The organism is Zoogloea sp., assembly GCF_041914405.1.
Classification (GTDB): Bacteria; Pseudomonadota; Gammaproteobacteria; order Burkholderiales; family Rhodocyclaceae; genus Zoogloea.
Genome location: NZ_JAYSDK010000008.1, coordinates 1 through 115,343 on the forward strand (window position 1 = coordinate 1; position 115,343 = coordinate 115,343).

A 115,343-nucleotide genomic window follows, 5' to 3' on the forward strand; every position below is an offset into this window, starting at 1 on the left:
CAACGACCCCCACCATGTCAAGGTGGTGCTCTAACCAGCTGAGCTACGCGCCTAAGAAGCCCGCATTATAGACGAACGCCAGGGCATGTCAACACTTTTCTACTCCGATGTCTCTGCTTGAGGCCAGGCAGCCAGGAAGCGCTGCCAGTGCGGAGCGGCAACACGACCCAGAGTCTCTCGCACGAATGCAACCTCCCCATCGTACTGCGCCTTGTCCAGCGCCCCCCGCATGAGTTGAAAACGCAGGAATACGAGGTAGGTGTTGACGACATCAGTCTCGCAATAATCCCGTATCTCGTTGATTCGCCCCTCGCAATACCCTTTCCATACGGCCGATCCATCCATACCCAGCTTACCCGGAAAGCCCATCAGCTTGGCCAGATCATCCAGCGGCGCATTGGCCCGCGGCTGATAAAGGGCCAACAGATCCATCAGGTCGAGATGACGCGTGTGATAGCGGCTGATGTAGTTATTCCACTTGAAATCGCGGGAGTCGTGGAAATCCCCATCCCCCAGATCCCAGTAGCGCGGCGCAACAACTCCGTTCAACATCCCGCGATAGTGAAGAACCGGCAGGTCGAAGCCGCCCCCATTCCAGGAGACGATCTGCGGAGTGAAACGCTCGATACCATCAAAGAAGCGCTGGATCAGCTGCCCTTCCGTGCACTCCGGCTCCGACAACGAAAACACCCGGAACTGGCTTGCATCCCGCAACGCACAGGAGATCGTGACGACCCGCTGCAGATGATGGGGCAAAAAGTCGGTGCCATTTGCAGCGCGCCGCTGCTGGAAAGCAAACTCCGCAACCTCCTCGGCGGAAAGGTCGATCGGCAGCCCATGCAGCACGCGGATCCCTTCGACATCGGGGATCGTTTCGATGTCGAAAACCAGGGTCGTAGCCATTGCAGCCATCAGGCGGGAAACACCCCGGTAGAAAGATAGCGATCACCGCGGTCGCAAACGATGGAAACGATGACCGCATTCTCGACCTGCTCAGCCAAGCGCAAGGCCACGTGCATCGCACCGCCGGACGAAATGCCGGCAAAGATGCCCTCCTCCCGTGCCAGCCGACGCGTCATCTCCTCAGCATCGGCCTGAGCCACGTATTCCAGGTGATCGACCTTGCTCTTATCGTAGATGCGCGGCAGATAGGCGTCAGGCCATTTGCGGATCCCGGGAATCTGCGCCCCTTCGGTCGGCTGACAGCCGATGATATGGATCGCCGGATTCTGTGCCTTGAGGTAGGTCGACACCCCCATGATGGTGCCCGTGGTACCCATGCTGCTGATGAAGTGAGTGACAGTGCCGCCGGTCTGCTGCCAGATCTCCGGGCCGGTTCCATCGATATGCGCCTGCGGATTGTCCTGATTAGCAAACTGATCGAGGATCACGCCCCGTCCTTCATCGCGCATCTTCTCGGCCACGTCGCGGGCGAGCTCCATCCCCCCCTCCTTCGGAGTCAGGATCAGCTCGGCACCGAAAGCCCGCATGGTCTGTCGCCTCTCGATGCTTTGATTCTCGGGCATCACCAGGATCATGCCGTAGCCACGGATCGCCGCAGCCATCGCCAGTGCGATGCCGGTGTTGCCACTGGTCGCTTCAATCAGCGTATCGCCAGGACGGATGTCACCGCGTAGCTCAGCCCGCAGGATCATCGACAGGGCCGGCCGGTCCTTCACCGAGCCAGCCGGGTTGTTGCCTTCCAGCTTGGCCAGAATGACGTTGTTACGCCCAGCCGTAATGCGCTTGAGACGGACCAGCGGGGTCTGTCCCACATAGTCCTCGAGTGTTTTGAATTCCATGATTCCGTCCAATAGGATGCCGGATTGAGGCGATCATACCGAACGTCGCCCCGAACCAGACAAGCAAACCCTAAGCCACCTGCCTGATGCCGCTGGCGCACGGCACCATCAGATGGAAAAGGGGCTTCCGACGGAAGCCCCCCAACATTTTGTCAGCTTTACGCCAGACTTACGGCCGGCCGATACTCAGATAAGTGAGACCAGCCTGACGCGGCAGCTTCGGATCGAAGATGTTACGCCCATCGAAGATGATCGGCGTCTTCAGCTTTTCCTTAATGGCCGTAAAGTCAGGGCTGCGGAACTCTTTCCACTCGGTCACGATGAGCAACGCGTCAGCCTCATCAAGGGCCTGCATCGGACGTTCCGCATAACGCAAACGCGGCTCGTCGCCAAAAATACGACGCGTTTCGGCCATCGCCACAGGATCATAGGCCGTCACCGTCGCACCGCGACGGAACAGTTCGGCGATGATCACCCGGCTTGGTGCCTCACGCATGTCGTCGGTATTTGGCTTGAAGGCCAGCCCCCACATGGCGAAGTTGCGCCCGGTCAGATCTTCACCAAACGCGGCAACGACCTTATTCACCAGCACGAGCTTCTGCGCATCGTTGGCGTCCTCCACGGCATTCAGCACACGCAGCGCGTGACCTTCGTCCGCGCCAGTCTTGATGAGCGCCTTGACGTCCTTCGGGAAACAGGAGCCGCCGTAACCACAACCCGCGTACAGGAAGTGATAGCCGATACGCGGGTCACTACCGATGCCCTGGCGGACGAGTTCGATGTCAGCGCCAAGCGTCTCTGCCAGCAGGGCGAGTTCGTTCATGAAGCTGATACGGGTCGCCAGCATCGCATTGGCGGCATACTTGGTCAGTTCGGCGCTGCGCAGATCCATGATCAGCAGCTTTTCATGATTGCGCTGGAAAGGTGCGTACAAGGCCTTCATGAGGAAGATCGCCTGATCGTCCTCTGCGCCGACGACAATGCGATCCGGGCGCATGAAGTCTTCGACCGCAGCCCCCTCCTTGAGAAACTCCGGATTGGACACGATGCTGTAGGGAATTGCCTCTCCACGGGCATCGAGCTCGGCCTGCACGGCGGCCTTAACCTTGTCGGCCGTCCCCACGGGCACGGTGCTCTTGTCCACGATCACCTTGTAGTCGGTCATGTGGCGGCCAATGGCACGCGCTGCGGACAGCACGTATTGGAGGTCGGCCGAACCGTCCTCGTCCGGCGGCGTGCCGACGGCGATGAACTGGATCGTGCCGAACTGCACCGCAGCCTGGACGTCCGTCGTGAAATGCAGTCGGCCAGCCGCGACGTTCCGCGCCACCACCTGATCAAGACCCGGCTCATGGATCGGAATTCCGCCCTCTTCGAGGATGCGGATCTTCTCCGGATCGAGATCGAGACAAAGCACATCATTCCCCATCTCCGCCAGACAGGCCCCCGACACCAAGCCCACGTACCCAGTACCGACTACAGTGATTTTCATACGCTCATTTCCAATGATGAATCCAGAAAACGTACCGACTGCTCATGCGCGGCAACGCTATGGGGCCAGATCGAACTCCTCGGTCCTCTTAGGCGGATAGGTCTCCCAGCCACCGCAGGCAGGACATCGCCAGTAGAACTGACGAGCCTTGAAGCCACAAGCCTCGCAGCGATAGCGCGCCACGCGCCGCGTATGGCCATGCACCAGCCCCTTGACGAGTTCAATATCGGTTCGCTGGGCTGCCGGCGCAGTCAGGAGTGCCGCCTCCAGCAGCTTGTCGAGCCCCAGCAGAGTGGGGTTGCGACGCAGTTCGTCGCGGACAAGACTGTACGCCGCCTGCGGCCCTTCCTGCTGCAGCTCCCACTGGAACAGGGCATCCAACAGATCGAGGGATGGATATTGCTCCAGGTAGCTGCGCAACAGCTGCATCCCCTGCTCCAGCTCACCCAGCCGCCGATAGGCGTCCATGATCCGCTCGGCCACCAGCGCAAGATAAACCGGGTTTTGGCTCTCAACCCGCTTCCAGGCGTCCAGCGCCCCGCGGTCGTCGCCACGCGCCACGTGCAGATCGCCCAGCAGCATGCTCGCACGCACGGATTTCCGGTTCATTTCAAGGGCGCGGGCCAGGCTCTCGGCAGCCTCATCGAAGCGGGAGTTGGCGAGATCGGCCGTCGCCAACTCACAATGAAAATTGGACACTTCCTTTTCCCACAGCACACTCTCGTGCTCAGGCAGTGCCTTGGCGATATCGATCGCCTTGCGCCAGTCTTTCTCCTGCTGATAGATGTCGAGCAGGTTCTTCAGGGCAAAATCGTTGGCGCGACTGCCCCGCAGTTGCAGGAAGACCGACTCGGCGCGGTCCAGCAGCCCAGCCTTCAGAAAATCCAGGCCCAGCTCGGAAAGCGCCTGGAGACGCTGCTCCTCGGACAGATCATCACGATCGACCAGGTTCTGGTGCATGCGGATCGCCCTGTCGGTTTCTCCACGACGCCGGAACAGGCTCCCAAGGGCGAAATGCAGCTCCACGGTCTGATTGTCGATCTTCACCGCTTCGATGAAGGCATCGATTGCCTTGTCCGGCTGTTCGTTGAGCAGGAAATTGAGCCCGGTCAGATACGTCCGCGGCAACGCCCGCGACTCCTTGACCAGATGCTTGATGTCGATACGGGCCGCCAGCCATCCCAATGCAAAAAACAGGGGGAAGGCGAGCAGCCACCAGAGTTCGAATTCCATGGGGACTTAGTAGCTCTCGGGAAGATCGGGGCCGCTAACGACCGGCGGCGCGCCACGACGCTCGACTGGGAAACTGCCAGAGTCGACCTTGCCACGCAGAGAGCTGATCTCCCTATGTTGACGATAGACAGTCGCAAGCGTCGCCGTGACTCCAATCAGCACGCCGATGACGACGAAAAGCAGAATGACAAGTACCAGTGGCACTTGCCACTGACTACCAAAGAAGAAATTCAGGACAACCACTTCATCATTCTTGAGCGCAAAGCCAAACAGCACCAAGAACAGGAAGAGCCTGACAAGCCAAATGAGAGCACGCATGGCAGAAATTATCCCCGACGCGAACAAAAAAAAGAAGGCGGCTTACGCCGCCTTCTTGCTCGAGCTTTTGGCCACCGGATGAGAAAGCATCGGATGGGATCAACCCATCATATCGACGCGCTCCCGCAACTCCTTACCAGCCTTGAAATGCGGAACATACTTCTCCGGCACTTGCACCTTTTCACCCGACTTGGGATTGCGCCCAACGCGCGGGGGGCGGTAGTTCAAGGCAAAGCTGCCAAAGCCGCGGATCTCGATGCGATCACCCCGCGACAAGGCGTCAGTCATCGCATCGAGAATCATCTTGACCGCGAACTCGGCGTCCTTCGCTACCAGCTGGGGAAAACGCTCCGCCAGCCGGGCGATGAGCTCCGACTTGGTCATGCCCGAACCGCTTACTTCTGCTCGTTGAGCTTGGCCTTCAGCAGCGCACCGAGGTTGGTGGTACCGCTGGCGGCAGAAGCGCTGTCAGAAGCCAGCTTGCTCATAGCTTCGTTTTGCTCGACCTGGTCCTTGGCACGGATGGACAGGTTGATGCCACGGGTCTTGCGATCCACATTGACGATCAGGGCTTCGACGGAATCACCGACCTTCAGCAACTGGGACAGGTCATCCACACGGTCACGGGAGAACTCGGACGCGCGCAGGTAGCCTTCCACATCGCTGTTCAGGCCGATCACGGCGCCACGAGCATCCACGGACTTCACGGTACCGGTCACGAGGGTGTTCTTGTCGTGGGTGGCGATGAAGTTGGTGAACGGATCCCCATCGAGCTGCTTGATGCCGAGGGAGATACGCTCCTTCTCGACGTCGATGTTCAGCACCACGGCCTCGACTTCGTCACCCTTCTTGTACTGGCGAACAGCTTCTTCGCCGCTCAGGGACCAGGACAGGTCGGACAGGTGAACCAGACCATCGATGCCACCTTCCAGGCCGATGAACACGCCGAAGTCGGTCAGGGACTTGATCTGGCCGCGGACCTTGTCGCCCTTCTTGTGGTTGATGGCGAAATCGTCCCACGGGTTGGACATGCACTGCTTCATGCCCAGCGAGATGCGGCGGCGGTCTTCGTCGATCTCGAGGATCATCACCTCGACTTCGTCGCCCAGCTGGACAACCTTGGTCGGGTGGATGTTCTTGTTGGTCCAGTCCATTTCGGAGACGTGCACCAGGCCTTCGATGCCCTGCTCGACCTCAACGAATGCACCGTAATCGGTGATGTTGGTGACCTTACCGAACAGACGGGTGCCCTGCGGGTAGCGGCGGGAGATGCCGACCCACGGATCTTCGCCGAGCTGCTTGAGGCCCAGGGAGACGCGGTTCTTCTCCTGGTCGAACTTGAGCACCTTGGCTTCGAGTTCGTCGCCGACAGACAGGACTTCCGACGGGTGACGCACGCGACGCCAGGCCAGGTCGGTGATGTGCAGCAGACCGTCGATGCCACCCAGGTCCACGAATGCGCCGTAGTCGGTGATGTTCTTGACGATACCCTTGACGATGGTGCCTTCCTTGAGGGTCTCGAGGAGCTTCTGACGCTCTTCACCCATGGAGGCTTCCAGCACCGCACGGCGGGAAACAACGACGTTGTTGCGCTTGCGATCCAGCTTGATGACGCGGAATTCGAATTCCTTGCCTTCGAACGGGGTCGTGTCCTTGACCGGACGCATGTCCACCAGGGAGCCCGGCAGGAAGGCGCGGATGCCGTTGACCATGACGGTCAGGCCACCCTTAACCTTGCCAGTGATCATGCCCTTGACCAGGATGGCGTCATTGAGCGCCTTGTCGAGGTCGTTCCAGGCAGCGATGCGCTTGGCCTTGTCGCGGGACAGGCGGGTTTCACCGTAGCCGTCTTCGAGTTGCTCAATCGCGACCTGAACGTAGTCGCCGACCTGAGCGGTCACTTCGCCGCGATCGCTGCGGAATTCGTCGATGGGAATGTAGCTCTCGGACTTGAGGCCAGCATTGACGACGACGAAGTTTTGATCGATCCGCACGACTTCAGCGGTGATCACTTCGCCTGCACGCATCTCCTGACGATTGAGGGATTCCTCGAACAGGGCGGCAAAGCTTTCCTCGAAGGAAACAGGGGTGGCAGTGGACATATTGAAAAAAGAACCTTACAACCGTCGCGAAACGGCTCCTGGTTGAACATACCTTCCCGCCCCTCATGGTTCGGGAAGATCCTTTGCAGCAAAACTAACGGCGAACCTGTTTTGCGTGCTCGATCACGAAATCGACCGCCTGCTGGGCAGTCAGGCCGGACGTATCGAGCAGCACTACATCTTCACCCCGCTTCAAGGGCGCGACGGCGCGCTGGGAATCCCGCGCATCACGTTCATGCAAATCTTTCAGCAGATCTGTCATGTTAGCAGCCATTCCTTTATCGATCAACTGCTTATAGCGACGCTCAGCACGCGTCTCGGCGGACGCGGTCAGGAAGATCTTCACGTCCGCGTCAGGAAAGACCACCGACCCCATGTCGCGCCCCTCTGCCACCAGCCCGGGAGCCTTGCGGTAGGCGCGCTGGCGCCAGAACAGAGCATCGCGGACGGCCGGCAGCACAGCCACCTTGGATGCACCGGCTGAACAAGCTTCGCTACGGATCTCTTCGGTCACATCATCGCCGTTCAGCAGCACGCGGTCACCTTCGAAGCGGGCCGGCAATGCGGCTGCAATGGCTTCCAAGCAGGCTTCATCGTCCAGCGCAACACCCTGGCGCAAAGCAGCCAACGCTACCAGCCGGTACAGCGCACCACTGTCCAGATGATCGAAACCCAGAGCCTCCGCTGCCCGTGCCGCCACAGTCCCCTTGCCGGATGCCGACGGGCCATCGATTGCCACCACCGGAACTGGGGTCGCAATGCCGGAGAAGGTCGTGAAGTAGCCCGGGAAGGTCTTGTTAACGCACTTCGGATCATTGATCCGCACATAAGGCCCGCCCAGCGTCGCCAGCGAGAAACACATCGCAACGCGATGGTCGTCATAGGTATCGATCACCGCTGGCTTGAGCTGCGCTGGCGGAATGACCTTGATGCTTTCCGGATACTCCTCGACGGTCGCGCCGAGCTTGCGCAACTCGGCAGCCATCGCGGCAATGCGATCGGTCTCCTTGACCCGCCAGCTGCCGATGTTACGCAACACGCTCGGTCCGTCAGCGAACAGGGCCGCCACCGCCAGCGTCATCGCCGCATCGGGGATATGGTTCAGATCGAGGTCAAAGGCCTTCAAGCGACCTGACGCCGGCGCCCGCGCCTCGATCCAGTCGTTGCCCCAAATGATCTGCGCCCCCATCGCCGCCAGCGCATCAGCAAACTTCACGTCACCTTGAATGCTGCGCCGCCCGGCTCCAACCACGCGAACCGGACCGCCGCCCAGGGCGCCGGCTGCCAGGAAGTAGCTGGCCGTCGAGGCATCACCTTCCACCGCAATGCGACCGGGCGACGTGTAGCGCTGGCCGGCCGGCACAATGAATCGGCTCCAGCCCTCGCGCTGCACGAAGACACCGAAGCGCTCCATCAGGTTGAGGGTGATCTCCACATAGGGACGGCTGATCAGTTCCCCTTCCACCTCGATGACCAGCGGCTTGTCCCGCGCCACCAAAGGTGCAGCCTGCAGCAACCCAGTCAGGAACTGGCTCGACACATTGCCGCGCACGCTGACCCGCTCCGCAGCAAGATTGGCGGGCTTCAGCGCCAGCGGCGGATAGCCCTCCTGCCCCAGCCACTCGACCTGCGCACCCAATTGCTTGAGACCATCAACCAGGTCGCCGATAGGCCGCTCGTGCATGCGCGGCACGCCAGCCAGGCGCACCTCGGCGGCCTGATCGGCGCAGCCGGACAAGCTCGTCACGATGGCTGGAACCAGCGTACGGATGCTCAACCCGGAATTGCCGACGAAGATATCGGCCCGCAGATTACTGAAACGACCTCCGCAGCCCTGCACACGCAGCGCCTCGCCCTCCTCCGCAACCGTCACGCCGAGGGCGGCGATCGCATTACGCATCACCCGAGTGTCGTCGGAATCCAGCAGATCCTCGACCAGCGTGTCACCCTCGGCGAGTGCCGCCAGCAACAAAACGCGATTGGAAATGCTCTTGGAGCCCGGCAGGCGCACCGTGCCCGCGGCCTTCTGCATCGGAGGCAGGTCGATGAATTCCATGAAAACTCCTTTTGATTACTCGCCCGAAGGCGTCGCGGGAAATGCCTTGTCCGCCCACTCGTTGCGGGCACGACTGGACTGCTCGAACACCCTCTCGAGAGCCGGCCCGTCACCAGCCACCAGCAGCGCACGCAGATAGGCCAATTCGGATAGGTAAGCATCCAGCTCGGCCAGCAGCGAATGCCGGTTGGCCACGCAGATATCCCGCCACATTTCTGGATGACTACCCGCCACGCGGGTGAAATCCCGGAAGCCGCTCGCCGCATAGCTGAACAACTGCTCAGCATTCGCCCGTCCTGCCAGATCATGAACGAGGCCGAAAGCGAGCAGATGCGGCAGATGGCTGACCGCGGCAAAGACCCTGTCGTGCTCCTGAGGACTCATCTCGTGCAGCACTGCGCCGCAGGCGGCCCACAGCTCACGGACCCGCGCCACAGCTTCGGGAGCATTCTCCGGCAGCGGCGTGACCACGACCTTGCGGCCGCGATACAGCTCCGCGCGAGCCGCCGCCGGCCCACTCTTCTCAGCGCCGGCGATGGGGTGGGCGGGCACCACAGTAGCCAGATGCGCGCCCAGGTGGCGGTAGATCGCCTCGATCACGTCACGCTTGGTGCTGCCTGCGTCAGTCACAATGGTCCCGGCAGACAGGTGCGGCGCCATCGCCGCGGCCACCGCATCCATCTGGCCAACCGGCATTGCCAGCAGCACCATGTCGGCGCCGTCAAGGGCGTCGGCCCAGTCGGTGGCAATCTCGTCGATGACCCCCAGCTGACGCGCCGTAGCCAACGGCTCAGGCCGTCGGCCAACGCCGACGATACGGTTCACCAGCCGCGCCTGCCGAAGGGCCAACGCGACTGAGCCACCAATCAGACCGACGCCGCAGACCACCAGCTTGTCGATCGTCTTCACAGCCGGCCCCATCTAGCCCAGCGCCACCGGCAAGGCCTCGAGGAAGCGTGCATTCTCGCTTTCCAGACCGATGGAAACCCGCAACCATTCCGGCATGCCGTAGGCGCCGATCGGCCGGACGATGACGCCCTGCTTGAGCAGCGCCTGATTGACCGCCGCGCCGTTGCCAACCTTGAAGGTGACGAAATTGCCAGCGGACGGGATCCAATCGAGGCCCAGTTCGGCAAAGCCCGCGGTCAGCTGTGCCATGCCTGCCCGATTGAGTTCATAGCTACGCGCCAAGAACTCGTCGTCAAACAAGGCCGCAGCAGCGGCTACCAGGCCAAGGCTGCACACGTTGAAGGGCTGTCGCACGCGATTCAGCAGATCGATGACCGCAGGGCTGGCCAAACCATAGCCGACGCGCAGACCCGCCAAGCCATAGGCCTTGGAGAAGGTACGGCTGATCAGCAGGTTCGGGAAACGCTTGAGCCAGGCAATCGCGTCGTAACGCTGCTCCGGCGACAGGTATTCGGTATAGGCCTCGTCGAGGACCACCAGCACATGCTCGGGCACGCGGGCAAGGAAAGCCTCGATCTCTGCGCCCGGCAGGAATGTGCCGGTCGGATTGTTGGGGTTGGCGATGAACAGCACCCGGGTAGTGGGCGTGATGGCCGCCAGCATGGCCTCCAGGTCATGGCCAAAATGCTTCGCCGGCACCTCGATTCCGCGCGCGCCGGCCTCCTGCGTCGCCAGCGGATACACCGCAAACGCATGCTGCGAATACACGGCATCGATGCCCGGCCCGAGGAAGGCGCGGGCGGCCAGTTCGAGCACGTCGTTGGAGCCATTACCCAGCACGATCTGGTTGTGACCCACGCCGTAGCGGCGATGCAGCGCATCCTTCAGCTCATAGCCGTTGCCATCCGGATAGCGGGCAATCTCCGTCACCGCCTTGAGCATTGCCTCGCGGGCCTTTTCGCCAACACCCAGCGGATTTTCGTTGGAAGCCAGCTTGACGATGGACTCTTCGGCCAGGCCCATCTCTCGCGCCAACTCCGAAATCGGTTTGCCGGGCTGATAAGGGGAAATGGCCCGGATATGGGCAGGCGCCAGATCGCACAAAGACATGAACAACTCCTGGAAATCAGTACACGGCCTGGGGGTAGGAGCCCAGGATCTTCAGATAGGCGGCGTTGCGTGCCAGGTCATCGAGGGCAGCCTTCACGGCCGGATCATCACGATGGCCGTCGATGTCTACGTAGAACACGTATTCCCACAAGGCCGCGCGAGCCGGACGGGACTCGAGACGAGTCATAGAGACCCCGGCATCAGCCAGCGGTGCGAGGAGTTCGTGCACTGCCCCCGGACGGTTGGCCGCAGACATGATCAGCGAAGTCTTGTCCGACCCGGTGCGCCCCGCATCGTGGCGACCGAGCACCAGGAAACGCGTGGTGTTGTTGGGCTCGTCCTCGATGCTCTCCACCAGCCGCGGCAAGCCATAACGTTCGGACGCAGCTTCGCCGGCAATCGCTGCCACACCAGGCTCAAGCGAGGCCAAGCGCGCAGCCTCTGCATTGCTGCCAACCGAAATACGCGGCACACCCGGCAGGTTGCTGTTCAGCCACTCGTGGCACTGGGCCAAGGACTGGGCGTGGGAATACACCTTGCGGATCGCAGACAGCTCCGTCTCGCGGGTCAGCAGGTTCTGGTGGATGCGCAGCACGACCTCGCCGCAGATCTTCAGCGAAGACCCCAGCAGCAGATCGAGGGTACGGCCAACCGCACCTTCGGTGGAATTCTCCACCGGCGCCACGCCGTAGTCGGCATGCCCGGCTTCCACTTCACGAAACACATCGTCGATGGTGGTCTGCGGAGCCAGACGGGCGGCATGCCCGAACTGCTTGACCGCGGCGCTCTCGGAGAACGTACCGAGCGGCCCCAGAAAGGCTACACCCAGCGGATCTTCCAGCGACAGGCAGGCCGACATCACCTCCCGGAAAAAGAAGGTGACACTCTCATTCGGCAGCGGCCCCTCGTTCAGGGACTGGATACGCCGCAACACCTGCGCCTCCCGCTCCGGCCGGTAGACGTAACCGGCGTCGCCATACTTGGCCTTGATCTCGCCCACGTGCTGGGCACACTTGGCGCGCTGATTGAGCAACGCCAGCATCTTGGCGTCGATGGTGTCGATCTGCTCGCGCACCACGCCGAGCTCACGCAGCATGTCTTCGTTCATGCCTTCTCCTCGTCCGTAACGCTCACGCCTTCCGCGCGGCGAAATCCTGCATCAGATCCACCAACGCCCGCACACCGTCCAGCGACATGGCGTTGTAGATGGATGCGCGCATACCGCCTACCGATTTGTGCCCCTTCAGACCGGACAGTTGCCGCTCTGCGGCCTCGGCCAGGAAGGCTGCGTCCAGCGCCGGATTGGCCAGCGTAAACGGCACATTCATGCGCGAGCGGAACGCCTCTTGGACCGGGTTGCGGTAGAAGCCGCCGCTGGAGGCGATGGCATCGTAGACGAGCTGCGCCTTGGCAATATTGGTCTGCTCCACTGCTTCCAAGCCACCCTGCGCAAGCAGGTCCTTGAATATCAAGCCGGCTAGGTAGATGCCGAAGGTCGGCGGCGTGTTGAGCATGGAGCCGTTCTCCGCCATCGTCGCGTAGTCCATGACGCTCGGCGTGATCGCGGAAGCCTTGCCGAGCAGGTCTTCGCGCACGATCACGATGACCAGCCCTGCCGGACCGATGTTCTTCTGCGCACCGGCATAGATCAGGCCATAACGGGGCACGTCCATCGGACGCGACAGGATGTGCGAGCTCATGTCCGCCACCAGCGGCACCCCAGCCGGCGCAGTCGGCAGGTCGAACATCTCGACGCCGTGGATGGTCTCGTTGGTGCAGATGTGCAGGTAGGCCGCCTGCGGATCGAGCTTCAGCTCATCAGCGCTCGGCACCCGCGTGAAGCTGTCAGCTTCGCTCGAGCCGGCCAAGCGCACGGCGCCAAAACGCTGGGCTTCCTTGTAGGCCTTCTTGGACCACGAGCCGGTGACGATGTAGTCCGCGGAACGCCCGTCGAGGAGATTCATCGGGATCTGCGCGAACTGCTGCGTCGCACCGCCCTGCAGGAACAGCACCTTGTAGTTGGATGGAATGCCCATTAGCGTGCGCAGGTCGGCCTCGGCCGTCTCGATCACGCTGGTGAAGTCCTTGCCCCGATGGCTCACTTCCATGACGCTCATGCCGGTGCCTTGCCAGTCGAGCAGTTCGTCGCGCACCTGTTCGAGCACCTTGGTCGGCAGAACGGCCGGCCCCGCCGAGAAATTGAAAATCCGCATCGTCTGAATCCTTCCTCAGTTCGCTCAGGCTTCCGGCTCAGCGCCTTCGGAACCGGCCTCGCCCGTCACGTCCTGCTCTTCTTCATCGCCTTCAAGAATCTTCTGCACACCGGACAGCTTGCTACCCTCATCCACCGAGATCAGCGTGACCCCCTGGGTGGCTCGGCCCATCTCGCGGATTTCCGCCACGCGAGTGCGCACCAGCACACCAGCGGTGGTGATCAGCATGATCTGATCCTTCTCGGTCACCAGGGTCGCTGCCACCACCTTGCCATTACGGTCGGAGGTCTGGATGGCGATCATGCCCTTCGTACCGCGGCCATGGCGGGTGTACTCGCCGATCGGCGTGCGCTTGCCGAAACCGTTCTCGGTGGCGGTCAGCACGCTCTGTTCCTCATTCTCGGCCACCAGCATGGCGATCACGGACTGGCCGTCTTCCAGCGTCATACCGCGCACACCGCGGGCCTGGCGGCCCATCGGCCGTACGTCGTTCTCGCTGAATCGCACCGCCTTGCCGGCGTCGGAGAAGAGCATCACATCATGCTTGCCGTCGGTGATCGCCACCCCAACCAGGTAATCCCCCTCGTCCAGGCCCACGGCGATGATGCCGGCCTTGCGCGGGTTGGAGAAATCGGTAAGCGGCGTCTTCTTGACCGTGCCTTCGGCGGTGGCCATGAAGATGAAATGCCCTTCGTCGAATTCCTTGACCGGCAGCACAGCGGTGATCTTCTCACCTTCAAGCAGCGGGAAAAGATTGACGATCGGCTTGCCGCGGGAGTTCCGGGTACCTTCCGGCACCTCATACACCTTCAGCCAGTACAGACGACCGCGATTGGAGAAGCACAGAATGTGGTCGTGGGTATTCGCAACGAAGAGTTGGTCAACGAAATCGTCTTCCTTCACCGCCGCCGCCTGCTTGCCACGACCGCCGCGCTTCTGGGCACGGTAGTCGGTGAGCGGCTGGCGCTTGAAGTAACCGGCATGGGACAGGGTCACCACCATGTCCTGCGGGGCGATTAGGTCCTCAATATTGATGTCGGCAGTGTTCATCACCACCTCGGAACGCCGCGGATCGCCGAACTGCTGCTTGATGAGCGTCAGCTCGTCGCCGATGATCGCGGTGATCCGCTCCGGACGGGCCAGGATGTCGAGCAGGTCGGCGATGTTGGCCATCACCTCCTTGTACTCGGCCACGATCTTGTCCTGCTCCAGGCCAGTCAGGCGCTGCAGGCGCAGCTCCAGGATGGCCTGGGCCTGGGCGTCGGACAGGCGGTAGCCCTGGGCAGACAGACCGAACTCCGGCGCGAGGCCCTCGGGACGGAAGCTGTCGGAAGTCGCGCGGGCCAGCATTTCTTCCACCAACGCTGAGCGCCACTCGCGCCCCATCAGCGCCTTCTTGGCTTCCGGCGGCGTCGGCGCAGCCTTGATCAACGCAATGATCTCGTCCACGTTGGACAACGCAACAGCGAGGCCTTCGAGGATGTGCCCACGCTCACGCGCCTTGCGCAGTTCGAAGATTGTGCGGCGAGTGACCACTTCGCGGCGGTGTGCCAAGAAGCACTCCACCATCTGGCGCAGGTTCAGCAGGCGCGGCTTGCCGTCCACCAGCGCCACCATGTTCATGCCGAAGGTGTCCTGCAGCTGGGTCTGCTTGAACAGATTGTTCAGCACCACGTCGGGGACTTCATTGCGCTTCAGCTCGATAACCACGCGCATGCCGGATTTGTCCGACTCGTCGCGGATCTCGCTGATGCCCTCGATCTTTTTCTCGTTCACCAGCTCGGCAATCTTCTCGAGCAGGGTCTTCTTGTTAACCTGGTACGGGATCTCGTCGACGATGATCGCCTGGCGATCGCCCTTGCCGATATCCTCGAAGTGGGTGCGCGCACGCATGACCACGCGGCCACGGCCCGTTCGATAGCCTTCATGCACGCCGGACAGGCCATAGATCAGGCCCGCGGTCGGAAAGTCAGGCGCCGGCACGATCTTGATCAACTCGTCGATGGAAACGTCCGGCTCCTGCAGCAGGCGCAGGCAGGCATCGACGACTTCGCTGAGGTTGTGCGGCGGGATGTTGGTCGCCATACCGACGGCAATACCGCCGGAACCATTGATCAGCAGGTTCGGGATGCGCGCCGGCAGCACCAGCGGCTCTTTCTCCGAGCCATCGTAGTTCGGCCCGAAGTCGACCGTTTCCTTGTCGATGTCAGCCAGCAGCTCGTGGCCGATCTTGGCCATGCGGATTTCGGTGTAACGCATGGCCGCCGCGCTGTCGCCGTCCACCGAACCGAAATTGCCCTGACCATCCACCAGCATGTAGCGCAGGGAGAAATCCTGCGCCATGCGGACGATGGTGTCGTATACGGACTGGTCGCCGTGCGGGTGATACTTACCGATCACGTCACCGACGATACGGGCGGACTTCTTGTAAGCCTTGTTCCAATCGTTGCCCAGCTCGTGCATTGCGTAGAGTACGCGCCGATGCACAGGCTTGAGGCCGTCACGCACATCCGGCAAGGCCCGCCCGACGATCACGCTCATGGCGTAATCCAGGTAGGCGTGACGCATTTCGTCTTCAAGGCTGATGGGGAGAGTTTCTTTGGCGAACGGGATCATGGCACCGCGGGAATCGACAGTTCGTCGAAAAGACGAAAAACATGGAGTTTAGCACGCCGTAGGGGGTCGATTCCCGCCCATACAGCCCCGCCACGCGCCAGCCCCAGTCAAAATTGTGACGGCCGCTGCGCCTATGCTCTAATCGATCAACGCCAGCCAGATACGGCCCGATAGATCTTATTCGCCCAATACAGCGAGAACAGCCATGACGCCCATCGAGGTCGACCTTCTCATCGAAGCGCGCTGGGTCATCCCGGTCGAGCCCGACAACACCACGCTGGAACACCACTCAGTCGCCATACGCGACGGCAAGATTGTCGAAGTGCTGCCAACCAGCGACGCCCGGACACGATTCTCGGCTCGCGAGACTGCCCAGCTGCCCAATCACATCCTGATCCCAGGCCTCGTCAACCTGCACTGCCACGCTGCCATGACATTGATGCGCGGCCTGGCCGACGACCTGCCGCTTATGCGCTGGCTACAAGAAGCCATCTGGCCGACCGAAGCGCGCCATGTATCACCCGCATTCGTACGGGACGGCAGCCTGCTGGCCGGGGCCGAGATGCTACGAGGCGGCATCACGACCTGCAACGACATGTATTTCTTTCCCGAGGCCACCGCAGAAGCCTTCGACCGCCTCGGCCTTCGCGCCGTGCTCGGCATAACCGTTCTTGAGTTTCCGTCACAGTATGCGGCGGACGCAGACGACTACCTGCACAAGGGGCTCGCGGCCCACGATGCATGGCGCGACCACCCGTACATCCGCTTTGCCCTTGCGCCACACGCGCCCTATACGGTTTCCAACCGCACCTTCGAACGCGTCGGCGCACTGGCAGACGAACTCGACCTGCCGATCCACATTCATGTCCATGAAACGGCCACCGAGATATCCGACAGCCTGCGCGAACATGGACAGCGCCCGATTGCCCGCCTCGACGCCCTCGGACTGCTCGGCCCGAACCTGATCGGCGTCCACGCTGTGCACCTCGACAACGAGGACATCCAGCGCCTGGCCCTGCACGGCTGCGCCGTAGCGCACTGCCCGACATCAAACATGAAGCTGGCGAGTGGCGCCGCACCCATTCCAGCCCTTTTGGAACGAGGCATCACGGTAGGGCTCGGCAGCGACGGCGCGGCCAGCAACAACCGCCTCGATCTCTTCCGAGAAATGCACCAGGCCAGCCTGCTTGCCAAGCTGAGCAGCAGCGACGCGTCCTCAGTACCCGCGCATCACGCCCTGCACATGGCGACGCTTGCGGGCGCCCGCGCCCTCGGCCTCGATGCACAGATCGGCTCCCTCCTCCCTGGCAAGGCGGCCGACATATGCGCAATACAGATGGATGAGGCGGACGAACTGCCATGCTTCGACCCGGTTTCCCATTTAGTCTATGTCCTCGGCCGGCGCTCCGTATCCGACGTATGGGTTGCCGGAGAAGCGCGCGTAGCTGGCGGAAAACTGTTGCAAATAACCAACACCGAGCTATTGAGCACCGTCCGGCTATGGCAGAATAAGTTCCGCCAATGAATTGGATATGCTGCATGAGTGCATTTCGACTCAATAGCAGCGAGTAAAAAATTTCCGGTTCTACCCCTTTGCCTTGCGACGAGGAAAACGATGATCAAACAAGCCAAAAAACAACTGCTGATTGCCGCCGCAATGGCCGCTCTCGGCCTGTCTGCCTCCGCCAGCTTCGCCAAAGATGTCGTCGTGGATACGAAAGGCGAAGTCCCCTACGTGATCGACGCCCGTTCCGTCGTGGCCCGTAGCGGCGCCGATCTGTGCTGGCGCACTGGCTACTGGACCCCGGCTGCTGCCTCCACCACCCTGGCCGGCGACCTGCCTGTTGGCTGCGAGTGCGACAAGGACGTCGTGCCCCAGGACAAGTGCGTGAAGACCGCTGCTGCCCCGGCTGCTGGCGCCAAGAGCGCTCCGGCTCCGGTTGCGGCTCCGGCTCCGGTTGCCGAAAAGGTCAAGCTGGCCGCCGACGCCCTCTTCGAATTCGACAAGGCTGTTCTGCTGCCCGCTGGCAAGACCAAGCTGGACGACCTGGCCGCCAAGTCCAAGGACGTCAAGCTGGAAGTCATCCTGGCCGTTGGCCACACCGACCGCATCGGTAGTGACACCTACAACCAGAAGCTCTCCGAAAAGCGCGCAGCTGCCGTGAAGAGCTACCTGGTCAGCAAGGGCATCGAAGCCAACCGTGTTTACACCGAAGGCAAGGGCGAAAAGCAGCCCGTTACCGGCAATGCCTGCAAGAACCTCGGCAAGGAATCCGGCAAGAACAAGAAGCTGGTCGACTGCCTGCAGCCGGACCGTCGCGTGGAAATCGAAGTCATCGGCACCAAGTAATCGCCGATTGGCTCGGCCCTACGCGGGTCAGCTCGAAGCCCTGCGCTGCAGGGCTTTCGCAGAATCCCTACTGAGCGGAAGCACAGTAGGGATTTTGTTTTTTGAGGAGACTCTCGGCCTAGGCAGAAGAGAAAATCGGCTTCAGGGCTGCTGCAACAGCGCCTTGATAAACGAAGCGGGAATAGCGTAGGAAATTGCCGATGGATTCGTGATCGCGGCTTCCTTGCTGCCCTTTACAAACACCATATTCACGATACCGAGCACTTCGCCGGTTTCAGGGCTATAGACAGGACTTCCGCTATTGCCCGGATAGGAAACCGCATCCAGCTGGAAAACGAAATATGAACCGGTCGCAAGACGACGCAAAGTCTGCCCTTCCAGCTGGCGCGCAGTAGGCAGCGGCTGCCCTGCCGGTGTGACGGCCGAGATGATCCCCTTGTGGGTAACAGGCACGATGCCGATAGCTGAACCCAGCGGGAACCCTGTCAGGGCAATGTCCTGGCCATCCCGCACGGCATCCGAGTCACCGATGCGCAGTGCCGGCATCGGCGGCCCGTCAAACCTCAGTACCGCCAGATCATGATCCCGATCCACAGCCTCCCGTCGAACCGGCCGGGCCGAGACCCGCCCTGCCCCCGGCAAGGCAATGACCAGCTGCTCCTTGTTCTCAACGCTCTCGACGACCGCCCCTTCCACGTGGGCGTTAGTCACAACCTGGTTACCATTGCCAGCGATGAAGCCGGTGCCGAGAAAGCGGAACTGGGGGCTGCGAGTCGGCGCAAAGGTTCCGACCGCCACAACCGACTTTTTGACGAGGGCAACGGTGTCGGGTAGATCCGCCCGGGCATCCATGGGCGCTCCGACAGACAGGCCGACAACAACTCCAGCCACGAGCGCCGGTACTGACCGCGAAAACCCACGGCGGCCTTTCGCACGGCTCATCATCGTCCGACCGCCTTCAGCGCCTGCAACACAGGGGACGCATCCACGACACGGGCGTCAAAGGGATGCTCAGTGCGCGGGAAGAACTCCAGAATCCGCCTCACGTAATTCTGCGTCTCCTTGTATGGTGGCACCCCGCGATAGCGATCGACCGCTCCTTCGCCAGCGTTGTAACCCGCCACGGCCAACGCCACGTTGCCGCGATAGTAAGCCAGCAACCAACGTAGATAGGCGAGGCCACCTTTGATGTTCTGCACGGGGTCGAAACTGTCCTTGACGTTAAAACGGCTTGCCGTCTCGGGGATCAACTGCATAACGCCCATCGCGTTCTTCGGCGACGTAGCATGGGGATCGAAATTGGACTCGGTCGTCGCTATAGCCAGCGCCAAGCGTGGCTCGATGGAAAAACGCGGCGCCAGCGTGGTGACGAGTTCGACCACCTTTTTCTTCTGCTCGGGCAGGGACGCCAGATACTTCTGAGTATCCCAGGTATCTCTGGCAACGAAGCCTCGACCAGAGTCGCGAGCTGCCATGCAGTCCGGCACGGCACCGGTGTACTCGCCGGCCAAACGTCTTGCCTTCTCGGCGCCAGCATGCCCCTTGAACAGCGCCATCTCAAACAGGGTCGCCGCGTAACGATCATCCCGCTCCACGCCGCGGCCATTGATGTACATCCAGCCAAGGCTGTACATCGCCTCGGCATTGCCCATCAGCGCCGCCTCGCAGTACAGCTCAACGGCCCGCTCGGGATCACGCGGCACACCCTCACCGTGCTCGTATGCCACCGCCTGCTCGACGATCCGGGTGGAGTCGACATCTTGCTCGGCCGCCCGCACGAAACCAACCGTGCCGAGACCAAACCCGACAAACAGAAGCAGATGTTTCCGCCACCCGAACATCACAGCACCACGCCCCGCTGCACTCAGAGACGCCAGACCGTCACACCTGCGGCTTCGAGGGCGGACTGATCATAGAAACTCTTGACATCGGAAAACACACCGTTTGGCTCAAGTTTCTCGCTCAGACGCCCTTCGCCCAGCCTGGCGTACTCACTGTGCGCCACAGCTGCCACGATGGCCTTGGCACGCGGCAGATCGTCCCACGCGGTCAGACTGACGCCATACTCATGCTCCGCTTCGCCAGACTCGGCCACCGGATCATGAACGAGCACGTTGCAACCATAACTCTGGAGTTCATGGATAACGTCGATGACCTTGCTGTTACGCAGGTCAGGACAGTTCTCCTTGAATGTCAGGCCCAGCACGATGACGTTGGCACCCTTGATGTTGTGACCCGCTCCGATCATCTGCTTGACAGTCTGCTCGGCCACGTACTTGCCCATGCTGTCGTTGATGCGACGGCCGGCGAGGATGACCTGCGGGTGATAGCCCAACATATCGGCCTTGTGGGTCAGATAGTAGGGATCGACACCGATACAATGCCCCCCCACCAAACCTGGCCGGAACGGCAGGAAGTTCCATTTGGTACCAGCAGCCTGCAGAACTTCGAGGGTATCGATTCCGATCTTGTGGAAAATGACCGACAACTCGTTCATCAGTGCAATGTTCAGATCGCGTTGCGTGTTCTCGATCACCTTGGCAGCCTCGGCCACCTTGATGGAGCTGGCCGGGTAGACCCCAGCGGTGATCACAGATGCGTACGTATCGGCAACCTTCTTCAGGGTTTCAGGAGTGTCGCCCGAAACGACCTTGACGATCTTGGTGAGCGTCCGCTCCTTGTCACCCGGGTTGATCCGCTCAGGCGAATACCCGACGAAGAAGTCTTCCTTCCACTTTAGGCCGGAAAACTTCTCCAGAATGGGAATGCATACCTCTTCAGTAGCCCCCGGATAGACGGTGGACTCATAAACCACCGTCGCGCCACGCTTCAGATGACGGCCAACGCTTTCAGACGACTTGATCAAGGGCGTGAAGTCCGGTTGATGCGCCTCATCCACCGGCGTCGGAACAGCCACGATGATGAAGTCCGCCTCGCCGATCACCTGTGGATCGGTACTGCAAGTGAGATGAACGGCAGCCTTCAGATCCTCGGTGCTGACTTCGCCTGTCGGGTCCACGAAGCGGCCGTAGGCTGCCACTTTGTCGGCAGACAGATCAAAACCGACGGTCCTCGTCTTCTTGCCGAACTCGACGGCCAGCGGAAGCCCCACATAACCGAGGCCGATAACAGCGATGGTACTCATGATCTAATTCCTGCAATAAGGGTAGCGGGTAGTACAAGCCGTTATAGCGTGGCACGCAGCTTTTCGACTTCGGCGCGGATCGGCGTCTTCTCTGGCGCGTTCCTCAACGCCGTATCAAGCTCCCGGCGGGCGCCGTCCTTGTCCCCGGTCTTGATCAACGCCTTGGCCAGGCTGATCCTCAGCTGCGGCATATTGGGTCCGAGACCGACAGCCTTCTTCAGGGTCTCGACCCCCTTGCTGACATCGCCACTCTCGACCTGGAGCACGCCATAGGTATCCAGGACCACAGGGCTGTTGGGTGCCAGGCTAACTGCCTGCTGGGCGACCGAAAGGGCACTGCCATCCTTCAACTTGCCCAACGCCCATGCCAGGTTGTTGAGCAACATGGGGTTCTTCGGTGCAATCTCGAGCATCTGGCGATACTGCTGAACGGCCAAATCATATTTCTGGGCGGTCAGGTTGCTCTCCGCGATATAGGTGCGCAGCATCAGATCCTTCGGATTGGCCTTCGTCCATTCGGCCGCAAGCTTCGCAGCCTCCTGGGTCTGACCTGTGGCAGCCCGGGCCGCGTAGAGCCGGATCACGCCCTGAGGGCTCTTGTCGCGCTGATAGGCTTCACTGTAAGCCGCGACGGCTTCGCTCTTCTTGCCCAGCGCAAACAGGACGTCACCCTCCAGCGCGAAGCCCACAGCAGACTTGCTGTGCTGCTTCTCCACATCCTTGGCAACACGTATCGCCTCATCGCCACGCTTGCTATTCACCAAGACGTTGATGAGACGCTGCTGGGCTTCGATGCTATCGGGCTTGATCGTCAGCGCCTTGCGCAGGGAACGCTCAGCTGCCGCGTTGTCCTTGGCCGCCGCCTGCAAGTCTGCCAGTGCGAGCAGGGGGGTAGGCGCATTGGGTTGCCGCTCCACCAGCTTGCCGTAGGTTGAGATTGCCTGTTGCCGCTCACCTGCAGCAAGCTGAGCTCGCCCCAGCAAATCAAGGACGGTAGGATCGTCCGGAGCTGCTACGGATGCTTCCTGAGCCAGCAAGAGCGCCCGCTTCGTCTCACCGAGCTGAACCAGCATACGCACCAGCGCGACACGGATGGGCAGGGCAGTCGGGATCTCGGCAAGCCCTTTCTCGAGTACGGCTTGTACGTCTTTCGTGCCGCCACCGGTCATGGCCAGCAGCTCGGCATGCTGGAGATAGCCCTCGGGAAGCTTCTTGTTCTTGCTCGTGAAATCCTCGTAGCGCTTGCGTGCGGCAGCCGGGTTCTTATCTCCTACGTCAAGGCGAGCCAGATTGCTGACCGCCGGGAGGAAATCCGGCTTCAGCTCCAATGCCTTCTCGAAGGCCTTGCGTGCGCCAGCTGCATCGCGGCTGGCCATATACACCCCGCCCTTCAGATTGAAGGTCACGGGGTCCGTCGGCCGCTTCTTCTCCAGGGTCTGTACGGCCGTCATCGCCTTCGCCGCTTCGCCACGTCGCAGGTGAGCCATGATGAGCGCGATATCTGCCTGGACGTTCTCCGAATCGAGCGCAGATGCTGCTTCCAGATCCTGGAAGGCGCGGTCTGTTTCTCCCGCTGCCAGACGGGACACGCCGAGGCGGGTCCGATACTGGGCATTCTTCGGGTCAGCTTGACTGGCCCGGCCGAAATACTCTTCGGAACGGGTGAAATCGCCGTTCATCGCATAGACCTGACCGGCCAGATTCAGCACGGCCAAATCGTCCCCAGCGCTCTTCAGCAAAGGCTGCAACGCTTCGAGTGCCTTCGCCGGCTCCTGCAGACCCATATATGTCGCAACCAGCAAGCGCCGCGCCAACAACTGGTTTGGCGACTTCTCTAGCACCTTGGCAAGGCTCTCCCGCGCCTGCGCGAAGTCGCGCCGCTGCAACTGCAGGCTGCCAGCCAGCACCAGCGCCGGCGTGTAGTCCGGAGCAACCCGCAGCACCTGCTGGATTGCATCGTATGCTTCCTTGGACTTGCCATTCCTCACATCGAGGAAGGCCTGCAGATAAAACGCCAAGGGGTGATTAGGCGCGACCTTCTTCAGATCCTGAAGCTTATTCTGCGCAACCTCCAGCTTGTTAGCCCGCAACAGCTGCCCGATCAGGCTCTGATAGGCCACGAGATCAGTAGGCCGGGCAGCAATGACCGCCTCGAATTCCGGAATGGCCTCCTCAAACCGGCCCAGCGCAAGCAAGAGGTCACCACGCAGGCTGTGCGCCTCAGGTAGCCGGGGAGCGTCCTTGATGATTGCATCGGCATCGGACAGGGCGCCCTCCAGATCACGCCCGCCAGCCTTGACTTTGGCCAGGCCAACACGCGCCATCGGGAAATCACGCACCTCGCCGAGGGCCTCCTTGTAGGCATCCACAGCTGCTTCGCGCTTGCCCTGGGCAAGCTCGGCCGAGCCGACGGAAGCCAGCAAGGCTGCCCTCGCTTCCGCCTGGGAAAGCTTCTGGTCCTTGAGTTCGGTCAGTACCCGTGTCGCCTGACCGCTCAGAATCAGACTTTCTGCCAGTTTCGGCACAACGAGATCCGGGGAGAAACCAAGATCAAGGGCACGCTTGAACTCCTTCTCGGCGTCCGCATAACTGCCTTGCAGGAAATTCACCTGCCCCATCAGGTAGCGCGCTTCGGCCAAACTGGGATTCTTTTGCAGCGCATTCTTCAGCTGGATGGTCGCCGCATTGGTATCGTTCTTTGCCAGATATTCCTTGGCTGAGGCGACCATCGACTCCGGGTTGCCTCCACAGGCCACCAGAAGAAGAGCACACAAGGCACTCACGGCGGTATTGCGCACTTTGCTGCCACGCTTGAACGAAGAACGCATCTGCAGGGGTCCTTGAGTCACGTTGAAATCTCTTTCTTCAAACCAAAGCGGTTCATCAAATCGTATAGGGTCGGACGGCTGATGCCCAGGACCTCTGCCGCACGGGCCACGTTGCCATTGACCCGGGCCATGACCCTTACCACTGCGCGACGCTCGGCCTCCTCACGCACGACCCGCAGGTTCAGCGCCTCCAGTTCCTCGTCGGGATTCACGCCAAGGCCCACATCATCGGCAGTGATGCAGTTCGCATCAGCCATGATGACTGCTCGCTTGATGGCATTTTCAAGTTCCCGAATATTGCCCGGCCAGCGGTGAGACTCGATGCTGTGCACCGCATCATCGGTAAGGCTCATCGACCCGCGGCCATGCTCGCTAGCGAAACGCTGAACGAAAGCATGGGCAAGCAGCACCGCATCACCGTCCCGGTCCCTCAGCGCGGGAATGTCCACCACGATTTCGGCAAGGCGGTAATAGAGGTCCTCCCGGAAACGCCCGGCCTGGATCAGGCCCTTCACATCCTGGTGTGTCGCGCAGATGATGCGCACATCGACGGGGATTTCCTCACGGCCACCGATGCGCTCGATGACGCGCTCCTGAAGGAAGCGCAGTAGCTTGGCCTGAAGCGGCATCGGCAGGTCACCGATTTCATCGAGGAACAGAGTGCCCTTGTTGGCGACCTCGATCTTGCCCAGCGTCTGTTTCACGGCCCCGGTGAAGGCCCCCTTCTCGTAGCCAAACAATTCGCTTTCGAGCAGGTTTTCCGGGATGGCCGCGCAGTTAATGGCAACGAAGCGTTCATTGCGGCGAGGCGACAGCTCGTGCAGCCCCCGAGCCAGCACTTCCTTGCCAGTGCCGCTCTCGCCGAGCAACATGACCGTGACGTTCGCCGAGGCAACCTTCTCGATCAGGCGGCATACCCGCAACATGCCGGGGTCCCGCGTAATCACGCCTGACAACGCACTGCCCTGCTGGATCTTGAGCTTGCGGTTATCCTGCTGAAGGTCATACAGACGCAGCGCACGATCAAGCGTCAGGGCCAGCAACTCAGGCTCGAAAGGCTTGGCGAAGAAATCGTAAGCCCCCATGCCCACGGCCCGCACCGCATTTTCCCGGTCGTGCTGGCCGGTCAGCACCACTACCTTGGTATCCGGCGCCAGCGCCAGGATCTCGCCAAGGAGCTTGAAACCCTCGGTCACGTCATCAGGCGCAGGCGGAAGCCCCAGATCCATCGTCACGACCGCCGGCTCATGGCGCCGCAATTGGGCAATGGCCTCTTCCCGGTCGGTTGCGACCACCGTCTCGTACTGATCGAAGGCCCAGCGCATCTGCTTCTGCAGTGCAGGATCGTCCTCGACAATCAACAAAGTCCTGCGTTTATCACTCATATCGACTACTCAGCCAATGCTTCGATTCCGGCGTTCTGGGTTTGCCCTGCCAGCGGCAGGCGGATGTCGAATCGGGAGCCAACCCCAACCTCGCTCTGCACCGTAAGGGTACCCCCGAGTTCATTCACATACTGCTGGGACTCGTAAGCCCCGATACCCATCCCGCTGGACTTAGTCGTCTGGAAAGGCCTGAACAGCTGTTCCCGGACGAAGGCTTCCGACATTCCCGACCCGGAGTCGCACACGGCGATGCGGGCGAAATTACCCTCCTGGGATAGCTCCACCGACACACTACCATGCTCGGGTGTCGCGTCGAGTGCATTTTGCACGATGTGGCCGAGTATCCGCTCCAAGCGCTCCGCATGGGCGAGAACCGTCAGATCCGGCGCCCCGGCGAGCATCACAGGGCACGGCTTGAACATGCGCCTGGACTGGATGATGTGCTCGATGACAGTCTTGAGCTGGACCGGCCGACGCTGATTGATGGGTGTCTTCTCCATCAGCTGGGTCATCAGCCCCCGCATTCGCGTCTCCACATGCCTGACCGTATCCAGCATATCCGCCTGGAATTCCGGATTATCCTTGTGACGCTCTGCATTGCGCAACATGAGCGACAACTGGGCAACCAGATTCTTTAGGTCATGGACCACGAAAGCCGACATACGGTTGAATGCGTCGAACTTGCGCGCCTCGATCAACGCCTCAGCAGTTTGCATGCGCGCGATATAACTGGCGGCCTGCCGACCCGCGATCTTGAGCAGGTCAAGCACCTCCCAGTTGACATCCACCGGCGTTCGCGGCGTCAGCAGGATCACGAACCCCACCAGCGCTCCAGATGAAATCAGGGGCACAATCAACCACATGTCGGCCAGTTCGGATGCCCACGCCGGCATCGGCATACCTGAGCCGGATGACAGGCCGCTGCGCATTTCCTCCAGATTAACAACCCACTCCCGCTCCAACAGGAAACGGCAAAACTCCGAGTCGGATTGCTCCCGGAGACCATAGTCGGGCATGTTGAGCCTCGCCTGCTGGCAATAATTGCCATTCAAATCACACAGCCAAACCCCTCCCCCAGGACTCTCGACGAGATCAGCAAGCGCCTTGACGACCGACTCGCCCAGCGTCAGCCCATCACCAGCCACCGACAGGGACTGGGTCACGCTCAGCCATTCCTTCCGGTAGTCATAGCGGTACGCAAAGAAATGCTTTGCCAGCAGCACCCGCAGTCGCGCCCTGAAGGCGCCAGACACCGCCAGCACACAGAGGAACAGCACTCCACTGAACAGCAGCGCCAGCTGTAGCGCCTCCCCCCATTCGCCGCCGAAATAACGCATGTAGTAACCGGCTGCCGCGATCAGCAGGAGATACAGACCCGACCCCGCCAAGGCCGTCGAATGGAACACCACATGACGGGATACCGACACCCGCAGGGTCCAGTCCGGATTCCGCGATGCGGAAATCACAAGCAAGGGGATGGTCAAGGTATGGGCGAAGCCGCGCACGCTCCAAGTCACCGGATCAATCCGGGTGAACAGAAGCGTATCTGCATACAGATAAACGTCGAAGGCAAACAGGCTGCCAATTGCGAGCGCCAGGGGCTTGATGCCCCAGCGGTAGCGCTCCGACACTGCGCGATAGAAAAGCTCTAGCAGGACGAGTCCGAACACCGAGGACAGCAGGGAGGTTGCCGCCCAGGTGCGCATCGGGGTGCCATAGACCGGCAGACCGAGACTGAAGCAGATGACACCACCGGCGGCCAGAGCGACAACGGCCGAAGCCCCAGGAGCCGGCCAGCGCGGCATCCCGTCATTGCTACCCTCGGCCGAGGGCTGCGACAGCAGAGCCACCAGGAAGCTGAACCAGGCAGCCAGACGCAACACATCGAAGACATTGGCCAGATGGAACAGCCAGCCCCACCCCGACGCCGAGAAAGCCCAGTTTGCAGCGGCCCACAGGGCCTCCATGATCGCCGCGGCGATCAGCAGCGCCCCGCTCCGGCCCTTCCTCCACGCCACCGCCAGATAAAGCCCGAATACCGCATGGACGATGGCCGCGAACGCGTAACTCCAGACCGATACTTGGGACAGGACGAATTCCATCAGATCTCAGCAGAAAGGCACATGCTCCCGGCACACGGGAGCATTGGAGCTCACCCCGTCACGGGTGACAACAGAGCAACTGACGGAGAATCAATGCGCGCCGTCGCCCGTCAACACCACTCTCACGGTCTCGAAAAGCACCACTGTATCGAGGAACAATGTGTGATTCTTCACGTAGTACAGATCGTACTGCAGTTTGTTGATCGCATCATCCACGGAGGAACCGTACTGATAACGGACCTGGGCCCAGCCGGTCACGCCCGGCTTGACGCAATGACGGACAGCGTAGAACGGAATATCCTTGGTCAGCTGATCGACGAAGAAGGGGCGTTCGGGGCGCGGCCCAACCAAACTCATGTCGCCCTTGAGGACGTTGAACAGCTGCGGCAACTCATCGATACGGACCTTGCGAATGAAGCGGCCGATCCGTGTCACGCGATCATCGTTGGCCGCAGCCCAGCGAGGTTTGCCATCCCGCTCCGCATCCCGGCGCATGCTGCGGAACTTGGTGACCTTGAAAAGTCGCCCACCGAGTCCGACACGTTCCTGGCGGTAGAACACCGGCGCACCGTCCTCGATGACGATCGCCAAAGCCGCCAGCACCATGACCGGCGCAGCCAGCACGAGCAACACGAGGGAAGCGACGATGTCGAAAACCCGCTTGACCATTGTACGGGCCCAGCCCTGCCGGAAACCTTCGCCATAGATCAGCCAGCTGGCCCGCAGGGAGTCAATACGCACCTGACCACGCACCCGCTCGAAGAAGCTGGACAGATCCAGCACCTTGATGCCAGCCATCTTGCAGTCGAGTAGTTCTCGCAGGGGAATCACACCACCCCGACGTTCCTTGACCGCAACGATGATCTCATTGACCCGCAGCTCATTGGCTGCGGCCAGCAGGTTGCCTTCGAAATGGACGATCCGCTTCGGATCGACCCTGACGTCGTCATTGCTGCCGGCAGGATAGAAACCCACCACCTGAAGGCTGGAACTGCCGGGATGAGTCAGCGCGTGCTCGACAGCAACAGCATCCGCGCCTGTCCCGATAACCATGATTCTCTTGACCAAAACGCCTGCCCCTGCACGCCGCACAGCCAATCCCCGCGCGGCAACCACCAGCCCCAACAGGATGATGACGTTCAACTCCATTGCCTCATGGGCGAAAACCCCCCAAGGCAACACCCGAAACACGCCATAAGCCACCGGCACGCTCAGTGCGATGGAGATGGCCACGCGCATCAGGGTTTCACGCCACTCACCACCGAAGCCAACCCGATATAGACCGAGCGCCCCGTTGAGAATCATCATTGCCACGGCAAATACCAACGCCGACGGCACAACGGAGAACATGAGCTCCCCATTCACCTTGTCTTGCACCACGAACACGACAATCACCGCAACAAACAACAACAGCGCATCGAACAGCAACTGCAATACGGTGTTGGAAGGTACGTAATGATTGAAGAGTTTCAGCATCCCGAGCCCCGATCGTTTTTCCAATACGACCGCCCATGCAAATTGCATTGGGCGATCAAGCGCAGAGACCTTCGCAGCGCACAAAAAAGCGGCACATTATCTATGAAGACGGCGTGAAGGTCATGCCGATTGTGCACTGCAAATTTGCCAAATGCGTGAAACCCTGCGCACTCGAACGATAGCCCCAGGCGCCCGAAACACCCGTGATACCTGTCACACGGGCAATGACATTTCAGCCATCGCGATGCCCACAACGGGCCGACACCCTAACTCGATCAGCATGAAATAAATTCTCAACAAAAAAACAACACTATGATTAATATTGTTTTTTAAACATCACTCCACTTTTCAAAAAAGCACCTAAAAAACTTCGCCCCAACAAAAAGAGAACAACGACATAACCCAAAAAGATCAAAGCTCAATTTGGGTACCAAATTCAACCACCCGGTTTGCCGGGATACAGAAAAAATCAGCCGCGCTGTGCGCATTCCTGAAAAGCAGGATGAACAACCGCTCCCGCCACAAGCCGATGGAAGTGCCGGTCCTCGGAATCAGAGTCTCCCTCCCCAGGAAGAACGAGGACTCCATCAGCTCGAAGGGTAGTCCCTGCCCCTCACACATCGCCAACGCAGCGGGAATGTCCGGATCGTCCTTGAAACCATAACGGACGAAGACCCGATAGAAGCCGAAATCCAGTTCCTCCACCCTGACCCGCTCCGTATCCGGCACGTAGGGAATGTCATCGGTCACCACGTTCACCAGCACCACCCGGGCATGCAGGACCTTGTTGTGCAGCAGATTGTGCAGCAGCGCGCGAGGCACACCGTCAGGCGCGGTGGTCATGAACACCCCGGTTCCCGGCACCCGCAAAGGCGGATCGTGGAACATCGACTGGATGAACAGGTCGAGGGGCATCGTGTCCTGGCGCATCCGCTCCGAGAGCGCCGCCCGCCCCCGTTTCCAGGTCATCAGCAGCGTATGCACTGCCAAGCCCATTGCCAGCGGAAACCAGCCGCCGTCGAAGATCTTGACGCTGTTGGCCGCGAAGAAGCCGAAATCGACCGTGAAGAACAGGGCCAGGAAGGCCACTGCGGGCGCCCAGCGCCATTGCCACAGGGCCCGCACAACGACGAAGGCGAGGACCGTGTCGATCATCATCGTCAGGGTCACCGCAATGCCGTAGGCCGAGGCCAGCGCACTGGACGAGCGAAAGCCGATCACCAGCGCCACCACGGCGCCGAGCAGCAGCCAGTTCACATTGGGCACATAGATCTGCCCCATCTCCTTGTCGGAGGTGTGGACGACATGGATCCGCGGCGAGTAGCCCAGTTGCACGGCCTGCTTGGTGAGGGAGAAGGCACCCGAGATCACGGCCTGGGAGGCAATGATGGTGGCCAGCGTCGACAGGCCGACCATAGGCAGCAACAGGGGCTCCGGCACCAGCAGGTAGAAGGGGTTGGCCACGGCCTTCGGGTTGTCAAGGATCAGCGCCCCCTGCCCCAGATAGTTGAGGTACAGGGCCGGGAACACGTAGCCGAACCAGGCAACCTTGATCGGTCGCCGGCCAAAATGACCCATATCCGCGTAGAGCGCCTCGCCGCCGGTGATCGCCAGAACGACCGCCCCCAGGGCCAGGAAGCCGATCCAGTGGTTGTCGGCAAAGAAGCTGATCGCATAGACCGGATTGATGGCTCGCAGCACATCGGGGTGACGGGTGATGTTCATGGCACCAAGCACCCCGAGGGTCGTGAACCAGAAGAGCATCACTGGCCCGAACACCGCGCCGACCCGCGCCGTTCCCTTGCTCTGGATCACGAACAGGCCGATCAGGACGATCAACGAGATAGGTAGCACATAAGGCTTGAAGGCCGGGGTCACTACCTCCAGACCCTCCACCGCCGACAACACCGAGATGGCCGGCGTGATCACACCGTCCCCGTAGAACAGCGCTGCGCCGAACAGCCCCAAGCCGGCCATTGCCGCCCCCAGGCGCGGTGACTTGCTGGTGCGCAGAGCAAGGGACGTCAGGGCCATGATGCCGCCCTCCCCCCGATTGTCGGCCCGCATGATGTACACGACGTACTTGAGGGACACGACGATGGTCAGCGCCCAGAAGACCAGGGACAGGATGCCCAGCACATTGTCAGGCGTCACCGGCACCGCGTGGGGGCCGTTGAAGACCTCCTTCATCGTGTATAGCGGGCTCGTGCCGATGTCGCCGAACACCACCCCCATCGCCGCCAACGCCACCGGCAGGACCTGCATACGGGACTGCTTCTCTTGCCCGGAGGCAAGCACTGTACTCATACGGCTCTCCTGAAACACCTCCGGGCGGATCTCTGGATCCCTCCGGGGAATTCGCCGCCGGTACTTGGAGTACCGGCGATCTGACCCCGGGAGCGGGCCCATCGGCGATGTCCCGCCACGCTCGGGGCCGAGATACTACCGCATCGCAACAAGAGCAGGCGTCGGAACGCGACGGAGGGACTTCATGCCTCGGGCAGTTCGAAGGAGACTGCAACGTCCGCGGGGGGCGCCGCATAGGGAGCGGATGTCACCAACAGGTCTGCCCCCGCCGCGACGAATGCCTCCGCATTGTCCGCCTTGACGCCACCCGCAGCGGCAAGCAGCGGTACTCCATGCTGCCTTGGCACAAGCTCGTCCAGCAGTTGCCGGCACGCCGCCACCTGCTCGACCGAGAATTTTTCCAGCTGCAGCACATCGGCGCCGGCCCCGGCCCATTCGCGGGCCTCCTCGACACTCCCAACCTCCACGACGATCTTCTTCTCCGGCTCCCGGGCCCGCAGGCGCGCAACGGTCTGGACGGGCGTCTCACCCACGAACAGCCGGTGCTCGGCAAACACCAGCAGGGACTCGGACAGGCCCAGCCGGTGGATCGTCGCCCCCCCTGCCCGCACGGCCTTCACCGACATGGCTTTCGCGCCCGGCACGTTCTTCCGCGTACACGCCACCGCCACCCGACGCCCACCAGCCTCAGCAGCCTTGACGATGGCCGCGGCCGCTCCTGCCAGGCCACTGGCCCACTCCATCAGCACCTGCGCCGTCTTCCAGGCGGCGTGCAGTGCCGCGGCCTGCCCTTCAGCTTCAAGCAGCAGACGCCCGGCCTCTACGTGGCTACCTGACGGCACCCACAGGCGCGCCCGTGCGCCAGCCAGTTGGAACAGACGTGCCGCCTCCTCGGAACCACAGACGGTCATGGCCCCACGGGCACGAAACACCACTCGCCCTTCCCTCATGCCAATGCCCAGCGACTCGGTGGTCAGGTCACCGCATGACACATCGTCGGCGAGCAGCGCCAGCAGCGTTGCATCCGGCAAGTTGAACGAAGACATCATCAGGACTCCCGAAATCGACGACCGAAACAACACGAGAGCACCGATGATACTCGCCGGGCGCTTTAACGCAGCCGATGCGGAGTACGCCACGGCAACCCGGCGGTTGCCCTCCCATGACAAAATGGGCACGGCTACAATATCGGCGACTTGCCGCACGGAACCCGGGTTCGCGCAGAAATGCCCTTGACCGCCATCGGCTTTCGACCCTAGCAACCCGAAACCGCCAAAAGCCCATGCCTTTTCCCCCGCGGATACAGCAGATCGCCGGAATTGCCGTCGCCTACGCGATATGCGGCCTGATCGCGCTCCATATCGCGATCCCGCCTGGCTACGTCGCTCCACTGTACCCCCCCGCAGGAATCGCGCTAGCCTGCATGCTGATCTATGGCCGGGGGATCTGGCCGGCCATCTTCATTGGCGCGGCAGTCACCAACGTCGAGGCTGTGCTGCGCGCCGGACTCGGCGGCATCAACTGGGTCATGCCCCTGTGCGTCGCCACCGGCTCCGTGCTGCAGGCCCTAGCCGGCGTTGCGCTGGTCAGGCGCTGGGTCGGGTTCCCGAACGCGCTCGACAGTGCCAGCGCCATCCTGCGCTTCTTCTTCCTCGCCGCCCCGCTGAGCTGCGTGATCAGTGCCAGTGTCGGCGTCGGCGCCCTGTCCCTGCTGGGTTCGGTGCCAGCGTACGACTCCGTTTTCAGCTGGTGGAACTGGTGGGCCGGGGACTCGATCGGAATTCTCATCGCCGCGCCACTTATCTTCGCCTTCTGGGGCCAGCCCCGGGGCGACTGGGCACCGCGCCGGCTGGGGCTGGCGGTTCCGATGGGCATCGCGCTGATCCTGCTGGTCGGCCTGGAAATCCAGATCGGGCAATGGGAGCGCCAGCGCCTGCAGTCCCGTTTCGAGAGCGATGCCCACTTCCTTTCCAACCTGCTGGGCAACCGTCTTTCGGAATACCTGTCGGTCCTCCAGTCTGCCGAGCGGGTCATGGTCGCGGCCCCAGGGCTGGACGAAGAAGGCTTCCAGCAGTTCGCTGCCTCGTGGCTCAGGCGCCTCGGCGGACTGCAAGCCATCGGCTGGATTCCCCGTGTCTCCGGCGGGCAGCGCCCGGCGTTCGAGCGCAGCGCCGCAGGTAGCGCCAACGAAGCCGGCTTCCGCATCCTCGACCGCGGGCTGTCCAACGAGCTCTACCCGGCCGGGTCCCGGCCCGAGTATTACCCGGTTCGCTTCGTCGCCCCCCTGGAATCCAACCGGCGCGTCGTCGGCGTGGACGTGTCCACCATCCCGGCCAGCGCCGAAGCCATGCTGCGCACCAGCGCCGACGGCAAGGCCGCCGCATCACGGGCGTTCGAACTCACCCAGGAGACGGAAGGCATGGCGGGGGTCGTGCTCTATCAACGCACCAACCAACACGGCCGCCCCCCCCCCGGCCGCCCCTGACGGCTTCGTCTTCCTCGCCCTGCGCATCGGTGATGTCGTTGCCAACGCCCTGCGCGGCCATGAACTCCCAGGCATTCATTATTGCCTCACCGAAAACGCCCGTAACGCAGCGGTCGGTCGCCCGCTCGCCGGACTGCTGGGCTGCCCGCCAACCGGGGCCACTGGCATGGACGGGCTCTCACCATGGGTGGAGAACATCGAATTCGGCGGCCAGGCCTGGACGCTGACCCTCACCACCGACTCGAGCTACGCCTTCCGTCACCGGGGCTGGGAAGCATGGACGCTGCTCGCCATCGGCCTGCTGAGCACCGGGGTCCTCGGCGCCTTCCTACTCACCACCACCGGACGCGCGCGGCGCATCGAGGAACTCGTGGAACGGCGAACCACCGAGCTGGCAGAGGCCGGCCACCGTCTCGTCGAACAACAGGCAGTCCTCACCCACGCCGAGCGGATTGCCCGCCTGGGCAGCTGGGAGACCAATCTAGCGAGTGGCCGTAGCCACTGGTCCGCCGAGCTGTACCGCATCCTGGGCCTACCCGCCGACACCGCCAGCACGCCGCAAAACCTCCTCGCGGCCATTCATCCGAACGATAGGGCACTGCTGCAGGACACCCTCGAGCGGGTGGGTCAGGGGCAGGCCAGCGCCAATCTGGATGTGCACCTGGCCTGTGCCGGCCGGGAAGGACAGATCGTCCATTTCAGCATCGAAGCGACGCCGGCCCTGGATGGCTCGCGTACCCTGCGCGGCACCGTCCAGGACGTCTCGGAAAGCCGTGCCGCCGAAGCACACATCCACTACCTAGCCCACTACGACACCCTGACCGGCCTGCCCAACCGCAGCCTGTGGATCAACCGCGCCGAGCAGGCCCTGGCCTTCGCGCGGCGCAACCATACCTGCGTCGGCGTGCTTTTCCTCGATCTGGACAACTTCAAGAAGGTCAACGACACCCTCGGCCATCCGACCGGCGACCGCCTGCTGTCCGCTGCCGCCACGCGCCTGTCCGAGTGCCTGCGCGACGAGGACGTGCTGGCCCGTCTCGGCGGCGACGAGTTCGTCGTGCTGCTTCCCCAACTGACCCGCGCCGACGATGCGGCCACCGTGGCCCGCAAGCTGCTCGACAGCCTCGCCCTGCCCTTCGACATCGACGGGCAGGAACTTACCGTCAGCACCAGCATCGGCATCGCCCTCGCACCGGACAACGGCACCGACGTGGACGTCCTCCTGAAACATGCGGACACCGCCATGTACGACGCCAAGAATGAAGGGCGCAACGACTTCCGCTTCTTCACCCAGGACATGAACAGCCGCGCCTACGCGCGCCTGATGCTCGAGAACGCGCTGCGGCGGGCCATCGAACGCAACGAACTGGTGCTCGAATACCAGCCTCAGTGGGAAATGCCTGGCCAACGCCTGATCGGCGTCGAGGCCCTGGTGCGCTGGGACAGCCCAGAGCGCGGCCGGGTCCCGCCGGGGGAGTTCATCCCCCTCGCCGAGGAAACCGGCCTGATCCACGCCATCAGCGATTGGGTGCTCCACGAAGCAGCCCGCCAGCAGGCAGTCTGGCGCGACGCCGGCCTGCCCCCGCTGACCATCGCCATCAACATCTCGGCATTGCAGTTCCGCCGCCCGGGTTTCATCGACCGGCTGCGCCACGCCCTCAACCACTGGCAGGTACCGCCCGGCAGCTTCGAGCTGGAAATAACCGAGAGCGCGCTGATGCAGCCCAACAGCGAAACCGAGCAGCAGTTCGCCACCCTGCGCAGCCTCGGCGTCGGCCTTGCGCTGGACGACTTCGGTACCGGCTATTCGAGCCTGTCCTACCTCAAGCGTCTGCCGCTGACCCGCCTGAAGATCGACCGCTCCTTCGTGCAGGATCTGCCCGGCGACCCGGAGGACGCCGCGATTGCCGCCGCCACGCTGTCGATCGCCCGCGACCTGGGCCTTGAAGTCGTCGCCGAAGGTGTCGAAACCGAGGCCCAGCGCGACTTCCTGCTCGAACGCCAGTGCCACGTGATGCAGGGCTTTCTGCTCGCCCACCCCCAACCCGCCGTGGACATCACGCGCCTGCTGCGTGCCGAAGCCGGACGCAGCCTGGTGTCGGCCTGAACATCCCCGCCCATTGCTTCCTTGCGGAGGTTCCTGTTGTAGGGGCGAATTCATTCGCCCACCGGGCGCCGTTCAAGCTCTGTGGGCGAATGAATTCGCCCCTACAGTTCAGCGCCCAGGGTCAGCCTAGCCCTCTCCTGCACCACCGGCGCGGATACGCGCCATCGCCACCGACGCCGCCGCGGTGCGGTTCTCAACCCCCAGCTTGGCGAAGACGTGCTCCAGGTGCTTGTTGACGGTGCGCGGGCTGGAACCGAGGATCTCGCCGATATCCGGGCTGGTCTTGCCCTTGATCACCCAGTACAGCACTTCGGCCTCGCGGTTGGTCAGGCGGAAGGCGCCCATCAACGCGTCGAGCACCGCCGCGTCCGACTCCTCGCGCAAGCTCACCAGCCACTCATTGTCACCGGTCCGGTCGTGCAACGTAAAGATCAGCCGGCGCGCCCCCTGATTCAGAGACAGGGGTGGAAACTCGTGCCCCTCGCCACGGGCGCGGCCGGAAGACTGCACCCAGGCCATCACCGGCGGCGGCGCCTGGTCTTCCAAACCTTCCACGCCCTCGAAATAGATCTGCATCAGCTTCCTCGCCAGCGGCGTCTGCCATACCACCCGGCCGCTCTCCGGGCGGATCGCCAGGGTCGCCTGGCCGAAGGCATCCAGCGCGCTGCGCGCCTGCTTCATCAGGCGCGCGCTCTGCATGTGGGCGGCGATGCGGGCCAGTACCTCCTGCGGGCGGATCGGCTTGGTCACGTAGTCCGCCCCACCGGCGGCGAAGGCCGCCACCACATGCTCGGTCTCGGTCAGCCCGGTCATGAAGACGATGGGGATGTGGCGCGTCGTGAAATCGGCCTTCAGTCGCCGTGCCACCTCGAAGCCATCCATGCCCGGCATCATCGCGTCAAGCAAGATCACGTCGGGCAGGCTCTGGCGTGCCCGCTGCAGCGCCGTCTCGCCGTTGGTGGCGACCAGCACCGTGTAGCCGGATTCATCAAGGGCGTCGTGGAGCACCGACAGGTTCTCCGGAATGTCGTCCACGATCAGCACGAGGTCGGAATTGAGCCGGTCGAAATCAGACATGGCGGGCTTTTTCCAGCAACGGAGGAATAGCGTCGAGGCGGAAGCCGCGGGTCAGCTCGCGCACTTCGGCCACAAAGGGGGCGTAGGCCGGATCGGCCGCTTCGATGTCGGCCAGGCGAGCCAGGATGCCCTTCACATAGCCAAGCTCAACCTGGTGCGCCAACGGCTCCAGCAGCGCGGCCGGCGGCGCGATCCAGCCGACCAACGGTGCGATGGGCAGCGCGTCCCCGGACTCCAGCCACTCGAGGCCCAGTCGCTGCCCGATCCAATCCAACAGTTCGTTCACCTGCACCGGCTTGAGAATGAAGTCCGCGGCACCGATCCCCAGGTCGTTGTCGTCGCTGTGCAGGCCCCGCTCGTAGGCATTGGCCGAGATGATCGCCACCGGCGTCCCGCCGTAGGCGCCAGCGCGAAGGCGGCGCACCGTCTCCCAGCCATCCATGCCCGGCATCGCCAGGTCCATGAAGACCAGGTCGGGCCGGAACTCCGGCAGCACATTGAGGCATTCCTGCCCGGACGATGCCTGGGCCAGCACGAAGCCAAGGGGCTCCAGCAAGGTGATCAGGAACTCCCGATCCACCCGCTCGTTGTCCACGATCAGGATGCGCCGCCGCTCGCCGCGGTAGCCCAGCCGGTTGCGGCGCGGCAACTGGCGCGTCGCCAGCTCGTCGCGCAGCTGCGGCAGGAACAGGCGCACGCGGAAAGTGGTGCCGACGCCCGGTTCGCTCGTCACCGTCAGCTCGCCGCCCATCACGTCGGCGAACATGCGGCTGATCGTCAGCCCCAGCCCGGCCCCGCTGGCCCCCTGGGCCGAGCTGCCACGGGAAAAGGGTTCGAAGATGCGCTCGATCTCGGCCGCCGAGATGCCCGGCCCCGAATCCTCGATCTCGAAGGTCGCCATCTCCATGCGGTAGGCAAAGCGCAGGCTGATATGGCCCCGGGCGGTAAACTTCACCGCGTTGCCAAGTAGGTTGATGAGGATCTGGCGCAGGCGCTTCTCGTCGGCGCGCAGGAAGGCCGGCAACTCGCCCTTCGGCTCGAAGCGGAACTCCAGCCCCTTGTTGCGCGCCTGCAGTTCGAACATACCGACGATCTGCGCGATGAAATCGCGGAAATCCAGCGGCTTCACATCCAGCGTCAGCTTGCCCCCCTCGATGCGCGCGATATCCAGCGTGCCTTCGATGACCGACAGCAGGTGATCGCCGCTGCGGCGGATCACGTTGATCGCCTGGCGGCGGTGCACCGGGATAGAGTCGTCGCCGTCGAGGATCTGCGCATAACCGAGGATGCTGTTCAACGGCGTACGCAGTTCGTGGCTGATCGCCGTGATGTAGCGGCTCTTGGCCTGGTTGGCCAGGTCGGCCACCTGCTTGGCCTTCTGCAGCTGTTCGTCGGTACGCCGGTGGGAGTCGATCTCGCGCATCAGCAGGTGGGTCTGACGGTTCGACTCTTCCTGGGCCACCTGACGGCTCTTGTGGGTCAGCACCAGCCACCACACCACCAGCCCGGCCAGCAGCAACAGCGCGGCGTAGCCTTTCAGGAAGGCCAGTCGCAGGGCCGGCGCGAACTCCTGCGCGCTGGCGCCGAGCAGGCTGAGACCATGGTAATGCAGCAACCACATCAACAGCGCCAGCCCCGGCGCGATAACGCCCATCAACAGCAGGTAGTGGCCGAGCCCGGTCTCCAGGTAAGGCCACACCGAGCGCGGCAGCAGGCGCCGCATCGCCGCGGACCACTGGGCCGAGAGGCGCGCCTCCGGCTTGCACAGGTCGTTGCAGCGGGCGTCCAGCGAACAGCACAGGGAGCAGATGTCGCCCTGGTAGGCCGGGCAATGGGCCAGGTCATCGGCCTCGTACTCGCTCTCGCAGATCGCGCAGCGGCGCGTACCGCCGGCTGCCGACGGCGCTGGCCGGCGCGCGATATAGTAGCGTCCGCCGGTGGCCCAGGCGATCAGCGGCGCGGTGATGAAAGCGACCACCAGCGCGATGAGAGCCGAGAAGGCCGCCGCGTCCGGCCCGAACACGCCCAGGTAAGCCGCCACCGACAAGATCGACGCGATACCCATCGCACCGACACCGACCGGATTGACGTCGAACAGGTGGGCGCGCTTGAACTCGATACCCGGCGGCGACAGCCCCAGCGGCTTGTTGATAACGAGGTCAGCGACCACCGCCATCATCCACGAGATGGCCACGTTGGCATACAGGCCGAGTACCTTGCCGAGGGCCTGGAAGACGTCCAGTTCCATCAGCATCAACGCGATCAAGGTATTGAAGACCACCCACACCACCCGCCCCGGATGGCTGTGGGTCAGCCGCGCGAAGAAGTTCGACCAGGCCAGCGAGCCGGCGTAGGCGTTGGTGACGTTGATCTTGAGCTGGGACACCACGACGAACAGCGCCGTCGCCCCCACCGCCCAGTGCAGGCCGGGAAACACGTATTCGTAGGCGGCCAGATACATCTGGTTGGGGTCCACTGCCCGGTCCGCCGGCACCGAGTTGCTGATCGCCAGATAGGCCAGCAGCGCGCCGCCGAGCATCTTGACGACCCCCGGCAGCACCCAGCCCGGTCCGCCGACCAACACCCCGCCCCACCAGCGCCAGCGGTTGGCCGGCGTCTTCTCGGGCATGAAGCGCAGGTAGTCGGCCTGCTCGCCCATCTGCGTCATCAGCGCGATGCCCACCGTCAGCGCGGCGCCAAAGGCCCGCATGTCGAAATCCGCCCCGACACCATGCTCGCCGCCGTAGGAGACAATGCCATGCAGTACATCCGGGCGTTCGCTGAACACGAAGACGTAGGGCACCACCAGCATCAGGATCCACAGGGGCTGGGTCCACGCCTGCAGGCGGCTGATCGCCGTCACACCGTGGGTGACCAGCGGGATCACCACCACCGCGCACAGCAGGTAGCCCCAGGCCGGCGGGATGTCGAAGGCCAGGTCCAGCGCGTAGGCCATGATCGCCGCTTCAAGGGCGAAGAAGATGAAGGTGAAGGACGCGTAAATCAGCGACGTAAGCGTCGAACCGATGTAGCCGAAGCCAGCGCCGCGGGTCAGCAGGTCCATGTCCACGCCGTAGCGCGCCGCGTAAACGCTTATCGGCAGGCCGGCGAGGAAGATGATCAGCCCGGCAGCGAGGATCGCCCACAGCGCGTTGCTGAAGCCATAATCCACCAGGAGCGTAGCGCCGACTGCCTCCAGCACCAGGAAGGAGGCTACGCCGAAGGCCGTGTTGGCGACCCGCCATTCCGACCAGCGTCGGAAGCTGCGCGGAGTGAAGCGCAGCGCGTAGTCCTCGATGGTTTCACGGGCGACCCAGGCGTTGTAGTCACGCCGGACCTTGACCACCCGCTGGACGGCTTCCGGCTCCACCGCGGCCGCCGCTATCTCGGCGTCCATCACTCCTTCATGCCCAACCGTTCCAAGCGATAGCGCAGGGAACGGAAGGTCACGCCCAGGTGGCGGGCCGCCGCAGTGCGATTGCCACCCGATTTCTCCAGTGCCTCCTCGATGGCGTGGCGCTCGACCTGGTCGAGGTAGTCCTGCAGATCGGTGCCCGTCGGGGCCGTAGCGACGGCCGGGCTGCTCTCGCCGATGTCGGCCGGATCAAGCAGCAAATCGTCCGCCTCGATCAGATTGCCGCTAGAGAGCGCCAGCGCCCGCTCCAGGATGTTCTCCAGCTCCCGCACATTGCCCGGGAACGAATAGGCCGCCAGGGCCTTCACCGCCCCTTCGCTGAGGCGGGCCACCGGCAGGCCCGACGACTCGGCCAGGCGTTCGAGGAGGATTTCCGCCAGGCGCGGGATGTCCTCGCTGCGCTCCCGCAGCGCCGGCATGCGCAGCTCGATGACGTTGAGGCGGTAGAACAAATCCTGGCGGAAGCGCGAGGCCTCCACCATGGCCTTCAGGTTCTGGTGGGTGGCGCTGAGGATGCGCACGTCCACCGCCGTCTCGACGGTGTCGCCGAGGCGGCGGAATTTCTTCTCCTGAATCGCCCGCAGCAGCTTGACCTGCATCGCCAGCGGCAGGTCGCCGACCTCGTCGAGAAACAGGGTGCCGCCGTGGGCGGCCTGGAAGAAGCCTTCCCGGTCCGAGTCGGCACCGGTGAACGCCCCCTTCTTCGCCCCGAAGAACTCGCTCTCCATGAGGCTCTCCGGGATCGCTCCGCAGTTCACCGCCACGAAGGGGGCCGCCGCGCGGGGGCCCAGATCGTGGATCATCCTTGCCGCGCGCTCCTTGCCGCTGCCGGACTCGCCCGAGATGAAGACCGGGGCCTGGCTGCGGGCCAGCTTCTCGATCAGCGAGCGCACCTGCACCATCGCCGGCGAATCGCCGATCAGGCTGGAGCTGTCCTTGTGGTGGGCCTCGCCCTCCTTGGCCGACACAGAAAAGACGGACTTCACCAGGGCCCGCAGCTGGTCGATCGACACCGGCTTGGCCAGGTAGTCGAAGGCGCCGGCCTTCAGGGCCGTCACTGCGTTGTCCATGCTGCCGAAGGCGGTGATCACCGCCACCGGCAGGTCGCGGACGTTCTCCGAGATATAGCGCACCAGTTCCAGGCCGTCGCCATCGGGCAGGCGCATGTCGGTCAGGCACAGGCGATAGCGCTTCTCGCCAAGCAGGCGCCGGGCTTCGGCCAGGTTGGCCGCCCCGTCGCTGGCCAGGCCAAGGCGCAGCAGGGTCAGTTCGAGCAGTTCGCGGATGTCGTCTTCGTCATCGACGATCAGGACGTCCGGGCCGCTGGAGCGGTTACGTCTTTCGTGCTGGATCATGGTTTCACGCGTCCAATGATGCGGAAATGGGCGCCGGACGAGGCTACGCCAGGCTGGCACAGTTCGAGCACCGCGCCGTTGGCTTCGGCCAGCTCCCGGGCGATGTAGAGGCCCAGGCCGGTCCCTTTCGAATGGGTGGTGAAAAACGGTTCGAAGACCTGCGTCCGAAGCTCCTCGGGAATCCCCGGGCCATCGTCGGACACATCCAGCGCCACGCGGCCGTCATCGCAGGGCGCTGCCGCAATTGTCACCGCAGCCGGCTGGCCGCTGCAATGGCGGCGCGCATTGCCAACAAGATTCCACAAAATCTGGCGCAGGTGGGTGCGGTCCATCGCAATCTGGAGTTCAGGACCGACCCGATTGACGACGATGCCCGGTGCATCGTCCGCGTGGGCCACCGCGAACTCTTCCAGAAATTCGTCCACGAAGTCGCACAGTGGCAAGGCTTCCGGCAGCGCCTCGTCGCGCCGGCCGAGGGCCAGCACGTCGCCGACCAGGCGGTCGATACGCTGGGCGTTGTTGCCGATGATACGGATCAGGCGAGCCTGCATGTCGCTGCGCTTCTCGTCGCGCAGCAGTTCCGCCGCCTGGTAAACCGAGGCCAGCGGATTGCGGATCTCGTGGGCGATGCTGGCGGTCAGCCGCCCCAGCGCAGCAAGCTTGACCTGCTGGATCTGGCGGTGGATGCGGTCGTAGTCTTCCAGGTAGATCAGCGTCTCGCCGGCCTCGCCGGCAGGAAGCAGGCGTGCCAGCAAGGTCTTGCCGGTCAACTCGGCGCGGACCCGCCGCGCCGAATCCGCGCTGTTCGTGCCGCGTTGCAGCTCCCGAGCCAGGGCCGGCGCACAGGCCGCCAGCACGGCGCCGTCCTGCAGCGCCGGGCCCAGCAGCGCAGCGGCCTGGGGGTTGTAGTGGCGTACGACGCCCTCCTCACCGACCACCAGTACGCCGTCCTGCATGTCCTGGATGATCTGCCGGTTGAGGCGCAACTGGCTGGCCAGGTCGGCCCCGCGCTGGCGGGCCAGGTTTTCATTGGCGATCGCCCGCAAAGCCAGCAGTCGCGCCACCTGGGCAATGGCGAAGAAGCCGATGCAGGTCACACCAACCGTGAAGAAGTCAGTCAGCGGCCTGCCGGACAGCAGGCGCAGTGTGTTCTCGAGCAGCACTGCCAGCGTCGCGTAAGACGCGTAGAACAGCACCATGCGCCCCTGCCCGACCAGGCCGGCACCGGCCAACGCCACCAGGATGAGGATCGGCATGCCGCTGCGGTAGCCGCCGCTGGCCCACATGATCAGCGTCAGCAGGGTGATGTCCACCAGCACCTGCAGGGTGACCACGCGGTTCATGCCCAGCAGGCGGGCGGCGTCGGGGAAGCCGAGGATCAACACCGCCGCCAGATAGGCGAAGGCGGCGCCGAAGAACAGGGTCGGCGAATCGCTGCCAAGCTGCAGCGCCCGCCCAGCCACCACGAACAACCCGGCCAGCACCAGGCGGAACAGGTTGAGATAACGCAGCGGCTGGCTACGGTCGTCGTCCGGCGGAAAACTGCCCTCGAGGGGCGCGGAACCGGCGCTCACGGGCGGGCGCCGAGGCGGCGATGCTCCTCCGAGCAAAAGAAGCGGCCGCCGCTCGTCACACCTTCGCTCTCCGGCACATGCACGCCGCAATGGGCGCAGGCCACCATCTGCTCGATCTCGCCGACCGGCGCCTGGCTCGCCGGCTGCTCCGGCGCGGAATCTCCACCCTCCTCCCGTCGCGGGCCACCCCGCAGGGCGCGACGAACGTAGAAAACAGCCAGCAGGAACAGCACAAACAGCAGGATATTGCGCAAGACAGAGGCCTCCGGGGATTTCCGGGGCAGTTTAGCAGAAGCGTCCGAGGCGCTCGAAAGCCGCCTCCAGCGTGTCATCCCGCTTGGCGAAGCAGAAGCGGATCACCTTTTCGTCGCGGCCGTCGCCGAAGAAGGCCGACAGCGGAATCGCCGCGACGCCGACCTCGCGGGTCAGCCATTCCACGAACTCCGTGTCGGGCATGTCGGCGATCGCCGTGTAGCGGGCCGTCTGGAAATAGGTGCCAGCGCAGGGCAGCAGCTCGAAGCGGGTGCCAGCCAGCCCGCGCCGGAAGAAATCGCGCTTTTCTTGGTAGAACGCGGCCAGGCGCAGATGGCGCCCGGCATCGGCCATGTAGTCGGCCAGCGCCAACTGCACCGGCGTATTGACGGTAAACACGTTGAACTGGTGCACCTTGCGGAATTCCGCCATCAGCTCCCGCGGCGCCAGCACGTAGCCCACTTTCCAGCCCGTCACGTGGTAGGTCTTGCCGAAGCTGGAGACGATGAGGCTGCGCTCGGCCAGCTCCGGGTAGCGGGCGGCGCTCTCGTGGCGGGCGCCGTCGAAGACGATGTGCTCATACACCTCGTCGGCCACCACCACGATGCCGGTGCCGCGGGTGATCTGCGCCAGCCGCTGCAGATCACCCGCCGACCACACGGTGCCGGTGGGGTTGTGCGGCGTGTTGATCATGATCATCCGCGTGCGCGGCGTGACCAGCGCCTGCACCGCATCCCAGTCGGGCCGGTAGTCCGGCGCGGCCAGGCAGGCACGGCGCACCACGCCGCCTTGCAGCGTGATGGCCGGCACGTAGGAATCGTAGACCGGCTCGAAGACGATCACCTCGTCCCCCGGATGGACCAGCGCCGCCACCGCGGTGAACAAGGCCTGGGTTGCGCCGGCGGTCACCGTGATCTCGTGTTCCGGGTCGTAGGCCGCCCCGTACAAGTCCTGCACCTTGGCGGCGATCGCCGCGCGCAACGCCGGCGTGCCCGCCATCGGCGCGTATTGGTTGTGGCCGCTGCGCATCCAGTGGGCGACCCGCTCGAACAACGCGTCCTCCGCATTGAAGTCGGGAAAGCCCTGGGACAGGTTGATCGCCCCGCACTCCTGGGCCAGGCGGGACATCACGGTAAATACCGTCGTCCCCACTTCGGGCAGACGGGAAACAATCGGCATGGGAAAAGACGGCATCGCAAATACACTCCGGATCAGGCCCGCCGATTCTGGCAGATGGACCGTGGCAGAGCCAACCGGCGTCAGGCGCCGCTACAATCTGGCCGCCATTCAACGAGGAACCACCGTGTCCGACACCTGCCCAACCCTGCGCCGCGACGGCGACCAGGTCGTGATTCTCGACCAGACCCGCCTGCCCTACCGGGAAGTCTTCCTTCGCCTCGACAGCCTGGCCGACGCTGCCACCGCGATCCGCGACATGCAGGTGCGCGGCGCTCCGCTGATCGGCGCCACCGCCGCCTTCGGCATTGCATTGGCCCTGCGCGAAGATGGCTCGGACGCCGCGCTGCAGGACGCCGACGCCTGCCTGCGCCAGACCCGCCCCACCGCCGTCAATCTGCACTGGGCGCTGGACCGCATGCACGCGGCGCTCGCCCCGCTGCAGGCCAGCGCGCGCAGTGCCGCCGCCTGGGCCGAGGCCGAGGCGATCCGCGCCGGTGACGCCGCGGCCAACGCCGCCATCGGCCAATACGGCCTTGAACTGCTGCGCCAGCTGCCGGGCGCCGGCCAGCGTCCCCTGCAACTGATGACCCACTGCAACGCCGGCTGGCTCGCCACCTGTGGCCACGGCACCGCGCTGGCCCCGATCTACGCCGCCCACGCCGCCGGCCTGCCAGTCCACGTGTGGGTCAGCGAAACCCGCCCGCGCAACCAGGGCCTGCTGACCGCCTGGGAGTTGGCCCGCGCCGGCGTGCCCCACACGCTGATCGCCGACAACGCGGCCGGCTGGCTGATGGCCGAGGGGCGCGTGGACGGCGTGATCGTCGGCGCCGACCGCATCGCCGCCAACGGCGACACCGCCAACAAGGTCGGCACCTACCTCAAGGCCCTGGCCGCCGCCGCGCATGAGGTGCCGTTCTATATTGCCGCGCCGCGCTCGACCATCGACTTCGGCTGCCCAGACGGGCGCCACATCCCGATCGAGGAGCGCAGCGCCGACGAGGTCCGCGCGATCAGCGGCCTTGGCGATGACGGCGAAGTACAGCGGGTGCAGCTGGTGCCTCCCCGCTCCGCCGCCTGCAATCCGGCCTTCGACGTCACGCCCGCACCATTGCTGGATGGCATAATCACCGATTTGGGCGTCTACCCGCCCAATGCGCTGGGCCCGCTGGCCCGGGCTTGAACCTCTCACCAGGAGGCCTCTGATGAACGAGAACGTACTTCGCGAAGGTCTGCTCGCCACCGCCCGCAGCATGGCCGCCAGCGGACTCAACGCCGGCACAGCCGGCAACGCCAGCGTGCGCTGCGCGCGAGGCTTCCTGATCACCCCCAGCGGCCGCCCCTACGAGGACTGCAGTAGCGAGGACATGAGCCTGGTGGCAATGGACGGCAGCTGGAGCGGCCCCTACGCGCCGTCCAGCGAGTGGCGCATCCACCGGGACATCTTCGTCGCCCGGCCGGAAGCCGGCGCCGTGCTGCACGCCCACTCGCCTTTCGCCACCGCGCTGGCCTGCCATCGGCGCGACATCCCGGCCTTCCACTACATGATCGCCCGCTTCGGCGGCGACAGCATCCGCTGCGCCCCCTACGCGACCTTCGGCACCCAGGCCTTGTCCGAGGCGGCGCTATCCGCGCTGGAAGATCGCAACGCCTGTCTGCTGGCCAATCACGGCATGCTGGTGTTCGGCGAAGACCTCCGTCACACCCTGGCCCTCGCCATCGAGTTCGAGACCCTCTGTGAGCAATACTGGCGGGCCTGCCAGCTGGGCACGCCGGTCGTCCTCGGCCCGGTCGAAATGGCCGAGGTGGTTGCCCGCTTCAAGAGTTACGGGCGGGCCAAGGCAGCCGACACCCCGAACACGGCCAATCCGCCCGCCGAGCTGGACTGAACGCCCGGCCGATGCCCGATCAACCGCCCCGCAGCCCCCTGCCACGCCAGAGCCTCGCACGCAGCCTCCTGTGGCGGATGTCAGCCGTCTTCGTGGCCTGCCTGCTGGTCTTCGGCGGAGCCTTCCACTACCTGGTCGTCGCGCCGGCCACCCAGACCCTGGCGCGAGTCCAGCTCGACCTCGCCACCCGCCAGGTCCACGCCGAAGTGGAACGGCAGCTCCGCCACATCGAGATCGAGCTGCGTACCGCCCGTGCCCGCAGCGAATCAGGCCGCCTCGACGTCACCGACGTGGAGGCCTTCAACACCGCCCTGCTCCCCGTCCTGACCGGCACCAAGCTGATCACCGCCGTCCACATGGCCCGTCCCGACGGGCGCAGCCTGAGCCTGCAGCGGGACGGCGACGGCTGGTACAACCTGCTCACCCCGGCCACCAGACAAGGAGGCGGCAGCCGCTGGCTGCGCTGGTCCTCGTCCGGCCGCCTGCTGCGCGAGGAGTCCTCGGAAGAGCGGGATGACGCCCGCCGGCAAGCATGGTTCGACACCGCCATGCAGGCACCGGCGCTCGACCCGCTGGCCTGGTCCCCGCCCTACCGCAGCCCCCCCAACGGCGACAGCGGCATTGCGGTGGCCACCCGCTGGCTGGGCCCCGACGGCCAGCCCCGCATGCTGGCCTTCGAGATCCAGCTCGACGCCCTGTCGGTGCTGACCGTGGATACGCCGGTCGGCGAACGGGGCGGCAGCGCGATCCTCAGCGCCGCTGGCGACGTGATCGGCGTGCCTCGCTATCCGCGCTTCGCCAACCTTGAAGACCGCCGCGCTGCGGTATTGCGCCCGGTGGCCGAACTCAACGTGGACTTTCTCACCCACGGCTACGCCCGCTGGCTCGACAATGATCGCCTGGGCGACAAGAGCTTCCATTTCGAGAACGAGCACGAAGACTGGCTGGCCGAGTTCATCCCCCTCCAACTGGGCAACCAGCAGTGGTGGGTCGGCGGCTTTGCCCGCGAGACCGATTTCATCCCGGCGCGCCTGCGCGACGTGGCGCCGGCACTGCTGGCATTGATCATCGCCGCGGCACTGATCGCCACCCAGCTGGCCCGCCGCGTGTCGCGCCGCATTGAAACCGACCTCGCCGCCCTGGTCGAGCGTAGCGAGCGCATCGGCCGGCTCGACCTCTCCCCCACCCCGCCCCTCGCCACCCCCTGGCGCGAAATCGCTGGCCTGGCGGAATCCCAGGAGAACATGCGCACCCAGCTGCAGCGGGCCGCCGACGAGCTGATCCAAGCCCGCAACGAGCTGGAAGAGAAGGTGGACCTACGCACCCATCAGCTGGAGGAAAAGTCCCAGGCGGTGGCCAACCAGCTGCTGTTCATCGAAGTGCTCCTCGACGCTCTGCCCAACCCGGTGTTCTACAAGGACTCCGACGGGCGCTTCCTGGGCTGCAACAGGGCCTACGAGGAAGCCTTCGGCACCACCCGCGCCTTCCTGATCGGCAAGACCGTGCTCGACCTCCCCTACCTGCGTCCGGCCGAGCGCATGGCTTTTCAGGAGGAGGACCTGCTGGTCATCGCCAACGCCAGCGCCGCCCACAGCGAACGCCGCATGCCCTTCGCCGACGGCCGCGAGCACGACGTCCTCTACTGGGTATCCGGCTTCCGGCTGGCGAACGGTGGCCCCGGCGGGCTGCTCGGCGTCATGGTGGACATCTCCGCCCAGAAGGCAGCCGAGCGCAAGGCCCTGGCTGCCGACGAATGGAGCCGGCGGATGCTCGAGTCGAGCCCGGTCGCAGTGGTCATCAACCGCCCGGAAGGCACGCCCCTGTTCGCCAACACCCGCGCCCTGGTGCTGGCCGGTACCGACATGCAGACCTTCATGGAGCGCCCGGTGACCGGCTGGTTCCGCGACCCGGCGGCGGGCGAACGAGCCCTCGGCCGCCTGCGTGAAGGCTTGCCGGTGCGGGATATGGAGATCGAGTTCCAGGACATAGGCGGCAGGTCGTTCTGGACCCTGATGACCATGGAACAGATCGAGATGAAAGGGGCCCCGGCCCTGATTAGCTGGTGCTATGACATCACCGCCCGCAAGACCGCCGAACAGGAGCTGCGCAAGCTATCCCTGGCCGTCGAGCAAAGCCCGTCGATGCTCCTGATCACCTCGCCGGGTGGCGCCATCCAGTACGCCAACCCACGCTTCAGCCAGGTTTGCGGCTTCAGCATCGAAGACCTGCGTGGCACCCGGCCAGACCTGCTCGACGCCCTTGGCCTGCCCTTCGAGTTCCAGGCTGAACAATGGGAGGCCCTGCGCACCAACGGGGTCTGGCGCCGTGAATGCCAGCTCCGCCGACGCAGCGGCGAACCGCTATGGGTCGGCCTGTCGGTCAGCGGCCTGGCCGAGGACAATGGCGAAATCACCGATTGCATCTGGGTCTTCGAGGATCTCTCCCTCTACCGCCAGGCCGTCGATACCCTGCGCGAGGCCAAGCGCCTGGCCGAAGAGGCGGCGGAGTCCAAGGCCCGTTTCCTGGCCAACATGAGCCACGAGATCCGCACGCCGATGAACGCCATCATCGGCCTGGCCAGCCTGTGTCTGGGCACCGAACTGCCGCCACGCCAGCTCGACTACGTCACCAAGATCCATGCCGCCGGCACCTCGCTGCTGCACGTGGTCAATGACATCCTGGACTTCTCGAAGATCGAGGCCGGCAAGCTAAGCCTCGAGCAGGTCCCCTTCGCGCTCGACCAGGTGCTCGACAACGTGCTCACCTTCGTCGGCCAGAAAGCCCGCGAGAAATCCCTCGAACTGCTGCTGCAGCTTGGGCCGGACGTCCCCCAGGACCTGGTCGGGGACCCGCTGCGCCTCGGCCAGGTCCTGACCAACCTCGTCGGCAACGCGGTCAAGTTCACCGAGCGCGGTGAAGTCGACGTGCAGGTGGAAGTCACGCGCCGCACGGCGCGCCAAGCCACGCTGCGCTTCACGGTGCGTGACACCGGCATCGGCATGAGTACCGAACAGCTCGCCCGCCTGTTCGAAGCCTTCGCCCAGGCCGACGACTCGATGACCCGCCGCTTCGGCGGCACTGGGCTGGGGCTGTCCATCTCGCGCCACCTGGTCGCCATCATGGGGGGGCAGCTGGTGGTCCGCAGCGTGCCCGGCGAAGGCAGTTGCTTCAGCTTCGAAGTCGGCTTCGAGCTCGCCGAACCCCGCGCTCCCCGCGCCCTGCCCGGCATCCTCGAAGGCTTGCGGGTACTGGTGGTGGACGACCACCCGGTAGCCCGCACCGTGCTGCTCGAGCTCCTGCGCAACTTTCCCTTCCGCTGCGAGGCCGTGTCCTCCGCGGCGGAGGCCGTGGCCGCCGTGCGCCGCGCCGATGGCGGAGATCGCTTCGGACTGGTGCTGATGGATCTGCGCATGCCCGACCAGAACGGCATCGAAGCGACCCGCCGCATCAAGCAGGACCGCAGCCTCGCCTCGCCGCCGACGGTGATCCTGCTGACCGCCTTCGGCGACGACAACACCTCCGCCGAGGCTGCCGAGGCCGGTGCCGATGGCTACCTGCACAAGCCGGCCACCGCCTCCACCCTCCTCGACGCCATTGTCGAAGCCTTCGGCACCGACGTGGCCCCCCCCGCCCCCAGCACGCGCGCGGAGGCTCCCAGCCTGGCCGGCCTCCGCATCCTCGTCGTCGAGGACAACGACATCAACCAGCAGATCGCCTGCGGCATCCTCGAGCGGCTCGGCGCCACCGTGGACGTGGCCGACAACGGCCGGATCGCGGTGGACGCCCTGAATGCCGCACCGGACGCCTTCGACGTGGTGCTGATGGACCTGCAGATGCCCGAGATGGACGGCCTCGAGGCCACCCGCCGGATCCGCTTGAATCCGCAGCTGGCCGGCCTGCCGGTGATCGCCATGACCGCCCACGCAATGGTCGACCAGCGCCAGCGCTGCCTCGAAGCCGGCATGAACGACCATGTCGCCAAACCTATCGTGGTGGAATACCTGGTCGAAGCGATCCTCCGCCACACCCGTGGCGGCAGGGCTCGAGGCGCCGTCCCCGCCGAACCGGTCGGCAGCCTGCCGCCCCTGCCCGGCCTCAATGTGGGCGCAGCGCTCCGCCGGGTCGGCAACGACGCCGCCCGCTACCTCGGCCTGCTGCGCCAGCTCAGCCGCAGCCAGGTCGATTGCCCTCAGCGCATCGATGCCGCGCTGGCCGCCGGGGACGCCGCCACCGCCGAACGCCTGGCCCACACCCTGCGCGGAGCCGCCGCCAACCTCGGCGCCACCGCCCTGCAGGAAGCGGCGGCAGCCGTCGAATCCGCCCTGCGGGCGGGGAGCACCTCCGATGCGGCCCGCCGTAGCCTGCACGCCGAGATGGAAAGCCTGCAGGCACTGCTTGCCAACGCCCTTCCGCCCGAAGAGGAGGCCCGTGAGGGGTGCCAGCTCGACGATGCCGCGTTCGAAGTGGCGCTCCGGGAACTGGCCCAGCTCATCGAAGCCGCCGACGGCTGCGCACCCGCCCGCTTCCGGCAGATCCGTGCCGACCTGGCTGCACGCCTGGGCAGCGAAACCGCCGGAGAAATCGCTGGCGCCCTGCAGGCTTACGACTATGATCAGGCCCTGGCATGCCTGTCCTCGCACAACCAGCCGAATGGCACCTAACGGGTGCCGGAGCCACTGACCAATGCCCTCTACCGATCCCCGCAACCCGCTGATCCTTGTTGTCGATGACGCCCCGGACTCCATCGAGCCCATCGTCCACTGCCTGCACCACGCCGACTTCCGTACGCGCATCGCCACCAACGGCGCCCGCGCCCTGGCCCTGGCGGCCAGCAAGCCGCAACCGGACCTGATCCTGCTCGACGTGACGATGCCGGACATGGACGGCTACGAGGTATGCCGGCGCCTGATGCATGACCCGCAGACCGCCAGCATCCCGGTGATCTTCCTGACCATTCGCAACGAGGAGGTGGATGAGCAGCTCGGCTTCGACGCCGGCGCGGTGGACTACATCACCAAGCCGATCAGCCCACCGCTGGTCCTGACCCGGATCCGCAACCACCTGACCCTCAAGGCCGCCAGCGACTTCCTGCGCGACCGCAACACCTACCTCGAGCAGGAGGTCGTGCGCCGGACCCGGGAACTGGGGCTGATGCAGGACGCCACCATCGTCGCGATGGCCTCCCTCGCCGAAACCCGCGACAACGAAACCGGCAACCACATCCGGCGTACCCAGATGTACGTGCGCGCCCTCGCCCGCCACCTGCAGCATCACCCGCGCTTCAGCAGCGAACTGAGCGACGAGAACATCGAGCTGATGTACAAGTCGGCGCCGCTGCACGACATCGGCAAGGTCGGCATCCCCGACCGAATCCTCCTCAAGCCCGGCCGCCTGACCCCGGCCGAGTTCGAGATCATGAAGACCCACACCACCCTCGGCATGGAAGCCATCAGCCGGGCCGCATCCCTGTTCAGCCTGTCTGCCGGCTACCTGCGCTACGCCAAGGAGATTGCCCTCTCCCACCAGGAAAAATGGGACGGCAGCGGCTATCCCCAGAGCCTCGCCGGCGAACGCATCCCCCTCTCGGCCCGCCTGATGGCCGTCGCCGACGTATACGACGCACTGATCAGCAAGCGGGTCTACAAGCCCGCCTTCACCCACGAGGAGGCCAGCGCCCTCCTGCAACAGGGACGGGGCACCCACTTCGACCCGGACATCCTCGACGCCTTCGTCGAACTGCAGGACGAGTTCCGCGCCATCGCCCAGCGCTTCGCCGACGTGGAAGTGGATCACGAGCGCGAAGCTGAACGGCTACGCCAGGTCTTCGGCGACGACTGATCCGGAACGGAACTCAAGATCGGCAGCTTGCGGCCGTTAAGTGGGGCGAGGATCCGCCGATAGAGATCCCGTAATTCCATCAGGAGACTCGATGACCCGCAGCACGGCTTCCGCTAAGGTTGTCGACGCATTTCGCCGTTACGGGCTGGCTGTTCTTGTCTTCGCCCTGGTTTTTGCTTTCACGCTGAACAGTTACCAGAGCACCATCCGTGAGGAGCGGGAGGTCGCGGGTGCGCGTTTCCAGCAGCTGGCCCGACAGCACATCGCCCAGTTGCGCGAGCAGGCCGAAGGTCTGGTCACCCTCAGTGAAGTCCTGCGGCGCCATTTGGCGCAGGCCCCGCAGACCGACAAGCGCGAATTCGCCGACTTCGTCGCACCACTACTGGCCCACCACCCGGAAATCAGCCGACTCGGCGTCCTCAGCCTGAAAGATGGCGAGGCCCGGCTGCGCGTTGGCGTGACATCAAAGGGTGAAGCGCAGCCTGAAAGCGCCCTGTTTCCTGCCGAGCACATTCCGGACGAGGCCAAGCGCAGCCTCCAGCAACGGATCATTCAGGCGGCCAACGGTCAGGCGGGCACGGCCAGTCGTGTGCTCACCGCACACCAGGGTGACGGCAACGGCGGCGAGACCCTGCTGTTGCTCGCGCCCATCCGGCTCTTCGCCGCGCCGCGCACCGTAGCCCACGAACTGGTGTTCATAGAGGTTCCGCTGCACCGGCTGCTCCACGAGATGCTCACTCCCGCAACGGACGACGGCCGTACTCCCGTGGAATTCGAACTCATCGACACCAATGACGACGCCCATCGGCTGTTCGCGACGCCGGACTACCGCCTGGGCGACCAGTCCTACGCGGACGCCATCCAGATCTATGATCACCACTGGCTGCTGATCGCCGCTCCGGGTAGCACCGGCCTGACCGACGAGCCGACCCCTGAAGCTGGCGCCAAGCTGTTTTCCGGCCTGTCTCTCGGCGTCCTGGCCGCGCTGGTCCTGTACGTTCTGCAAACCCGGGCCGAAGCCATCCGCCACCAGGTCACCGAAAAGACCCTCGCGCTGGCGGACGCCAACGAAGCCCTCGGCCAGTACGTGAGCGCGCTGGCCGAGACCAACCGCCTGCTGGAAACCGAGGTGGAAAAGCACGCCCGCTCCGAAGCCCTGCTGCGGGAAACCACCTCGCTGCAGCGGGCCATTCTGGACTGTGCCGAATACGCCATCGTCTATACCGACTCCAACGGCATCATCCGTGTCCTCAATCCGGCAGCCGAGCGCCTGTTCGGCCACTCGGCCGAAAGCCTGGTCGGCCTGGAAACACCGCTGGTCTTCCACACCGCCGAGGACATCGCCCGCTGGACCCTCGCCCACCGCGGCAATGGCTTTGCCGCCCTCGCCGAAGAAGCCAGCGCCAGCAACAACCCGGAACCGCGGGAGATCAACCTCCGCCGCCGCGACGGCAGCATCTTCCCGGCCAACATCGCCATCTCGGTGGTGCGCGACGGCAAGAGACAAGTCCGCGGCTACCTGGGCATCATCGCCGACATCACCCAGCGGCGGGCCGCCGAGAGCCGCATCCGCCACCTGGCCCACTACGACAACCTCACCTCGCTGCCCAACCGCACCCTGCTCAACGAGCATCTGTCCGAAGCGATCGGCCAGGCGGCCAAGCTGCAGCGGGGCGTGGCGGTGCTGTTCACCGACCTGGACCGCTTCAAGTTCGTCAATGACACCCTCGGCCACCAGGCCGGCGACCAGTTGCTGCTGCTGGTTGCCCAGCGCCTGCGCGCCTGCGTGCGCGACGGGGATTTGGTGGCGCGCACCGGGGGCGACGAGTTCGTGGTGGTGCTCGGCGACCTGGAGGAAGGCAGCATGCCGGAAGACGTGGCCGAGCGTATCCTCACCAGCCTGGCCCGCCCCTTCGACCTGTCGGGCCAGCAATGCACGGTCACGCCGAGCATCGGCATCGCCCTCTACCCGGGCGACGGCCTCGACGGCCACGCGCTGATCAAGAACGCCGACGCCGCCATGTACCTCGCCAAGGAGCGCGGCCGCAACAACTACCAGTTCTTCGACCACGGCCTGTCGGCGCGCTACAGCGAACGGCTGGAACTGGAAAACCGCCTGCGCCAGGCCCTCGAGGCCAACCAGCTGGAACTGTTCTACCAGCCGCAGGTGGACACCCTGTCCGGCGAGCTGATTGGCCTCGAGGCGCTGATCCGCTGGCGCCTGCCGGACGACACGATGGTGCCGCCCGACGTGTTCATCCCGATCGCCGAGGAGTGCGGCCTGATCGTCCCGATCGGCGCCTGGGTTCTTCACGAGGCCTGCCGGCAGAACCATGCCTGGCTGCAGGAAGGCATCTGCCGCGTGCCGGTGGGCGTCAACCTTTCGGCCCGCCAGTTCGACGATGCCGACCTGCTCGACACCATCAAGTCGGCCCTTGCCGACGCACGCCTGCCGCCCGCCTACCTGGATCTGGAGCTGACCGAGAGCCTGGTGATGCGCAACCCGGAACACACCCGCAGCCTGCTGGCCGAATGCAAGAAGCTCGGCCTGCAGCTGTCGGTGGACGATTTCGGCACCGGCTACTCAAGCCTGGCCAACCTCAAGCGCTTCCCGATCGACCGCCTGAAGATCGACCGCTCCTTCATCAAGGACATCGTTAGCGAACCGGACGACGCAGCCATCGCCCAGACGATCGTCGCGATGGCCCACACCCTGCGCCTGGAAGTGATCGCCGAAGGCGTGGAGACCGAGGCCCAGCTGGCCCTGCTGCGCCGCTGGCGCTGCGACGCCTACCAGGGCTACCTGTGCAGCCGCCCCCTCAGCGCCACCGACATGACCACCATGCTGCGCGGCCTGCGCGCCTCACGGCTGGTGTCGCTGACGCCGGTCTGATCAGTAAGGGTAGCCGGCCATCCGGCTACCCACCACGCTGCCCAGCACCGCACCGACGGCGGTCGCCGCCACGCGGCCGCTACCCCGGCCGATCTGGTTGCCGATCACCCCGCCAGCCAGCGCACCGACCGCCTGGCCAACCACCCGGTTGCCGTCGTAGCGCGGATAGGTGACAGCCGGTTGCGGCGGGTAATAGGCCTCCGGCTGCGGCTGGGCGTAATAGACCGGCCGGTCGCGATAGACAATGCGCTCCCGGTACACCACCTGCGGCGGAGCCTGATAGACGGCCGGCGGCGCCTGGTACACCACCTGCGGCTGCTCGTAGACCACCACCGGACGGCCGCCGTGGCGATACCGGTGATCGCAGTGATCGTCGTCATCGTCCCAGCCGCGATCGGCAAAGGCATTGGCGCTGAAAACGACGGCGGCCAGAACCGCCGGGATCATGAGCTTTTTCATGGTTCAACTCCTGCTTGGATCGGGCGGCGCAAGTGCCACCCCTTGCAGGAAATAACGCGACGAGCCGCCCCGCGTTGGCAAGCGGAATGTAAGCCCATGTTGGTTTGTAAGCGCGCCCCGCAGGGGCGAAGGCCTGTGGAGGCGAATGCACTCGCCCCCCACGGGAAAAGCATCCCAGCCACGGCTCAGAAAGTCTCCGACGGCCCCTTCTCGGGCACAGGCTCGGACTTCGATCCGTTGCTGCCGCCAAAGATCTTCGGGAAAGCCACCTCGCCACTCTTGTCAAAGTCAAAGCCGCCCAGATTGCCGGTCACCAGGCGCCCGCGGATTCGGTAATCGACCTTGTCGCGGCCCCGCCCCAGTTCGCCGAACTGGCGCAGCAACTTGTCCAGCCCGGTCGTGGCGGTCACATCCAGTACGGCTTCGCCGAGCCGCGGCACCACCACCGCCTGATTGCTGACCCCATGCGCAAAGGGTTGGCCGTTGATGTCCACGTTGACATCAAGCCCTTCGATGGGAATCTCGGCGTTGTTCGGGTTGGTGATGCGCAGGCTCACGACAAAACGCTGCTCAAACAGGCCAGCGTCCAGCAGGCGGATGCCGGCCACCTTCACGTCGGGCTTTTTCAGGCCCAGCGTCAGCCCGGCGCAGCCCCCCAGCACGCTCGCCGCCACTGCGGCCCCCAGCGACAGCGCAAAGCGTCGGCGTGAAATTGGCGTCGTCACGATCATTCTCCCGCGGGTTCGAGCACCTTCAACAGGCTCGCCGTATCGTCCCGGCCGCCGCCAAGCGCCATCAGCGCGTTGAGCTGCTGCCAGGTCTGGGCCGCCACCGGAAGCGGCGCACCAATCTGACGGGCCTCTTCCATCAGGATAGCGAAATCCTTGTGATGCAGCCGCGACTGGATGCCGGCGACGAAGTCCCGCCGGGCCATGCGATCTCCCATCACGTCGAGCACCCGCGAGCCAGCCGAGCCGCCCATCAGGGCTTCGCGCACGCGGGCCAGGTCAACCCCATGGGCACTGGCCAGGCGCATCGCCTCGGCGCAGGCCTGGATCGCATTGACCATGATCATCTGGTTGCAGGCCTTGGCCACTTGACCCGCCCCGGCCGGACCGATATGCACCACCGTCTTGCCCAGCGCGGCGAACAGCGGTCGAACGCGCTCCAGCACATCCGCCTCGCCACCGGCCATGATCGCCAGCGTCGCATCCCGCGCGCCGATCTCGCCGCCGGACACAGGCGCATCCAGCCAACCGATGCCGCGCTCGGCATAACTAGCCGCCACCTTGCGGGCCGTGCCCGGTGCGATGGTGCTCATGTCCACATGGATGCCACCCGGCACGAAACCCTCGATGAGGCCACTCGCACCAAGCGCCAGGTTCTCCACATCGGCGCTGGCCGTCACCACCGAGATCACCACCTCGCAGCGGCTGGCCAGCTCGGCCGGCGTCGCACAAAAGCTGGCGCCGGCCTCAAGCAGCGGCGCCGCCGATTCCGGCCGGCGCGCCCACACCGCCAGCTCGTGACCCGCCGCCAGCAGGTGGCCGGCCATCGGCCGGCCCATCACCCCCAGTCCGACAAATCCGACCCGCACCGTCATTCTCCCGACAGGTTTTCCAACAACTTGAGGGCGGCGATGGAGTCCTCCTCGCCCATACCGCTGCCGACCAACGCATTGAAGAGCTGGGCCGTCGCCGCGCTGCTCGGCAGCATCAGGCCGAGGCGGTGGGCCTCCTGCATGACGATGTTCATGTCCTTCTGATGCATCCAGGCCTTGAAGCCCGGCTTGAAGTTGCGGTCGAGCATGCGCTGGCCGTGGTTCTCGAGGATGCGGCTGTAGGCGAAGCCGCCGAGCAGGGCCTCGCGCACGCGGCCGGCATCGACACCGCTCTTGCGGGCAAAGTTGAAGGCCTCGGCCACCGCCATCACACCGACGCCGGTGAGAATCTGGTTACAGGCCTTGGCGACCTGGCCGGCACCGGGCCCGCCGATCAGCGTGGCGGCCTTGCCCATGCAGGCGAACAGCGGCTTGACCTTCTCGAAGGCCGCTTCGTCGCCGCCGACCATGATGGTCAGCCCGGCGTTGATCGCCCCGACCTCGCCACCGGATACGGGTGCGTCGAGCATCGTCACGCCCCGCTCGGCGAGCCGGGCCGCAATCGACTGGGCAGCCGCCGGCGCGATGGTGCTCATGTCCACATAGATCAGGCCGGCCTTGGCCCCTTCGGCCACGCCGCCGGCACCGAGGGCCACCTGCTCCACGTCGGCGGCGTCCGCCACCATCGAGAACACCACGTCACAGGCCGCGGCCACCGCCGCGCTATTGGCGGCCCCCTTGGCACCGGCTTCCAGCAGCGGGGCCATGGATTCGGCGCGGCGCGCCCACACGGTCACGTCGTAGCCGCCCTTGAGGAGGTTGAGCGCCATCGGGCGCCCCATGATGCCCAGACCGATGAAACCGACTTTCATTGCTTGCGTCCTCGCGACCGAAAAGGACGCAGCCTAGCGGCCAAGGCGCAACGACGCAATCGGGGCAAATGCGCGCTTACGCGCCGCCGCCGTAGCTCACCCGGTAGATCGCGCCGGCCTGGTCATCGCTAATCAGCAGCGAGCCATCCGGCAAAACTAGCACATCGGCCGGCCGCCCCCACACGCGTTCCTGGCCACCGGGATCGACCTGCAGCCAGCCTTCGGCAAAGACCTCCTGGCGCAACGCCTTGCCGGCTTGGTCTACCTCGACACGCACGATGCGGTAGCCGGACTTGCGGCTGCGGTTCCACGAACCGTGCTCGGCGATGAAGATGTTGTTGCGATAGGCCGCGGGGAACATCCGGCCAGTGTAGAAACGCATGCCGAGCGCCGCCACGTGGGCACCCAGCTTAGCGACCGGCGGCGTGAAGTCCTTGCACGCGCGCTTGGCGCCGAACTCCGGATCGGGGATGTCGCCCTGGTGGCAATAGGGATAGCCGAAATGCTCGCTGCTCTTGCCAACCCGGTTCAGCTCGTCGGAAGGCAGCTCGTCACCGAGCATGTCGCGGCCGTTATCGGTGAACCAGAGACTGCCGTCGGCCGGGTTCCAATCGAAGCCCACCGTGTTGCGCACGCCCCGGGCTACGACCTCCGCACCGCTGCCATCCGCACGAACGCGCTGGATGTTGGCGTAGCGCCGCTCGTCCGGCTCACAGATGTTGCACGGCGCGCCGACCGGCACGTAAAGCCAGCCATCGGGCCCAAAGGCGATGAACTTCCAGCCATGGTGCGTCTCGCTGGGGAAACGGACATTCAGCTCTCTGGGCACGGGCGGCTTATCCAGCCCGCGGCCGACGCCATCGAGGGCGACGATGCGTGACACCACCGACACGAACAGGCTGCCGTCCCGGTAGGCCACCCCCACTGGCTGCTCCAGCCCGCTGGCCAGGGTACGCACACGCGTCGCCCGCCCCTTGTCGATCTCCACCCCATAGACCTTGCCAGCATTGCGACTGCCCACATAGACCACACCACGCCCATCGGCGAAGTCTCCGAGAGTCATCCCGCGGGCGTTGGGGACCTGGTCGGTCAGCACCTCGATCCGGAAGCCCGGTGGCAGGCGTAGCGTTTCCAGCTGCGGCGCCGCCAGCGCCGGAATACAGAACCCGGTGGCCAGCAACGCGGCTCCACGGCGCAGGACTTTCCAGAAAACGGATCTCACACCCTTCTCCCTGTGTCGATTGACGTCAGCTACCAGCATGCCGTGGCTGAGGCCCGGCCGCCACCGGCCACGGCACCCAGCCGGCCCCGTGACATCGTCATTGTCTTTGCTGCCGCCGGCATCTATCTTGGACGCGAGGGCCACGCAGTCGTGCGACGCCCCGCCCACCGAGGAGACAGCATCATGGCTGAACAAGCCCTCGCCACACAGTTGATCGGCAGCTGCTACCTGAATGTCGAAGGCGACATCCTGCCGCTGGTGGATTACACCCTGCCCGACATCAGCTGGTCGATACACGAGCCCAGCAGCGCACTGCCAAGCTCGCGAAGCGACATCCAGATCGGCGAGCCGGCGCTTGGCAAACTGATCCTTTCCTTGCAGCCACCCGCCTTCCCGCCGCTGACGAAGTGGGTGCATGAATTGACGGACGGCGGCCATCATCAGCTCGATCTGGAAGTGCTGCGCGCAGATACCAACGGCAACATCCAGGAAGGCCTCCGGCTGTCGGGCTGCGTGCTCACCGAACTGCACTTTCCGCCCTGTGCCGCCGCCCAGAAGGATGCCTACGTAGTCCGGGCCGTCCTGCAACCAGAACGGATTGCGGCACTCCCGTCCGGCCCCCTGAAAAAGCTGTCCATCGGCACCAAGCAGCGCCCCTGGCTGGTCTCCGGCTTCAGGCTCAGCATCGATGGACTGCCGACCGGCGGCATCTCGAAAATCGATGGCATCGACCTGATTCGTGACATCGCAAGCCGCAGGGTCGGGGAACTGCGCGAGCCGCTGCCCTACTACGGCATCGCCCGCTGTTCGCCCCTCGTGCTGACGATCGGTGGACGGGACTATCCGGCCTGGCGCGACTACGCCCTGAAGCGGCTCGCCGAAGGAACGCCCGCCAGTGCGCTGGCGGCCAGGCTGACCTTCCTCGATGCCAGCCTCAAGAAGGAACTGGGCAGCCTGCAATTTTCGCTGGCCGGCCTGGCCGGCTTCCAGTTCGCTCGCGCCACCTCCCGCGGAGACGAAGCGGCGGGCATGCAGGGCGTCGCCCGCCTGCCAGTCCAGGACATCAAGCTGGAAGTCGCGCCGACCCAATCCTAGCTCGGGCAGAGCGCGCCGTTGCCAGCCGCGCCAACGCATCCGCTACACTCCGGTGGTCATCCACCGATATGCGCTTTGCACCCATGTCCTACGCCCCATTCATCAAGGAGATCGGCCGCGGGCCGAAAGGCTCCAAACCCCTCACCATCGACCAGGCTGAAGCCCTGTTCGGCGACATGCTGGACGGTCGCGTGCCCGACCTGGAACTCGGCGCCATCATCCTGTCGATGCGCATCAAGGCCGAGTCCCTGGACGAATTGCTGGGCTTCCAGCGCGCCCTCGACGCTCGCACGGCCCACATCCAGGTCCCGGCCGGCCCGCGCATGGTTGTGCTGCCCACCTACAACGGCGCCCGCCGACAGGCCAACCTGATGCCCCTGCTGGCCCTGCTGCTGGCGCGGGAAGGCATTCCGGTCCTGATTCAGGGGCGCCACGACTTCGATAGCCGGGTCAGCCCTTTCGAGCTGCTTGCCGCCCTCGACATCTACCCGGCAGCAAGCCTTGCGGAGGCGGAAACCCAGCTCGCCGAACGGCATCTGGGCTGCCTGCCGCTGGAAACCCTGGCACCGGGGCTGGCACCGCTGCTCGCCCTGCGCCCGCGCCTGGGCGTACGCAACAGCGGCCACACCCTGGCCAAGCTGCTTGATCCGGCGCCGGGCCACAGCGTGCGCGTCGCCTCGATGACTCACCCGGAGTACCTGGAGCGCATCCACCAGCACCTGGTCGCCACCGGCGGTGTGTCCATGCTGCTGCGCGGCACCGAGGGAGAGGCCTTTGCCAATCCGCGCCGTCGCCCGCGGCTGGAAGTGTTCGTGAACGGCAGCGCGCAAATCGCCTTTCCGGCGGAGGAAGGCGGTGCGCCGCCAGTCGAAGGGCGCGCCGACGATCCGGAAGTCGCAGCCAACGCCGCACTGGTCCGCGCCATGCTGACCGGTGAAGTGGCAATACCGCAGCCCATCCTCGATCAGGTCAGCGCCCTGCGGGAACTCAGCCGCGTCCCTCGCCCCCTGGCTTGACCCAAGGCGGAGCGCCGGCTTCGTTGACCTTTCGCCACCCCGTGCTTAAATCCAAGGGCCATGCCAAGGCAATGCAGCGGGCTCCCAGCCCCAGCATGGCTCAACCAAGATGAAAGAGGGGGAACGATCATGAGCAAGAAAGCCCTGTGCATCGGCATCAACGACTACCCGGGCACCCAGAACGACCTGAGCGGCTGCGTGAACGACGCTACCGACTGGGCCGCCGCACTCGCCGCACGTGGCTTCGCCGTCACCAAGCTGATCGACAGCCAGGCCACCAAAGCGGCGATGGTCAGTGCGATGACCGACCTGATCGGCGGCGCGGCCAAGGGTGACTCCATCATCATCACCTATTCCGGCCACGGCACCTGGGTGCCGGACCAGAACGGCGACGAGCCCGACGGCCGCGACGAGGGCCTGTGCCCGTGGGACATCGGCTCCGGCAACGTGCTGCTGGACGACGAGATCGCGCCAATCTTCACCCACCACGCCACCGGCGTGCGGGTGGTGCTGATTTCCGATAGCTGCCACTCGGGTAGCGTCACCCGCGGCAACTCGCTCGACCTCGACCCAGGCCTGCCCCGCGCCCGCTTCCTCCCCCCCGAGGCATGGATGAAAGCCGCCGACCTGCCCGCCCCCCGCGTCGCCAAGCTGCCCACTTCTGGCGGCCTGTCGCGCAGCGGCGGCGACCTGCTGCTGGCCGGCTGCACCGACAGCCAGTTCAGCTGGGACACCAGCTTCAAGGGACGGCCGAACGGCGCTTTCACTTACTACGCTCTGAAGGCGCTGGCCTCGCTGCCGGCCTCCGCCAGCTACCAGGACTGGTTCAAGAAGATCACGCCGGGCTTCCTGCCGACCAATCAGCTGCCACAGAACCCACAGATCTTCGGCACCCGGACGGCTCGATCCTGGAAGGTGTTCTCCTGAGCAGCGACCTTCCACGACCTTACGCCGAGGCCGCCACGCCCACTCCTGGTGCGCGGCCGCCTCGGTCGCACCATTTCGACGCCGCGCTGCCACCCTTTGGTGCGCGGGTCTGGCTCTGCGCAAGGAAAACAGCGACTTAGGCGGATGGCACGACGCTTGCTGGACCCCGTCCACCAAAGGAGTCGTGATGGCAGAAACCAAATCCACCTGTTGTTACTGCGGCGTCGGCTGCGGTGTCGTAATCGAACATGAAGCCGGCCGCATCACCGGCGTCCGGGGCGACCCGGACCATCCGGCCAATTTCGGCCGCCTGTGCACCAAGGGCTCCACACTTCACCTGACCGCAGCCCCCGAAACACAGGTCGCCCGTGCCCTGTACCCGGAGCTGCGCACCGACCGCAGCAGCACCCGCCAGCGCGTGAGCTGGGATGCCGCCCTCGACGCAGCCGCCGAACGCTTCGCCGCGATCATCGCCGAGCACGGCCCCGACGCCGTAGCCGTCTACGGCGCCGGCCAGTTGCTGACCGAGGACTACTACGTCTTCAACAAGCTGATGAAGGGCCTCGTCGGCAGCAACAACCTCGACACGAACTCCCGCCTGTGCATGTCCAGCGCGGTGGCCGGCTACAAGCTGAGCCTGGGCGCGGACGCACCGCCATGCAGCTATGCGGACATCGCCCACACCAGCGCGCTGTTCATCACCGGCAGCAACACCGCCTTCGCGCACCCGATCGCCTTCCGCCGCGTCGAGGACGCCCGCAAGGCCAACCCAGGCATGAAGCTGGTCGTCATCGACCCGCGCCGCACCGACACCGCCGAAGCTGCCGACCTGCACCTGGCCCTGCTGCCCGGCACCGACATCGCGCTGTACAACGCCATGCTCCACGTGATGCTGTGGGAAGGCTGGGTGGACCGGAACTACATCGACGCCCATACCGAAGGCTTCGACGCGCTGAAGAAGACCGTCCGCGAATACACGCCGGCGATGGCGGCCACTATCTGCGGGCTGGACAAGAAGCTGATCGAGGAAGCCGCGCAGATCTTCGCGACCTCGAAGGCCACGATGTCCATGTACTGCCAGGGGCTCAACCAGTTCTCCTTTGGCACCCACAACAACTCGGCCCTGATCAACCTGCACCTGGCCAGCGGCCAGATCGGCCGCCCCGGCGCCGGCCCCTTCTCGCTGACCGGCCAGCCAAACGCGATGGGCGGCCGCGAAGTCGGCGGCCTGGCCAACCTGTTGTCCGCCCACCGGGACATGGCCAACCCAGAGCACCGCAGCGAAGTCGCCGCCCTGTGGGGCGTGGACAACGTGCCCGACAAACCGGGCAAGAGCGCCGTCGAGCTGTTTCGCGCACTGAAGTCCGGCGACGTGAAGGCGGTCTGGATCGCCTGCACGAACCCGGCCCAGTCCATGCCGGACCAAGCCCTGATCCACGAAGCCCTGCAGGCCGCCGAATTCGTCGTCGTGCAGGAAGCCTTCAGCCACACCGAAACCTGCACCTACGCCGACCTACTGCTGCCCGCCACCACCTGGGGCGAAAAGGACGGCACCGTCACCAACTCGGAGCGCGCCATCAGCCGCGTCCGATCCGCCGTGTCCGCGCCGGGTGAAGCCCGCCACGATTGGGCGATCGTGGTGGACTTCGCCCGGCGTCTGGGCGCCCGCCTCGGCAAGGGAGAGCTGGCCGCCCGCATGTTCCCCTATGCCAAGCCGGAAGAGATCTGGAACGAGCACCGGGAATCCACCCGTGGCCGCGACCTGGACATCACCGGCCTGAGCTATGCGACGTTGGAGAACGTCGGCCCCCAGCAATGGCCCTTCCCCGAAGGCGCCAGCCAGGGCAAGGTCCGGCTCTACGAAGACGGCATCTTCCCTACCCCCTCCGGCAAGGCCCGCTTCGTCGTCACCGAGCACCGCATCACCGCCGAGTCGCCGAGCGCCCGCTACCCGCTGCACCTCAACACCGGCCGCCTGCGCGACCAGTGGCACGGCATGAGCCGCACCGGCCTGGTGGCCCGCCTGTACAGCCATGAACCCGAGCCCATGCTGCACATGCACAAGGACGACATGGAGCGCCGCAGCCTCGCTAGCGGCGACCTGGTCAAGGTGAAGAGCCGGCGCGGCGAAGTGGTGCTGAAGGTGCTGGAATCCGCCACGCTGCGCCCAGGCCAGTGCTTCGTGCCGATGCACTGGGGCGGCAACACGATGGGCGGCCAGGGCGTCAATGTGCTACTGCCAGGCGATTTCGACCCCTACTCGAAGCAGCCCGAGCTCAAGCACGCCGCCGTGCAGGTGGAGAAATACACCGCCGGCAAGGCCCTCGTGGCGATGCGTCGCACTAAGGTAGGCGAGGATGGCCAACTCCACCCGAACCCGCTGGCGGTCATGGAAGGCCTGCGCCGCTGGCTGCCCCACTTCCCCTACGCCAGCCTGACGCTGGCCGGACGCACCGCCCCGGTGGTCGTGCTGAAGGCCCGTGGCGAGGAACTGGCACCCGCACTGCTGGAGGCCCTGGACAAGGAACTGGCCCTTGACGACCCGACCAAAGTGCTGTCCTATCAGGACAGCCGCAAGGACATCGCCAAGCGCGCCCTCGTGGAAGGCGATTCACTCACCGCGGTGCGCCTGGCCGGCGAGACCAGGGCCGCCGAATGGCTGGCCGACATGATGGTGCAGGGACATTCCGCCGCCGCCGTGCGGCAGTGGCTTCTGGCACCGCTGACCCAGCCACCGGCAGGCCAGGCTGCCCGGGGCAAGGTGATCTGCAACTGCTTCGACGTGGCCGAGGACGACATCCTGGCCGCCTTCCGGGCTGGCGAATCCCTTGAGGCCCTGCAGACCCGCACCAAGTGCGGCACCAACTGCGGCTCCTGCGTGCCGGAACTGAAGCGCCTGCGCCTGAGCATCTCTATCTGAGACCGAGCGAAACGGGCCGGGCAGACACCCGGTCCGTCACGCCCTAGCCGGGGCGAAGCCTTTCGCCACCAGCCAGTCGAGCGTCGCAGCGGAAACCGCATCAACCTCGCCGGCCCCGGACAAAGTGTGATCGGCATCCGGAAAGCGCTGGACATCCACGTTGCCCCGCGCCATCAGAGCTTGCCAGGCTGGGCTGGATGCCAGCGCTGCCTCGAACTCACGAGCCACATAGTCCTTGCCGCTCAGAAAGATTGCCACCGGCTCCTCCTCCCTCACGGCCAAGCCACGCCGCATCCGCTCCGGGAGGGCCACGCTGTGGTCTGCCCCCGCCGCCGGCTCGCCTGATGCACTGCTGCTGCGTGCAGCCTTGGCGATCGAGAACAAGGACCGGAGGGACTGTCCTATGCGAACCCCGCCCCCCAGCAGCTTCTTCCAGAATGACGGATCGATAAGCCTCTGCAGGTAGTAGTGCTTGAGAAACACCTTGGCCTCGCCGGCCTCCGTATGGACCCAGGGATTCAGCAGGACGGAGCCTGCCACTCTCGGATCACTGGCTGCCGGATAGAAACAAACGGCGCTGGCGCCATCGCACAAGCCCCACAAGACCACGCGACGCAAGCCGGGCTGAGTCTTGAAGAAGGCATCGATGGCGGCACCGATATCCAGGCTAACGTCCTCGAAGTCGCGCGCTGCGCCGCTCGCATCACCCATCCCACGATAGTCGAAGCGCATGCACGGTACGCCGCGGGCGGCGAGAAAGCGCGCCAACTTTACGAACTGCCGGTGGGAGCCGACCCGGTACTGCGGCCCCCCCACCACGACGAGCACGCCAACCTCTGCCGCCTCGGAGGGGGCAGAGACGATTCCCAGCAGGGACTCACCGGCGCATTCGAAAAAAAACGGGAGCTCCCGCGAGGCTGTCATGCAAACGCCTCCAGCGCCCGCAAGGACGCATTGATGAGTTCGGGGCAGGTCTCGATTTCGAGGGTCTGCCAGAAGGCAGGCCCCGCTATCGCTTCTGCCCTCGCCGCAATCCCGCTTCCCTGCCAGCGCTCGACAAGCAACCGCAAGGCCGGGGTCACGTCCTCACGCCCGGCGCTCCCCAGCTCAAGCGCAACCACTGGCGCCGAATATGCTTCGGGCAATCCCAGACTGGCTGTTTCAAATCCTTGGGCGAGCGCAGGCGGCATGGCATAACCGGCCACCTGCACCGAGGCGCCGGCCTTCAGTGACGCCCGGGCGGCATCCATCGCTGCCTTCGCATCGACGTCGGCCAACATCTCGCTTGCCGCCTTCAGCCGCAGGAACTGGGTCAAATGCTGACGCCCGTTGCTTACTGGCTGCCAAAGCAGGAGCGGGACAGCGAAGTCTCCCGAACGGAGCCAATCAGCCAGTACCAGCGCCCCCCCGCGCATACCCCATAGGGCGATCTGCCCGGAACGATGGGCCGACGTCCACGCGTACGCATCCTGGCAATCCTGAATCCAAGATTGCCAGGACGCTTCCTCGAACTCGCCGCCGCTATCACCACAGCCGGTCAGGTCGATCTGCAGCGTCGACCACCCCCTGGAAGCGAAGGACTCGACGGCAAGTGCCACCATACGCCGGGATTTGTTCATCTCCTCGGCAAAGGCATGCACAAAGATCAGCGTACCGACCGCATTCGGCGCCAGGGTCAGGAGGCAGAAACGTTCACCCGCAGTGCCCCCCGGGAGGTAGAAAGCCTCCCGTTGCGGCCTCGGCCCGGCCATTCAACCTAGCTTTCCATTCACGAAAGCAACCAGCGAACCCACGGATTCAAAGGTCGAGCCATCGATCTCATCATCCTCGACGATGAAGCCGAAATGCTCTTCCAGCATGTTGATCACCCCGACAACCGCCATCGAATCCAAGTCCGGCAGCGCACCCAGCAAAGGGGTGTCAAGATCGAACTGGGCTGTATTCCCCCCCAGGCTCAAGACCTCGTCGAGAATAGACAGTACTTCCTTCTTCGTATCCAAAAGCGAACTCCAATCGGGTAACCAAACACACGGACAGCATCCCGAACATACGGCCGGGTAACAGCAAGACTGATATCATTATATGCGAGCCGCCCATCCTACGGACCGTGATGTAGATGACAAGCTCGGCAAGCCTCTTGTACGACAGTCCAGATTCGCGTTCCGGGCCCTGCCACGGCGCCCGTGTGATCCCATGCCTCTCAAGCGCATTCACAATAACTTCGTTCAACTGGGCGCCCTCAATGGTTGCCTTTATCTCGCAGACCGCGTGCTCCGGGCCCTCAGCGCCGATCATGTCTTCCTGAAGCGCTACTACCTCGTCGCCCAGCCTGTACAGGACCAGCCCGCGTGCCGCCCGTCAGCCAAGAACCCGGTTGTCCTGCTTGAGCACGGCTCTCCGCTGAACGCGCTGTTTCCGCGCCCGCCAGAGGTCATCGCCAAGCGCATCAACGATGGCGCGCATTGCTTCGTCGCCCTCGCCGGAGAGGAGTTCGCCGGCTTCCTGTGGCTGGCATTCAATGCCTATGACGAAGACGAGGTGCGCTGCCGCTATGAACTTGCCGACCCGCAGCATTGCGCCTGGGACTACGACGTTCATGTGGAACCGAAATACCGCATCGGCCGCACCTTCGCCCGTCTGTGGGATAGCGCCAATGCCCACCTCGCCGGGCGTGGAATCAAATGGAGCATTTCGCGCATTTCCGCGTTCAATCCGGCATCGCTGGCGGCCCATGGGCGTCTTGGCATCCGCACCCTGTGCAGCGCGAACTTCCTGTGCATTGGCCCGCTGCAGATCAGCGTGATCAGTGCAGCCCCGTGGTTCCACGTGAGCCTGTCCCCCTCGTCCCGCCCCCGCGTGCGCCTGCTACCGCCTGGGCATGCTGAAGGACAGCCAGTGCATGGCTTGTCGCAACAATGAGACAGCCCCTCGGTTACACTCCCGGGGCCTATTCATATCAAATTTAAGCTACCACTCCTGCGGCGGGCTATTGACTGCGCCGCACAAGGAGCGAGACACGAGCACATGTCTGATCGACGCGTACTGATGATCGCCTACCACTACCCACCCGTGAGGGTTAGTAGCGGAATTCAGCGTACCCTGAAATTCTCCCAGTATCTCCGCGAGCACGACTGGGAACCCATGATCCTGACGGTCTCACCGAAGGCCTACGAGTCGGTCAGCGACGACCAGATGAAGGAAATTCCTCCGGGCCTGGTGGTCGAGCGCGCCTTTGGTCTCGACACCGCCCGTCATCTCTCGGTCAAGGGCCGTTATCTACGCTGGATGGCCCAGCCCGATCGTTGGGTGAGTTGGTGGCCAGCCGGAGTGATCAAGGGACTCGGCCTGATCCGCAAGTATCGTCCGAAGGCGATTTTTTCCACTTTTCCGATTGCCACAGCCCATCTGATTGCCCTCACACTGCACCGGCTGTCGGGACTCCCACTCATCGTCGACTTCCGGGATGCGATGACCGAACCGGGCTATCCGACCAACCCCGTCACCTGGGGAGTCCATCGTCGGCTTGAAAAGGCACTGATCAAGCACTGCACGCACGCAATCTTCACAACCACCGGCACCCGCGACATGTACGCGGAGCGCTATCCGGAAAAGCCGGCCAACTGCTGGGCCGTCATCGAGAACGGCTTCGACGAGGACAACTTCCGCGACGCCGAAAGTGGGCTAGATACCAGCAGTCGACTCGGTCCCGCGGGGCAGATGGTGCTTATCCACAGCGGACTGCTCTACCCCGAGGAGCGTGACCCCAAGCCGTTCTTTGCGGCGCTGCGGGACATGAAGAATGCCGGAGAGATATCACCGGACAGCTTGCATGTGATTCTGCGCGCCACCGGAAGTGACGACTACTACCACAAGCTCCTGTCCGAGCACCGCATTGACGACATCGTTTCGATTCAACCGACGATCGCCTACCGCAGCGCACTGCAGGAAATGATCCGCGCCGACGGCTTGCTGCTCTTGCAGGGCGCAAGCTGCAACAAGCAGATCCCGGCCAAATTGTACGAATACGCCCGGGCCGGCAAGCCGATCATCGCGCTGACGGACTTCGACGGCAGCACCGCCGCGCTGATGAAGAAGCTGGACGTTCCCTGGGTCGCCGACATCGCCGACGCATCCGCGATCCGGCGTCTCCTCAATGAAGCCATCCGTCTCTGGCAAGCCCAGCAGCTGGAAGGTGTCCCCCGCGCCCTGTCGGACACGTGCTCACGGCGCTCAAGGACGGCGGAACTCGCGCAACTGCTGGACGCCCTCCCCGAGTAGGCGACGAAGATTTGTCATATGGTGCATTCCTGCACGCCGCCCGCCCGGGAAAGCTAGGTTAGACTTCGCGAACTCCATGACTGGTGGATTCACCCTATACCAACGGGTTCGACCTATCGTTCTCTCAATCAATGCTCAACACCACCCTACTCCACGAACTGATCAGTGCCTCTGCCGAACGGATGCCGGCCTCACCGGCCCTGACAGCAGGCGCGACAACCCTGAACTACGCCGATCTCGACACCCAGGTCGCCGGTTTTTCGGCAGGCCTAATCAACCTGGGGCTTGAGCGGGGAGAGCGCGTCGGCATCTTTCTGGAAAAACGCGTTGAAACAGTCGTTGCCAGCTTCGGCTCGGCCCGCGCTGGTTGTGCCTTCGTACCAGTCAATCCTATCCTCAAGGGCGAGCAGGTCATGCACATCCTGCGGGATTGCAACGCACGTCTGCTGGTGACATCGGCAGAGCGCCTGCCCCTCCTCGCTGATGCGCTGGCGCACTGCCACGACCTGCGCCACATCGTGCTGACTACCCGCCCGGCCACGCCGCCAATCCTGGCGGGCATCAATGTCATCCAGTGGGACGAACTCCTGTCCGCCCCACCGCGGGCCGGACACCGGGTCATCGATACCGACCTGCTTTCCATCCTGTACACATCCGGCAGCACGGGCCGCCCGAAGGGCGTCGTGTTATCCCACCGCAACATGGTGGCCGGAGCAAAGAGCGTTGCAAGCTACCTCGGCAATACGCCTGAGGACACCCTGCTTGCCGCCCTGCCCCTATCCTTCGACGCGGGCTTCTCCCAGCTGACCACAGCGTTTCACAGCGGTGCCCGTGTCGTGCTGCTCAACTACCTGCTTCCGCAGGACGTACTCAAGGCGGTGGTCCGTGAGAAGGTCACAGGGCTCACCGCCGTACCCCCGCTCTACATTCAACTCGCCCAGCTTAAATGGCCAGAGAGCGTGGCCGAGCACCTGCGATACTTCGCCAACACCGGCGGACGCATGCCCCTAGAAACCCTCAAGGCGCTACGCACCCAGCTTCCAGAGGCCAAACCTTTCCTGATGTATGGCCTCACCGAGGCCTTCCGCGCTACCTTCCTTCCCCCCGAACAGGCCGACATCCGCCCTGACTCGATCGGCAAGGCCATACCCAATGCAGAGGTAATGGTGCTGCGGGAGGATGGTACTGAATGCAGCCCCAACGAACCGGGCGAGCTCGTCCAACGCGGCGCCCTGGTAGCGATGGGCTACTGGAACGATGCGGAGAAGACGGCCGAGCGCTTCAAGCCGCTGCCAAACACCGCACCGGGCCGTCAGGCGGGGTTTGTGCTGCCCGAAATAGCCGTCTTCTCAGGTGATACCGTCCGTCGCGACGAAGAAGGCTACCTGTACTTCATCGGCCGCCGGGACGAAATGATGAAAACGTCTGGCTACCGGGTCAGCCCGACCGAAGTCGAGGAGATCCTGTACAGCACGCAACTCGTTGGTGAATGCGTTGCGTTCGGCGTGCCACATCCGGCCCTCGGCCACTCGATCTGCGTCATTGCGACAGGGAAGGACGGTACCACCCTTGACACCGCCGCGCTGCTGAATGAGTGCAAACAACGCATGCCGGCCTACATGGTCCCGAGCGTCATCGAGTCACGAGACGGTCCGCTACCGCGCAATCCGAATGGCAAGATCGATCGCAAGACGCTTTCCACCGAATTTGAACAAAACCACAAGGTACAGTAATGAGTGACGCCAACCGCGAAAGGCCGGTTCATGTGCCTATGGATCAATTCCAGTCCGCCGACGGTGAACTGCTGATCGGTGGCATTCCGCTTCGCCGCCTTGCCGAACGCGTGGGCCAGACACCGTTCTACGCCTATGACCGCGGCTTGCTGACCCGGCGCGTCACCGAACTGCGCACCGCCCTGCCGGCAGGGATCAAAATCCACTTCGCCATGAAAGCCAACCCGATGCCGGCAGTGGTCGATCACATGGCTCGTCTCGTGGACGGGATCGATGTGGCATCGGCGCGGGAACTCAAGATCGCCCTCGACAGCGGCGCCAACCCGCGTGACATCAGCTTTGCCGGCCCCGGCAAGCGCCACGAGGAACTCCGCCAGGCCGTCGCTGCAGGAATCCTGATCAATATCGAGTCCTTCCGGGAAGTTGCCGAACTGGCCGCCATCCGCCAGGAAAGCGGTTGGCCGGTGCGCGTCGCAGTTCGCGTGAATCCTGACTTCGAGCTGAAAAGCTCCGGCATGAAGATGGGTGGCGGCCCCAAGCAGTTCGGAGTGGACGCCGAGCGTGTCCCCGAACTGCTCGCCGATATCGGCCGTGCCGGCCTCGCTTTCGAAGGCTTCCACCTGTTCGCCGGCTCCCAGAATCTACGCCCCGAAGCCATCGTTGAGGCTCAGCGCAAGTGCTTCGATCTGGCTGTTCGGCTCGCTGAAGCGGCCCCGGCACCAGTCAAATTCTTGAATCTGGGTGGCGGCTTCGGCATTCCCTACTTCCCAGGCGAACAACGTCTCGATTTGACGAGTATCGGAGCAAATCTCAAGACAATCGCGAATGAGGCAGCAGACAAGTTCCCTGGAGCCGAAATCGTTATCGAGCTGGGAAGGTATCTCGTCGGTGAAGCGGGGGTCTATGTCTGCAGTATCGTGGACCGCAAGGACTCCCGCGGCCATACATTTCTGGTTGCCGATGGCGGACTCCACCACCACTTGTCCGCATCAGGCAATTTCGGCCAAGTCATTCGTAAGAACTATCCGGTGTGCATCGGCAACCGGATAAGTGAATCGGCTAGCGAGAACGCGTCCGTCGTCGGCCCCCTATGTACGCCGCTCGACATCCTGGCCGACCGGATGCAGCTCCCTGCTGCACAGCCGGGCGACCTGGTTGTGGTTTTTCAGTCAGGTGCCTACGGGGCCAGCGCCAGTCCCCAGACCTTCCTGGACCATCCACGAGTCGTAGAGATCCTCGTCTGAAAAACAATCCGCAAAAACCGAGGGGCGACGTCGATGACGTCGCCCCTCGGTTTTTTATTAGGCACAGGAAAACAGAGCTACCGCACTGGAAAACGCCTGAACGAACTCAGCCAAAATGGTCGTCCGGCAGGGATTCCACCTGCAGATCATTATCCTTCGCAAAATTGCGCAGGAAGTTGTAAGCCAACGGTTCAATTTCGTGGATACGTGCATCCACCAACACCGTCTTGTCACCCCGCAAATTACACGCTGGCCGTACATACGGAGAATACGTCATGCGATTGTCCGCTCCGAATACGGACATGATCCCGCACAAGCGATCCGCCCAATCACTAGGACGAAAAGTCCTTCCATCACTGGTGCGACCAACGATAACGAAATTTTCGATTTTTTGAATCATGTGCGATGACTGAAATGATTTCGCCGAATAGCAGCCTTACCAACAAGCACTCCCCTCGTCTCCCTTACGCGGCGAGGCTCCGAAAATCACTTTACGGGACGTAATCTGACCTGCCTCCACCAAGAAGAAACCATGACTGCTTGAATGCTAGACGATCATTTCTGGACATACAAACGCTAGCAGACTGGATCATCCGCCCCCCAAAAGCAAAACTGTGGACCTTGGCCCACAGTTTCGTTCGATCACAGCCTCCCCAAAGCACACCGCTTTCGCCTTTTCAGAATTCACTGGCTAGCGTACGCCGCTCTAGGATTTCAGCTCGCGGGACCAGAGATGGCGATAGACGAAGCCCGGATAAGCAAAGACGACGAACATGCACACTGTAATGGCGAAAAACTCCCAATTCTGCGAATAACGGGAACCATTCTCGGACGCTTCCCTGGCGATCAACAAAGCACCACTCAAGAAGTAATAGACGCCCAGTTCCAGAATTCGCAGCAGAACAGTCTTTCCACTCGACACGCGAAAAACGCAGAAAAGCCGCCCAGTAAGAAAAGGCAGGTTGGCCAAGGCAAACAGGAATACAAATTCTCCGAAGTGCCCCACCTATCGCCTGCCTTTCCTTATCAGCGGTTTCTGACGCGCCAACTCTGTTAGAGCGAACCGAGCAACGAATATGCACAGAGGGACATCAGGGCCTGAGGAGCAAGCCCGAGGACGGCGATCGCGATCCCGTTCAAGGACAGCAGCGCACGCATGTCAGCCGGTGCGGTCAAAGGCGTGGCCTCCAAAGGCTCGTCGAAATACATGATCTTGACGACACGCAGATAGTAGAAGGCACCAATCAACGACATCACCACCGCGAGAATCGCAATCCAGATGTAACCGGCAGCAACCACGGCCTGCAGCACCGAAAACTTGGCAAAGAAGCCCACGAAAAACGGGATGCCCGCCATGGAGAACATCACCATGGCCATAACACCAGCGAACCAGGAGTTGCGCTTGTTTAGCCCCTTGAAGTCGTCGAGCGTTTCGGCTTCGAAACCCGCGCGCGACAGCAGCAACAGCACACCAAAGGAAGCCAGGCTCATGAGCACGTACGAAACCACATAGAACATCGCCGAGCTGTATGCGTTTAGCGCGAAGTGCCGATCACCACCAACCACGCCCGAAACCAGGCCCAGCAGCATGAAACCCATGTGGGAGATACCGGAATAACCCAGCATGCGCTTGAGATTGGACTGGGCGATGGCAGCCAGGTTACCCAACACGATCGACAGTACTGCGAGCACCATCAGCATGGACTGCCATTGCTCGGCAAACTCGAAGAGGCCATTGACGAGCAGGCGCATGGCCATCGCGAAAGCAGCCAGTTTCGGCGCGGAAGCGATGAACAGGGTGATGGACGTGGGAGCGCCATGATAGACGTCGGGAATCCACATATGGAAAGGCACGACGCCCAGTTTGAAGGCCAGACCCGCTACGATGAACACCAAGCCGAACATGAGTACGGTCTTGTTGCCGGCCTGCTGATAAATCGCCTGAGCCACGCCGGAAATTTCCAAGGTGCCGGCACCACCATACAGCATGGAAATGCCATACAACAGAAGACCGGAAGCCAGCGCGCCCAGCACGAAATACTTCATGGCCGCTTCGGTGGCACGTGCGGAATCGCGCAGCAGTGCAACCATCGCATACAGGGCGAGGGACAGCAGTTCGAGACCCAGGTAGATGGTCAGGAAATGATTGGCGGTGATCATCACCATCATGCCCAAGGTCGCAAAGATCGCCAGCACATAGTACTCAGTGGTTTCGATCTTGCGGTCATTCATGTAACTGCGCGAATACAGGAGCGCAATCGCCACCGCGAAGTAGAGGACGAGCTTCAGGAAATCACCCATCAGATCATCCACATACATATTGCTGAACGTGAAGCTAACCTGCCCGTCCATCGTGAACAACGTGATCGCGGCCGCTCCGATCAAAGTCAGCTGGCTCAGCGCGTAAGCCACATTGCGCGGATGCTTCGAGAAAGTCCCCGCAAGGAGGATCACGAAGGACATTGCAACGACGAACAACTCTGCCGCCGCTGGGTAAAAGTCAGGGATTACAAAGTTCATCTTAAGGCCACATTCCGCTGGTTTCGTATCCGTTACAGGCTCAAAGCTTGCTCACAGCAACATGCTTGAGCAGTTCATTGACCGACGCGTGCATGACTTCCGTTACCGGGAAGGGATAGATACCCATGGCCAGAACACACACGGCAAGGATCGCAAGGAAAACGAACTCGCGATTGTTGATATCGGTCAGCTCAGCCACATGGTGGTTGGCCACGGCACCGAAAACCACGCGCTTGTACATCCACAGCGTGTAAGCGGCACCAAGAATCAGCGTGGTCGCTGCGCCGAAACCAATCCAGAAATTGAACTTCACGGCTCCCAGCGCGACCATGAATTCACCAACAAAACCGGAAGTAGCCGGCAAACCGGAGTTTGCCATTGCGAACAGCATGAACAGCGCGGCGAACTTAGGCATCACATTCACGACACCGCCGTAGTCGGCGATCTGGCGGGAGTGCATGCGGTCATACAGCACACCAATCGACGCAAACATCGCGGCAGACACGAAGCCGTGCGAAATCATCTGGACGAGCGCCCCCTCAACACCGAGAGGATTGAAAATGAAGAAGCCCAGCGTCACGAAACCCATGTGCGAAATGGACGAATAGGCGACCAGCTTCTTCATGTCCGTCTGAACCAGCGCCACGAAACCGATGTAGATCACTGCGATCAAGGACAGCGTAATGATCAGCGGCGCAAAGGCGTGGCTGGCATCCGGCGCGATCGGCAGGGCGAACCGCAGGAAACCGTAAGCACCCAGTTTCAGACCGATAGCTGCCAGCACGATGGAACCACCAGTAGGCGCTTCCACGTGGGCATCCGGCAACCAGGTATGAACCGGGAACATCGGCACCTTGACAGCAAAGGAAACCAGGAAGGCCAGGAAGATCAGGCTCTGCACCTCCATGCCGAGCTTGAGTTGGTGCCAATCGAGGATGTTGAAGCTGCCACCAGACTCCATGAATAGATAGAGCAGCGCGATCAGCATCAGAAGCGAGCCGGCAAGCGTGTAGAGAAAGAACTTGATCGCTGCATACACCCGGTTCGCCCCACCCCACACACCAATGATGATGAACAGCGGGATCAGTGAAGCTTCGAAGAAGACGTAGAACAGCACGCCATCAAGCGCCGAGAAGATGCCGTTGATCAAGCCGGACATGATCAGGAAGGCCGCCATGTACTGAGCGACTTTCTCCTGGATAACCTCCCAGCCTGCCACGACAACAATCACCGTTATAAAGCTGTTGAGCAGCACAAAAAGCACGGAAATGCCGTCAACACCGAGCACGTAATTGATGTTGAAGCGCGGAATCCACGGATAGGCTTCCACGAACTGCATGGCACTCGTGGTGGCATCAAAGCCCGTGTAGAGCGGGATGCTGACGGCCAGACCGGCAAGCGCGAAAAACAGCGCAAGAAATCTCGCGACCGACGCATTACGGTCCGACCCCGAAGCGAGCGCTAATAGGCCACCAACGATCGGAACCCAAATCGCAAGGCTGAGGAATGGAATACCCGTCATCTCTACTTTCCGTTCTATGCGCCCCCAAAGGGGCGCAAAAGTCCTAAATTATGTGAAGTGGTTTCAAGCCGGCTGTATCGGACGAATCAACCCCGATTGACCCAGAAGGCCAGCAGCAGGAAAACACCAATAATCATCGAAAACGCATACTGATAGATGTGGCCACTCTGGAAGAGGCGCGACAGCTGAGCAATTAGGCCCACCGTCTTCGCGGAGCCATTCACGACGATGCCGTCGATGATGGTCTGATCACCGACCTTCCAGAGCAGGCGGCCTAGCACACGGGCACCCGCTGCAAAAACCGCTTCATTGATCTTGTCGAAGTAGTACTTGTTCTCGAGCAGACGGTGGATCGGGCTGAAGACCCGGGCGATCACCGGCGGAACGGAAGGAACGACCAGATACAACAAGCCGGCCAGTGCTACGCCACTGATTGCCAGAATGAAGGGTAGCGAGGTGAAGCCATGCAATGCCATTGCAGCCGAGCCGTGGAACTCCTCGCCCAGTTCGGCCATCGCGTGATGATGCTCTGCAAAGTGGATGACGCCCTTGAAGAAATCACCAAACAGCATCTTATCGATCGAGAAGTAACCCACAAGCACCGACGGGATCGCCAGCAAGACCAGCGGAACGGTCACGACCCACGGAGACTCGTGCGGCTTCTGGCCCGGAGCCAGACCATGATGGTGTTCATCATGATGATCATCGTCGTGAGCATGCTCGTCATGGGCATGTTCGTCGGCGTGGGCTGCGGCATGACCGTGAGCCTCTTCCTCATGATGTGCCTTACCAAAGCGCTCCTCGCCATGGAACACCAGGAAGTACATGCGGAATGAGTAGAAGGCAGTAACAAAGACGCCAGCAATCACACAGAAATAGGCATAACCAGAACCGTACAGCTCCGAAAGCTGGACCGCTTCGATGATGGTGTCTTTGGAGTAGAAGCCGGAGAAGAACGGGAAGCCGATCAGCGCCAAGGAGCCGAGCAAAGACGTGAGCCACGTGACCGGCATGTACTTCCACAGGCCACCCATGTTGCGCATGTCCTGATCGTGGTGCATTCCGATGATCACAGAGCCGGCGCCAAGGAACAGCAGTGCCTTGAAGAAGGCGTGAGTCATCAGGTGGAAGACAGCTGCCGAGTAGGCGGATACCCCCAGGGCCACAGTCATGTAACCCAGTTGGGACAGGGTCGAATAAGCAACGACGCGCTTGATGTCGTGCTGCACGATACCCAGGAAACCCATGAACAGCGCCGTAGTGGCGCCAACGATCAGCACGAAGGACAGCGCGGTTTCGGAGAGTTCGAACAGCGGCGACATGCGAGCAACCATGAAGATACCGGCGGTAACCATGGTTGCAGCGTGAATCAGCGCGGAAATCGGGGTCGGGCCTTCCATCGAATCCGGCAGCCAGACATGCAACGGCACCTGAGCCGACTTACCCATAGCACCGATGAAAAGACCGATACAGATCGCAGTAATCAGCGGCCAGCCCGTTTCCGGGACCGTCATGCCAGCAAGCTCACCGGCCTTCGCAAACACTTCGGTGTAATTGAGGGTGCCCGCAAAGGCTGCAATCAGGCCAATACCCAGCAAGAAACCGAAGTCACCGACACGGTTGACCAGGAAAGCCTTCAGGTTGGCAAAGATCGCCGTCGGACGCGTATACCAGAAACCGATAAGCAGGTAAGACACCAGGCCCACCGCTTCCCAGCCGAAGAACAACTGCACGAAGTTGTTCGACATCACCAGCATCAACATCGAGAAGGTGAACAGCGAGATATAGCTGAAGAAACGCTGGTAACCGGGATCTTCCGCCATGTAACCGATGGTATAGATGTGCACCATCAGTGACACGAAGGTCACCACCAGCATCATCATCACCGTCAGGGAGTCGATCATGAAGCCGACTTCGAAATCGAGCCCACCGCTGGACGCCCAGTGATATAGGGTTCCATTGAACGTGTTTCCGGCCTGGACGTCCTGGAAGATGACCACAGACAGCGCGAACGCCACTGCGACACCGGCGATGGTAACGGTATGAGCACCACGTCTACCAATGATCTTTCCGAACAGCCCCGCCATGATTGCGCCGAAAAGCGGCGCAAGCGGAACCAGCAGATATAGCTTTTGGATCCCAGTCATTCGAACGCTTCCTTATCCCTTGAGGCTATCCAGGTCATCAACGTGGATGGTCCGCAGGTTGCGGAACAACGCCACCAAAATCGCCAGACCGATGGCCGATTCAGCAGCTGCCACAGTCAAAATGAAGAACACAAAAATCTGGCCTGCAGCGTCCCCGAGGTAATACGAGAATGCGACGAAGTTCAAATTGACGGCCAACAACATCAACTCGATCGCCATCAGCAGCACGATCAGGTTCTTACGATTCAAGAAGATGCCGACCACGCTTATCGCGAAAAGAACGGCACCCAATATCAGATAGTGAGACAACGAAAGCATTACTAGGCCCCCCTGACGATCGCCAGCAGAAATTATTCTTTTTCTGCACGCATCGAAACGATGCGCACACGATCATCACGCTTGACAGCAACCTGCTCGGCCGGATCGATGATCTTCACGTTCTTGCGCTTGCGCAGCGTCAGCGCAACGGCAGCCACCATCGCAACCAGCAGCACGATAGAAGCCAGTTCGAACGGATAAACATATTCTGTGTAGAGCAGCCGGCCAAGTTCCTTGGTATTACTGTAGCCCTGCTCTACTTCGGCGGGCTTCGGCATCGCGTCAAGACCGAAGTAGCGGCCGCCGAGGACCATGACCATCTCGACCACCATCAGCACGCCAATCAGCGCACCAACCGGCAGATAGCTCCAAAAACCCTGACGGATCCGCTCGAGGTTGATGTCAAGCATCATCACCACGAACAGGAACAGCACCATCACCGCCCCGACATAGACCATCACCAGGGCGATGGCCAGGAACTCGGCATGCAGCAACATCCAGATCCCACCGGCACTGAAGAAGGCCAGTACGAGGAACAGAGCGGCGTGGACCGGGTTGCGTGCGGTGATGACCCGCAGCGACGCCAGTACCATGACCGTCGAAAAGAAGTAAAAGACTACCGACTGAAAATCCATCTGCGTATTCCGATGTATGTGTCCGTATCCGCTGCGCGTCTTTACCGGTACTTGGAATCGATTTCTCGATCCTTCGCGATTTGCGCCTCGTACCGATCCCCAACCGCGAGAAGCATCTGCTTGGTGTAATACAGATCGCCTCTCTTTTCGCCGTGGTACTCAAAAACACGGGTCTCAACGATCGCATCCACCGGACATGCTTCTTCACAGAAGCCGCAGAAGATGCACTTGGTCAAATCGATGTCGTAACGACTGGTACGACGGGAGCCGTCATCACGCTGTTCGGATTCGATCGTGATAGCCATCGCCGGACAGATCGCTTCACAGAGCTTGCAGGCAATACAGCGCTCTTCGCCATTCGGATAGCGACGCAATGCGTGCAACCCGCGGAAGCGGTTGCTCTGAGGCGTTTTCTCTTCGGGAAACTGAACCGTTATCTTCCTGGCAAAGAGGTGACGTCCGGTAAGTGCCAGGCCCTTAAGCAATTCCTTAAGGAACAGGCTCCCGATGTAATTCTTCATAGAACCCATATCGATCCCCTTACTTCCACAACGACAACGGCGACATGATCCACACCGCAACAACGACCACCCAGAAGAGGGTCAGCGGAATGAATACCTTCCAACCCAGCCGCATGATGTGGTCGTAGCGGAAGCGCGGGAACGTTGCGCGGAACCAAAGAAACAAGAACAGAATGAACGAAATCTTCAGAGCCAGCCAGACGAAGCCATCCGGCAGGAAACTCACCGGCGAGAGCCACCCACCCAGGAACAGAATGGATGTCAGCGCGGAGATGAGGATCATGTTCGCGTATTCGCCAAGGAAGAACAACGCGAAGGCCATCCCGGAGTACTCGACCATGTGACCCGCCACGATTTCCGATTCACCTTCGACCACGTCGAACGGCGCGCGGTTGGTTTCCGCGATGCCAGAGATCAGATAGACGATGAACATCGGGAATAGCGGCAACCAGTTCCAGCTCAGGAAGCCCAAGCCCAATTCGGCGCCCTGCCCCTTGCCCTGACTCGCAACGATATCCGACAGGTTCAGGCTTGAGGAAATCATCAGTACGCAGACAAGTGCGAAACCCATCGCGATCTCGTAAGACACCATCTGAGCGGCAGCCCGCACCCCGCCCAGGAAGGCGTACTTGGAGTTGGACGCCCAACCGGCAATGATCACGCCATACACCTCGATGGAGGTGACCGCCAGAAGGAACAGCAGACCGGCATCGACATTGCCGATCACCCAACCGTCACTGAAAGGAACCACAGACCAGGCAGCCAGTGCGGGACCGAGGGCCAACACCGGACCGACGATGAAAAGCCCTTTGTTCGCTCCAGACGGAACGATGATTTCCTTCAGCAGCAATTTGACGCCGTCGGCGATCGGCTGCAGGAGACCGCGCGGACCCACGCGATTGGGACCGATACGGACCTGCATGTAACCGATCACCTTACGCTCGGCAAGCGTTAGGTAGGCCACGCAAAGGAACAGCGGTGCGATGATTCCAATGATTTTCAGCAGCGACCACACCAAGGGCCATGCACCACCAAAAAGAGTCGCTACGGGTTCGATGAAAGCATCCATCACACACGCTCCACGCTAACTTCGCCATGCAGGCCGCCCAGCGCTGACGTGTCAGCGTGCGCACCGGCCAAACAAATGCTTCCATCAACAACGCCATCATCCGCCACTACCGGGACGACAACTGCACCGCTCACGGACTTCACCTTCGCCTTGCCGCCTGCTTCCAGGCCCAGCTTCGCGACGGTGGAGACACTCGCACGCAGCACAGGAGCCTGACCATCGCGGGTCTTCTGCAACGGAGCAGAGCGACGGGCAATCGGATCCGCCGCGTAAATCGGAACGTCAGCGATACGCTCGACTCCGGCAACCGACGCTGCCAGCTCAAACGACTCGACTGCGACGAGGTTGTTGAAGCGCGAGCGCTCGGGCTGCTGTTCGACACCCAAGATGAGCTTGCGCACATCCTCGACATTGTCGAAATCGAAACCGTCGAGCCCCAGCAACTGACCAAGAACACGCAGAACCTTCCAGCCCGGACGCACCTCGCCCGCCGCTTTGACGACAGGGTAAAAAGCCTGGGCGCGACCTTCGGTATTCACGAAGATACCGGCGGTCTCAGTGAAAGGCGCAACGGGCAGCAGCACATCCGCGTAGGCGAGCGCGCTTTCCGACTTAAACGCCGAAAGCGCGATGACAGTGTCTGCCTTGCCGAGCGTCTCGAGAGCGCGCTGACCGGCCTGAGTATCCAGTTCTGCGTCGATGCCCAACAGCACATATGCCTTCAACGGCGCGGCGAGCATCTGCGCGGCAGTCTTGCCGCCCTTCGCCGGCAGGCTACCAACCAGATATCCGCCAACAGTGTTTGCGGCTTCACCGAGGATACCGAACTTACCCTTGCTGAGACGAGCGATTTCCTGTGCAACGGCCTCAATGCGCGAGGCCTCGGCGTGCTGCTGCGCGTAGTTGCCGATCCAGACCGCGACCTGCTTGCCGGAAGCAAGGCTAGCCGCCACTGCTGATGTGGCAGCGTCTGTATCGATCTTGGACGCAGCCGGGAGAAACACATCAGCAAGCGCCTGGTCGGTCTTCTGCGCGAGCTCCTTCGCGACGGCGAGGAGGCTGGCAACCACAGCCGACGGCTTCACCTGAATCTTGTTGTCGATCTTGAACTGCCAGTCGTCAAGCACTGGATTCAGCACGCTGACCTTCAAACCGCGCTTGACGGCCTGCCGCACACGCTGCGCAACGAGGGGATGATCCTTGCGGAAGAAGCTGCCAACAATGAACAGACGATCAAGCGCGCTAATGTCGGTGACGTTCAGGCCGAGCCAAGGTAGGCCCGCCCGGTGCGCATCGGCGGAAACGTCCGTCTGACGCAGACGGAAATCGATGTTGTCGGAGCCCAGGCCACGCACAACTGCCTGCAGGAGATGCAGTTCCTCGAGCGTGCTATGGGGAGACGCAAGCGCACCGATCGCATCAGCACCATGTTCGGTGCGAACCGACTTGAGACCATTCGCTACGTATTCGAGCGCGGTCTGCCAGTCTGTTTCGATCCACTTGCCGCCCTGCTTGATCTGCGGGCGGGTCAGTCTTTCCCCACCGTTCAGGGCATCGTAGGAAAAACGATCCTTATCGCTCAGCCAGCACTCATTCAGTTCTTCGTTCTCAAGCGGCAGAACACGCTTCACTACGTCATTCTTGACCTGAACAACAAGGTTGCTGCCGAGGGAATCGTGCGGACTCACCGACTTGCGACGGGACATTTCCCACGCCCGAGCGCCAAAGCGGAAAGGCTTCGAAGTCAGCGCGCCGACCGGGCACAGGTCAATGATGTTGCCAGACAATTCTGAATCGATGGTCTTCTCGACGAAGGGCATGATTTCGGCATGCTCGCCACGGAAGGCCTGGCCAAGTTCCATGAGACCGGCAATTTCAGTAGTAAACCGGACACACCGGGTGCAGTTGATGCACCGGGTCATATCCGTCGACACCAACGGGCCCAGGTCCTTGTTGCCGACGACACGCTTCTCTTCCTGATAACGGGACTCAACGCCTCCGTAACCAACCGAGAGATCCTGCAACTGACACTCACCACCCTGGTCGCAAATCGGGCAATCCAGCGGGTGGTTGATCAGCAGGAATTCCATCACCCCCTTCTGCGCCTTTACCGCCTGCTCGGAATGGGTCCACACCTTCATCCCATTGGTAACCGGCGTCGCGCAGGCTGGCAAGGGCTTCGGTGCCTTCTCGACCTGAACGAGACACATGCGGCAATTAGCCGCAATGGAGAGCTTCTTGTGGTAGCAGAAATGCGGCACATAGGCGCCGACCTTGGAGGCAGCCTCCATGACGGTGCTACCGTCCGGAACCTGCAACTGCTTTCCGTCAATTTCGATTTCTAGCATGTCGAGCCTACGCTACGTAAATCTTGCTGCCTTCGCGCTGTACTTCCTGCGGGACAAGGCATTTCTTATGTTCGATATGGAATGCGAACTCGTCGCCGAAGTGCTTGATGAAACTCTGCACAGGCATCGATGCCGCATCACCCAGAGCGCAAATCGTACGGCCCATGATGTTGGCCGTGACACTATTCAGAAGATCCAGATCGTCCGGCCGTCCGAGACCGTTCTCGATACGGTGAACAACCCGGTACAGCCAACCAGTGCCTTCCCGGCACGGGGTACATTGACCGCACGATTCTTCAAAATAGAAATAGGACAGACGCTCCAGGGCCTTCACCATGCAGGTGCTTTCGTCCATGACGATCACCGCGCCAGACCCGAGCATCGAACCCGCCTTGGAGATCGAGTCGTAGTCCATCGTGCAATCCATCATCACGGAAGCAGGCAGCACCGGGGCCGACGAGCCGCCGGGGATGACAGCCTTTAGCTTGCGACCACCGCGCACGCCTCCCGCCATCTCGAGCAGATCTGCAAACGGGGTCCCCAGTGGGATCTCGTAATTGCCCGGCTTGTTCACGTGACCGGAGACCGAGAAGAGCTTGGTGCCACCGTTATTCGGTTTGCCTAGCGCCAGGAACGCATCGCCACCCTCGCGGATGATGTATGGGATGGACGCAAAAGTCTCGGTGTTGTTGATCGTGGTCGGCTTACCGTACAGACCAAAGCTAGCGGGAAATGGCGGCTTGAATCGAGGCTGCCCCTTCTTGCCTTCGATCGACTCGAGCAGGGCTGTTTCCTCGCCGCAGATGTAGGCACCGTAGCCGTGGTGGGCGAACAGATCAAAACTGAAATCCGAACCCAGAATGTTCTTGCCCAACAGCCCGGCTTCACGTGCTTCCTGCAGAGCCTCTTCGAAACGGGTATAGACTTCGAAAATCTCGCCATGAATATAGTTGTAACCCCGCTCACAGCCCATCGCATAACCCGCGATGATCATGCCTTCAATAACGGCATGGGGGTTGTAGCGAAGAATATCCCTGTCCTTGAAGGTGCCCGGCTCGCCTTCGTCGGAATTGCAGGCCAGATATTTCGCACCAGGGAAAGCGCGCGGCATGAAGCTCCACTTCAGCCCGGTCGGGAAGCCCGCACCGCCACGGCCACGCAGAGATGATTTTTTCACCTCACCGATGACATGGTCGGCGGAAAGCTTCTCGGCAATGATCTTCTTAAGCGCGTCATAGCCACCACGCTTGATGTAATCGGCCAGACGCCAAGTACGGTCACCGTCGAGACCGGAAAGAATAATTCCTTGAGAACTCATTTTTTCAGATCTTCGAGCAATTGATCGATTTTCTCTTCCGTCATCCAGCTGCACATCCGGTGATTATTCACCAGAAGTACCGGCGCATCGCCACAGGCCCCCATGCACTCACCCTCTTTGAGGGTGAACTTGCCGTCAGGTGTCGTTTCATTGAAGTCGATACCCAGACGCTTCTTGATGTAATCCGCAGCATGTACGCCACCGGACAACGCACAAGGCAGGTTGGTGCAAACCGTAATCTTGCGGGCACCAACCGGCGACAAGTCGTACATGTTGTAGAAGCTGGCCACCTCGAATACAGCAATAGCCGGCATTTCGAGGTACTTGGCTACAAATTCGATGGTCTCGCTGGACAGCCAGCCTTTCTCTTCTTGCGCAATTCTGAGCGCTGACATAGAAGCGGACTGCTTTTGATCAGGAGGATACTTAGCGATCTCTTGATCAATTTTCTTCAAGGATTCCGGACTCAGCATTTTTTGTGTCTACTGCCAGCAGAATTACGATATGACTAGGGCAACCACGGACTTCAACGAAACCGGTCAGCGGTCGACGTCACCAAACACGATATCCATGGTGCCGATAATGGCCACCACGTCGGCAATCATGTGCCCCCTGGACATTTCGTCCATCGCGGAAAGGTGTGCAAAACCCGGAGAGCGCAGCTTCAAGCGATAAGGCTTGTTGGCGCCATCGGAAACTGCGTACACGCCGAACTCACCCTTCGGATGCTCTACAGGCGCGTACACTTCCCCAGCTGGAACGTGCATGCCTTCGGTAAACAGCTTGAAGTGGTGAATCAACTCCTCCATGCTGCCCTTCATGCGCTCCCGGGAAGGCGGCGCAACCTTGTGGTTGCCGGAGATGACCGGACCAGGATTCTTGCGCAGCCAGTCGATACACTGCTTCAGAATACGGTTCGACTGCCGCATCTCTTCGATACGGCACAGGTAACGGTCATAGCAGTCACCCTCTACACCAACCGGGATATCGAAATCCAACTGGTCGTAAACCTCGTACGGCTGCTTCTTGCGAATATCCCACTCGATACCCGACCCCCGCAGCATCACACCGGAGAAACCCAGAGCGAGCGCTCTTTCGGGGGACACGACACCGATGCCGACAGTCCGCTGCTTCCAGATACGGTTATCGCTCAGCAGCGTCTCGTATTCGTCAACATACTTCGGAAAACGATTGGCAAAATCTTCCAGAAAATCGAGCAAGGAGCCCTGCCGATTTTCATTCAGTTCGGAGACGGTCTTGGCGCTCTTCCACTTGGAGACTTCGTACTGAGGCATGCGATCAGGAAGATCACGGTAAACGCCGCCAGGCCGATAATAGGCCGCATGCATCCGCGCGCCGGACACGGCCTCGTAAGCATCCATCAGATCTTCACGCTCACGGAAAGTGTACAGCACCATAGTCATGGCGCCGATATCGAGAGCGTGGGTACCCACGGCAAGCAGGTGATTCAGGATTCGGGTAATCTCATCGAACATAACCCGGATGTACTGAGCACGAAGCGGCACTTCGAGACCAAGCAGGCGCTCGATTGCCATACAGTAAGCATGCTCATTACACATCATCGACACATAGTCGAGACGATCCATGTAAGGAACGGATTGCACCCAAGTGCGCGTTTCGGCGAGTTTCTCGGTGCCGCGATGCAGCAAGCCAATATGCGGATCCGCACGCTCGACGACTTCGCCGTCGAGTTCAAGAACCAGCCGGAGCACACCATGCGCAGATGGGTGCTGAGGACCGAAGTTGATTGTGTAGTTGCGGATCTCAGCCATTTCCGACATTCCCATAGTTCTCGTCACGCACGATACGTGGCGTATTTTCCCGCGGCTCGATCGTCACCGGCTGGTAAATTACCCGCCCAAGCTCCTGGTCGTAGCGCATTTCCACGTAACCCGTAACAGGAAAATCCTTTCGGAAGGGATAACCAACAAAACCATAGTCAGTAAGGATCCGACGCAGGTCCGGGTGACCCACAAAGGTAATACCGAACAGATCGAAGGCTTCCCGCTCGAACCAGTTGGCGCTGGGCCACAATTCGACCAAGGATTGCAGGACAGGGAAAGAATCGTCCTCAGCAAAGGTACGCAGGCGAAGGCGCTGGTTATTGCTGACGGAAAGAAGGTGGACCGAGACCGCGAAGCGCGCAGGCGCTTCAACACCGGAATAGGACGAATAGTCCAGACCTGTCAGGTCAACCAACAGCTCGAAGCGGAACTCGGGGTCATCCCGAAGCGCCTGAGCGACGGACAAATAATCAGCAGCTGCAACAACCACCGTCACCTCATTGCGGTCGACGACGACTTGCTTCAGCTGCTCACCAAATCGGTTTGCCAGCGACTGGCTGAGGCGCTCAAGTTTCTCACTCATGATGGTCAGCAATCAGCGAGCAATCGTGCATTCGCGCTTGATCTTGTTCTGCAGCTGAACAATTCCATAAAGCAGCGCTTCGGCGGTAGGAGGACATCCAGGCACATAAACATCAACCGGAACAATCCGGTCACAGCCACGGACGACGGAGTACGAATAGTGGTAATAGCCGCCACCGTTCGCACAAGACCCCATCGAGATAACCCAACGAGGCTCGGACATTTGGTCGTAGACCTTACGCAGAGCGGGGGCCATCTTGTTGCAAAGGGTGCCTGCAACAATCATCAGATCAGACTGACGCGGACTAGGCCGAAACACCACTCCAAAACGGTCAAGGTCATAGCGGGAACACCCGGCATGAATCATCTCAACCGCACAGCAAGCGAGACCGAAGGTCATCGGCCACAGGGAACCCGTGCGAGTCCAGTTGATTACCGTATCAAGCGAAGTGGTTACAAACCCTTCCTTGAAGACACCTTCGATACTCATAGACACCCTTCAAGCAACAATTCACCGCCCAAGGCAACCGGACAATTTATTCCCAGTCCAGAGCACCCTTTTTCCAGACATAGACATAGCCCAGAAGCAGAATACCGAGAAAGACGACCATCTCGAAAAACCCGAAAAGCCGGATGCTTTCGTTTTCCGCAATCTCCCGAAGAATGGTTGCCCACGGAAAAAGAAATGCGATTTCGAGATCAAACAGAATGAAAAGAATGGCCAGAAGATAGTAACGCACATCAAACTTGATACGCGCATCTTCAAAAGGCTCAAAGCCGCACTCAAAGGGAGAGAGCTTTTCAGCATCAGGCTTACTGGGACCGAGAACCCAGCCTGCGACTATAGGAATCAAACCAAACGCAGCCGCAAACAGGATAAAAACAAGAACTGGAAAATATACTTCCAACATACCTGACCCCCGCAACCGCAAGCAGTGATTAGTGCCGCCTGCAAGCAAACGCCCGCATTCGCGGGCGACTAGCTTAATCTATGGTGCCGACGATGAGACTCGAACTCATACGGCTTTCGCCACTACCCCCTCAAGATAGCGTGTCTACCAATTTCACCACGTCGGCTGTTTGTTTGACGCCGGAAATTATAAGGCAATCACCCCCCAGCGCCAAGCATTACTTTGATTTATCGGGGAATGTCCTTGGACTTAGAGTCCTGACTTTCTCCCGCCGCCGGCACCGCAGGGGCAGCAGCCGGAGCAACACCATCCATCACACTCTTTGCTGCAGGCACCTTCTGGCCGGCAAGATAGCTAAGACTAAGGCTGGTCACAAAGAACACCGCAGCAAGAATGCCAGTCGTGCGACTCAGAAAATTAGCAGACCCAGACGACCCAAAGAGACTTCCGGATGCACCACTGCCAAAAGCGGCCCCCATATCAGCCCCCTTGCCATGCTGCATGAGAACCAGACCAATCACGCCAAGCCCTGCAAGCACATGCACAACGAGTACCACAGAAAAAAACACACCACTCATCAAAATCTCCAGCTAGATAACCTATGCCGCAACCAAAGCCGCCGCACGACAAATTTCCGAAAAAGCCGCCGCCACCAAGGACGCACCGCCCACCAAACCCCCATCGATGTCGGGCTGAGCAAACAGTGTCGGCGCGCTCTCCGCACTCACACTGCCGCCGTAGAGAATTCGCACCCCAGCCGCAGCAACGCCCGCAGCCTCCAGTCGCCCCCGAATAAAACGGTGCATGGCCTGAGCCTGATCCGGTGACGCCACACGACCGGTTCCGATTGCCCATACCGGCTCGTAAGCCACCACCAACTCAGCTGCAGCCGCAACACCCAAGGCCTCCACAACACTCGCCACCTGAGCTCCGACAACAACTTCAGCCTCACCACACTCACGCTGCGCGAGGGTCTCCCCCACGCACAGGATCGGCTTCAAGCCTGCCGCCAGCGCTGCCCTGAGTTTGGCTGCCACAACCTCGTCCGTCTCACCAAAAAGGCTACGACGCTCCGAATGCCCAACGATCACCCAGTCACAACCGAGATCCGCGAGCATTGACGGACTCACTTCACCGGTATAAGCCCCCGCATCAAAAGCGCTGACGTTCTGTGCGCCGAGCGAAATCCGAGCACCCGCCAATGCTCGCCCGACCTGCTCCAGATACGGGAAAGGCGGACAAACAGCCACATCAATCCTGCCCCCCACATCCTCTTCCAGCAACCCAGAAAGAAGACCCTCATTCTGGGCACGGCTGCCGTTCATCTTCCAGTTGCCAACTACGAGCTTTTTCCTCACCTTAGGCACCAGGCTAAATTTTTCGATTCTATCTTCACGACATCAAAACGTCAAAAAGGCCGGCATGTGCCGGCCTTCCGATCTTACCTTGGCGACGAACTCGTCAACCGAAGCGCCCCGTGATGTAGTCCTCGGTTTCCTTACGCTTAGGCTTGATGAAGATCTCATCGGTAAGGCCAAACTCGACCAGCTCCCCAAGATACATGTAGGCGGTATAGTCAGACACCCGTGCCGCCTGCTGCATGTTGTGGGTCACGATGGCAATCGTGTACTCGCTCTTCAGTTCGTGCACGAGCTCCTCGACCTTGGCAGTGGAGATCGGGTCGAGAGCCGAGGTCGGCTCATCAAGAAGCAGGACCTCCGGCTTGACCGCAACGCCACGCGCAATGCAAAGACGCTGCTGCTGCCCACCGGACAGCGACAGCCCGCTCTGGTTCAGCTTCCCCTTCACCTCATCCCACAGCGCAGCCTTACGCAAAGCCCACTCAACGCGGTTGTCCATGTCAGCCCGCGAAAGGCTCTCGTAAAGGCGAACACCGAAAGCAATGTTTTCGTAGATCGACATCGGAAACGGCGTCGGCTTCTGGAACACCATCCCAACCTTGGCTCTCAGTGCATTCACGTCCTGATTAGGATCCAACACATTCTTGCCGTTCAGAAGGATCTCGCCAGTCGCCCTCTGTCCCGGGTAAAGATCGTACATCCGGTTGAGCGTGCGTAACAGCGTCGACTTACCGCAGCCGGAAGGGCCAATGAAGGCGGTAACCATACCTTCATGGATATCCAAATTGATATGCTTCAGCCCCTGGAAGGATCCATAGAAAAAGTCGAGATTACGGATGCGGATTTTCGGAGCTTGCTCCGACCCCGTCGCCTGCGACATTTGCTCGCCCCGCAACTGCGAGAAAGACATGTCACGCGCGGTTACTGCAGAAGATTGCATGATGAATTTCCTAGATCTTTTTGCGGAACAAGGTGCGAACAACGATGTTCAGGCACAGCACCCCAAAAGTAATGATGACCGCACCACCCCAGGCGAGCGAATTCCAGTTTTCATACGGGCTCATAGCAAACTGGAAGATGACAACCGGAAGGTTGGCCATGGGCGCATTCAGGTCCACGCTGGTGAACTGGTTGTTCAGAGCAGTAAACAGGAGCGGTGCCGTCTCCCCACTAACCCGCGCCAGAGCCAGGAGAATGCCGGTCAGGACGCCCGCCTTGGCAGCGCGCAGCACCACATGAAGCACCACCTTCCAGCGCGGCGCCCCAAGCGCGGCCGCTGCCTCGCGGAGACTAGCCGGAACAAGATTGAGCATATTCTCCGTCGTTCTGACCACCACCGGAATTGCAATGAGCGTCAGCGCCAGCGAACCCGCCCACCCCGAGAAGTGCTGCACCTGCGCTACATACACGGTGTATATGAATACGCCAATCACAATTGAAGGCGCAGACAAAAGAATGTCGTTGATGAAACGGGTGGCAGGCGCCAGCCAGCCTTTACGGCCGTATTCGGACAGATAAATGCCCGCCAGAATACCAATCGGCGTGGCAATGAATGTAGCGGCACCAACCATCATCACACTGCCAATAATGGCATTGGAAAGCCCCCCTTCGGAGCCCGGAGCAGGCGTAGGCTGGACAAACAAGCTCAAGCTCAGCGCACCAACCCCCTTGTAGAGCAGCACGATGAGAATCCAGGCGAGAAAGCCCATTCCGATGCCCATCGCCAGCATCGAGAGAACCAACGCAATCCGGTTTGTACGCGCGCGCTTCCGATAAAGAGCGGACGAATCAATCATCAGGTTTTCTCCCCTTCCATGCGACCAAGACGCATCAGAAGCAGCTTCGAGAGCGCCAGCACGACAAAAGTCACGAAGAACAAAATGAGCCCTAGCTCAATCAGCGAAGCAACGTGCAGATCCGATGCAGCCTCGGCAAACTCGTTGGCCAGCGTAGAGGCGATGCTATTGCCAGCCTCATACAGTGATGGACTGATACGGTGGGCATTGCCAATCACAAAGGTGACTGCCATCGTCTCACCCAGTGCGCGCCCCAGGCCAAGCATCACCCCGCCAATTACACCTACACGCGTGTATGGCAACACGACGTTCCAGACAACCTCCCAGGTCGTGGCCCCAAGGCCGTAGGCCGACTCCTTGAGAATCCCGGGCACGACTTCGAACACATCCCGCATAACAGATGCAATGAAGGGGATAACCATCACGGCCAGAATCAAACCAGCCGAGAGGATACCGATACCGTTCTGCGGCCCCTGAAACAAGCTCCCCACAAAAGGGATATTACCGAGCGTCATAGACAGCGCCGGCTGGACATAATCAGCAAACAGAGGCGCAAAGACAAACAATCCCCACATGCCGTAGATGATGCTCGGGACAGCCGCCAGCAACTCGACGGCAATGCCCAGCGGGCTACGCAAGGCAGGCGGACACAGCTCAGTCAGAAACACCGCGATTCCAAAGCTAACGGGAATGGCAACAACCAGCGCGATAATGGAGGTGCTAAGGGTTCCATATACGGAAATGAGGCCACCAAACTTGTCGGTAACCGGATTCCACTCCGAACTGAACGGAAAACCGAAACCGAATTCCTTGATTGCTGGCCATGCGCCATAAAGCAAAGAGCCGAGAATTGCCGCCAGAATTGCCAGAACGGAGAACGCAAAGAAACGCGTGGTCTGATGGAACAACGCATCCTGGAAACGCTGGGCACGCATGCGATCCTTCGGCGGCTCGGGTTGCTTTACACCCGACACGGATTCAGCAAGACCGGCAACACCGCCGGCCGCCGCACCGCCGGCGCCTAACACAGAACTATTGGAAGACATTGCAGCTTACCGTTTTAAATCTAGCAAACAAAACGGATGGACGAGCGGCGGCTCCGCCCCTCATCCATCCCGTCTAATTGGAACTGCTTACTTCCAAACCGGGTGACCCGAAGCATCCTTCAGGTTCGCACGCCACGCAGCATCGATCTGCTTGACGAGGGCGGCAGGCAATGCCACGTAATCCAACTCCTCGGCAGTCTTCTGGCCGCTCTTGAAAGCCCAGTCAAAGAACTTCAGTACTTCAGCACCCTTGGCCGCATCTGCCTGCACCTTATGCATCAGCACAAAGCTCGCACCAGTGATCGGCCAGCTGGTCTTGCCAGGCTGCTCGGTCAGGATCTCACCAAAACCCGGAACCTTGCTCCACTCGGCATACGCAGCGGCAGCCTGGAAGGTCAGGTCATCCGGCTGCACATACTCGCCTGCCTTGTTCTTGAGGGACAGGTGGATCATCTTGTTCTTCTTGGCGTAGGCGTATTCCACGTAGCCGATACCGCCCTTGATGCGCTGAACATAGGAAGCCACACCTTCATTGCCCTTGCCGCCAACACCTTCCGGCCACTGGACAGCAGTACCCATTCCAACCTTATCCTTCCACTCCACACTCACCTTGGAAAGGTAGTTGGTGAAAAGGAAGGTGGTACCAGAGCCATCGGCGCGACGAACCACGGTGATGTTTTCGTCCGGCAGCTTTACGCCGGCATTAAGGGCGACGATCGCCGGGTCGTTCCACTTCTTGACCTTGCCGAGGTAGATATCGGCAAGCAGCGCTCCCGTCATCTTCATGCTGCCAGGTGCGACACCATCCAGATTAACAACGGGAACAACACCGCCGATGACAGCCGGAAACTGCACCAGCCCATCCTTCTCAAGCTCTTCCGCCTTAAGCGGCATGTCCGAAGCACCGAAATCAACCGTCTTGGCTTTGATCTGCTTGATGCCACCGCCAGAGCCAATGGACTGGTAGTTCAGACCGACACTTGTCTTAGCCTTATAGGCCTCAGCCCACTTGGAATAGATGGGGTATGGAAAAGTGGCGCCAGCACCGGTGATATCGGCGGCCTGAACGACGGCGGCACCCCCCAGAGCGACAACGAACGAACAGGCACGAACGAAACCTTGCATGAAATTCTCCATCGTAGAGACGAACTGCGAAACAGCTGGATATACACAAACCAACCACACCAAAAGCACACATGCACTCTCGGGACAGATCGAATTCTACGATTGGAAAATTTCAGATTTGTGACATGTTGCGATGCAGCATGTCACATTGCCGCACTGCGCACGACCTCCGCCAATCCGTGAGCGATACGATCGACGACCGTCGCATCACTACCCTCGACCATGACCCGCAACAACGGCTCCGTTCCCGATGGCCTCAGAAGCACGCGGCCCTGCGACCCAAGTTCACGGGTCGCTATGTCGACAGCAAGCCTGATTTCGTCGGACTCCGTCCAGACAAACCCCGGATTGATGCGGACGTTGATGAGTCGCTGCGGATAGAACTCCAGATCAGCGCACATCTCCTTCAGCGACACCGCTTGCTGGCGAAGCGCTGCCAGCACTTGAAGCCCAGCGATGATTCCATCACCGGTCGTGTGCCGGTCCAGGCAGATGATGTGCCCGGAATTTTCCCCGCCAATGCGCCAGCCCTTCTCGTGCATCAGTTCAAGCACATATCGATCGCCAACCTTGGCACGGGCGAAAGGCAAGCCCAGCCTGCCAATCGCATGCTCGAAACCTAGATTGCTCATCAAGGTACCGACGACCCCGCCACGAACGCCAGCCTGACAAGCGGCCTTGGCGATGACGTAGAGCAACTTGTCTCCGTCGTAGATATTGCCTTCGGCATCCGCCATCACAATACGGTCACCGTCCCCATCGAGGGAGATCCCGAGATCAGCGCCGCTCTTGAGCACGGCATCGCGGATACTGGCAGGCGCTGTCGCACCCACACCGTCATTGATATTGGTGCCATTAGGCTCCACACCAACCAATACAGTTTCAGCCCCCAGCTCATGGAAGACCTTCGGCGCAACCATGTATGCAGCCCCATGCGCACAATCCAGCGCAATCTTCAGGCCTCGCAAGTCCAGCTCATTGGGGAATGTATTCTTGCAGAACTCGACATAACGCCCTCTTGCGTCGTCGATTCGGCGCGCCTTGCCCAAAAACGCAGAGGGTTCACACCCCATCGGTTCGTCAAGACGCGCTTCGATCTCCAACTCCACGGCATCCGGCAGCTTGGTGCCCGCGGCACTGAAGAACTTGATGCCGTTATCTTCGAATGGATTGTGAGATGCTGAAATCACCACGCCCACCTGGAGGCGTAGCGCACGGGTCAGATAGGCAATCGCCGGCGTCGGCAAGGGGCCTGCCAGATAGACGTCCACACCAGCCGCGGAAAAGCCGGCCTCCAGAGCCGACTCCAGCATGTACCCCGAAATGCGGGTGTCCTTGCCAATGATCACGGCAGGACGCTCTCCCTGACGCAACTGCTCGTGCGCAACCAATGTCTTGCCGGCAGCATATCCAAGCCGCAGACAGAAATCCGGTGTAATCGGCAGTTCGCCGACACGACCGCGCACGCCATCCGTTCCAAAATAACGTCGAGACATCGCTCCCCCGTTTGTACCTGATCACAAAGGCGTTAATGGTGCTTCGCCCGCATGCGCTAGGCAATCAGCGAAGTCGATCCCACAAACGCAAGACATCACGCGTGGCCCCCACATCATGCGTTCGCACAATTCTGGCGCCGTTCTGCACCGCCACTAGGGCTGCGGCAGCACCAATGACTAATCTATCCCCCACCGGCCGGCCGCTGATCTCTCCCAGCATGGTTTTGCGGGACATTCCGACGAGAAGCGGGAATCCATCATCCCTCAACAGCGCCAAAGCCTTAAGCAAGGCCACATTGTGAGCGAGCGTCTTCCCAAAGCCAAAACCCGGATCCACGACGATCCGCTCCACAGCAACTCCCGCCTTCCGCAGTACGCCAACCCGTTGATCCAGAAAAGACCGCACGTCCTGCAGGACGTCGCCATAAGACGGCGAAACTTGCATTGTGCCCGGCTCTCCCTGCATGTGCATCACACACAGGGCAACCTTGCTGTCCTTCACCGCCTCCAGCGCACCGGGAGCCCTAAACGCGGCGATGTCGTTGATCATGTCCGCACCGGCGGCGATGGACTCACGCATCACCGCAGACTTCACCGTATCTACAGAGATTGGTAGACCTAGAGGCACAAGAGCTTCGACAACCGGCAGCACGCGATCCAACTCTTCTTGCTCAGAGACGGACTGCGCCCCCGGACGTGATGACTCGCCACCAATATCAAGAAAATCGGCGCCTTCGGCAACAGCCTGCTCGGCAGCCCGCAGTGCTGCATCCCGGCTCAAGTAGCCAGGCCCTGAAAAGGAGTCGGGCGTCACATTGATGATCGCCATGATCCGCGGTTCGTCGAGGTCCACTTCGAACCGGCCGCAAACGAGTACTGAAGACATATCTTCTCTTTAAATAAAAGGGCCGGCTCACAAGAGCCGGCCCGCAATCAAACCGGAAACCTGAAACTCAGGCAGCAGGCGCCGCAGCCGTCGGCGCGGCCCCCGTGCTGTCATCACTCGGGCGCTTCGGGGGTTGGGACGAGGGCTTGGGAGGACGCGGTGTGCGTCCCGCCATGATGTCGTCAATCTGATCCGCGTCAATGGTTTCCATCTCGAGCAGCGCCGCCGTCATCGCTTCAACCTTGTCCCGACTTTCCTCGATCAGGCGTCGAGCCAGCGCGTACTGCTGATCCAGAATCCGACGGATCTCGGCGTCGACCTTCTGGAGCGTCGCCTCAGACATGTTTTTATGCGTCGTGACGGAGCGTCCGAGGAAAACCTCACCCTCCTCTTCACCGTATACCATCGGCCCGAGGTTGTCGGACATCCCCCACTGCGTCACCATCCGGCGAGCCAGATCCGTCGCTCGCTGAAAGTCGTTCGATGCGCCCGTCGTCATCTGATTCATGAAGATCTCTTCGGCAATCCGTCCGCCGAAGAGGACCGCAATGGTCTGCAGCAGCCGCTCGCGATCCTGACTGTAGCGGTCCTGCTCTGGCAACTGCATCGTCACACCAAGTGCCCGGCCGCGCGGAATAATAGTGACCTTGTGGACCGGATCGGTCTTGGTCAAGCACTTGGCAACAATCGCATGACCCGATTCGTGATACGCCGTATTCCGACGCTCCTCCTCCGGCATGACCATGGACCGGCGTTCGGCGCCCATCATGATCTTGTCCTTGGCACGCTCGAAATCATCCATATCCACCAGCCGCTTGTTACCACGCGCAGCAAACAGCGCCGCCTCGTTCACAAGGTTGGCGAGGTCCGCACCGGCAAAGCCCGGGCAACCACGAGCGAGGATCAACGCATCGACGTCCGGAGCAATCGGAACCTTGCGCATATGAACGCGCAGGATCTGCTCGCGCCCCCGGATATCTGGCAGCGGAACCACGACCTGACGATCGAAACGGCCCGGACGCAACAAAGCCGGGTCAAGTACATCAGGACGGTTGGTCGCTGCGATTACGATGACGCCCGACACACCTTCGAAACCATCCATTTCAACAAGCAACTGGTTCAGGGTCTGCTCACGCTCATCGTTGCCGCCACCAAGACCAGCGCCCCGCTGACGCCCCACCGCATCGATTTCATCGATGAAGATGATGCACGGTGCCTGCTTTTTGGCCTGCTCGAACATGTCACGAACACGCGCGGCACCGACACCGACGAACATCTCCACGAAATCGGAACCGGAAATCGAAAAGAACGGAACTTTGGCTTCGCCCGCGATCGCTTTCGCCAACAAGGTTTTGCCGGTACCCGGGGAGCCAACCATCAGCACGCCCTTAGGAATATGACCGCCCAGTTTCTGGAACTTGGACGGGTCGCGGAGAAACTCGACGAGTTCCCCGACCTCCTCCTTGGCTTCATCGCAACCCGCAACATCCGCAAAGGTAACCGTATTGGCGGTCTCGTCCAGCATCTTCGCCTTTGATTTTCCGAAGGAAAACGCCCCGCCCCGCCCGCCACCCTGCATCTGGCGCATGAAGAACACCCACACACCGATGAGCAGGATCATCGGGAACCAGGATACGAAGATGTTCATCAGGAAGGACTGCTCTTCCTCTGGCTTCGAAGCCGTGACCTTCACGCCATAACGCATCAGGTCGCCAACCATCCAGATATCCTGAACGCCCGGCGTGTACACGGTGATCTGGCGACCATCCTGGGTCGTGGCACGTACGGTGCGCCCATCCACAACCGCCTTGGAAATCTTGCCCTGCTTCGCGTCCTCCATGAACTGGGAGTACTCGACCGAATTCTGGGCCGCCTGACGATTGTTGAACTGGTTGAAGACCGTCATCAAAACGACGCCGATCACCAACCAGATCGCGAGATTCTTGAATAGATTGTTCAAAACGATTCCTTGAAAGCCCGACTGGGGCCACAGCCTAGTTGACTGATTCTATGTCTGATCGTTCGCAGGATCAAATGATCGTAACCATAGCCTGAAGCAATGGCCAGCTCGCCCTAAGCCCGCAAGCTACTGCCCAGCAAATACACTTCAGAGCTGCGCCCTCGCGACGCTTGCGGCTTGCGAACGACGACCGACTTGAAGGTTCGCTCGACCTCCCGGCGGAACTCGTCGAACCCCTGCCCTTGGAACACCTTCACCAAAAACTTGCCCCCCGCACTCAGGTGCTGCCGGGCGAACTCCAGTGCAAGCTCGGCGAGATGGATGGAGCGCGCCTGGTCGCTGGTAGGGATGCCAGAAATGTTCGGAGCGATGTCCGACATCACTAGGTCCACACCCCGGCCTTCCAGCTGGGCCTCGAAACGGACCACGAACTCCTCGTCGTGGAAATCACCCTGCATGAAGACGACCCCGTTGATGGGTTCGATCGGCAGCAGATCAAGGGCGAAGACCCGTCCCCGCTCTCCAACCTTTCCGATGGCAACCTGACTCCACGAGCCTGGCGCCGCCCCCAAGTCGACGACCACCATGCCCGGACGGATCAACTTGTCTTTTTCGTCGATTTCCATGAGCTTGTAGGCCGCCCGGGCACGCCACCCCTCAGACTTGGCGCGTTGCACGAATGGATCATTCACATGCTCCATCATCCACGATTTACTGGTCTTGCTACGTTTCATCGCGGTACAATTACGCCCTTTTTTCAATGAGTTGCAAAATGATTGAACTTTCGCCAGCGCAGCGTCGCGCATTTCGCGCGCAAGCGCACCACCTTAATCCCGTGGTCAGTATTGCCGGTAACGGGCTGACACCCGCGGTGCTCAAGGAAATCGATCACGCCCTGCAGGCTCACGAGTTGATCAAGATCCGCGTCTATGGTGATGATCGCGCTCTTCGCGAGTCCATTCTCACGACTGTTTGCGCTGAATTAGGCGCTGCAGCCGTCCAACATATCGGCAAGACCCTGATCGTCTGGCGGGAGAAGCGCGAACAGGAAGCCTCCAAAGCACCGGGATTGGACAAGCCGAAGAAGTCGATCGCCAAGGCAAAGTCTGCTAAGGCTCTGTCGTCCCATCGCGGCCTGGCATCCCTGAAGAAAAAAGCCGGCCCGAAGAAGGATTACTGGTTCTCGGCACCTGGCAAAGGGCCTCGGCGCCATTCTGACGACGCCTGAGCAGCCTCGACCATCAACGTAAACCCTTGCCCTGCCAAACCACCAACAACAAACCGAGCAGGCTTTCCACCAGATAGACGACACTGGAAACGCCATGCCAAGCCATGAAACGGCTACGCAGGGCGCTTTCCATCACCTCACGCGGAAAAGAATCGGCCTTGAGTTGCGCAAGTATCGGCTGGATGCCAAAGTAGCCCGCCAGGGTCAGCAACAACATCAGAAAAACCAGCCAAAACACGCCATTCTTGAAGGCTGCACCATTCTTGCGCAGGGCCACGAACACCAACAGGTAGCAGGCTGAAGCGATTCCGAGCCAGGCCACGTAGGTGAACATTTCCCCCGCCAAGCGTCCAGCCAGCATCCTGTCGTCGAGCAAACGGAACAGCGTAGGGGCGGCAAGATAGCCGATCGCCCACAGCGCCCCGACCCACAGAGTGATCAGGGTGCTGTAGACGTATTCCGCCAGTCGGGACATGAGGACTGATTACTCGTAACGAACGTCGATCAGCTCGAGCTCACGCACACCGCCCGGAGCCTGCACTTCAGCTACATCGCCGGCGAACTTGCCGATCAGCGCCCGTGCAATCGGAGAGCTGATCGCGATCTTGCCAGCCTTGATGTCCGCCTCATCGTCACCGACGATCTGGTAAGTCACCGTTTCACCGGTATCCAGATCCTCGAGTTCGACTGTGGCACCAAAGACACAACGACCATCCGCATCCAGCAACTTCGGGTCGATGATCTGGGCATTGGAGAGCTTGCCTTCCACCTCGCGAATGCGTCCCTCGATGAACCCCTGCCGCTCCTTGGCCGCGTCGTACTCGGCATTTTCGGAAAGGTCTCCATGGGAACGCGCCTCGGCGATCGCCGCAATGACATCCGGACGATCAACAGTCTTTAGGCGGTGTAGCTCCTGGCGCAACTGCTCTGCACCAGCAACGGTCAGCGGTACCTTGTTCATGCCTTCACCAGCTCGCCATTAAGGCCTTGCAGGGAATAGACCTCAAGCCCCGCCAGATGACGCATACCCATGCAGGCCGCCCGCGCACCTTCGATGGTCGTGTAAACCGTAACCTTCGCGGCCAGCGCACTGGTCCGAATAGAGCGAGAGTCGGTAACGGCCTGACGCTTCTCCTCAACCGTGTTGATGACGAGGCTGATCTCGTTGTTCTTGATCATGTCCACAATGTGCGGACGACCTTCGTTCACTTTATTGACCGCGGAAACGGCCAGGCCAGCAGCGGAAATCGCGGCGGCGGTGCCACGGGTCGCAACAACCGAAAAGCCCAGATCGATCAGCTCCCGCGCCACCTCGACCGCCTTCGGACGGTCGGTGTGCTTGACACTGATGAAGGCCCTACCGGAAGTCGGCAAACGCACACCCGCACCGAGCTGGCTCTTCACGAAGGCCTCGGCAAACGTGCGGCCGACGCCCATGACCTCACCGGTAGACTTCATCTCGGGTCCGAGGATGGTATCCACACCCGGGAACTTGACAAAGGGGAACACGGCCTCCTTCACGGCGTAATACGGCGGCACGACCTCGCCGGCAACGCCTTGGTCATCGAGACTGCGGCCAGCCATGCAACGGGCGGCGATCTTGGCCAACGGCAGGCCGCAAGCCTTGGAAACGAACGGAACAGTCCGGGATGCACGGGGGTTCACCTCGAGCACGTAGACCACCGCGTCATCACCCTCGCCCTGGATCGCGAACTGGACGTTCATCAGGCCGCATACGTTCAGCGCACGGGCCATTGCTTCGGTCTGGCGACGCAGTTCGTCCTGCAGCTTCTGTGACAGCGTGTAGGGGGGCAGCGAACAAGCCGAGTCACCGGAGTGAACACCCGCCTGCTCAATGTGCTCCATGATGCCGCCGATCATGACACGCTTGCCGTCGGACAAGGCATCCACGTCCACTTCGGTCGCATCGTTCAGGAAGCGGTCGAGCAACACCGGGGAATCGTTGGAGACCTTGACGGCCTCGCGCATGTAGCGCTCAAGGTCCTTCTGCTCATGGACGATTTCCATCGCCCGACCACCCAGCACGTAGGACGGGCGCACCACCAGCGGGTAGCCGATCTCGGCCGCCAGGCGGACAGCGTCTTCCGGCGTACGGGCGGTGCGGTTAGGCGGCTGCTTCAGACCCAGTTCGAACAGCAGCTTCTGGAAGCGCTCACGGTCTTCGGCCGCGTCGATCATGTCCGGGCTGGTACCGATAATGGGCACCCCGTTGGCTTCAAGCTCGCGAGCACGCTTCAGCGGGGTCTGACCGCCGAACTGAACAATGACGCCAACAGGCTTCTCGACAGCGACGATCTCGAGGATGTCTTCAAGCGTCAGCGGCTCGAAGTACAGGCGATCCGAGGTGTCGTAGTCGGTGGACACGGTTTCCGGGTTGCAGTTGACCATGATGGTCTCGTACCCGTCTTCGCGCAGCGCCAGCGCCGCGTGCACGCAGCAGTAGTCGAACTCGATGCCCTGGCCGATGCGGTTGGGCCCGCCGCCGAGCACCATGATCTTCTTCTTGTCGGTGGGCGCGGCCTCGCACTCGTCCTCGTAGGTCGAGTACATGTAGGCGGTGTTGGTGGCGAACTCGGCGGCGCAGGTGTCCACGCGCTTGTACACGGGTCGGATGCCCAAGCTGTGGCGGCGGGCGCGCACATCGCCTTCGGTGCTCTTGAGCAGCTTGGCCAGGCGGCGGTCCGAGAAGCCTTTCTTCTTGAGCGTGCGCAGTTCGTCGGCGCTCAGGTCGTTCAGGCGGTGGCGCTCCAGTTCGAGTTCGATCTTCACGATCTCTTCGATCTGGATCAGGAACCAGCGGTCGATCTTGGTCAGCGCGAAGACATCTTCCACGCTCATGCCCTGGGCGAAAGCATCGCCCACGTACCAGATGCGCTCGGGGCCGGGCGTGCCCAGCTCTTTTTCGAGCACTTCGCGGTCCTGGGTCTTCTCGTTCATGCCGTCCACGCCCACTTCCAGGCCACGCAGGGCTTTCTGGAAGGATTCCTGGAAGGTGCGGCCCATGGCCATCACCTCGCCCACCGACTTCATCTGCGTGGTCAGGCGCGAATCGGCCATCGGGAACTTCTCGAAGGCGAAGCGCGGGATCTTGGTGACGACGTAGTCGATCGAGGGCTCGAACGATGCCGGCGTCGCACCGCCGGTGATGTCGTTCTTGAGCTCATCCAACGTGTAACCCACCGCCAGCTTGGCCGCCACCTTGGCGATCGGGAAGCCGGTCGCCTTGGAGGCCAGCGCGGAAGAACGCGACACGCGCGGATTCATCTCGATGACGATCATGCGACCGTCCTTCGGGTTGATCGCGAACTGCACGTTGGAGCCACCGGTATCTACGCCAATCTCGCGCAGCACCGCGATGGAGGCGTTGCGCAGGATCTGGTATTCCTTGTCGGTCAGCGTCTGGGACGGGGCCACGGTGATGGAGTCACCGGTGTGCACGCCCATTGGGTCCAGGTTCTCGATGGAGCAGACGATGATGCAATTGTCCGCGGTGTCACGGACCACTTCCATCTCGTATTCCTTCCAACCAATCAGCGACTCTTCAATAAGCAGCTCATTGGTCGGCGATGCCTCCAGGCCACGCTTGCAGATTTCCGCAAACTCTTCCGGGTTGTAGGCGATGCCACCACCGGTGCCGCCCAGGGTGAAGGACGGGCGGATGATGACCGGAAAGCCGATATCTGCCTGCACCTGCAGGGCCTCTTCCATGCTGTGAGCAACGCCGGACCGCGCAGAACCAAGACCAATCTTGGTCATGGCATCCTTGAACTTCATGCGGTCCTCGGCCTTGTCGATGGCCTCTTCCTTGGCGCCGATCAGCTCAACGCCGTACTTCTCGAGCACACCGTTGCGGGCGAGATCGAGAGCGCAGTTGAGCGCAGTCTGCCCCCCCATCGTGGGCAGCACGGCATCCGGGCGCTCCTTGTCGATGATGCGCTCAACGACCTGCCAGGTGATCGGCTCGATGTAGGTGACGTCGGCCGTTTCCGGATCCGTCATGATGGTGGCCGGATTGGAGTTAACCAACACGACCTTGTAACCCTCTTCGCGCAATGCCTTGCAGGCCTGCGCGCCGGAGTAGTCGAATTCACAGGCCTGGCCGATGATGATCGGGCCGGCGCCGATGATGAGAATGGTCTTGATGTCTGTACGTTTGGGCATGGTTCTTCAGAGACTGGAAAGCGGTTGATCGAGAACTGGTGCGTCGCGGCGCACCACCGTGACGATCGGCTTCAGCTCCTCGCCTCCATCAGCGCAATGAATCGGTCAAACAGGTAAGCCACGTCGTGCGGACCGGGACTGGCTTCCGGGTGCCCCTGGAAGGAGAAGGCGGGCACATCGGTGCGCGCCAGACCTTGCAGGCTGCCATCGAACAGCGACACGTGGGTCACTCGCACGTTGGCGGGCAGGGTCGCGGCGTCGGCGGCAAAACCGTGGTTCTGGCTGGTAATCAGCACCTGACCGGAATCGAGATCCTTGACCGGATGGTTCGCACCGTGGTGGCCGAACTTCATCTTCATGGTCTTGGCGCCAGATGCCAGTGCGAGCAGCTGGTGACCCAGGCAGATGCCGAAGGTCGGAATACCCTTCGCAAGCACCTGCTGGATCGCCTCGATGGCGTAGTCACAGGGCTCCGGATCGCCAGGCCCGTTGGACAGGAAGACGCCGTCGGGATTGAGCGCAAGCACTTCCGCAGCGGAGGTCTGGGCCGGCACAACCGTCAGACGACAGCCACGCTCCACCAACATGCGCAGGATATTGCGCTTGACACCATAGTCGTAGGCGACAACATGGAAGCGCGGATTTTCCTGGGCCGCATAACCGGTGCCCAGTCGCCATTCGCCATCCGTCCAGGGGTAAGATTCGGTCGCGGACACGACCTTGGCCAGATCCATGCCTGCAAGCCCCGGGAAGGACCGGGCCTGCGCCAGCGCGGACTCCACGTTCAGTTCGGCAGCCGTCGCCGCTGTGACGATACAGCCGCTCTGTGCGCCCTTCTCACGCAGGATGCGCGTGAGTTTGCGGGTATCGATGCCGGCGATCGCGACGATGTTCTCGGCCTTGAGATAGGCATCAAGCGACTGCTCACTACGCCAGTTAGACGCCACCAAGGGCAGATCACGAATCACCAAGCCAGACGCAAAGACCTTGGAGGCCTCGCAGTCTTCCTTATTGATGCCGGTGTTGCCGATATGGGGATAGGTGAGCGTGACGATCTGGCGACAGTAGCTCGGGTCGGTGAGGATTTCCTGATAGCCGGACATGGAGGTGTTGAACACCACCTCACCGACGGTTGCACCAATAGCCCCGATGCCTTTGCCGTAGAACACCGTCCCGTCGGCAAGAACAAGAATGGCGGGCGGGAAAGCTGACACGGCGAACTCCTCGAAATCTTGTGATTGAACGACTTGCATGCGTAGCCGGGCTACACATGAAAAACGGGATCGCCCTGAAGGCCATCCCGTAAGAAACTTTCTAATTATAGCCTGAGGCCGGCGCGTCCGGCAAACCCGGCTGTAGGAATACTGACAAACTATGCTGCCTTTCGCGCCTTGCGCAACACGCCCGCAAGCGTACCAAGCGCATTCAACAACTCGGGCAACGCCCGGTGCACAGAGGGGCCGTCCTGACTCTTGCCGGCCAGCTCCAGACGCTGAGCCACCGCCACGACAGCCTCCGCATGAAACACCCCCGCAGCCCCCTTGATCGAGTGCGCCAGGTTACGAATGCTTGCAAAATCATCGTTACGCTGCGCCTGCTCGAGCGCCTTGCGGTTGCGCTCCAGATCGTTGAAGAACAATGCGATCAACTGCTGCAGTGCAGACTCGTCACCATCGAGTAGCTCCAGGGTTGCGGCAAGATTGGCAACCTCGCCATCCGCGCCAAGATCGATGCAGGAGCCACTCCCCTCCTCACCCTGAGCCCCACCCTCGCCGCCACCCATGACGCGCTCGATCGTCGCAAACAGCTCAGCGGGCTTGATGGGCTTCGCAATATAGTCGTCCATGCCCGCCATAAGGCAACGGTCACGATCCCCTTGCATCGCATGCGCCGTCATTGCAACGATCGGAGTGAATCGCCACTGGCCGCCAGCAGCCCAGCTGCGCCGAGCCTCCCGCGCCCGAATAGCCTGAGTCGCCTCGAAACCGCCCATCACTGGCATCTGGACATCCATCAGAATCAGATCGAAATGCCCCCTGTCGAAACACTCGACAGCCTCCATGCCATTCGACGCCAGCGTGACCGAGTAGCCAGCCTTCTCCAGCATTTTGACGGCCACGGCCTGATTCACCGGATTGTCTTCCACCAGCAGGATGTCGTACGCCCGGCCTGATTGAGTCGCAGACAGAGGAGCCGCCGGCTTGAAGGCCAGGAAAGGTGTATCCGCAAGCACCCCGCCCTGCAGCGACAAACGCAGCGCGTCCACCAAATCAAACTCCGAGAATGGCTTGATCAGGCGAGCCCCAAGCTTGAAGTGCTCGCACTTCACCGAGTCACCACGCTGCGCATTGGCGTCCAGCATCATGATCAGCCGGTCCAGACGAGGCCAGCCCTTGATCAGCCTTTCGGCCAGGGCGTAGCCCCCAGGCGCCGGCATCGCCGCATCCATCAACAGCCAGTCGTATGGCACACCGGCATCTTGGGCGGCCTGCAACTGAGCAAGCAATTCGTCACCGCCAGCCGCCTCGCTGACCTCCAGCCCCAGAGAGTGCAACTGCGCACCAACGCAATGGCGCAGTGCTTCATTGCCTGCCGCCAGCAAGACACGGCGGCCACCAAACGACGGACGCTCCACAACCTCGTGCGAAGCCACATCGACATGCACCGAAAAACTGAAGGTACTACCCCTGCCGATCTCGCTCGACACTGAAATCGCCCCCCCCATCAACTCGACGATGCGCTTGCAGATCGCCAGCCCCAGGCCCGTTCCGCCATATTTGCGAGTTGTGGATTCGTCAGCCTGGGAAAAGGCCCCGAAAATAGTGGCGTACTTATCTTCGGCAATCCCGATGCCGGAGTCCCGCACATCAACATCGAGAATCGCATCACCCCCATCAAGCAGCCGGGCGCGCACCACAACCTCGACCTCACCCCGATCCGTAAATTTGATCGCATTACCGACGAGATTGGTCAGCACCTGGCGCAGACGGGTAGGGTCGCCAATCAAGGCTGCTGGCACCTCCGGACTCACGTAGTAGAAGCACTCGATGCCCTTCTGATACGCCCGCAGGGCGAGGGACTTCATGGTGTCGCTCAGCAGACCACGAAGCGAAAACTCGACTTGCTCGAGATTCAGCCGTCCCGCCTCGATCTTAGAAAAATCGAGCACATCATTGATGATGCGCAACAGAGAATCCGCCGAACTTTTGACGGTATTCAGGTATTCCCGCTGCTCCTCATCAAGCCGAGTATCGAGCGCCAGTTCCGTCATGCCGATGATGCCGTTCATCGGGGTGCGGATTTCATGGCTCATGTTGGCCAGAAAATCGCTCTTGGCCCGATTGGCAGCCTCAGCCTGCTCCTTGGCATGCAAAAGCTCTAGCTCGGCACTCTTGGCGCGGGTGATATCCCGGTAGATACCCATCATGCGGGTCCAGCGTCCATTGCGGCCACGCGCACTGGCCCGCCCTTTGACGAGAATCCAGCGCCACTTGGACGCTTTGTCGAGAACGCGGAACTGCGCCTCGAAGCAATCGAGATCCCCGCGCAAATGAGCCACCACCTGATGGTGTAACAATTCGCGATCATCCGCATGCAGGAGCGGCATCCACGAGGCAAACTCACCGGACAATTCGGCCGCGTCATAACCGAGCATGGCCTGCCAATGCGTATCCATGACCACTGCAGCGCGGGCAAGATCCCAGTCCCACACCCCGGCCTCGGTATTCTGCAGCGCGAGACTCAAACGCTCGCGCAGGTCCCGCAACTCGCGCTCCAACCCATCCCGCGACTGCAACAGCTGCGTCAACAGCCCAAGAATCACCTCCGGCGGCGCCCCCTGAACATCGCCGATCGCCTCGAACCTTCCCGCGGCAGCCCCAGCGGCCACAAAAGCCCTCAGCGCCAGCCCAAGCTCGGCATCAGAAAGACTCGGAGCGATCGCGGAAACGGTCAAGATAACGACCTCACGAGGACGAACAGAAGTGAGGGCGCCCACCCAAGCCTGGCTACCGAAAGGATCGGCAGGGCGCCCCGCGACCTGGGCCGCGTTGGACCAGCTTACCTCAGACCAAGCACGTCCTGCATGTCGAAAAGCCCAGCCTTTCGCCCGGCGATGAAGCGAGCCGCCCGAAGGCTTCCCAGCGCGTAAGGCATACGGCTACCCGACTTGTGGGTGATCTCTATACGCTCACCGATACCGGCGAAAAGCACCGTATGGTCACCCACGATATCGCCACCGCGCACCGTCGCGAAACCGATCGTCTGACCATCCCGTTCGCCGGTTACACCCTCGCGCCCATAAACGGCGCAGGACTCGAGATCGCGACCGAGTGCCGAAGCAACGACCTCCCCCATGCGCAAGGCGGTACCCGAGGGCGCATCAACCTTGAGTCGATGGTGCGCCTCGATGACCTCCACGTCATAACCTTCATTAAGAATGCGCGCGGCCACGTCCAACAGCTTGAAGACCGCATTCACGCCGACCGCCATGTTGGGGGCGAAGACCACTGGAATGCCCTGCGCCGCAGCGCCGATCGCGGCCTTCTCCTCCGCCGAGAAACCTGTCGTGCCGATCACCATGCCGCAACCAGCGGCCTTGGCCAACTGGAGGTGATGCAGCGTGCCCTCCGGCCGGGTGAAATCAATCAGGCAATCCGCCTGTGCCAGCCCGGCCGCCACGTCACTGGTAATGGCTACACCGCACGGAGAACCCACCAGATCACCGGCATCCTTGCCGATGAAGGTGCTTTCGGGACGCTCGAAGGCAGCGACCAGCACGGCATCGGCATCCTTGAGGGTTGCCTCGATGAGCATCCGCCCCATCCGACCAGAGGCACCAGCAATCGCGATACGAACTTGAGTCATGAAAAATCCGGAGAAACGTATTAACAGTTAGAGACCCGCCCCACTCAGGGCTGCGAAGGTGCCTCGCCCGCGCGGACATCCCCCTCCAGGCGCGTCAACTTGCCGTCTTCAAAAATCACGGTCAAACGGCGCTCCTGCAGCCCCCCCTTGCCCGGCTGAAAACGGTAGATGTAATCCCAACGATCCGCATGAAAGACGTCTGTAACCAGCGGCGTTCCCAGAACGAAACGCACCTGATCCCGCGTCATGCCCGACTTGAGCTGCGACACCATTTCCTGGGTAACGAAATTGCCCTGCCGGACGTCGATCCTGTAGGGTTTGAAGAAATTGCCGACAGCGGTGCAACCGGGCAGAACGGCAACCAGCAGGACAGAGAAGAACAGTTTGCGCATGACGTTTCGGGAAGGCGGAACGGACAGCGGCTGGACGGCCGCATTCTCAAGGTTGGTCTGAAACTATATCATACGGGGCTGGCCGGACTTTCGGCCGGCGCATCCAAGTTTTCGGGGCACCCATGTCCAGCAATTCGCAGAACCTCAAAAGTATCGGCCTTAAGGCCACCTTCCCGCGACTCAAGATCCTCGACCTGTTCCAGAAGGTTGAGAATCGACACTTGACAGCGGAAGACGTCTATCGACTGCTGATCGCCGAAGACATGGACATCGGGCTGGCCACCGTGTACCGCGTGCTCACCCAGTTCGAACAAGCAGGCCTCCTGGAACGCCATTACTTCGAGTCAGGCAAGGCGGTGTTCGAGCTCAACGAGGGGCACCACCATGACCACCTCGTGTGCCTGCAATGCGGCAAGGTCGAAGAGTTCTTCGATCCGGCCATCGAGGAAAGACAAAACCGGATCGCCGAGGAGCGTGGCTTCGTCGTTCGCGAGCACGCGCTCTATCTGTACGCGGACTGCAAGAAAGATCCCTGCCCCAACCGCCCAGGCAGCGGCCCCGTTTCCAGCACCTGAGCACCAATCGCCTCAACCGGCGCGCGGCAGGCCCAGCATCTCAGCCGCGTGATCGCGGGTGGTATCCGTGATATGGACGCCACCCAGCATGCGAGCGATTTCCTCGATACGCTCGCCAGGGCTCAAACACCTGACACGAGAGAGCGTCTCGCCGTCACGCGTATCCTTCGAGATGGTCCATTGCCAATCAGCCTGAGCAGCCACCTGAGGCAAATGGGTGACGCACATCACCTGGCGGTCGCTACCCAGTTGCTTGAGCAGACGCCCGACGATCTCCGCCACCCGCCCCCCGATGCCGACATCGACCTCATCGAAGATCAGCGTCGGCGTAGCCGCACTCCGGCTCGCAATGACCTGGATCGCAAGACCGATCCGCGACAATTCACCGCCTGACGCAACCTTGGCGAGGGGCCGTAGGGGCTGGCTGGCATTCGCCGTCACCAGGAACTCCACGGTCTCCAAGCCACTGGCACACCCCTCCTCCACCGGCCTCACGGCGATTTCGAAACGCGCGCCAGCCATCGCGAGCGACTGCATCGCATCGGTCACCGCCGCAGACAGCGCCTCTGCCACGCGTCGGCGCTCAGCGGACAAGACCCCGGCCGCGGCCATGAAACGCGCCTTGGCCACGGACTCCTCCCGCGCCAGCGCCTCCGGATCGGCCTGCCGCGTCAGACGCTCAAGGCGCAGCACGCTATCGGCCATTAGATCGGGTAGAGACTCGGGTGCCACCTTGTGCTTTCGGGCCATGCCGGTCACAGCCTGAATGCGCTGATCGATCTCCGCCAGGCGCTCGGGGTCCACATCGAGCCTGTCCCGATAGCGGCGCATGGCATGCAGCGCTTCATCAAGCTGAATGCTCGCTCCGCTGAGCAATTCCTGCACATCGGCAAGCTGCCCATCATGCTCAGCCATGTCAGCGACTCGCGCGAGCAGGCGATCGAGCTGCGACACAACCGCATATTCACTGTCCGCCAGTCCTTCCAGCACTTCGGCGCTACCGGCAATCAGGCCGGCAGCGTGAGCCAAGCGGGTCTGCTCCTGATTGAGGGTTGCCCACTCCTGCGGATCAAAGGCCAGCTCACGCAGCTCATTGACCTGCCAGGCCAGCAACTCGCGCTCCCTTTCCGTAGAGAGGGCCCCATGTTCGGCAGCCTCCCGCGCCCTCCGCAAGGCAGACCAAGCACGATACAACTCGGCGACCTCCTCCGCCTGAGCAGACAGGCCACCATGGGCATCCACCAACTCCAGCTGAGCATCCGCACGCAACAACGCATGATGAGCGTGCTGACCGTGAATATCCGCCAGCCACTCACCTGCGGCCCGCATCTGGGCCAGCACGACCGGAACACCATTGAGCCAGGTCTTGGAGCGCCCGCCACTGTCGATAACCCTGCGCATAAGCACCGAACCGTCACCGGAGTCCAGCTCCTGCTCGATCAGCCAGTCTCGCAATGCCCCGCCTTCGGGCAGCTCGAATTCCGCGAGTATCTCCGCCTTGGCCTGCCCCGTCCGGACCACCCCGCTCTCGGCCTTGCCACCCAACACAAGGCCCAGGGCATCCAGCAGGATCGATTTGCCCGCCCCGGTCTCCCCGGTCAACGCACCGAAACCGGCCTCGAAGTCGAGCTCGAGTTGATCGACAATTACAAAGTCGCGAATGGAAAGATGACGCAGCATGAAAACAGAAGGAAATTGAGCGGATCAGCCGTGGCGGGGTGTGGAGCTCCAGTGCAGCTTTTCACGCAGCATCGCAAAATAGCTGTAACCCACCGGATGCAACAGGCGAACCCGATGGGGAGAGCGAGTAATCTGCAGCGTGTCGCCCGCGCGCGTGTCGTAGCGCGTCTGCCCGTCAAAATGGACGCGGGAATCGTGCGGCGGCAACAGCACAATCTCGATACGGCAGCGGTCCGGCAACGTGATCGGACGTGCGGTCAACGCGTGCGGACACATGGGCACCAGCGCGATGCCATCCACGCTCGGATGAAGTATGGGGCCATTGGCCGACAGGGCGTAGGCAGTCGAGCCGGTCGGCGTCGAAATGATCATGCCGTCGGAACGCTGGGTGTAGACGAACTCTCCGTCGATGCGCAGATCGAACTCGATCATGCGACCAAGATCACCCTTGTTCACAACCACATCATTGAGCGCCAGCGTATGAAACACACGCTTTCCGTTACGGAGCACCTCGGCGTCGAGCAATACCCGGCTTTCCTCCGAGTACCGCCCCTCGAGCACCTCGCTGATCTTTTCCAGCGCCACCTCGCGGGATATGTCGGTCAGGAAACCGAGTCGCCCCTGATTGACCCCGACCAGCGGCACCTCATACTCGGCCAGCCGGCATGCACTATTGAGAAGTGTGCCATCGCCCCCAAGTACGATCGCAAGGTCGGCCTGGACACCGATTTCTTCGTAGCTAGCGACGGAAAAACCCGCCGTCAGCCCCGTGGAGCTCGCCGTGCCCTGCTCGATCAGCACCTGGAGCCCCAGGCCTCGCAAATGATTGGCCAGCCGAAGCACCGCTTCAGCCACCTCGGGGGTCTGATACTTGCCGATCAGCGCAATCGTCTTGAACTCACAGGTCATGGACCGATTAAACCACATTATTCGCGAACGTCGCAGGCGGCCAAGACAAAACAGAACCAACCGGCACCATTCATGCTTCTCATGAGCGCGTCCCTTCCTTAGAATCCCTGCGTCTCTCCGAGTCTTCCACCATGACCAGCCTCGATCAACGTTCGCAAATCCTCCTCAAGACCCTGGTGGAGCACTACATCGCCGACGGCCAGCCGGTCGGCTCGCGTGCTCTGTCGCGGCATTCCGGCCTCAAGCTGTCCCCTGCGACGGTGCGCAACGTGATGTCGGACCTGGAAGAGCTCGGCTTCATCACCAGCCCGCACACCTCCGCCGGCCGGGTGCCCACGGCAAGGGGCTATCGTTTCTTCGTGGACAGCCTGCTCACCGTGCAGCCCATCGATTTGGGCCAGATGCAGGAGATCAAGGGCCAGATCCAGCCCGGCGAACCGCAGCGGGTCATCAACGCAGCGTCCCAACTGCTGTCCGGCCTCACTCACTTTGCCGGCGTCGTGATCTCTCCGAAGCAGGACGCCATCAAGATCCGCCAGATCGAATTCGTCAGCCTGTCGGAAACCCGGGTTTTGCTGATCCTCGTCACCACCGGTGGCGACGTCCAGAACCGTATCCTGTTCACCAAGCGCCAATACAGTGCGGCCGAGCTGGTCACTGCCGCCAACTACCTGAACCAGCACTTCGCCGGCCTGGCATTCCCGGAAATCCGCACCCGGATCCAGGACGAACTCAAGCAGCTGCGCTCCGACATGACCGACCTGATGAGCGCTGCCGTCGAGGCCGGCAGTGAAGCGCTGGAGGAAACCCAAAGCACCTACGTGATCTCCGGCGAAACCAACCTGCTCGACGCCGAAGACCTGTCCTCAAACATGGCCCGCCTGCGCGAACTCTTCAAGCTGTTCGAGCAAAAAACCGGCCTAATGCAACTCCTCGACATCTCCAACCGGGCCCAGGGCGTGCAGATCTTCATCGGCGGAGAGAGCGGACTGAGCCCCCTCGACGACTGCAGCGTCATCACCGCACCCTATGAAGTGGACGGCCAGCTTGTTGGCTCCGTCGGCGTCATCGGCCCCACCCGCATGGCCTACGAACGAGTGATCCCCATCGTGGACGTCACTGCCCGCCTGCTAACCAGCGCCCTTTCGGGCCACAACTGACGAAAGACGCTATGTCCCGCTACTGGCAGGAGCCAGCCTACACCCACGGCCAGGCGCCCCGCACCGGCATCCTTCTGGTCAATCTCGGCACCCCCGCTGCGGCCACACCGGAAGCACTTCGCCCCTATCTGAAGCAGTTCCTGTCAGACCCGCGGGTCGTCGAGATTCCGCGCCTCATCTGGTGGCCGATCCTCAATGGCATCATCCTCCGGACCCGCCCCGCCAAGTCTGCCGCCAAGTACGCCAGCGTGTGGACCGACGACGGCTCGCCGCTCAAGGTGCACACCGAAAAGCAGGCGAAGCTGCTGGCCGGCTTCCTGACCCATGCCGGCCAGCCCGACCTGCGCGTGAACTGGGCCATGCGCTATGGCCAGCCGTCCATCCGCCAGCAACTGGATGCGATGCGGAGCGCCGGCTGCACCCGCATTTTGGTCGTTCCGCTCTACCCGCAGTTTGCCGCCAGCACGACCGCAACCGTCATCGACGAGGTGGCCGACTGCCTGCGCCACTGGCGCAACCTCCCCGAAATCCGCTACGTGCGCAGCTTTGGCGACGACCCAGACTATATTTCCGCGTTGGCGCAATCGGTGCGGGATCACTGGAAGAAGGAAGGCCAGGCCGACAAGCTGGTTCTCAGCTTCCACGGCATCCCGCGTCGCTCACTAGACCTAGGCGACCCCTACCACTGCGAGTGCCACAAAACAGCTCGCCTGCTGCGGGAAGCACTACAACTTCCCGAGGAGCGCGTGTTCGTCAGCTTCCAATCCCGCTTCGGCAAGGCAGAATGGCTCACACCCTACACCCAGCCGACGCTTGAGCAGCTGGCACGCGACAACCGTGCCTCATCGGTAGACGTCATGTGCCCGGGCTTCGTCTCCGACTGCCTGGAGACGCTGGAAGAAATCAACATGGAGTGTCGCGAAGCCTTCCTCCATGCCGGAGGCCAGCGCTTCAGCTATATCCCGTGCCTCAATGAACGGCAGGACTGGATCGAAGCGCTAACCCGCCTGAGTCTCCGCCACCTGGGCAACTGGCTCGACGATGGTCATCCAACCAACGATGAATTGGCCCGCCAGGCTGCACGGGCCCGCGCCGCAGGGGCGCTCGCGTGATAGGCAAGAGCGCAGCGCCTGCGACCAGCCCGCCGGCGGAGGTGACATGAAACTGCTGGTCCGCTGGGCGCTCAATGCCATTGCCCTGATGCTGGTACCGGAAATCGTTACCAGCATCCGCGTAGACAGCTATACCGCCGCCCTGCTGAGCGCGCTCTTGCTGGGCTTCGTGAACGCGATTATCCGTCCCGTGCTGCTAATCATCACGCTGCCGATCACCGTGCTGACCCTTGGCCTGTTCATGCTGGTCATCAACGCCCTGATGTTCTGGTCCGTATCCGGCTTGGTACGGGGATTCGCGGTGCCTGACTTCGCGACAGCCTTTTGGGGTGCCCTGCTCTACAGCCTGCTGACCTGGCTGGTCAACCTTGCTCTCGGCGACAAAGACTAGTGAGCACCACCATCAGAATCAGTGCGCGCCTGACGCCCCTACACGCGCTGCACGCCGACGCACGCTCTTGCGCCGCACCGCGCCGGGATCGAAGGCCCCCACCAGCTTTCCGAGGGCAGCCGACCTGGCGTCCATGGCCATCTGGAACGCACCGTCCTCGCCGTATTTTTTGACGGAGAACTTGACCCGCTTGCGCTTTCCATCCGGTAACGGCCATGACGCTACCCAGAACCAGCGCTGCTTCTCTTCTGGCAAATCACGGGTTTCCGAGGCGCAGTAACGGCACACCCCGACCACGCCAGAGCGATTGTTCTTTTTGACGATGTTGGAATATTCCTGCATCGACAATGGCGGATGCGCCGCGATGATCTCGTCCCGATATGCCTTCGCGGCCGTGAACGAGCGCTGCCGTCCACCGAAGACGCCATCACTGAAATGCTTGCGATAGATCACGCCGCGCCGCTGAATCGTCACCAACCAGCCGTGGGTGCGGCTGGTTTCGTTGTCGACCCGACTGATCCCATAAGTGCTTCCCCGCCCCACACGCCACCTCCTTCCGCCCACACGGATATCGCGTCACAGGCAGAATTTCGACCGATTTTAGTGGAACT

At 62.1% G+C, this 115,343-nt stretch carries 94 protein-coding genes and 1 tRNA gene; 22 read left to right on the top strand and 73 right to left on the bottom strand.

Features of this window, described 5'->3' with window-relative positions:
- Window positions 1–99: 99 nt before the first annotated feature.
- From ACE3RX_RS06585 to gyrA, 13 genes are all read right to left on the bottom strand, one after another.
- A complete protein-coding gene (locus ACE3RX_RS06585) occupies window positions 100–903 on the bottom strand; it encodes a 3'-5' exonuclease (RefSeq protein WP_374481578.1) in 804 nt (267 codons plus the stop codon).
- A gap of 8 nt (window positions 904–911) precedes the next feature.
- Window positions 912–1,802 carry a cysteine synthase CysM gene (gene cysM / locus ACE3RX_RS06590; protein WP_374481580.1) on the bottom strand — a complete coding sequence of 297 codons (891 nt, stop codon included), beginning with the start codon at window positions 1,800–1,802 and terminating at the stop codon, window positions 912–914.
- A gap of 169 nt (window positions 1,803–1,971) precedes the next feature.
- Window positions 1,972–3,294 carry a UDP-glucose/GDP-mannose dehydrogenase family protein gene (locus ACE3RX_RS06595; protein ID WP_374481582.1) on the bottom strand — a complete coding sequence of 441 codons (1,323 nt, stop codon included), beginning with the start codon at window positions 3,292–3,294 and terminating at the stop codon, window positions 1,972–1,974.
- 57 nt (window positions 3,295–3,351) lie between these two features.
- On the bottom strand, window positions 3,352–4,527 hold the full coding sequence (lapB, locus tag ACE3RX_RS06600) for a lipopolysaccharide assembly protein LapB (protein WP_374481584.1): 1,176 nt from the start codon (window positions 4,525–4,527) through the stop codon (window positions 3,352–3,354).
- Between the two features lie 6 nt (window positions 4,528–4,533).
- A complete protein-coding gene (locus tag ACE3RX_RS06605) occupies window positions 4,534–4,845 on the bottom strand; it encodes a lipopolysaccharide assembly protein LapA domain-containing protein (protein ID WP_374481586.1) in 312 nt (103 codons plus the stop codon).
- Between the two features lie 99 nt (window positions 4,846–4,944).
- Entirely contained in the window at window positions 4,945–5,229 is a 285-nt protein-coding gene (locus tag ACE3RX_RS06610; protein WP_079434022.1) for an integration host factor subunit beta, read from the bottom strand.
- Between the two features lie 11 nt (window positions 5,230–5,240).
- Window positions 5,241–6,947: a 30S ribosomal protein S1 gene (gene rpsA, locus ACE3RX_RS06615; protein WP_374481588.1), complete on the bottom strand. Its 1,707-nt coding sequence runs from the start codon at window positions 6,945–6,947 to the stop codon at window positions 5,241–5,243.
- Window positions 6,948–7,041: 94 nt separating this feature from the next.
- A complete protein-coding gene (locus ACE3RX_RS06620; RefSeq protein ID WP_374481590.1) occupies window positions 7,042–9,003 on the bottom strand; it encodes a bifunctional 3-phosphoshikimate 1-carboxyvinyltransferase/cytidylate kinase in 1,962 nt (653 codons plus the stop codon).
- A gap of 15 nt (window positions 9,004–9,018) precedes the next feature.
- Window positions 9,019–9,912 (bottom strand): prephenate dehydrogenase, encoded by an 894-nt coding sequence (locus ACE3RX_RS06625; protein WP_374481829.1) that lies wholly within the window; start codon window positions 9,910–9,912, stop codon window positions 9,019–9,021.
- A 12-nt stretch (window positions 9,913–9,924) separates the two neighbouring features.
- On the bottom strand, window positions 9,925–11,022 hold the full coding sequence (gene hisC, locus ACE3RX_RS06630; protein WP_374481592.1) for a histidinol-phosphate transaminase: 1,098 nt from the start codon (window positions 11,020–11,022) through the stop codon (window positions 9,925–9,927).
- A 16-nt stretch (window positions 11,023–11,038) separates the two neighbouring features.
- Window positions 11,039–12,130 (bottom strand): prephenate dehydratase, encoded by a 1,092-nt coding sequence (pheA, locus tag ACE3RX_RS06635; protein WP_374481594.1) that lies wholly within the window; start codon window positions 12,128–12,130, stop codon window positions 11,039–11,041.
- Between the two features lie 22 nt (window positions 12,131–12,152).
- Window positions 12,153–13,235, bottom strand: coding sequence for a 3-phosphoserine/phosphohydroxythreonine transaminase (gene serC / locus ACE3RX_RS06640; protein ID WP_374481596.1), 1,083 nt, complete (start codon window positions 13,233–13,235; stop codon window positions 12,153–12,155).
- Between the two features lie 24 nt (window positions 13,236–13,259).
- A complete protein-coding gene (gyrA, locus tag ACE3RX_RS06645) occupies window positions 13,260–15,851 on the bottom strand; it encodes a DNA gyrase subunit A (RefSeq protein WP_374481598.1) in 2,592 nt (863 codons plus the stop codon).
- Between the two features lie 205 nt (window positions 15,852–16,056).
- On the opposite strand from gyrA, the gene ACE3RX_RS06650 reads away from it, so the two are divergent.
- On the top strand, window positions 16,057–17,376 hold the full coding sequence (locus tag ACE3RX_RS06650; protein WP_374481600.1) for a TRZ/ATZ family hydrolase: 1,320 nt from the start codon (window positions 16,057–16,059) through the stop codon (window positions 17,374–17,376).
- A 90-nt stretch (window positions 17,377–17,466) separates the two neighbouring features.
- Window positions 17,467–18,201 carry an OmpA family protein gene (locus tag ACE3RX_RS06655; protein ID WP_374481602.1) on the top strand — a complete coding sequence of 245 codons (735 nt, stop codon included), beginning with the start codon at window positions 17,467–17,469 and terminating at the stop codon, window positions 18,199–18,201.
- A gap of 141 nt (window positions 18,202–18,342) precedes the next feature.
- Here ACE3RX_RS06655 and ACE3RX_RS06660 read toward each other — a convergent pair whose 3' ends face one another.
- From ACE3RX_RS06660 to modD, 9 genes are all read right to left on the bottom strand, one after another.
- The gene (locus ACE3RX_RS06660) at window positions 18,343–19,053 is read right to left on the bottom strand and encodes a S1C family serine protease (RefSeq protein WP_374481604.1); all 711 of its coding nucleotides are present in this window, start codon (window positions 19,051–19,053) and stop codon (window positions 18,343–18,345) included.
- 89 nt (window positions 19,054–19,142) lie between these two features.
- Complete coding sequence (locus ACE3RX_RS06665; protein WP_374481606.1) at window positions 19,143–20,042, bottom strand: transglycosylase SLT domain-containing protein; 900 nt, start codon at window positions 20,040–20,042, stop codon at window positions 19,143–19,145.
- A gap of 23 nt (window positions 20,043–20,065) precedes the next feature.
- The gene (locus ACE3RX_RS06670) at window positions 20,066–21,346 is read right to left on the bottom strand and encodes a nucleotide sugar dehydrogenase (protein WP_374481608.1); all 1,281 of its coding nucleotides are present in this window, start codon (window positions 21,344–21,346) and stop codon (window positions 20,066–20,068) included.
- Window positions 21,347–21,387: 41 nt separating this feature from the next.
- A complete protein-coding gene (gene prsT / locus ACE3RX_RS06675; protein ID WP_374481610.1) occupies window positions 21,388–24,174 on the bottom strand; it encodes an XrtA/PEP-CTERM system TPR-repeat protein PrsT in 2,787 nt (928 codons plus the stop codon).
- 17 nt (window positions 24,175–24,191) lie between these two features.
- Window positions 24,192–25,559: a PEP-CTERM-box response regulator transcription factor gene (gene prsR / locus ACE3RX_RS06680; RefSeq protein ID WP_374481612.1), complete on the bottom strand. Its 1,368-nt coding sequence runs from the start codon at window positions 25,557–25,559 to the stop codon at window positions 24,192–24,194.
- A 5-nt stretch (window positions 25,560–25,564) separates the two neighbouring features.
- Entirely contained in the window at window positions 25,565–27,661 is a 2,097-nt protein-coding gene (prsK, locus tag ACE3RX_RS06685) for an XrtA/PEP-CTERM system histidine kinase PrsK (protein ID WP_374481614.1), read from the bottom strand.
- A 90-nt stretch (window positions 27,662–27,751) separates the two neighbouring features.
- Complete coding sequence (locus ACE3RX_RS06690) at window positions 27,752–29,137, bottom strand: TIGR03013 family XrtA/PEP-CTERM system glycosyltransferase (protein ID WP_374481616.1); 1,386 nt, start codon at window positions 29,135–29,137, stop codon at window positions 27,752–27,754.
- Window positions 29,138–29,548: 411 nt separating this feature from the next.
- Window positions 29,549–31,444 (bottom strand): potassium transporter Kup, encoded by a 1,896-nt coding sequence (locus tag ACE3RX_RS06695; protein ID WP_374481618.1) that lies wholly within the window; start codon window positions 31,442–31,444, stop codon window positions 29,549–29,551.
- Between the two features lie 182 nt (window positions 31,445–31,626).
- Complete coding sequence (modD, locus tag ACE3RX_RS06700) at window positions 31,627–32,493, bottom strand: ModD protein (protein WP_374481619.1); 867 nt, start codon at window positions 32,491–32,493, stop codon at window positions 31,627–31,629.
- Between the two features lie 233 nt (window positions 32,494–32,726).
- On the opposite strand from modD, the gene ACE3RX_RS06705 reads away from it, so the two are divergent.
- Window positions 32,727–33,929 (top strand): CHASE domain-containing protein, encoded by a 1,203-nt coding sequence (locus ACE3RX_RS06705; RefSeq protein WP_374481621.1) that lies wholly within the window; start codon window positions 32,727–32,729, stop codon window positions 33,927–33,929.
- Between the two features lie 166 nt (window positions 33,930–34,095).
- On the top strand, window positions 34,096–36,036 hold the full coding sequence (locus ACE3RX_RS06710; protein ID WP_374481623.1) for a putative bifunctional diguanylate cyclase/phosphodiesterase: 1,941 nt from the start codon (window positions 34,096–34,098) through the stop codon (window positions 36,034–36,036).
- A 126-nt stretch (window positions 36,037–36,162) separates the two neighbouring features.
- Here ACE3RX_RS06710 and ACE3RX_RS06715 read toward each other — a convergent pair whose 3' ends face one another.
- Genes ACE3RX_RS06715 through ACE3RX_RS06740 form a run of 6 tightly spaced genes read right to left on the bottom strand, consistent with a single transcriptional unit; the run spans window position 36,163 to window position 44,903 of the window.
- Window positions 36,163–37,113 carry a response regulator gene (locus ACE3RX_RS06715; RefSeq protein WP_374481626.1) on the bottom strand — a complete coding sequence of 317 codons (951 nt, stop codon included), beginning with the start codon at window positions 37,111–37,113 and terminating at the stop codon, window positions 36,163–36,165.
- The gene (locus ACE3RX_RS06720) at window positions 37,106–40,510 is read right to left on the bottom strand and encodes an ATP-binding protein (RefSeq protein WP_374481628.1); all 3,405 of its coding nucleotides are present in this window, start codon (window positions 40,508–40,510) and stop codon (window positions 37,106–37,108) included. The genes ACE3RX_RS06715 and ACE3RX_RS06720 overlap by 8 nt, the downstream gene beginning before the upstream one ends.
- Window positions 40,510–41,883, bottom strand: a complete 1,374-nt coding sequence (locus tag ACE3RX_RS06725) for a sigma-54-dependent transcriptional regulator (RefSeq protein WP_374481630.1) — start codon at window positions 41,881–41,883, stop codon at window positions 40,510–40,512. Before ACE3RX_RS06725 ends, ACE3RX_RS06720 begins: the two co-directional genes overlap by 1 nt.
- Complete coding sequence (locus ACE3RX_RS06730; RefSeq protein ID WP_374481632.1) at window positions 41,880–43,457, bottom strand: PAS domain-containing sensor histidine kinase; 1,578 nt, start codon at window positions 43,455–43,457, stop codon at window positions 41,880–41,882. Before ACE3RX_RS06730 ends, ACE3RX_RS06725 begins: the two co-directional genes overlap by 4 nt.
- Complete coding sequence (locus tag ACE3RX_RS06735) at window positions 43,454–43,711, bottom strand: PP0621 family protein (protein WP_374481634.1); 258 nt, start codon at window positions 43,709–43,711, stop codon at window positions 43,454–43,456. The genes ACE3RX_RS06730 and ACE3RX_RS06735 overlap by 4 nt, the downstream gene beginning before the upstream one ends.
- A 31-nt stretch (window positions 43,712–43,742) precedes the next feature.
- Window positions 43,743–44,903: a pyridoxal phosphate-dependent aminotransferase gene (locus ACE3RX_RS06740; protein ID WP_374481636.1), complete on the bottom strand. Its 1,161-nt coding sequence runs from the start codon at window positions 44,901–44,903 to the stop codon at window positions 43,743–43,745.
- Between the two features lie 109 nt (window positions 44,904–45,012).
- Between ACE3RX_RS06740 and mtnA the strand changes: the two genes are divergently transcribed.
- From mtnA to ACE3RX_RS06765, 5 genes are all read left to right on the top strand, one after another.
- Window positions 45,013–46,068, top strand: a complete 1,056-nt coding sequence (gene mtnA, locus ACE3RX_RS06745) for an S-methyl-5-thioribose-1-phosphate isomerase (protein WP_374481638.1) — start codon at window positions 45,013–45,015, stop codon at window positions 46,066–46,068.
- 22 nt (window positions 46,069–46,090) lie between these two features.
- Window positions 46,091–46,774 carry a class II aldolase/adducin family protein gene (locus tag ACE3RX_RS06750; protein ID WP_374481640.1) on the top strand — a complete coding sequence of 228 codons (684 nt, stop codon included), beginning with the start codon at window positions 46,091–46,093 and terminating at the stop codon, window positions 46,772–46,774.
- 11 nt (window positions 46,775–46,785) lie between these two features.
- Window positions 46,786–51,435: a response regulator gene (locus tag ACE3RX_RS06755; protein ID WP_374481642.1), complete on the top strand. Its 4,650-nt coding sequence runs from the start codon at window positions 46,786–46,788 to the stop codon at window positions 51,433–51,435.
- Between the two features lie 22 nt (window positions 51,436–51,457).
- Window positions 51,458–52,612, top strand: coding sequence for an HD domain-containing phosphohydrolase (locus tag ACE3RX_RS06760; protein ID WP_374481644.1), 1,155 nt, complete (start codon window positions 51,458–51,460; stop codon window positions 52,610–52,612).
- 91 nt (window positions 52,613–52,703) lie between these two features.
- A complete protein-coding gene (locus ACE3RX_RS06765) occupies window positions 52,704–55,505 on the top strand; it encodes a putative bifunctional diguanylate cyclase/phosphodiesterase (RefSeq protein WP_374481646.1) in 2,802 nt (933 codons plus the stop codon).
- Here the strand turns inward: ACE3RX_RS06765 and ACE3RX_RS06770 are convergent, their stop codons facing one another.
- The 5 genes from ACE3RX_RS06770 to ACE3RX_RS06790 all read right to left on the bottom strand — a co-directional run bounded on the left by ACE3RX_RS06770 (window position 55,506) and on the right by ACE3RX_RS06790 (window position 59,658).
- Entirely contained in the window at window positions 55,506–55,964 is a 459-nt protein-coding gene (locus ACE3RX_RS06770) for a glycine zipper 2TM domain-containing protein (RefSeq protein ID WP_374481648.1), read from the bottom strand.
- A 185-nt stretch (window positions 55,965–56,149) separates the two neighbouring features.
- Window positions 56,150–56,689 (bottom strand): LEA type 2 family protein, encoded by a 540-nt coding sequence (locus ACE3RX_RS06775; RefSeq protein ID WP_374481650.1) that lies wholly within the window; start codon window positions 56,687–56,689, stop codon window positions 56,150–56,152.
- 2 nt (window positions 56,690–56,691) lie between these two features.
- A complete protein-coding gene (locus ACE3RX_RS06780; RefSeq protein ID WP_374481652.1) occupies window positions 56,692–57,561 on the bottom strand; it encodes an NAD(P)-dependent oxidoreductase in 870 nt (289 codons plus the stop codon).
- Between the two features lie 2 nt (window positions 57,562–57,563).
- Window positions 57,564–58,436 (bottom strand): NAD(P)-dependent oxidoreductase, encoded by an 873-nt coding sequence (locus ACE3RX_RS06785; RefSeq protein WP_374481654.1) that lies wholly within the window; start codon window positions 58,434–58,436, stop codon window positions 57,564–57,566.
- Window positions 58,437–58,512: 76 nt separating this feature from the next.
- Window positions 58,513–59,658 (bottom strand): sorbosone dehydrogenase family protein, encoded by a 1,146-nt coding sequence (locus ACE3RX_RS06790; RefSeq protein WP_374481656.1) that lies wholly within the window; start codon window positions 59,656–59,658, stop codon window positions 58,513–58,515.
- A 183-nt stretch (window positions 59,659–59,841) separates the two neighbouring features.
- Here ACE3RX_RS06790 and ACE3RX_RS06795 point away from each other — a divergent pair, with 183 nt between their 5' ends.
- The 4 genes from ACE3RX_RS06795 (at window position 59,842) to ACE3RX_RS06810 (ending at window position 65,616) form a co-directional block, all read left to right on the top strand.
- Window positions 59,842–60,753, top strand: coding sequence for a hypothetical protein (locus ACE3RX_RS06795; RefSeq protein ID WP_374481658.1), 912 nt, complete (start codon window positions 59,842–59,844; stop codon window positions 60,751–60,753).
- Window positions 60,754–60,836: 83 nt separating this feature from the next.
- Window positions 60,837–61,769, top strand: coding sequence for a DNA-binding protein YbiB (gene ybiB / locus ACE3RX_RS06800; RefSeq protein ID WP_374481660.1), 933 nt, complete (start codon window positions 60,837–60,839; stop codon window positions 61,767–61,769).
- 129 nt (window positions 61,770–61,898) lie between these two features.
- Entirely contained in the window at window positions 61,899–62,696 is a 798-nt protein-coding gene (locus ACE3RX_RS06805) for a caspase domain-containing protein (protein ID WP_374481662.1), read from the top strand.
- A gap of 187 nt (window positions 62,697–62,883) precedes the next feature.
- The gene (locus ACE3RX_RS06810; protein ID WP_374481664.1) at window positions 62,884–65,616 is read left to right on the top strand and encodes a molybdopterin-dependent oxidoreductase; all 2,733 of its coding nucleotides are present in this window, start codon (window positions 62,884–62,886) and stop codon (window positions 65,614–65,616) included.
- Window positions 65,617–65,652: 36 nt separating this feature from the next.
- On the opposite strand, the gene ACE3RX_RS06815 is transcribed toward ACE3RX_RS06810, so the two are convergent.
- The 3 genes from ACE3RX_RS06815 to ACE3RX_RS06825 are packed head-to-tail and all read right to left on the bottom strand — an operon-like array spanning window position 65,653 to window position 67,616.
- The gene (locus ACE3RX_RS06815) at window positions 65,653–66,540 is read right to left on the bottom strand and encodes a hydrolase 1, exosortase A system-associated (protein WP_374481666.1); all 888 of its coding nucleotides are present in this window, start codon (window positions 66,538–66,540) and stop codon (window positions 65,653–65,655) included.
- Window positions 66,537–67,367 carry a hydrolase 2, exosortase A system-associated gene (locus ACE3RX_RS06820; protein WP_374481668.1) on the bottom strand — a complete coding sequence of 277 codons (831 nt, stop codon included), beginning with the start codon at window positions 67,365–67,367 and terminating at the stop codon, window positions 66,537–66,539. The genes ACE3RX_RS06815 and ACE3RX_RS06820 overlap by 4 nt, the downstream gene beginning before the upstream one ends.
- Window positions 67,368–67,616, bottom strand: a complete 249-nt coding sequence (locus tag ACE3RX_RS06825; RefSeq protein ID WP_374481670.1) for an acyl carrier protein — start codon at window positions 67,614–67,616, stop codon at window positions 67,368–67,370. It abuts the gene before it with no gap.
- 193 nt (window positions 67,617–67,809) lie between these two features.
- Between ACE3RX_RS06825 and ACE3RX_RS06830 the strand changes: the two genes are divergently transcribed.
- From ACE3RX_RS06830 to ACE3RX_RS06845, 4 genes are all read left to right on the top strand, one after another.
- Complete coding sequence (locus ACE3RX_RS06830) at window positions 67,810–68,535, top strand: N-acetyltransferase family protein (RefSeq protein ID WP_374481672.1); 726 nt, start codon at window positions 67,810–67,812, stop codon at window positions 68,533–68,535.
- A 126-nt stretch (window positions 68,536–68,661) separates the two neighbouring features.
- Window positions 68,662–69,894 (top strand): glycosyltransferase, encoded by a 1,233-nt coding sequence (locus ACE3RX_RS06835; RefSeq protein ID WP_374481674.1) that lies wholly within the window; start codon window positions 68,662–68,664, stop codon window positions 69,892–69,894.
- Between the two features lie 131 nt (window positions 69,895–70,025).
- Window positions 70,026–71,627 carry an acyl-CoA ligase (AMP-forming), exosortase A system-associated gene (locus ACE3RX_RS06840; RefSeq protein WP_374481675.1) on the top strand — a complete coding sequence of 534 codons (1,602 nt, stop codon included), beginning with the start codon at window positions 70,026–70,028 and terminating at the stop codon, window positions 71,625–71,627.
- On the top strand, window positions 71,627–72,871 hold the full coding sequence (locus ACE3RX_RS06845; RefSeq protein WP_374481677.1) for a pyridoxal-dependent decarboxylase, exosortase A system-associated: 1,245 nt from the start codon (window positions 71,627–71,629) through the stop codon (window positions 72,869–72,871). The genes ACE3RX_RS06840 and ACE3RX_RS06845 overlap by 1 nt, the downstream gene beginning before the upstream one ends.
- A gap of 106 nt (window positions 72,872–72,977) precedes the next feature.
- Here the strand turns inward: ACE3RX_RS06845 and ACE3RX_RS06850 are convergent, their stop codons facing one another.
- From ACE3RX_RS06850 to ACE3RX_RS06980, 27 genes are all read right to left on the bottom strand, one after another.
- Window positions 72,978–73,271, bottom strand: coding sequence for a DUF3579 domain-containing protein (locus ACE3RX_RS06850; protein WP_374481679.1), 294 nt, complete (start codon window positions 73,269–73,271; stop codon window positions 72,978–72,980).
- A 306-nt stretch (window positions 73,272–73,577) separates the two neighbouring features.
- Window positions 73,578–73,877 (bottom strand): DUF2818 family protein, encoded by a 300-nt coding sequence (locus ACE3RX_RS06855; protein ID WP_374481681.1) that lies wholly within the window; start codon window positions 73,875–73,877, stop codon window positions 73,578–73,580.
- Window positions 73,878–73,924: 47 nt separating this feature from the next.
- Window positions 73,925–75,391: an NADH-quinone oxidoreductase subunit NuoN gene (gene nuoN / locus ACE3RX_RS06860; protein ID WP_374481683.1), complete on the bottom strand. Its 1,467-nt coding sequence runs from the start codon at window positions 75,389–75,391 to the stop codon at window positions 73,925–73,927.
- A gap of 40 nt (window positions 75,392–75,431) precedes the next feature.
- Entirely contained in the window at window positions 75,432–76,913 is a 1,482-nt protein-coding gene (locus ACE3RX_RS06865) for an NADH-quinone oxidoreductase subunit M (protein WP_374481685.1), read from the bottom strand.
- Between the two features lie 86 nt (window positions 76,914–76,999).
- Window positions 77,000–79,060 carry an NADH-quinone oxidoreductase subunit L gene (nuoL, locus tag ACE3RX_RS06870; protein WP_374481687.1) on the bottom strand — a complete coding sequence of 687 codons (2,061 nt, stop codon included), beginning with the start codon at window positions 79,058–79,060 and terminating at the stop codon, window positions 77,000–77,002.
- Window positions 79,061–79,072: 12 nt separating this feature from the next.
- Entirely contained in the window at window positions 79,073–79,378 is a 306-nt protein-coding gene (nuoK, locus tag ACE3RX_RS06875) for an NADH-quinone oxidoreductase subunit NuoK (RefSeq protein WP_374481688.1), read from the bottom strand.
- A 32-nt stretch (window positions 79,379–79,410) separates the two neighbouring features.
- On the bottom strand, window positions 79,411–80,013 hold the full coding sequence (locus ACE3RX_RS06880) for an NADH-quinone oxidoreductase subunit J (RefSeq protein ID WP_374481690.1): 603 nt from the start codon (window positions 80,011–80,013) through the stop codon (window positions 79,411–79,413).
- Window positions 80,014–80,054: 41 nt separating this feature from the next.
- A complete protein-coding gene (gene nuoI, locus ACE3RX_RS06885; RefSeq protein WP_374481692.1) occupies window positions 80,055–80,543 on the bottom strand; it encodes an NADH-quinone oxidoreductase subunit NuoI in 489 nt (162 codons plus the stop codon).
- A gap of 10 nt (window positions 80,544–80,553) precedes the next feature.
- Window positions 80,554–81,603, bottom strand: coding sequence for an NADH-quinone oxidoreductase subunit NuoH (nuoH, locus tag ACE3RX_RS06890; RefSeq protein WP_374481694.1), 1,050 nt, complete (start codon window positions 81,601–81,603; stop codon window positions 80,554–80,556).
- Window positions 81,603–83,951 (bottom strand): NADH-quinone oxidoreductase subunit NuoG, encoded by a 2,349-nt coding sequence (gene nuoG / locus ACE3RX_RS06895; protein WP_374481696.1) that lies wholly within the window; start codon window positions 83,949–83,951, stop codon window positions 81,603–81,605. Before nuoG ends, nuoH begins: the two co-directional genes overlap by 1 nt.
- 7 nt (window positions 83,952–83,958) lie before the next feature.
- Window positions 83,959–85,269 (bottom strand): NADH-quinone oxidoreductase subunit NuoF, encoded by a 1,311-nt coding sequence (gene nuoF / locus ACE3RX_RS06900; RefSeq protein ID WP_374481698.1) that lies wholly within the window; start codon window positions 85,267–85,269, stop codon window positions 83,959–83,961.
- Window positions 85,266–85,742: an NADH-quinone oxidoreductase subunit NuoE gene (gene nuoE, locus ACE3RX_RS06905; RefSeq protein ID WP_374481700.1), complete on the bottom strand. Its 477-nt coding sequence runs from the start codon at window positions 85,740–85,742 to the stop codon at window positions 85,266–85,268. The genes nuoF and nuoE overlap by 4 nt, the downstream gene beginning before the upstream one ends.
- Window positions 85,743–85,808: 66 nt before the next feature.
- The gene (locus ACE3RX_RS06910) at window positions 85,809–87,062 is read right to left on the bottom strand and encodes an NADH-quinone oxidoreductase subunit D (RefSeq protein WP_374481702.1); all 1,254 of its coding nucleotides are present in this window, start codon (window positions 87,060–87,062) and stop codon (window positions 85,809–85,811) included.
- A complete protein-coding gene (locus ACE3RX_RS06915; RefSeq protein WP_374481704.1) occupies window positions 87,055–87,657 on the bottom strand; it encodes an NADH-quinone oxidoreductase subunit C in 603 nt (200 codons plus the stop codon). Before ACE3RX_RS06915 ends, ACE3RX_RS06910 begins: the two co-directional genes overlap by 8 nt.
- Window positions 87,658–87,669: 12 nt before the next feature.
- A complete protein-coding gene (locus tag ACE3RX_RS06920) occupies window positions 87,670–88,146 on the bottom strand; it encodes an NADH-quinone oxidoreductase subunit B family protein (protein ID WP_169145099.1) in 477 nt (158 codons plus the stop codon).
- A 46-nt stretch (window positions 88,147–88,192) separates the two neighbouring features.
- On the bottom strand, window positions 88,193–88,567 hold the full coding sequence (gene ndhC, locus ACE3RX_RS06925) for an NADH-quinone oxidoreductase subunit A (RefSeq protein ID WP_374481706.1): 375 nt from the start codon (window positions 88,565–88,567) through the stop codon (window positions 88,193–88,195).
- Window positions 88,568–88,648: 81 nt separating this feature from the next.
- Window positions 88,649–88,733 (bottom strand) — tRNA-Leu (locus ACE3RX_RS06930).
- Between the two features lie 61 nt (window positions 88,734–88,794).
- Entirely contained in the window at window positions 88,795–89,145 is a 351-nt protein-coding gene (gene secG / locus ACE3RX_RS06935; RefSeq protein ID WP_374481708.1) for a preprotein translocase subunit SecG, read from the bottom strand.
- 21 nt (window positions 89,146–89,166) lie between these two features.
- Window positions 89,167–89,925, bottom strand: a complete 759-nt coding sequence (gene tpiA, locus ACE3RX_RS06940) for a triose-phosphate isomerase (RefSeq protein ID WP_374481710.1) — start codon at window positions 89,923–89,925, stop codon at window positions 89,167–89,169.
- A 103-nt stretch (window positions 89,926–90,028) separates the two neighbouring features.
- A complete protein-coding gene (gene pstB, locus ACE3RX_RS06945; RefSeq protein ID WP_374481831.1) occupies window positions 90,029–90,808 on the bottom strand; it encodes a phosphate ABC transporter ATP-binding protein PstB in 780 nt (259 codons plus the stop codon).
- Window positions 90,809–90,878: 70 nt separating this feature from the next.
- The gene (gene pstA, locus ACE3RX_RS06950; protein WP_374481712.1) at window positions 90,879–91,724 is read right to left on the bottom strand and encodes a phosphate ABC transporter permease PstA; all 846 of its coding nucleotides are present in this window, start codon (window positions 91,722–91,724) and stop codon (window positions 90,879–90,881) included.
- Entirely contained in the window at window positions 91,724–92,770 is a 1,047-nt protein-coding gene (pstC, locus tag ACE3RX_RS06955; RefSeq protein WP_374481714.1) for a phosphate ABC transporter permease subunit PstC, read from the bottom strand. Before pstC ends, pstA begins: the two co-directional genes overlap by 1 nt.
- Before the next feature lie 87 nt (window positions 92,771–92,857).
- Window positions 92,858–93,895 (bottom strand): phosphate ABC transporter substrate-binding protein PstS, encoded by a 1,038-nt coding sequence (gene pstS, locus ACE3RX_RS06960; protein ID WP_374481715.1) that lies wholly within the window; start codon window positions 93,893–93,895, stop codon window positions 92,858–92,860.
- A 143-nt stretch (window positions 93,896–94,038) separates the two neighbouring features.
- The gene (glmM, locus tag ACE3RX_RS06965; RefSeq protein WP_374481717.1) at window positions 94,039–95,391 is read right to left on the bottom strand and encodes a phosphoglucosamine mutase; all 1,353 of its coding nucleotides are present in this window, start codon (window positions 95,389–95,391) and stop codon (window positions 94,039–94,041) included.
- 64 nt (window positions 95,392–95,455) lie between these two features.
- Window positions 95,456–96,277: a dihydropteroate synthase gene (gene folP / locus ACE3RX_RS06970; protein ID WP_374481719.1), complete on the bottom strand. Its 822-nt coding sequence runs from the start codon at window positions 96,275–96,277 to the stop codon at window positions 95,456–95,458.
- A 67-nt stretch (window positions 96,278–96,344) separates the two neighbouring features.
- The gene (gene ftsH / locus ACE3RX_RS06975; protein WP_374481721.1) at window positions 96,345–98,237 is read right to left on the bottom strand and encodes an ATP-dependent zinc metalloprotease FtsH; all 1,893 of its coding nucleotides are present in this window, start codon (window positions 98,235–98,237) and stop codon (window positions 96,345–96,347) included.
- A 113-nt stretch (window positions 98,238–98,350) separates the two neighbouring features.
- The gene (locus ACE3RX_RS06980) at window positions 98,351–98,971 is read right to left on the bottom strand and encodes an RlmE family RNA methyltransferase (RefSeq protein WP_374481723.1); all 621 of its coding nucleotides are present in this window, start codon (window positions 98,969–98,971) and stop codon (window positions 98,351–98,353) included.
- Between the two features lie 38 nt (window positions 98,972–99,009).
- Between ACE3RX_RS06980 and ACE3RX_RS06985 the strand changes: the two genes are divergently transcribed.
- On the top strand, window positions 99,010–99,465 hold the full coding sequence (locus ACE3RX_RS06985; protein WP_374481725.1) for a YhbY family RNA-binding protein: 456 nt from the start codon (window positions 99,010–99,012) through the stop codon (window positions 99,463–99,465).
- A gap of 13 nt (window positions 99,466–99,478) precedes the next feature.
- On the opposite strand, the gene ACE3RX_RS06990 is transcribed toward ACE3RX_RS06985, so the two are convergent.
- From ACE3RX_RS06990 to ACE3RX_RS07020, 7 genes are all read right to left on the bottom strand, one after another.
- Window positions 99,479–99,940 (bottom strand): DUF4149 domain-containing protein, encoded by a 462-nt coding sequence (locus tag ACE3RX_RS06990; protein ID WP_374481727.1) that lies wholly within the window; start codon window positions 99,938–99,940, stop codon window positions 99,479–99,481.
- A 9-nt stretch (window positions 99,941–99,949) separates the two neighbouring features.
- Window positions 99,950–100,426 (bottom strand): transcription elongation factor GreA, encoded by a 477-nt coding sequence (gene greA, locus ACE3RX_RS06995; protein WP_374481729.1) that lies wholly within the window; start codon window positions 100,424–100,426, stop codon window positions 99,950–99,952.
- Complete coding sequence (gene carB / locus ACE3RX_RS07000; RefSeq protein ID WP_374481731.1) at window positions 100,423–103,647, bottom strand: carbamoyl-phosphate synthase large subunit; 3,225 nt, start codon at window positions 103,645–103,647, stop codon at window positions 100,423–100,425. The genes greA and carB overlap by 4 nt, the downstream gene beginning before the upstream one ends.
- A gap of 71 nt (window positions 103,648–103,718) precedes the next feature.
- Window positions 103,719–104,861 carry a glutamine-hydrolyzing carbamoyl-phosphate synthase small subunit gene (gene carA, locus ACE3RX_RS07005; RefSeq protein WP_374481733.1) on the bottom strand — a complete coding sequence of 381 codons (1,143 nt, stop codon included), beginning with the start codon at window positions 104,859–104,861 and terminating at the stop codon, window positions 103,719–103,721.
- A gap of 158 nt (window positions 104,862–105,019) precedes the next feature.
- Window positions 105,020–107,602 (bottom strand): response regulator, encoded by a 2,583-nt coding sequence (locus ACE3RX_RS07010; RefSeq protein ID WP_374481735.1) that lies wholly within the window; start codon window positions 107,600–107,602, stop codon window positions 105,020–105,022.
- Window positions 107,603–107,706: 104 nt separating this feature from the next.
- Window positions 107,707–108,513: a 4-hydroxy-tetrahydrodipicolinate reductase gene (dapB, locus tag ACE3RX_RS07015; protein ID WP_374481737.1), complete on the bottom strand. Its 807-nt coding sequence runs from the start codon at window positions 108,511–108,513 to the stop codon at window positions 107,707–107,709.
- A gap of 44 nt (window positions 108,514–108,557) precedes the next feature.
- Complete coding sequence (locus ACE3RX_RS07020) at window positions 108,558–108,905, bottom strand: outer membrane protein assembly factor BamE (RefSeq protein ID WP_374481739.1); 348 nt, start codon at window positions 108,903–108,905, stop codon at window positions 108,558–108,560.
- Window positions 108,906–109,027: 122 nt separating this feature from the next.
- On the opposite strand from ACE3RX_RS07020, the gene fur reads away from it, so the two are divergent.
- On the top strand, window positions 109,028–109,480 hold the full coding sequence (fur, locus tag ACE3RX_RS07025; RefSeq protein WP_374481741.1) for a ferric iron uptake transcriptional regulator: 453 nt from the start codon (window positions 109,028–109,030) through the stop codon (window positions 109,478–109,480).
- 12 nt (window positions 109,481–109,492) lie between these two features.
- Here the strand turns inward: fur and recN are convergent, their stop codons facing one another.
- Together recN and ACE3RX_RS07035 are read right to left on the bottom strand one after the other, a co-directional pair.
- Window positions 109,493–111,160 (bottom strand): DNA repair protein RecN, encoded by a 1,668-nt coding sequence (gene recN, locus ACE3RX_RS07030; protein ID WP_374481743.1) that lies wholly within the window; start codon window positions 111,158–111,160, stop codon window positions 109,493–109,495.
- A gap of 24 nt (window positions 111,161–111,184) precedes the next feature.
- Complete coding sequence (locus ACE3RX_RS07035) at window positions 111,185–112,069, bottom strand: NAD kinase (RefSeq protein WP_374481745.1); 885 nt, start codon at window positions 112,067–112,069, stop codon at window positions 111,185–111,187.
- A gap of 131 nt (window positions 112,070–112,200) precedes the next feature.
- On the opposite strand from ACE3RX_RS07035, the gene hrcA reads away from it, so the two are divergent.
- From hrcA to ACE3RX_RS07050, 3 genes are read left to right on the top strand one after another with little or no spacing between them, the layout of a single operon-like run.
- Window positions 112,201–113,229: a heat-inducible transcriptional repressor HrcA gene (gene hrcA, locus ACE3RX_RS07040; protein WP_374481747.1), complete on the top strand. Its 1,029-nt coding sequence runs from the start codon at window positions 112,201–112,203 to the stop codon at window positions 113,227–113,229.
- An 11-nt stretch (window positions 113,230–113,240) separates the two neighbouring features.
- Window positions 113,241–114,341: a ferrochelatase gene (hemH, locus tag ACE3RX_RS07045; RefSeq protein WP_374481749.1), complete on the top strand. Its 1,101-nt coding sequence runs from the start codon at window positions 113,241–113,243 to the stop codon at window positions 114,339–114,341.
- A 46-nt stretch (window positions 114,342–114,387) separates the two neighbouring features.
- Complete coding sequence (locus tag ACE3RX_RS07050) at window positions 114,388–114,732, top strand: phage holin family protein (RefSeq protein WP_374481751.1); 345 nt, start codon at window positions 114,388–114,390, stop codon at window positions 114,730–114,732.
- Window positions 114,733–114,750: 18 nt separating this feature from the next.
- Here the strand turns inward: ACE3RX_RS07050 and ACE3RX_RS07055 are convergent, their stop codons facing one another.
- A complete protein-coding gene (locus tag ACE3RX_RS07055; protein WP_374481753.1) occupies window positions 114,751–115,275 on the bottom strand; it encodes an AP2 domain-containing protein in 525 nt (174 codons plus the stop codon).
- Window positions 115,276–115,343: the final 68 nt, after the last annotated feature.

Bases quoted from the DNA above. Each gene is read 5' to 3' on its own strand.
- ACE3RX_RS06585 (WP_374481578.1), bottom strand. From the start codon at position 903: ATGGCTACGACCCTGGTTTTCGACATCGAAACGATCCCCGATGTCGAA.
- cysM (WP_374481580.1), bottom strand. From the start codon at position 1,802: ATGGAATTCAAAACACTCGAGGACTATGTGGGACAGACCCCGCTGGTC.
- ACE3RX_RS06595 (WP_374481582.1), bottom strand. From the start codon at position 3,294: ATGAAAATCACTGTAGTCGGTACTGGGTACGTGGGCTTGGTGTCGGGG.
- lapB (WP_374481584.1), bottom strand. From the start codon at position 4,527: ATGGAATTCGAACTCTGGTGGCTGCTCGCCTTCCCCCTGTTTTTTGCA.
- ACE3RX_RS06605 (WP_374481586.1), bottom strand. From the start codon at position 4,845: ATGCGTGCTCTCATTTGGCTTGTCAGGCTCTTCCTGTTCTTGGTGCTG.
- ACE3RX_RS06610 (WP_079434022.1), bottom strand. From the start codon at position 5,229: ATGACCAAGTCGGAGCTCATCGCCCGGCTGGCGGAGCGTTTTCCCCAG.
- rpsA (WP_374481588.1), bottom strand. From the start codon at position 6,947: ATGTCCACTGCCACCCCTGTTTCCTTCGAGGAAAGCTTTGCCGCCCTG.
- ACE3RX_RS06620 (WP_374481590.1), bottom strand. From the start codon at position 9,003: ATGGAATTCATCGACCTGCCTCCGATGCAGAAGGCCGCGGGCACGGTG.
- hisC (WP_374481592.1), bottom strand. From the start codon at position 11,022: ATGTCTTTGTGCGATCTGGCGCCTGCCCATATCCGGGCCATTTCCCCT.
- pheA (WP_374481594.1), bottom strand. From the start codon at position 12,130: ATGAACGAAGACATGCTGCGTGAGCTCGGCGTGGTGCGCGAGCAGATC.
- serC (WP_374481596.1), bottom strand. From the start codon at position 13,235: ATGCGGATTTTCAATTTCTCGGCGGGGCCGGCCGTTCTGCCGACCAAG.
- gyrA (WP_374481598.1), bottom strand. From the start codon at position 15,851: ATGATCCCGTTCGCCAAAGAAACTCTCCCCATCAGCCTTGAAGACGAA.
- ACE3RX_RS06650 (WP_374481600.1), top strand. From the start codon at position 16,057: ATGACGCCCATCGAGGTCGACCTTCTCATCGAAGCGCGCTGGGTCATC.
- ACE3RX_RS06655 (WP_374481602.1), top strand. From the start codon at position 17,467: ATGATCAAACAAGCCAAAAAACAACTGCTGATTGCCGCCGCAATGGCC.
- ACE3RX_RS06660 (WP_374481604.1), bottom strand. From the start codon at position 19,053: ATGGATGCCCGGGCGGATCTACCCGACACCGTTGCCCTCGTCAAAAAG.
- ACE3RX_RS06665 (WP_374481606.1), bottom strand. From the start codon at position 20,042: ATGTTCGGGTGGCGGAAACATCTGCTTCTGTTTGTCGGGTTTGGTCTC.
- ACE3RX_RS06670 (WP_374481608.1), bottom strand. From the start codon at position 21,346: ATGAGTACCATCGCTGTTATCGGCCTCGGTTATGTGGGGCTTCCGCTG.
- prsT (WP_374481610.1), bottom strand. From the start codon at position 24,174: ATGCGTTCTTCGTTCAAGCGTGGCAGCAAAGTGCGCAATACCGCCGTG.
- prsR (WP_374481612.1), bottom strand. From the start codon at position 25,559: ATGAGTGATAAACGCAGGACTTTGTTGATTGTCGAGGACGATCCTGCA.
- prsK (WP_374481614.1), bottom strand. From the start codon at position 27,661: ATGGAATTCGTCCTGTCCCAAGTATCGGTCTGGAGTTACGCGTTCGCG.
- ACE3RX_RS06690 (WP_374481616.1), bottom strand. From the start codon at position 29,137: ATGCTGAAACTCTTCAATCATTACGTACCTTCCAACACCGTATTGCAG.
- ACE3RX_RS06695 (WP_374481618.1), bottom strand. From the start codon at position 31,444: ATGAGTACAGTGCTTGCCTCCGGGCAAGAGAAGCAGTCCCGTATGCAG.
- modD (WP_374481619.1), bottom strand. From the start codon at position 32,493: ATGATGTCTTCGTTCAACTTGCCGGATGCAACGCTGCTGGCGCTGCTC.
- ACE3RX_RS06705 (WP_374481621.1), top strand. From the start codon at position 32,727: ATGCCTTTTCCCCCGCGGATACAGCAGATCGCCGGAATTGCCGTCGCC.
- ACE3RX_RS06710 (WP_374481623.1), top strand. From the start codon at position 34,096: ATGGACGGGCTCTCACCATGGGTGGAGAACATCGAATTCGGCGGCCAG.
- ACE3RX_RS06715 (WP_374481626.1), bottom strand. From the start codon at position 37,113: ATGTCTGATTTCGACCGGCTCAATTCCGACCTCGTGCTGATCGTGGAC.
- ACE3RX_RS06720 (WP_374481628.1), bottom strand. From the start codon at position 40,510: ATGGACGCCGAGATAGCGGCGGCCGCGGTGGAGCCGGAAGCCGTCCAG.
- ACE3RX_RS06725 (WP_374481630.1), bottom strand. From the start codon at position 41,883: ATGATCCAGCACGAAAGACGTAACCGCTCCAGCGGCCCGGACGTCCTG.
- ACE3RX_RS06740 (WP_374481636.1), bottom strand. From the start codon at position 44,903: ATGCCGTCTTTTCCCATGCCGATTGTTTCCCGTCTGCCCGAAGTGGGG.
- ACE3RX_RS06750 (WP_374481640.1), top strand. From the start codon at position 46,091: ATGAACGAGAACGTACTTCGCGAAGGTCTGCTCGCCACCGCCCGCAGC.
- ACE3RX_RS06755 (WP_374481642.1), top strand. From the start codon at position 46,786: ATGCCCGATCAACCGCCCCGCAGCCCCCTGCCACGCCAGAGCCTCGCA.
- ACE3RX_RS06760 (WP_374481644.1), top strand. From the start codon at position 51,458: ATGCCCTCTACCGATCCCCGCAACCCGCTGATCCTTGTTGTCGATGAC.
- ACE3RX_RS06765 (WP_374481646.1), top strand. From the start codon at position 52,704: ATGACCCGCAGCACGGCTTCCGCTAAGGTTGTCGACGCATTTCGCCGT.
- ACE3RX_RS06770 (WP_374481648.1), bottom strand. From the start codon at position 55,964: ATGAAAAAGCTCATGATCCCGGCGGTTCTGGCCGCCGTCGTTTTCAGC.
- ACE3RX_RS06785 (WP_374481654.1), bottom strand. From the start codon at position 58,436: ATGAAAGTCGGTTTCATCGGTCTGGGCATCATGGGGCGCCCGATGGCG.
- ACE3RX_RS06795 (WP_374481658.1), top strand. From the start codon at position 59,842: ATGGCTGAACAAGCCCTCGCCACACAGTTGATCGGCAGCTGCTACCTG.
- ybiB (WP_374481660.1), top strand. From the start codon at position 60,837: ATGTCCTACGCCCCATTCATCAAGGAGATCGGCCGCGGGCCGAAAGGC.
- ACE3RX_RS06805 (WP_374481662.1), top strand. From the start codon at position 61,899: ATGAGCAAGAAAGCCCTGTGCATCGGCATCAACGACTACCCGGGCACC.
- ACE3RX_RS06810 (WP_374481664.1), top strand. From the start codon at position 62,884: ATGGCAGAAACCAAATCCACCTGTTGTTACTGCGGCGTCGGCTGCGGT.
- ACE3RX_RS06815 (WP_374481666.1), bottom strand. From the start codon at position 66,540: ATGACAGCCTCGCGGGAGCTCCCGTTTTTTTTCGAATGCGCCGGTGAG.
- ACE3RX_RS06820 (WP_374481668.1), bottom strand. From the start codon at position 67,367: ATGGCCGGGCCGAGGCCGCAACGGGAGGCTTTCTACCTCCCGGGGGGC.
- ACE3RX_RS06830 (WP_374481672.1), top strand. From the start codon at position 67,810: ATGCCTCTCAAGCGCATTCACAATAACTTCGTTCAACTGGGCGCCCTC.
- ACE3RX_RS06835 (WP_374481674.1), top strand. From the start codon at position 68,662: ATGATCGCCTACCACTACCCACCCGTGAGGGTTAGTAGCGGAATTCAG.
- ACE3RX_RS06840 (WP_374481675.1), top strand. From the start codon at position 70,026: ATGCTCAACACCACCCTACTCCACGAACTGATCAGTGCCTCTGCCGAA.
- ACE3RX_RS06845 (WP_374481677.1), top strand. From the start codon at position 71,627: ATGAGTGACGCCAACCGCGAAAGGCCGGTTCATGTGCCTATGGATCAA.
- ACE3RX_RS06850 (WP_374481679.1), bottom strand. From the start codon at position 73,271: ATGATTCAAAAAATCGAAAATTTCGTTATCGTTGGTCGCACCAGTGAT.
- nuoN (WP_374481683.1), bottom strand. From the start codon at position 75,391: ATGAACTTTGTAATCCCTGACTTTTACCCAGCGGCGGCAGAGTTGTTC.
- ACE3RX_RS06865 (WP_374481685.1), bottom strand. From the start codon at position 76,913: ATGACGGGTATTCCATTCCTCAGCCTTGCGATTTGGGTTCCGATCGTT.
- nuoL (WP_374481687.1), bottom strand. From the start codon at position 79,060: ATGACTGGGATCCAAAAGCTATATCTGCTGGTTCCGCTTGCGCCGCTT.
- nuoK (WP_374481688.1), bottom strand. From the start codon at position 79,378: ATGCTTTCGTTGTCTCACTATCTGATATTGGGTGCCGTTCTTTTCGCG.
- ACE3RX_RS06880 (WP_374481690.1), bottom strand. From the start codon at position 80,013: ATGGATTTTCAGTCGGTAGTCTTTTACTTCTTTTCGACGGTCATGGTA.
- nuoI (WP_374481692.1), bottom strand. From the start codon at position 80,543: ATGGGTTCTATGAAGAATTACATCGGGAGCCTGTTCCTTAAGGAATTG.
- nuoH (WP_374481694.1), bottom strand. From the start codon at position 81,603: ATGGATGCTTTCATCGAACCCGTAGCGACTCTTTTTGGTGGTGCATGG.
- nuoG (WP_374481696.1), bottom strand. From the start codon at position 83,951: ATGCTAGAAATCGAAATTGACGGAAAGCAGTTGCAGGTTCCGGACGGT.
- nuoF (WP_374481698.1), bottom strand. From the start codon at position 85,269: ATGAGTTCTCAAGGAATTATTCTTTCCGGTCTCGACGGTGACCGTACT.
- nuoE (WP_374481700.1), bottom strand. From the start codon at position 85,742: ATGCTGAGTCCGGAATCCTTGAAGAAAATTGATCAAGAGATCGCTAAG.
- ACE3RX_RS06910 (WP_374481702.1), bottom strand. From the start codon at position 87,062: ATGGCTGAGATCCGCAACTACACAATCAACTTCGGTCCTCAGCACCCA.
- ACE3RX_RS06915 (WP_374481704.1), bottom strand. From the start codon at position 87,657: ATGAGTGAGAAACTTGAGCGCCTCAGCCAGTCGCTGGCAAACCGATTT.
- ACE3RX_RS06920 (WP_169145099.1), bottom strand. From the start codon at position 88,146: ATGAGTATCGAAGGTGTCTTCAAGGAAGGGTTTGTAACCACTTCGCTT.
- ndhC (WP_374481706.1), bottom strand. From the start codon at position 88,567: ATGTTGGAAGTATATTTTCCAGTTCTTGTTTTTATCCTGTTTGCGGCT.
- secG (WP_374481708.1), bottom strand. From the start codon at position 89,145: ATGAGTGGTGTGTTTTTTTCTGTGGTACTCGTTGTGCATGTGCTTGCA.
- pstB (WP_374481831.1), bottom strand. From the start codon at position 90,808: ATGTCGCAGGCGACGGGGTCGGAGCAAGCTCCGAAAATCCGCATCCGT.
- pstA (WP_374481712.1), bottom strand. From the start codon at position 91,724: ATGATTGATTCGTCCGCTCTTTATCGGAAGCGCGCGCGTACAAACCGG.
- pstC (WP_374481714.1), bottom strand. From the start codon at position 92,770: ATGTCTTCCAATAGTTCTGTGTTAGGCGCCGGCGGTGCGGCGGCCGGC.
- pstS (WP_374481715.1), bottom strand. From the start codon at position 93,895: ATGCAAGGTTTCGTTCGTGCCTGTTCGTTCGTTGTCGCTCTGGGGGGT.
- glmM (WP_374481717.1), bottom strand. From the start codon at position 95,391: ATGTCTCGACGTTATTTTGGAACGGATGGCGTGCGCGGTCGTGTCGGC.
- folP (WP_374481719.1), bottom strand. From the start codon at position 96,277: ATGTCTTCAGTACTCGTTTGCGGCCGGTTCGAAGTGGACCTCGACGAA.
- ACE3RX_RS06980 (WP_374481723.1), bottom strand. From the start codon at position 98,971: ATGAAACGTAGCAAGACCAGTAAATCGTGGATGATGGAGCATGTGAAT.
- ACE3RX_RS06985 (WP_374481725.1), top strand. From the start codon at position 99,010: ATGATTGAACTTTCGCCAGCGCAGCGTCGCGCATTTCGCGCGCAAGCG.
- ACE3RX_RS06990 (WP_374481727.1), bottom strand. From the start codon at position 99,940: ATGTCCCGACTGGCGGAATACGTCTACAGCACCCTGATCACTCTGTGG.
- greA (WP_374481729.1), bottom strand. From the start codon at position 100,426: ATGAACAAGGTACCGCTGACCGTTGCTGGTGCAGAGCAGTTGCGCCAG.
- carB (WP_374481731.1), bottom strand. From the start codon at position 103,647: ATGCCCAAACGTACAGACATCAAGACCATTCTCATCATCGGCGCCGGC.
- dapB (WP_374481737.1), bottom strand. From the start codon at position 108,513: ATGACTCAAGTTCGTATCGCGATTGCTGGTGCCTCTGGTCGGATGGGG.
- ACE3RX_RS07020 (WP_374481739.1), bottom strand. From the start codon at position 108,905: ATGCGCAAACTGTTCTTCTCTGTCCTGCTGGTTGCCGTTCTGCCCGGT.
- fur (WP_374481741.1), top strand. From the start codon at position 109,028: ATGTCCAGCAATTCGCAGAACCTCAAAAGTATCGGCCTTAAGGCCACC.
- recN (WP_374481743.1), bottom strand. From the start codon at position 111,160: ATGCTGCGTCATCTTTCCATTCGCGACTTTGTAATTGTCGATCAACTC.
- ACE3RX_RS07035 (WP_374481745.1), bottom strand. From the start codon at position 112,069: ATGACCTGTGAGTTCAAGACGATTGCGCTGATCGGCAAGTATCAGACC.
- hrcA (WP_374481747.1), top strand. From the start codon at position 112,201: ATGACCAGCCTCGATCAACGTTCGCAAATCCTCCTCAAGACCCTGGTG.
- hemH (WP_374481749.1), top strand. From the start codon at position 113,241: ATGTCCCGCTACTGGCAGGAGCCAGCCTACACCCACGGCCAGGCGCCC.
- ACE3RX_RS07050 (WP_374481751.1), top strand. From the start codon at position 114,388: ATGAAACTGCTGGTCCGCTGGGCGCTCAATGCCATTGCCCTGATGCTG.